The organism is Prosthecobacter sp. (assembly GCF_044222565.1).
Lineage (GTDB): Bacteria > Verrucomicrobiota > Verrucomicrobiia > Verrucomicrobiales > Verrucomicrobiaceae > Prosthecobacter.
Map to the genome: position 1 here is coordinate 459,102 of NZ_JBGANA010000003.1, position 98,847 is coordinate 557,948.

88 protein-coding genes (1 of these 88 cut by a window edge) are annotated in these 98,847 nt (G+C 60.2%); 46 read left to right on the forward strand and 42 right to left on the reverse strand.

The window, feature by feature from the left end; genetic code table 11:
- Together ACILSR_RS06270 and ACILSR_RS06275 are read right to left on the reverse strand one after the other, a co-directional pair.
- Positions 1–722 carry the 5' end (the start) of a response regulator gene (locus ACILSR_RS06270; protein WP_395748876.1) on the reverse strand. 871 nt of this gene lie to the left of the window's left edge, so the window shows 722 of its 1,593 coding nt (coding positions 1–722); the start codon lies at positions 720–722; its stop codon lies off the left edge, out of view.
- A gap of 182 nt (positions 723–904) precedes the next feature.
- On the reverse strand, positions 905–1,552 hold the full coding sequence (locus ACILSR_RS06275) for an SOS response-associated peptidase (RefSeq protein ID WP_395748877.1): 648 nt from the start codon (positions 1,550–1,552) through the stop codon (positions 905–907).
- Between the two features lie 209 nt (positions 1,553–1,761).
- On the opposite strand from ACILSR_RS06275, the gene glgX reads away from it, so the two are divergent.
- Entirely contained in the window at positions 1,762–3,894 is a 2,133-nt protein-coding gene (gene glgX / locus ACILSR_RS06280) for a glycogen debranching protein GlgX (protein WP_395748878.1), read from the forward strand.
- Positions 3,895–4,068: 174 nt separating this feature from the next.
- Here the strand turns inward: glgX and ACILSR_RS06285 are convergent, their stop codons facing one another.
- Positions 4,069–4,902 carry an IS3 family transposase gene (locus ACILSR_RS06285; protein WP_395748879.1) on the reverse strand — a complete coding sequence of 278 codons (834 nt, stop codon included), beginning with the start codon at positions 4,900–4,902 and terminating at the stop codon, positions 4,069–4,071.
- Entirely contained in the window at positions 4,899–5,291 is a 393-nt protein-coding gene (locus tag ACILSR_RS06290; protein WP_395748880.1) for a transposase, read from the reverse strand. The genes ACILSR_RS06285 and ACILSR_RS06290 overlap by 4 nt, the downstream gene beginning before the upstream one ends.
- A gap of 325 nt (positions 5,292–5,616) precedes the next feature.
- Between ACILSR_RS06290 and ACILSR_RS06295 the strand changes: the two genes are divergently transcribed.
- The 5 genes from ACILSR_RS06295 to ACILSR_RS06315 all read left to right on the forward strand — a co-directional run bounded on the left by ACILSR_RS06295 (position 5,617) and on the right by ACILSR_RS06315 (position 9,699).
- A complete protein-coding gene (locus ACILSR_RS06295; protein ID WP_395748881.1) occupies positions 5,617–6,123 on the forward strand; it encodes a ferritin-like domain-containing protein in 507 nt (168 codons plus the stop codon).
- A gap of 348 nt (positions 6,124–6,471) precedes the next feature.
- Positions 6,472–6,789 (forward strand): DUF2934 domain-containing protein, encoded by a 318-nt coding sequence (locus ACILSR_RS06300; protein ID WP_395748882.1) that lies wholly within the window; start codon positions 6,472–6,474, stop codon positions 6,787–6,789.
- Positions 6,790–6,821: 32 nt separating this feature from the next.
- Positions 6,822–7,064, forward strand: a complete 243-nt coding sequence (locus ACILSR_RS06305) for a hypothetical protein (protein ID WP_395748883.1) — start codon at positions 6,822–6,824, stop codon at positions 7,062–7,064.
- Between the two features lie 885 nt (positions 7,065–7,949).
- Positions 7,950–8,672: a response regulator gene (locus ACILSR_RS06310; protein ID WP_395748884.1), complete on the forward strand. Its 723-nt coding sequence runs from the start codon at positions 7,950–7,952 to the stop codon at positions 8,670–8,672.
- Positions 8,673–9,177: 505 nt separating this feature from the next.
- Positions 9,178–9,699, forward strand: a complete 522-nt coding sequence (locus ACILSR_RS06315) for a DUF4142 domain-containing protein (RefSeq protein WP_395748885.1) — start codon at positions 9,178–9,180, stop codon at positions 9,697–9,699.
- A gap of 449 nt (positions 9,700–10,148) precedes the next feature.
- Here the strand turns inward: ACILSR_RS06315 and ACILSR_RS06320 are convergent, their stop codons facing one another.
- The 14 genes from ACILSR_RS06320 to ACILSR_RS06385 all read right to left on the reverse strand — a co-directional run bounded on the left by ACILSR_RS06320 (position 10,149) and on the right by ACILSR_RS06385 (position 32,582).
- On the reverse strand, positions 10,149–11,048 hold the full coding sequence (locus ACILSR_RS06320) for a YihY/virulence factor BrkB family protein (RefSeq protein WP_395748886.1): 900 nt from the start codon (positions 11,046–11,048) through the stop codon (positions 10,149–10,151).
- Between the two features lie 122 nt (positions 11,049–11,170).
- Positions 11,171–11,422, reverse strand: coding sequence for a hypothetical protein (locus ACILSR_RS06325; RefSeq protein WP_395748887.1), 252 nt, complete (start codon positions 11,420–11,422; stop codon positions 11,171–11,173).
- Between the two features lie 90 nt (positions 11,423–11,512).
- Entirely contained in the window at positions 11,513–12,007 is a 495-nt protein-coding gene (locus tag ACILSR_RS06330; protein ID WP_395748888.1) for a hypothetical protein, read from the reverse strand.
- A 246-nt stretch (positions 12,008–12,253) separates the two neighbouring features.
- Positions 12,254–14,503: a protein kinase domain-containing protein gene (locus ACILSR_RS06335; RefSeq protein ID WP_395748889.1), complete on the reverse strand. Its 2,250-nt coding sequence runs from the start codon at positions 14,501–14,503 to the stop codon at positions 12,254–12,256.
- 210 nt (positions 14,504–14,713) lie between these two features.
- Complete coding sequence (locus ACILSR_RS06340; protein WP_395748890.1) at positions 14,714–17,425, reverse strand: FAD-binding protein; 2,712 nt, start codon at positions 17,423–17,425, stop codon at positions 14,714–14,716.
- Between the two features lie 258 nt (positions 17,426–17,683).
- A complete protein-coding gene (locus ACILSR_RS06345; protein WP_395748891.1) occupies positions 17,684–18,397 on the reverse strand; it encodes a choice-of-anchor R domain-containing protein in 714 nt (237 codons plus the stop codon).
- 283 nt (positions 18,398–18,680) lie between these two features.
- Positions 18,681–19,406 carry a hypothetical protein gene (locus ACILSR_RS06350; protein ID WP_395748892.1) on the reverse strand — a complete coding sequence of 242 codons (726 nt, stop codon included), beginning with the start codon at positions 19,404–19,406 and terminating at the stop codon, positions 18,681–18,683.
- A 143-nt stretch (positions 19,407–19,549) separates the two neighbouring features.
- Positions 19,550–19,855, reverse strand: a complete 306-nt coding sequence (locus tag ACILSR_RS06355; protein WP_395748893.1) for a hypothetical protein — start codon at positions 19,853–19,855, stop codon at positions 19,550–19,552.
- A 59-nt stretch (positions 19,856–19,914) separates the two neighbouring features.
- Positions 19,915–20,682: an outer membrane lipoprotein-sorting protein gene (locus tag ACILSR_RS06360; RefSeq protein ID WP_395748894.1), complete on the reverse strand. Its 768-nt coding sequence runs from the start codon at positions 20,680–20,682 to the stop codon at positions 19,915–19,917.
- Between the two features lie 25 nt (positions 20,683–20,707).
- Positions 20,708–21,823 (reverse strand): ABC transporter permease, encoded by a 1,116-nt coding sequence (locus ACILSR_RS06365; RefSeq protein ID WP_395748895.1) that lies wholly within the window; start codon positions 21,821–21,823, stop codon positions 20,708–20,710.
- Between the two features lie 12 nt (positions 21,824–21,835).
- The gene (locus ACILSR_RS06370) at positions 21,836–22,552 is read right to left on the reverse strand and encodes an ABC transporter ATP-binding protein (RefSeq protein ID WP_395748896.1); all 717 of its coding nucleotides are present in this window, start codon (positions 22,550–22,552) and stop codon (positions 21,836–21,838) included.
- Between the two features lie 18 nt (positions 22,553–22,570).
- A complete protein-coding gene (locus tag ACILSR_RS06375) occupies positions 22,571–23,536 on the reverse strand; it encodes a fatty acid desaturase family protein (protein ID WP_395748897.1) in 966 nt (321 codons plus the stop codon).
- Entirely contained in the window at positions 23,536–24,894 is a 1,359-nt protein-coding gene (locus tag ACILSR_RS06380; RefSeq protein ID WP_395748898.1) for a condensation domain-containing protein, read from the reverse strand. The genes ACILSR_RS06375 and ACILSR_RS06380 overlap by 1 nt, the downstream gene beginning before the upstream one ends.
- Entirely contained in the window at positions 24,861–32,582 is a 7,722-nt protein-coding gene (locus ACILSR_RS06385; RefSeq protein ID WP_395748899.1) for an SDR family NAD(P)-dependent oxidoreductase, read from the reverse strand. The genes ACILSR_RS06380 and ACILSR_RS06385 overlap by 34 nt, the downstream gene beginning before the upstream one ends.
- 258 nt (positions 32,583–32,840) lie before the next feature.
- Here ACILSR_RS06385 and asnB point away from each other — a divergent pair, with 258 nt between their 5' ends.
- The 6 genes from asnB (at position 32,841) to ACILSR_RS06415 (ending at position 40,134) form a co-directional block, all read left to right on the forward strand.
- On the forward strand, positions 32,841–34,820 hold the full coding sequence (gene asnB / locus ACILSR_RS06390; protein WP_395748900.1) for an asparagine synthase (glutamine-hydrolyzing): 1,980 nt from the start codon (positions 32,841–32,843) through the stop codon (positions 34,818–34,820).
- Positions 34,821–35,103: 283 nt separating this feature from the next.
- Positions 35,104–35,967 carry an STAS domain-containing protein gene (locus ACILSR_RS06395; RefSeq protein ID WP_395748901.1) on the forward strand — a complete coding sequence of 288 codons (864 nt, stop codon included), beginning with the start codon at positions 35,104–35,106 and terminating at the stop codon, positions 35,965–35,967.
- Between the two features lie 70 nt (positions 35,968–36,037).
- Positions 36,038–36,391 carry an STAS domain-containing protein gene (locus ACILSR_RS06400; protein ID WP_395748902.1) on the forward strand — a complete coding sequence of 118 codons (354 nt, stop codon included), beginning with the start codon at positions 36,038–36,040 and terminating at the stop codon, positions 36,389–36,391.
- A gap of 22 nt (positions 36,392–36,413) precedes the next feature.
- Positions 36,414–36,818, forward strand: a complete 405-nt coding sequence (locus tag ACILSR_RS06405) for an anti-sigma regulatory factor (protein ID WP_395748903.1) — start codon at positions 36,414–36,416, stop codon at positions 36,816–36,818.
- Between the two features lie 38 nt (positions 36,819–36,856).
- Positions 36,857–37,846, forward strand: a complete 990-nt coding sequence (locus ACILSR_RS06410; protein ID WP_395748904.1) for a SpoIIE family protein phosphatase — start codon at positions 36,857–36,859, stop codon at positions 37,844–37,846.
- Positions 37,843–40,134: an ATP-binding protein gene (locus ACILSR_RS06415; RefSeq protein ID WP_395748905.1), complete on the forward strand. Its 2,292-nt coding sequence runs from the start codon at positions 37,843–37,845 to the stop codon at positions 40,132–40,134. Before ACILSR_RS06410 ends, ACILSR_RS06415 begins: the two co-directional genes overlap by 4 nt.
- Before the next feature lie 342 nt (positions 40,135–40,476).
- Here the strand turns inward: ACILSR_RS06415 and ACILSR_RS06420 are convergent, their stop codons facing one another.
- The 5 genes from ACILSR_RS06420 to ACILSR_RS06440 all read right to left on the reverse strand — a co-directional run bounded on the left by ACILSR_RS06420 (position 40,477) and on the right by ACILSR_RS06440 (position 44,248).
- Positions 40,477–40,965, reverse strand: a complete 489-nt coding sequence (locus tag ACILSR_RS06420; RefSeq protein WP_395748906.1) for a hypothetical protein — start codon at positions 40,963–40,965, stop codon at positions 40,477–40,479.
- Positions 40,966–41,286: 321 nt separating this feature from the next.
- Positions 41,287–41,652: a four-helix bundle copper-binding protein gene (locus ACILSR_RS06425; RefSeq protein ID WP_395748907.1), complete on the reverse strand. Its 366-nt coding sequence runs from the start codon at positions 41,650–41,652 to the stop codon at positions 41,287–41,289.
- A 135-nt stretch (positions 41,653–41,787) separates the two neighbouring features.
- On the reverse strand, positions 41,788–42,561 hold the full coding sequence (locus ACILSR_RS06430) for a tetratricopeptide repeat protein (protein WP_395748908.1): 774 nt from the start codon (positions 42,559–42,561) through the stop codon (positions 41,788–41,790).
- Between the two features lie 7 nt (positions 42,562–42,568).
- The gene (locus tag ACILSR_RS06435; RefSeq protein ID WP_395748909.1) at positions 42,569–43,816 is read right to left on the reverse strand and encodes an amidase; all 1,248 of its coding nucleotides are present in this window, start codon (positions 43,814–43,816) and stop codon (positions 42,569–42,571) included.
- Between the two features lie 138 nt (positions 43,817–43,954).
- Complete coding sequence (locus tag ACILSR_RS06440) at positions 43,955–44,248, reverse strand: hypothetical protein (RefSeq protein ID WP_395748910.1); 294 nt, start codon at positions 44,246–44,248, stop codon at positions 43,955–43,957.
- A 192-nt stretch (positions 44,249–44,440) separates the two neighbouring features.
- On the opposite strand from ACILSR_RS06440, the gene ACILSR_RS06445 reads away from it, so the two are divergent.
- On the forward strand, positions 44,441–44,671 hold the full coding sequence (locus ACILSR_RS06445; protein ID WP_395748911.1) for a glycine zipper 2TM domain-containing protein: 231 nt from the start codon (positions 44,441–44,443) through the stop codon (positions 44,669–44,671).
- Between the two features lie 426 nt (positions 44,672–45,097).
- On the opposite strand, the gene ACILSR_RS06450 is transcribed toward ACILSR_RS06445, so the two are convergent.
- Genes ACILSR_RS06450 through ACILSR_RS06460 form a run of 3 tightly spaced genes read right to left on the reverse strand, consistent with a single transcriptional unit; the run spans position 45,098 to position 46,096 of the window.
- Positions 45,098–45,457: a hypothetical protein gene (locus ACILSR_RS06450; RefSeq protein ID WP_395748912.1), complete on the reverse strand. Its 360-nt coding sequence runs from the start codon at positions 45,455–45,457 to the stop codon at positions 45,098–45,100.
- Complete coding sequence (locus tag ACILSR_RS06455; RefSeq protein ID WP_395748913.1) at positions 45,454–45,744, reverse strand: hypothetical protein; 291 nt, start codon at positions 45,742–45,744, stop codon at positions 45,454–45,456. Before ACILSR_RS06455 ends, ACILSR_RS06450 begins: the two co-directional genes overlap by 4 nt.
- Positions 45,745–45,766: 22 nt before the next feature.
- The gene (locus ACILSR_RS06460) at positions 45,767–46,096 is read right to left on the reverse strand and encodes a transcription elongation factor (RefSeq protein WP_395748914.1); all 330 of its coding nucleotides are present in this window, start codon (positions 46,094–46,096) and stop codon (positions 45,767–45,769) included.
- Between the two features lie 146 nt (positions 46,097–46,242).
- Here ACILSR_RS06460 and ACILSR_RS06465 point away from each other — a divergent pair, with 146 nt between their 5' ends.
- Positions 46,243–46,623: a peptidase inhibitor family I36 protein gene (locus ACILSR_RS06465; protein WP_395748915.1), complete on the forward strand. Its 381-nt coding sequence runs from the start codon at positions 46,243–46,245 to the stop codon at positions 46,621–46,623.
- Between the two features lie 115 nt (positions 46,624–46,738).
- Positions 46,739–48,241 (forward strand): phenylacetate--CoA ligase family protein, encoded by a 1,503-nt coding sequence (locus ACILSR_RS06470; RefSeq protein WP_395748916.1) that lies wholly within the window; start codon positions 46,739–46,741, stop codon positions 48,239–48,241.
- Between the two features lie 216 nt (positions 48,242–48,457).
- Here ACILSR_RS06470 and ACILSR_RS06475 read toward each other — a convergent pair whose 3' ends face one another.
- Entirely contained in the window at positions 48,458–48,625 is a 168-nt protein-coding gene (locus ACILSR_RS06475; RefSeq protein WP_395740903.1) for a DUF1328 domain-containing protein, read from the reverse strand.
- Between the two features lie 183 nt (positions 48,626–48,808).
- Between ACILSR_RS06475 and ACILSR_RS06480 the strand changes: the two genes are divergently transcribed.
- The 7 genes from ACILSR_RS06480 (at position 48,809) to ACILSR_RS06510 (ending at position 55,294) form a co-directional block, all read left to right on the forward strand.
- A complete protein-coding gene (locus ACILSR_RS06480) occupies positions 48,809–49,156 on the forward strand; it encodes a hypothetical protein (RefSeq protein WP_395748917.1) in 348 nt (115 codons plus the stop codon).
- A 202-nt stretch (positions 49,157–49,358) separates the two neighbouring features.
- A complete protein-coding gene (locus tag ACILSR_RS06485) occupies positions 49,359–49,661 on the forward strand; it encodes a hypothetical protein (protein ID WP_395748918.1) in 303 nt (100 codons plus the stop codon).
- An 87-nt stretch (positions 49,662–49,748) separates the two neighbouring features.
- On the forward strand, positions 49,749–49,871 hold the full coding sequence (locus tag ACILSR_RS06490) for an entericidin A/B family lipoprotein (protein ID WP_395748919.1): 123 nt from the start codon (positions 49,749–49,751) through the stop codon (positions 49,869–49,871).
- 138 nt (positions 49,872–50,009) lie between these two features.
- Positions 50,010–50,219: a DUF3185 domain-containing protein gene (locus ACILSR_RS06495; RefSeq protein ID WP_395748920.1), complete on the forward strand. Its 210-nt coding sequence runs from the start codon at positions 50,010–50,012 to the stop codon at positions 50,217–50,219.
- 112 nt (positions 50,220–50,331) lie between these two features.
- Complete coding sequence (locus ACILSR_RS06500; protein WP_395748921.1) at positions 50,332–52,164, forward strand: AI-2E family transporter; 1,833 nt, start codon at positions 50,332–50,334, stop codon at positions 52,162–52,164.
- A gap of 186 nt (positions 52,165–52,350) precedes the next feature.
- Positions 52,351–53,565 carry a phosphatidylserine/phosphatidylglycerophosphate/cardiolipin synthase family protein gene (locus ACILSR_RS06505; RefSeq protein ID WP_395748922.1) on the forward strand — a complete coding sequence of 405 codons (1,215 nt, stop codon included), beginning with the start codon at positions 52,351–52,353 and terminating at the stop codon, positions 53,563–53,565.
- Between the two features lie 70 nt (positions 53,566–53,635).
- Positions 53,636–55,294 (forward strand): ABC1 kinase family protein, encoded by a 1,659-nt coding sequence (locus ACILSR_RS06510; RefSeq protein ID WP_395748923.1) that lies wholly within the window; start codon positions 53,636–53,638, stop codon positions 55,292–55,294.
- Between the two features lie 373 nt (positions 55,295–55,667).
- Here the strand turns inward: ACILSR_RS06510 and ACILSR_RS06515 are convergent, their stop codons facing one another.
- Positions 55,668–57,149: a hypothetical protein gene (locus tag ACILSR_RS06515; protein WP_395748924.1), complete on the reverse strand. Its 1,482-nt coding sequence runs from the start codon at positions 57,147–57,149 to the stop codon at positions 55,668–55,670.
- Between the two features lie 247 nt (positions 57,150–57,396).
- On the opposite strand from ACILSR_RS06515, the gene ACILSR_RS06520 reads away from it, so the two are divergent.
- Positions 57,397–57,735 (forward strand): hypothetical protein, encoded by a 339-nt coding sequence (locus ACILSR_RS06520; RefSeq protein ID WP_395748925.1) that lies wholly within the window; start codon positions 57,397–57,399, stop codon positions 57,733–57,735.
- Positions 57,736–58,098: 363 nt separating this feature from the next.
- Complete coding sequence (locus ACILSR_RS06525; RefSeq protein WP_395748926.1) at positions 58,099–58,764, forward strand: hypothetical protein; 666 nt, start codon at positions 58,099–58,101, stop codon at positions 58,762–58,764.
- 86 nt (positions 58,765–58,850) lie between these two features.
- On the opposite strand, the gene ACILSR_RS06530 is transcribed toward ACILSR_RS06525, so the two are convergent.
- Complete coding sequence (locus ACILSR_RS06530) at positions 58,851–59,729, reverse strand: SDR family oxidoreductase (RefSeq protein ID WP_395748927.1); 879 nt, start codon at positions 59,727–59,729, stop codon at positions 58,851–58,853.
- A 255-nt stretch (positions 59,730–59,984) separates the two neighbouring features.
- Here ACILSR_RS06530 and ACILSR_RS06535 point away from each other — a divergent pair, with 255 nt between their 5' ends.
- Together ACILSR_RS06535 and ACILSR_RS06540 are read left to right on the forward strand one after the other, a co-directional pair.
- Positions 59,985–60,629, forward strand: coding sequence for a sigma-70 family RNA polymerase sigma factor (locus tag ACILSR_RS06535; RefSeq protein WP_395748928.1), 645 nt, complete (start codon positions 59,985–59,987; stop codon positions 60,627–60,629).
- A 234-nt stretch (positions 60,630–60,863) separates the two neighbouring features.
- Positions 60,864–62,180, forward strand: a complete 1,317-nt coding sequence (locus tag ACILSR_RS06540) for an Nramp family divalent metal transporter (RefSeq protein WP_395748929.1) — start codon at positions 60,864–60,866, stop codon at positions 62,178–62,180.
- Positions 62,181–62,208: 28 nt separating this feature from the next.
- Here the strand turns inward: ACILSR_RS06540 and ACILSR_RS06545 are convergent, their stop codons facing one another.
- The 4 genes from ACILSR_RS06545 to ACILSR_RS06560 all read right to left on the reverse strand — a co-directional run bounded on the left by ACILSR_RS06545 (position 62,209) and on the right by ACILSR_RS06560 (position 65,718).
- On the reverse strand, positions 62,209–64,005 hold the full coding sequence (locus tag ACILSR_RS06545; RefSeq protein WP_395748966.1) for a glycoside hydrolase family 15 protein: 1,797 nt from the start codon (positions 64,003–64,005) through the stop codon (positions 62,209–62,211).
- A gap of 158 nt (positions 64,006–64,163) precedes the next feature.
- Positions 64,164–64,619, reverse strand: coding sequence for a hypothetical protein (locus ACILSR_RS06550; RefSeq protein WP_395748930.1), 456 nt, complete (start codon positions 64,617–64,619; stop codon positions 64,164–64,166).
- A gap of 96 nt (positions 64,620–64,715) precedes the next feature.
- A complete protein-coding gene (locus ACILSR_RS06555; RefSeq protein ID WP_395748931.1) occupies positions 64,716–65,195 on the reverse strand; it encodes a DUF892 family protein in 480 nt (159 codons plus the stop codon).
- A gap of 316 nt (positions 65,196–65,511) precedes the next feature.
- On the reverse strand, positions 65,512–65,718 hold the full coding sequence (locus tag ACILSR_RS06560) for a CsbD family protein (RefSeq protein WP_395748932.1): 207 nt from the start codon (positions 65,716–65,718) through the stop codon (positions 65,512–65,514).
- A 193-nt stretch (positions 65,719–65,911) separates the two neighbouring features.
- Here ACILSR_RS06560 and ACILSR_RS06565 point away from each other — a divergent pair, with 193 nt between their 5' ends.
- Positions 65,912–66,379 carry a CBS domain-containing protein gene (locus tag ACILSR_RS06565; RefSeq protein WP_395748933.1) on the forward strand — a complete coding sequence of 156 codons (468 nt, stop codon included), beginning with the start codon at positions 65,912–65,914 and terminating at the stop codon, positions 66,377–66,379.
- Positions 66,380–66,408: 29 nt separating this feature from the next.
- Here ACILSR_RS06565 and ACILSR_RS06570 read toward each other — a convergent pair whose 3' ends face one another.
- From ACILSR_RS06570 to ACILSR_RS06580, 3 genes are all read right to left on the reverse strand, one after another.
- The gene (locus tag ACILSR_RS06570; RefSeq protein WP_395748934.1) at positions 66,409–66,612 is read right to left on the reverse strand and encodes a CsbD family protein; all 204 of its coding nucleotides are present in this window, start codon (positions 66,610–66,612) and stop codon (positions 66,409–66,411) included.
- A 168-nt stretch (positions 66,613–66,780) separates the two neighbouring features.
- A complete protein-coding gene (locus tag ACILSR_RS06575; RefSeq protein ID WP_395748967.1) occupies positions 66,781–66,999 on the reverse strand; it encodes a CsbD family protein in 219 nt (72 codons plus the stop codon).
- Positions 67,000–67,170: 171 nt separating this feature from the next.
- A complete protein-coding gene (locus ACILSR_RS06580; RefSeq protein ID WP_395748935.1) occupies positions 67,171–68,091 on the reverse strand; it encodes a YihY/virulence factor BrkB family protein in 921 nt (306 codons plus the stop codon).
- A 149-nt stretch (positions 68,092–68,240) separates the two neighbouring features.
- Between ACILSR_RS06580 and ACILSR_RS06585 the strand changes: the two genes are divergently transcribed.
- Both ACILSR_RS06585 and ACILSR_RS06590 read left to right on the forward strand, forming a co-directional pair.
- On the forward strand, positions 68,241–68,624 hold the full coding sequence (locus ACILSR_RS06585; RefSeq protein ID WP_395748936.1) for a hypothetical protein: 384 nt from the start codon (positions 68,241–68,243) through the stop codon (positions 68,622–68,624).
- A gap of 74 nt (positions 68,625–68,698) precedes the next feature.
- Entirely contained in the window at positions 68,699–69,871 is a 1,173-nt protein-coding gene (locus tag ACILSR_RS06590; protein ID WP_395748937.1) for a putative zinc-binding metallopeptidase, read from the forward strand.
- Between the two features lie 135 nt (positions 69,872–70,006).
- On the opposite strand, the gene ACILSR_RS06595 is transcribed toward ACILSR_RS06590, so the two are convergent.
- Together ACILSR_RS06595 and ACILSR_RS06600 are read right to left on the reverse strand one after the other, a co-directional pair.
- Positions 70,007–71,071, reverse strand: a complete 1,065-nt coding sequence (locus tag ACILSR_RS06595) for a DNA topoisomerase IB (RefSeq protein ID WP_395748938.1) — start codon at positions 71,069–71,071, stop codon at positions 70,007–70,009.
- A gap of 41 nt (positions 71,072–71,112) precedes the next feature.
- Entirely contained in the window at positions 71,113–71,271 is a 159-nt protein-coding gene (locus ACILSR_RS06600) for a DUF3309 domain-containing protein (protein ID WP_395748939.1), read from the reverse strand.
- A gap of 344 nt (positions 71,272–71,615) precedes the next feature.
- Here ACILSR_RS06600 and ACILSR_RS06605 point away from each other — a divergent pair, with 344 nt between their 5' ends.
- Together ACILSR_RS06605 and ACILSR_RS06610 are read left to right on the forward strand one after the other, a co-directional pair.
- On the forward strand, positions 71,616–72,089 hold the full coding sequence (locus ACILSR_RS06605) for a bacterioferritin (RefSeq protein ID WP_395748940.1): 474 nt from the start codon (positions 71,616–71,618) through the stop codon (positions 72,087–72,089).
- Positions 72,090–72,208: 119 nt separating this feature from the next.
- A complete protein-coding gene (locus tag ACILSR_RS06610) occupies positions 72,209–73,762 on the forward strand; it encodes a sialate O-acetylesterase (RefSeq protein ID WP_395748941.1) in 1,554 nt (517 codons plus the stop codon).
- A gap of 30 nt (positions 73,763–73,792) precedes the next feature.
- Here the strand turns inward: ACILSR_RS06610 and ACILSR_RS06615 are convergent, their stop codons facing one another.
- A complete protein-coding gene (locus ACILSR_RS06615; RefSeq protein ID WP_395748942.1) occupies positions 73,793–74,584 on the reverse strand; it encodes a peptidase in 792 nt (263 codons plus the stop codon).
- Positions 74,585–74,760: 176 nt separating this feature from the next.
- On the reverse strand, positions 74,761–75,558 hold the full coding sequence (locus tag ACILSR_RS06620) for a transglutaminase family protein (RefSeq protein ID WP_395748943.1): 798 nt from the start codon (positions 75,556–75,558) through the stop codon (positions 74,761–74,763).
- A 267-nt stretch (positions 75,559–75,825) separates the two neighbouring features.
- On the opposite strand from ACILSR_RS06620, the gene ACILSR_RS06625 reads away from it, so the two are divergent.
- The 12 genes from ACILSR_RS06625 to ACILSR_RS06680 all read left to right on the forward strand — a co-directional run bounded on the left by ACILSR_RS06625 (position 75,826) and on the right by ACILSR_RS06680 (position 89,269).
- Entirely contained in the window at positions 75,826–76,815 is a 990-nt protein-coding gene (locus ACILSR_RS06625; RefSeq protein WP_395748944.1) for a Gfo/Idh/MocA family protein, read from the forward strand.
- Positions 76,812–77,759, forward strand: a complete 948-nt coding sequence (locus ACILSR_RS06630) for a Gfo/Idh/MocA family protein (protein WP_395748945.1) — start codon at positions 76,812–76,814, stop codon at positions 77,757–77,759. The genes ACILSR_RS06625 and ACILSR_RS06630 overlap by 4 nt, the downstream gene beginning before the upstream one ends.
- 32 nt (positions 77,760–77,791) lie before the next feature.
- Complete coding sequence (locus ACILSR_RS06635; protein ID WP_395748946.1) at positions 77,792–79,141, forward strand: hypothetical protein; 1,350 nt, start codon at positions 77,792–77,794, stop codon at positions 79,139–79,141.
- A gap of 3 nt (positions 79,142–79,144) precedes the next feature.
- The gene (locus ACILSR_RS06640; RefSeq protein WP_395748947.1) at positions 79,145–80,266 is read left to right on the forward strand and encodes a sialidase family protein; all 1,122 of its coding nucleotides are present in this window, start codon (positions 79,145–79,147) and stop codon (positions 80,264–80,266) included.
- On the forward strand, positions 80,263–81,795 hold the full coding sequence (locus ACILSR_RS06645) for a hypothetical protein (protein ID WP_395748948.1): 1,533 nt from the start codon (positions 80,263–80,265) through the stop codon (positions 81,793–81,795). Before ACILSR_RS06640 ends, ACILSR_RS06645 begins: the two co-directional genes overlap by 4 nt.
- Positions 81,792–82,688: an alpha/beta hydrolase fold domain-containing protein gene (locus ACILSR_RS06650; RefSeq protein WP_395748949.1), complete on the forward strand. Its 897-nt coding sequence runs from the start codon at positions 81,792–81,794 to the stop codon at positions 82,686–82,688. Before ACILSR_RS06645 ends, ACILSR_RS06650 begins: the two co-directional genes overlap by 4 nt.
- Entirely contained in the window at positions 82,685–84,190 is a 1,506-nt protein-coding gene (locus tag ACILSR_RS06655) for a sialate O-acetylesterase (RefSeq protein WP_395748950.1), read from the forward strand. Before ACILSR_RS06650 ends, ACILSR_RS06655 begins: the two co-directional genes overlap by 4 nt.
- Complete coding sequence (locus tag ACILSR_RS06660) at positions 84,184–84,930, forward strand: RraA family protein (RefSeq protein ID WP_395748951.1); 747 nt, start codon at positions 84,184–84,186, stop codon at positions 84,928–84,930. The genes ACILSR_RS06655 and ACILSR_RS06660 overlap by 7 nt, the downstream gene beginning before the upstream one ends.
- 20 nt (positions 84,931–84,950) lie before the next feature.
- Positions 84,951–86,528 (forward strand): hypothetical protein, encoded by a 1,578-nt coding sequence (locus ACILSR_RS06665; protein WP_395748952.1) that lies wholly within the window; start codon positions 84,951–84,953, stop codon positions 86,526–86,528.
- Positions 86,529–86,549: 21 nt separating this feature from the next.
- Positions 86,550–87,365, forward strand: a complete 816-nt coding sequence (locus ACILSR_RS06670) for an HpcH/HpaI aldolase/citrate lyase family protein (protein WP_395748953.1) — start codon at positions 86,550–86,552, stop codon at positions 87,363–87,365.
- Between the two features lie 183 nt (positions 87,366–87,548).
- Complete coding sequence (locus ACILSR_RS06675) at positions 87,549–88,325, forward strand: SDR family oxidoreductase (protein WP_395748954.1); 777 nt, start codon at positions 87,549–87,551, stop codon at positions 88,323–88,325.
- Between the two features lie 209 nt (positions 88,326–88,534).
- Entirely contained in the window at positions 88,535–89,269 is a 735-nt protein-coding gene (locus ACILSR_RS06680) for an ROK family protein (RefSeq protein ID WP_395748955.1), read from the forward strand.
- An 862-nt stretch (positions 89,270–90,131) separates the two neighbouring features.
- On the opposite strand, the gene ACILSR_RS06685 is transcribed toward ACILSR_RS06680, so the two are convergent.
- Positions 90,132–91,067: a carbonic anhydrase family protein gene (locus ACILSR_RS06685; protein ID WP_395748956.1), complete on the reverse strand. Its 936-nt coding sequence runs from the start codon at positions 91,065–91,067 to the stop codon at positions 90,132–90,134.
- Positions 91,068–91,170: 103 nt separating this feature from the next.
- Here ACILSR_RS06685 and ACILSR_RS06690 point away from each other — a divergent pair, with 103 nt between their 5' ends.
- The 3 genes from ACILSR_RS06690 to ACILSR_RS06700 all read left to right on the forward strand — a co-directional run bounded on the left by ACILSR_RS06690 (position 91,171) and on the right by ACILSR_RS06700 (position 96,544).
- Positions 91,171–92,043 carry a LysR family transcriptional regulator gene (locus tag ACILSR_RS06690; RefSeq protein ID WP_395748957.1) on the forward strand — a complete coding sequence of 291 codons (873 nt, stop codon included), beginning with the start codon at positions 91,171–91,173 and terminating at the stop codon, positions 92,041–92,043.
- A 736-nt stretch (positions 92,044–92,779) separates the two neighbouring features.
- Positions 92,780–93,523, forward strand: a complete 744-nt coding sequence (locus tag ACILSR_RS06695; protein WP_395748958.1) for an RNA polymerase sigma factor — start codon at positions 92,780–92,782, stop codon at positions 93,521–93,523.
- A 45-nt stretch (positions 93,524–93,568) separates the two neighbouring features.
- Positions 93,569–96,544, forward strand: coding sequence for a protein kinase domain-containing protein (locus ACILSR_RS06700; protein WP_395748959.1), 2,976 nt, complete (start codon positions 93,569–93,571; stop codon positions 96,542–96,544).
- Between the two features lie 101 nt (positions 96,545–96,645).
- Here ACILSR_RS06700 and ACILSR_RS06705 read toward each other — a convergent pair whose 3' ends face one another.
- Positions 96,646–98,595 carry a DNA topoisomerase IV subunit B gene (locus ACILSR_RS06705; RefSeq protein WP_395748960.1) on the reverse strand — a complete coding sequence of 650 codons (1,950 nt, stop codon included), beginning with the start codon at positions 98,593–98,595 and terminating at the stop codon, positions 96,646–96,648.
- Positions 98,596–98,847: the final 252 nt, after the last annotated feature.

A 98,847-nucleotide genomic window follows, 5' to 3' on the forward strand; every position in this document is an offset into this window, starting at 1 on the left:
CAGCGGTGAATGTCCACCGGATTCTTTTCAATCTTCAGCCGCCCGCTGGAAATCTGCGTTAGATCCAGCAGATCATCGATGAGCCTCGCCTCCAGCTCCACGTTTCGCTGGATCACGGCAAACGTCTCCCGCAGCGCCGGCGTCAGCGTGCTGTCGCCGCTCGTCGCAGACACCAGGGATAATACCGGCGTCAGTGGCGTCCGCAGCTCATGGCTGAGCATCGCCAGAAAATCATCCTTCGCTGAATTCGCCGCCCGCAGCTCTTCATTGTGCACGCTGGACTCCGCATACAGCCGCTTCAGTTCCTGCTGCTGCTCTTCCATCCGCCGTTCCACCCGCACCTGATAGATGGCGTTGTTCACCGCCAGTCGGACCGCATCCGCGGTGGCGTTTGTCTTCACAAGGCAGTCCAAGGCGCCGGCTTTCATCAGCGCCACGGCCGTTTCCTGGCCGCCTCCCGCCGTCAGCACGATCACGGGGAAGGGGAGCTTTCCTTGCGCATCCGTTACCGCCCGCAAAAAATCCAGAGCACTACCGTCCGCCACCTGCTGGCACAGCACTACGCAGTCTGGCTTCCTGCCTGTCAGCATTTTCAGCGCCGCGCCGATCGTGTCAGCTTCCAGCACGGTGTACGCGAAGTTCGAATCGCAGCGGAGGTGACCGATCACATTGCCGCGATCCTCAGCATCCCCGTCGATTATCAGTAAAGTTCTTTCCTGCATGGAGTTGGGTTGTTTGGCGCTCCGGAGTTCATCTCCGGCATCGCCCCTCACACCTTTCATTCGTCCCTCATCCGCCTCCCGGCTTTGTGCTTCTGCCATTCCATTTTTATCTGACGTCTCCGCAGGGGCGCATCCTGAACTCCCGCCACCCCTGCAGGGAGGATAGAAAGGTGCCTTCAGGCTCACACCATTCCTCCTTCTCGCGGGTGCCACGCTTCCTCTTCCAGCGTGCGCCCCAGCCTCGTCCGGTGGGCCGTCAGTGTTCCTGTCCATGGCTGAAGCAGGTACCCCAGTTCCTTCGGGTTGGATGTTGGCGCCAGCCAGCGGTGCCAGTCCGCCGGCCGCAATATCACCGGCATTCGCTCCTGGCCTTGGCGCACCATTTCGTTGGCCCGCGTCGTCAGGACCGCATAGCCCTCCGTGCTTCCTCCCTTGCCTTGCGGCAGCCTCGCCCAGATCCCCGCAAACACCATCGGCTCATCATACGGCAGGCGGTATTCCGTCACCTCATCCCCCCTCTCACCGGCATGCCATTCATAAAATGATTCGGCGATCACCAGGCAGCGCGAGCTTTCAAATGTCCCCCTGCAGCTCGGCTTCTCAGTGATCGTTTCCGCCCTTGCAGTGATCAGTGGCCGCGGCAGCCACCTCAGCGTGATCCCCCAGCGCATCATCTCGATCTCCGCCGGCTTTTCTCCTTGCGCTCTTACCACCGGCCCCGCTCGCATCGGCGCATGGTGGCGGTTCTCATGCATGTCCGGCTGCTCCAGCAGCAGTCTTCGCGCGGCCTTCGCCACGCTTCCCGTGGAAATCGTATAACGTGTGTTCATGGCATCCCATGGTAGTTTCGAATGCTTGGACACCCACGGACTTCTTTCCCTTCGCAAAATTTCTCCCTGTTGGAAAAAGAAATCCAAATCTCACCAGTCCGCCCGCCCCGCCGCCGCCGATTCTTCCCGCTCGCCGCCATCTTCACTGCTCCACCGTCGCTTCCTGATCGTTACATCCGTTCATCCCACGACATGCGATTTCGTGGCACATGAATTCCCTCCGAGTTAGACAAGGCCATCCCTATCCTCTCGGCGCCACTTGGGACGGCATAGGCACAAACTTCGCCCTCTTCAGCGCCAACGCTCAAAAGGTCGAGCTCTGCCTCTTCGATCCCCAGGACCCGCAGCGCGAGATCATGCGCAAGCAACTGCGCGAGAAGACCGACCATGTATTCCATGGTTACCTCAATGACGTCCGCCCTGGCGCCCTCTACGCCTATCGCGTCCACGGCCCCTGGAAGCCCGAGGAAGGCCATCGCTTCAATCGTTTCAAGCTCCTCCTCGATCCCTATGCCAAGGCCCTCACCGGCGGCTTCAAGTGGAAGGATGAAATGTTCTCCTATCGCATCGGCGGCAATGAAGATTTCGAAATGGACAAGCGCGACAACGCCTCCCTCATGCCGCGCTGCGTCGTCATTGATGACAAGTTCGACTGGACCGGAGACCGCCGCATCGACCGCCCCATGGCTGAGACCGTCATCTACGAAGTTCACGTCAAAGGTTTCTCAAAGCTCTGGTCCGTTCTCCCCGCCAGGCAGCGCGGCACCTATGCCGGTCTCGGCTCCCGTGCCGCCATCGCCTACTTCCGCCGCCTCGGCGTCACCGCCATCGAGCTCCAGCCCGTTCACCATTTTGTGAACGACAGCTTTCTCGAAGGCCGTGGCCTCGCCAACTACTGGGGCTACTCCTCCATCGGCTACTTCGCGCCTGAGTCCCGTTACGCCTCCGCTGGCACCGCAGGTCAGCAGGTTACCGAGTTCAAGCAGATGGTCAAAAACCTCCACGCCGCCGGCATCGAGGTCATCCTGGATGTCGTGTACAATCACACCGCCGAAGGCAATCACCTCGGTCCTACCATGTCCTTCAAAGGCATCGACAACGCCAGCTACTACCGCCTCGTGGGCGACTCGCCCCGCCATTACATGGACTACACCGGCACGGGCAACACCCTCAACATGCGCAATCCCAAGGTGCTCCAGCTCGTCATGGACTCCCTGCGCTATTTCACCACGGAGTGCCACGTGGACGGCTTCCGCTTTGACCTCGCCTCCACCCTCGCCCGCGGCCTCCATGAAGTGGACAAGCTCGGCGGCTTCTTCGACATCATCCATCAAGACCCCGTCCTTCAGCGCGTTAAGCTCATTGCCGAGCCATGGGACGTCGGCGAAGGCGGCTATCAGGTTGGTAATTTCCCCGTCGGCTGGGCCGAATGGAACGGCAAATACCGCGACTGCGTCCGCGCCTATTGGAAAGGAGACGACTCCCAGGTCGGCGAACTCGCCGCACGCCTCACCGGCTCCAGCGATCTCTATCAGGACGACGGCCGCCGTCCCTACTCCAGCATCAATTTCATCACCGCCCACGACGGCTTCACCCTTCACGACCTCGTCAGCTACAACGACAAGCACAATGAGGCCAACGGCGAAAACAACAACGACGGCGACAGCAACAACCACTCCTGGAACTGCGGCGCAGAAGGCCCCACGGACGACCCTGCCATCAATGCTCTTCGCCGCCGCCAGCTCCGCAATTTCCTCGCCACACTCATGCTTTCCCAGGGCGTCCCCATGCTCTGTGGTGGGGATGAATACGGCCGCACGCAGCATGGCAACAACAACGCCTACTGCCAGGACAATGAGATCAGCTGGTTCAAATGGGACCGCACACCCGATGAAATGGCACTCACGGATTTTACCCGCCGCCTCATCTCCCTCCGCCGCGAGCACCCCACCTTCCGTCGGCCCAAGTTTTTCTACGGCCGCAAAGTGCGCGGCGCAGGCGTCAAAGACATCATGTGGCTCAATCCCGCCGGCCAGGAAATGAGCGACGAGGAATGGGGCACCCACTTCGTCAAAACCCTCGGCGTCCTTCTCTGGGGAGACTCCCATGACGTCCGCGACTGGCACGGCGCCCCCATGCATGACGACACCTTCCTCATGCTCCTCAATGCCTCCCACATGCCCGTGGACTTCATCCTCCCGGATCACGGTGCCACCCGCTGGTCCCTGGTCCTCGATACCACCCTAGAGACCGGCTTTCTCGACACTCCCGCCGAGCACGAAGCCTCCTCCAGGATCACCCTCACTGAACGCTCCTTCCTCCTGCTCCGCCGCATAGCATAAAGTGAAAGAAAATACCAGCAGGAAGAATTCCGCCTCAGTCCCTTTACCCATCACGGCCAGAAAGCGTTCCCCCTCTCCCCGCCCGGTCGCACTCCGCTCCAAGCCACCCTCTGGGGAGGAGGGCAGAAGACACTCTTTGATCTTTCTTCGAAAATGAGGACGCGGAAAGTAGGGTTAGTTGTTTTGGATTGAGTTTTCGAAGTCCACAGGAGATTGGAAGCCCAGGGCGCTGTGGAGACGCACGGGGTTGTAGAAGGTTTCAATGTAGTCGAAGACCATGGAGCGGGCTTGGGATCGTGTGGTGGGAACGGTGGAGCCGAAGCACTCGGCTTTGAGGGTGGCCCAGAACGATTCCATCGAAGCGTTGTCGTAGCAGTTGGCCTTGCGGCTCATGCTCTGGGTGATGCCGCGCAGATGAAGGCTGCGACGGAACCCGGCGCTGGTGTACTGGCAGCCGCGGTCGCTGTGATGGAGCAGGTTGTTAGGGCGTGATCCGCGGGTTTGCAAAGCACGTTCCAGGGCGTGGCTGGGCAGTGCGGTGTCTAGGGAGTCGAGCGTGCTCCAGCCGAGGATGCGGCGGCTGCAAAGGTCCATCTCGGCGGAGAGGTAGAGCCAGCCTTCGCCGGTGGGCAGGTAGGTGATGTCGGTGACCCAGACTTCATCGGGGCGCGTGGGTGCGGGGCGTTCGAGAAGGAGGTTGGGAGCCACAGGGGAGGCTTTGTCTGCCAGGGTGGTGCGCGGAATGAAGCGGCGCTTTTGCAACACGCGCAGCTGCTGCTGGCGCATGATCCTGGTGATGCGGTTTTTGCCGTGTCTGAGCCCTTTGCGGCGCAGGCTGTGCATCAGCCGCGGGGAGCCGTAGGTGCGCCGGCTGGCGGTGAAGGCAGTGCGGATCTCATCGACGAGCTGTGCGTCCTGGATGCGGCGTGGACGGTGCTCCTTGTGCAGGTGGGCATGATAGCCGCTGCGGCTGACGCCAAGGGTCTTGCAGGCAAGGGAGAGGTTCATGCGCGGCTGGTCGTGGTGGAGGCTTTGGATGAGGGCGTAGCGCTGGATTCTTGCTGGGCTACTATGGCCAAGGCTTTTTTTAAAATGTCATTCTGGGCGCGCACGGCATCGAGTTCGCGGCGCATGGCGGCGAGTTCCACGGCGGCTGCTACGGCGCTGGAGCCGCCTGCGCTCGCCAGCCTGGCGCTGCGCGCCGAAGGCTGGCTCTCTACGGCGGCTCCAGCGCCGTAGCGTCGTTTCCAGTCGCGCAGGTTCCAGTGGGAGATGTTGAGGTCACGGGCGAGCTGGGCGATCTTCCTACCGCCCTCCAGCAGCGCGACTGCGTCGAGCTTGAACTGTTCATCAAAAGCGCGCTTCGTCTTGGCCTTGGTCTTGGCTGTTTTGTTCATGTCGGTCTTGGGTTATGACCAAACTTTTGCTGTCCGCATTAACGAAGAAGGCTCACTTTGAGTGTCCCCTCAAAAAATGGCCGGCTCCTCACCCTGGATCTCGGCGTTTTTAATAAACCCGTTCCCCACATGCACTTTTTGCGACCCTTTGCGTGTTTTTGCGGCCGGCTCAATTCCCGCCCTTCTCTTTTGGAAAATCATAAATCACACGCCTCATCCCCTAGGGCATCTCATCTCCACGATCATCCACAGCCCTGACAGCCATCCCCCTTCCAGCCGCCGAAATCTCCGCGCTAACGCAAACCACCCCACACCACGACCCACCATGAAACTCGAATCCCTCCAGGACCTCCTCGTTCACGAACTCAAGGACCTCTACAGCGCCGAAAACCAGCTCGTCAAAGCCCTCCCAAAGATGGCCAAGGCCGCCACCAATGAGCAGCTCCGCGCTGGATTTGAAGAGCATCTCGCGCAGACCAAAAACCACGTCACCCGCCTCGAAGAGATCGCCGAGACCCTCGGCTGCAAGCTCGCTGGCCATCGCTGCAAAGCCATGGAAGGCCTTATCGAAGAAGGAAGCGAACTCATCAGCGAAGACGCCGAAGACGTCATTCGCGACGCCGCCCTCATCGGTGCAGCCCAGCGCGTCGAGCACTATGAAATCGCAGCCTACGGCACCGCCCGCGCCATCGCCGAATGCCTCGGCTATGGCGACACCGTCCGCCTCCTCAATGAGACCCTCGACGAAGAGCGCGCCACCGACGAGAAACTCACCGAACTCGCCGAAACCTCCGTCAACGTCGAAGCCGCCGACCTTGTCGCCGCGGAATAGTCTCCCCTTTCCCCCCAGCCTGAAGCCCCCCAACGGGGCGTGGGAGCCACCCGGCTCTCACGCCCTTTTTCGTTTTAAAGATTTACTCCCACCACCTGACCCACCATTCGCTGCCATCCCGTAAAAAAACTTTCCGCTCGTTTTCTCCACGCTTCCCGAAAAAAACAGGCGCCATTTTCGTCCCCAAAATCCGCATTCTCCTCAAATCATAAATCATAAATCACAAATCATAAATGGATCGCCCTAATCCGTTCCGCCACACCATCAGGGTTTGCCTGACTCCACAAGCAGGACCCCTCCTGATTGCTGAATTTGAATAAGACGCGCACACTCACGCCCAGTCACCCCATGAAAACGTCTTCTCCAACCAAACCCGCACCTGTCAAAAAGGCAGCCTCCATCACCAGAAAAGCTCCCGCTGCCAAACCACTCAACGGCGTCTCTTCACGCACGCCCGCAGCCGCTGCTTCCCATGCCCCCGTGGCCGGATCTGCCCACGCATCCTCGGGTGAAAACTCTCTCGTTCCCTCCCTGCAGGATCAGATCGCCGCGCGCGCCTACGACATCTGGCAGCAGCAGGGCTGCCCAGAAGGCACCCACGAGCACAACTGGACGCAGGCAGAGCAGGAAATCACCCGCAACGAACCCGCCGCTTTCATCCCTTAGCCTGACTCCAATCCCCACCCCCTCCCAACCCTATGTCCACCAGCCATACGCTAAAGCCTTGTTCCTGGGCCTGCCCTTGGAAAGGCACCGCAATGTGCGCCCAATGCCTGCTCAACTCCCAGTCTCTCGCGGACGGTCGCGTCAGCCTCGGCGTTCTCTGCGGGCTCAAATCCCTCTACCAGGCCAATGACCTCCCGCCGTGCATCGTCGGTCACCGTCTCGATTGGTCCGGCCCTCGGGACAACGCCATCGGCCTCACCGCAGTCATGGCCTGATCACCCAGGCGCGGCATCCGCCGCGCTCCTCCACCATCCGTTCTGCAACCATCCTTTTTGGCTGCACCTCCCATCATCGCTGTAAACAAACGCCATCAACTGAGTGCCCTTCTTCCCGGCACCCTCCAGGCACCCAATGCCACTCAGTTGATGGTCCTACGTCGCCAGCAAAACCGGCACCTATTGAGAGTTGCACAATAGACTGACGTGGCACTTGATAAAGTCGGGTTATCGTCGGCTTTGCCTCCAGCTTTTAGCACCGAAGGTGCGGCCTAGCGTAGCCCAGGGCCAGCGAGCCTCGGCGAGCGCCGCCCTGGGTTCAGCACCAGCAGCAGGGCAGCAAAGCCAGCGCCTTCTTCACACACCGCGTCCCCCAGCAGCGTCCTCCCGCCACGCCGAAGCAGGCAGCATGTGTCTCCGCCGCACGCAACGCTCCAGCTCCTCCATGCGCATGCGCTCCCTGCCTGTCAGCCGATTGCGCGATCCTCAATAATACAGGCAAGGCACAGCCACAGCCCCTGGTAGGAAACCGCTGCGTCGGGTCCCAAATTTCGGGTTTATCCCCTCTCAGGCTCTCCAATAGGTTCGCCGTCTTCACACCCTCGGACGGCCCCCTGCCTTCGAAGCCCTTGGCCTCCCCGTATTTTCCGAAACCCGTCGAGAAAGTTCCAAACTCTACTCCACACCACACTTCCCCCTCACATCTCTCTAACCACCTCCCTCAAGGCTCGGAGGGCCGCCCTATCGCCGCCCTAGGTCACCGAGCCACTCATCTGAAAACCACCCCACCACCCATCGCGCCTCTCTCCACCCAATCTTTCCCGCTTCCAAATTGAGCATTGCCACCTTGCATCCTGTCTCCTTTTGGCCTCCACTCTGCACACCATGGCGAAAGCTTCTTCAAAGTCCCCCGCTCAAAAATCCGCCGTGCAGCCGTCTGCTGCCGTACCGGACAAACGCCGGGTTCTGATCGTGGATGACCATCCCATCTTTCGCAATGGCATCATCCAGCTCATCAATCACGAGGCGGACCTCGAAGTCTGCGGGGAGATCTGCTCCGCCGCCCAGGCCCTCGGTGCCGTGGACCAGCTCAAGCCCGACATCGTCACCCTCGACATCTCCATTCAGGGCACCAACGGCATCGAGCTCATGAAATCCATCCGCGCCGTCCACCCCCAGCTTCCCGCGCTCATGATCTCCATGCATGATGAATCCATCTACGCCGAGCGCGCCCTCCGCGCCGGCGCCCGTGGGTACGTCATGAAGGCCGCCTCCTCGGACAAAGTCATCGAGGCCATCCGCCGCGTCCTCAGCGGCGGCCTCTACCTCTCCGAAGCCATTGGCGGCCGCCTCCTCGATACCTTCCTCACCGGTCGTCCCTCCGAGCCCGGCACCTCTGCCGTCGAGCAGCTCAGCGACCGTGAGCTGGAAATCTTTCGTGCCGTCGGCGAAGGCCGCGGCACCCGCGAGATCGCCCGCACCCTTTTCCTCAGCGTCAAAACTGTCGAGACCCACCGCGCGCACATCAAAGAAAAGCTCCACCTGAAGACCGCCCCCGAGCTCGTCCGCGCCGCCGTCGAATGGGTAAACCGCGAAGCCAATCTCTGATTCGCCTCGCGCTATCCCGCTCCGTTCATTACTTCCTCTGGAGCCTGTACCTCCTCCAGAAAAAGCACTCCACGCAGCCACTCTGGCAGGAGTGGGATCATCCTGATCCCACACGCTCTCCCACCGTCCATCGCCCCCTCCTCCGTGCTGGTAGCGCCGACATCTTGTCGTCCCCGGCACTCGCTCCGCATCGGCCCGCCTCTCCGCCAGCTCCCAAACGATCCCTCGCACCAAGAATTTCCACCACGCCATCATCTCTCCGGCATTCATCAAAAGCATCCACCCACCCCCTGATCCCCCCATCAGGCCCTCATCGAGAAACACCTCTCTTCCTTTCCCGATTTCATCGTTTTCCCCAGTAAAGCGCCCCTCTCGCCTTTCATCAGCGCCATTTTCACCTTCCGCTGATCGCACATCCACCCGGCTTGGTGCCACCGATGCAATTCGGAGAGGAGTTCATCAATTAAACAAACCCCTCGCCAACCCCAAACCTCAAAAAAACACCATGAAATCGAATCCCATCACCTTCGCCCTCCTGCTCGCCATCGCAGCAGTAGGAAACTTCACCTCCCTCGTCGCCGCTGACACCGCTTCCGGCCTCAAAGCCTCGGACGAAAAATTCGTCAAGATGGCCGGCGCCGATGGCATGGCTGAAGTCAAGATTGCCACCCTCGGCACCCAGAAGGCCGAGCGCACCGACGTCAAAGACCTCGCCACCATGCTCGTCGCGGACCACACCAAGGCGAACGCCGAGCTCACTTCCCTCGCCGAGTCCAAAAAAGTCCAGCTCTCCGCCGTCATCACTCCCAAGGCCGCCAAAGCTTTCGAAGACCTCGAAAAAGTCAGCGGCAAAGACTTCGACAAAGCCTTCCTCAAGCAGCTTGAAAAAGACCACAAGGCTTGCATCTCCAACTTCGAAGACGCCGAAAAGAACGCCGAAGATGCCGATGTGAAATCCTGGGCCACCAAGACCCTCCCAACCCTCCGCGCCCACCTCGACAAGGTCAAAGAGCTCGCCGGCAAATAATTCCTCCGCTCCCCAAACCCTTTCAATCCTCGAAAACCCGTCCCTCACCGGACGGGTTTTCTTGTTTTCAATTCACAACACAAACAACCACATCCTATCCGCTCCTGGTCTGGCGCATACCCCACTCGTCCCTCCCCTGGAGCACCCCGCCTCATCCCAAACCAGCCCCGACTCCTTCACGCCCCAATCCACATTCCGGAAATCTTTTACCATCCATCTTTTACCATCAAAGACAGGTCTCCGCGCGTCTGACCTCCCACGCCAAGGCCATGTCTGAAAACCAGCTTAAACAACCGCAGCGCATGCGCTCCAAAAAGTGATTTGGCTCGCAGCGTTGCAACAGGTTTTCAAACACGGCCCAGCATCCAGCATCCAGCATCCAGCATCCAGCATCCAGCATCCAGCATCCAGCATCCAGCATCCAGCATCCAGCATCCAGCATCCAGTCCTCACCGCCTCCTCTGCCCATGCGCAAGCCCTCTCACATGCGCCACCGCATATCTCCTCGCACCGCCAAACACCCGCGCCTGCGCCGCACACAGGCATCCCCCGTAAATGATAATCACCCCTGAAAGGTAGATCCACATCAGCAGCACCACCACCACCGCAAACGCCCCGTACACCGTGTTAAAATTGCTCAGTTCATACACATACCGCTCAAACAGCCCCCGGCACACCTGCAGCAGCACCGTCGTCAGCAGTGCCGCAAATGCCACCTCCCTGAAAACCGTTCGCCGCCGCGGCGAAAACTTGTACAGCATGCTCAGCCCGTAAAACAGCAGCAGCGTCGGCACCAGCAGCAGAATCACCTCAAACGTGCTCCCCACCGCCTCGTCATGCAGCATCATCGTCCGCCGGATGTATCCCACCACCAGCGGCACCAGCACCCCCAGAAACAGCGCGCTCGCCACCAGCAGCAGCATCATCAGGCTGTGCAGCGGCAGCTGCCACCACGGATATTCGATCGTGTCCCACGCACGGTTCACGCCCCGCACCATCGTGTGAAAAAAGCGCGAGGCGCTCCAGATCAGCCCCACCATCGCCAGTGCGCTCACACCCCCGCGCACATCCACGATCCCATGGATCGCCGCCTCCACCTTGCTCCGGTCCGCACTGTCAAAAGGCGTGTACTGCCCCAGGTTCTCGATCAGATACTTCACCACCGTGTCATGGTCCCAGACCTGCGACCCCACGGTCACAAACAGCAGGATCAGCGGAAACAGCGCAAAGAACGCATAATACGCAAACGCCGCCGCCTGCTGATCTCCGTCGATCGCCAGAAATTTCATCCCCGCCGCCCAGAACATCCGCCACACCCGCCTCAGCCAGCCCAGCAGCCGGTGCTTCACAAAAAAAGCCTCAGAAATTCGCATCGGCATTCTCGGTCTCCCTCTCCGCTCCATCCATCGTTGCACCCACTCCGCGGCGCCATTCGTCGTCGGGACCTCATCTTGCTTGGTCTTCCCGCCCATCATGCTTTTTCATGCGGCCGGTTGACCAGCAGTGCGATCACCAGGCTCGTCGCAAAGCTCGCGAAAAACACCGTCACCGGGCTCGGCAGATACTTCACCCAGAACGGCCGCGCACCCGGCGCTCGCAGGTGCGCCAGCGCCCGGTCCGCCTCCCGCATGCTCGGCTGGCGGATCGCTCCGCCCTCATTGATCATTGCCTCAGCCTCCATTTCGGTGCTGCGGCGGTAGTTGGGAGTCATCCGAAGGTTCATGGTTTAAAGGAAGTTAGTATCTTTTCTTTTCATTTCAGAGCCGGTCTCAGCACTCACTCCGGCCACGGCCCCGTGGCAAAAATCAGAGCCTCATGCCGGCGGCGGCACCAGCATGTCCGTATGCGCCCCCAGATGTCGTGGATTGATCGCTCCGCGTCGTGCAGAGGGCAGCCACATCGCGTGGCACTTGCGGCAGTAGCACTGCTTCTTGAACAGCCCCAGGTTGCTCAGCCACTCCAAAAACAGCGGTGTCATAAATTTCCGTGAAAACTGCGGATACTCCACCGCAAACGATCCGCATTCAGGGCACGAATAAATCGAGGACGCCATCTCCGGGTGCTGCTGCTCAAACTCGATCAGCTGCTCCACCGCCTCCGCATAATCCTCCTCCTTCACCTGCAGCTTTACGTTCGCCCGTGGCTTCGTGAAAAACACAAACGACTGCACGTCGCTCTCATCATACACCTCCGGATCGATCCCATGGTCAATCAGATGCACACAACAAGGTTCCACCGCCTTGGGATCATCAAACGACGCCAGATCGATCAGATCAGCACGGTGTGTGAAGGTAAGTTCCGGTTTCATCACCCTACAAATCGTCTCCCACCTGCCCCCTGGTCGTGTACGTCCCTCCCTTTCCACAGCATCTGATGCCCCTTTCATCTTAGCCCCTCATCATCCCCCACAAGCGCCCCAGCGCTGGTAGGGAACCACTGCGCCGGGGCCGAGAATCCGGGTCTATCCCATCTCAGGCACCCAAAATGGCTCGCCGTCCCTTCAGCCTGGAAAAACTGAAGCAGCAGAAGCATCCCCCTCCATCCAAGACTCTCCTCACCTCCCCGTTTTCTGCAGATGCTCCGCATGCGCCCTCTCCAGCTCCGCCGCCTCCGGCACCAGCCTCCCCTCACTGTTGCGCAGGCGGTTCAGCCACTGCTCATACAGCGCATTCGCATCACTCCTGCGGTCTGCTTTGACAAGGAGGTCCGCGTAGCGCGCCACCTGCTGCTGCGTCTCCTTGCGTGCCGGTCCCAGCGCCATGTCAAACGCCAGCAGCGCCTCGTGCTGCAGCGCCAGCGCGCCAGCGCCATCCCCCTGCGCCTGCAGCATGTTCAGCAGCATTGTCAGCGTCAGCATCGCATCCTCCGTCGCGGGTCCCTCATACCTCCAGAACACCTCCAGCGCCTTGCGCGCGTGCCCGATCGCCTCCTGCGCCTTTCCGGCCTTGCGCGCGCACTGCGCCAGCACATGGCACGCACGCGCCGCCTCATGCGAGCTCGCGGTCTCCAGCTTTGCCAGAGCGACACGACAGCTCTCCCTCCCTGCCTCCAGTCCCTCTTCCACCCGCCCATTGCGTATCAGCGCGGACATATAGTCGATTCCCAGCATCACCACCGAGACCGGTGGCGCCTCATCCGGGTGTCGCCGTATGGAGTCACGGATCTGCTCCAGCATCCCCAGCGCCTCCACATGTCCCCCACGGGCGATGATGCGCTTGGCCAGCGAGTGCATCACCATCTGCGTGCTCGGGTGCTCCGGCCCCAGGTGGTCCCTGTGCCACTCATACACCCTCCTCAGCTCCGGGTTCACCCAGTCAGCCTGCCCGGAGCCTCCCGGCGCCGTGCTCGCCGCTCGCCAGCGCAGGTACCAGATCTGCGGATCATCCGGCGCGAAGGTCCGCTCGGCGATCTCCGCCGCCCGGCGGTAGCACCGCGAGTTGTCCGCCTGGTCCAGCAGCGTCCCCGTCTTGATGATCAGATTGATCTGCCGCTGCGGATCTCCCTCAAAGTTCTCCACCTTTTTCAAAAACTCCGTCAGCAGCTCCTGCTTCGTGCTCACCGGCCCGCCGCGCTTTTCATCAAAGACCAGCAGCAGGTTCGTCAGCAGATCGGTCACGGCTCCCGCATCCGCCAGCTCCCGCTGTGCCACATCTCGCGCCTTCACCGCCTGCCGCCACTGCCACAGCGCCGCGCCTCCACCCGCACACACCGCCAGCAGCACACCGAACAGCGCCAGCGTCGCTGTTCGGTGCCTCAGCATCCATTTCCACACCTGCTCCCCCACACCCGCAGGGCGGGACACGATCACCTCCCCGCGCATCCACCGCTCCAGCTCCTCCGCCAGAAAGCCCGCGCTCGCCAGCCGCTTCGCCGGCTCCTTTTCCATGCAGCGCATGATCAGCGTCGCCAGGTCCGGCTCCACCCCCGTCATCGGCACCGGTCCCGCCTCCTGGATCGCCTGCATCACCGCCTGGGACGACTCCCCACGGTACGGCAGCCGCAGCGTCAGCAGTTGAAAAAGCAGCACACCCAGCGCCCACACATCGCTCGCTGTCGTTACTTCCCGCGTCCGGCCCGCCGCCTGCTCCGGGCTCATGTAGTGCGGTGTCCCCAGGTGCGCCGTCGTGCGCGTCAGGTGCAGGTCATCATCCAGCAGCTTCGCCAGGCCAAAATCAGTCAGATGCGGCTCCCCGTTTTCATCCATCAGGATGTTCGCCGGCTTCAGGTCCCGGTGCAGCACCCCGCGCGTGTGCGCATGCTGCACCGCCCGTGCCACCTTCGCCACCAGCTCCGCCGCGCGCCGTGCAGGCTTCGCCTTTCCCTGCCGCGCCAGCCGCTGCGCCAGCGACTCTCCCGCGATCAGCTTCATCGTAAAAAACGGCACATCCTCCTCCGCCGACCCGATCTCATAGATCGGCACGATCCCCGCGTGGTCCAGCCCCGCCGCCATCTCCGCCTCCGTGCGGAAGCGCGCCATCTCCTCCGGCCGCGCAAACGCCGCGGCGCGGATCATCTTCAGCGCCACCTTCCGCTTCAGCCTCAGATCCTCCGCCTCAAACACCAGCCCCATGCCCCCTCCTCCCAGCTCCCTGAGCAGCCGGTGCCCCGCAAACTCGCACGGCAGCACCAGCCTCCCCAGCGTGGAAAAGGCCCGCTCCTTCAGCCCCTCCGCCTCCTGCGTGTCATCATCAGACGCATGCAGCGCATCACTGAACACACACGTCAGGCACACACCGTCCGTCTCCAGCAGCGCGGAGCACTCGGGGCACGTGGCGGGTTCGGTGGATGGACGGACGGCGGTCATGGCTCACACATCAAAGGCGGCTCAAAGCAAGGTGCGGTCGGCGGGACAGCAAAGCCCGTACACTCTCATTCTCACGGTTTCGCGTGAAATGTTATCCTCTCATGTGGAATTTGTTGAGCAGCCAGTCACCCACCTCGGCAACGCCGGAGAGGCGAGAATCCTCCAGCGCGCCTAAATAGGTCGAATGGTTCCGCGGCATGCTGGCGCAGGCTATTGGGCTGGGGCAGGTTTCTGGGCGTAGTTTTTTAATGGAGACACTCCCGCATCAGCATCAAGACCGCAATCAGTGCTAAAAGAGGTGACGAACTTCTTCCCTGGGGCGATCTTGTCACGCTGGTGAAGCCACAGGTCGAAATCGCCTTCATACAGCCCTCGTAGGTTGGCTTCGCAGTAGGTCTCCGGACCTTGCTCAAACTCCTGCCCCCAATGCGGGATGCCACCGTGCTCGTACGCAGCCTTGTTCATCTCCTGCCGGAAGCCCTGATACATGTCCTCCAGAGAAGAACGGAGCACTGTGACTTCGACCGATACCGTCAGGTCAAACCGTTGCATCGCCAGGAGCCCCTTCGACTTGCGCATGAAACGAATGCCCACATACCCGATCACAGGAAGCGGTATCTTCTCCTTCCCTTCATCCTTGTCCTTATTCTTCTGCTCCGCTGCTTTGCCACCCCAGCCTGCGAGGGCGCGCACCTTGTCGATAAATTCCAGGTAGTTCCCAGGGTTCGCTCCATTGAAGAAAAACTCCGCCGAGCTTCCCTTCGTCAGCCCGTCCGTCGTGTAGTCATGCGTGTCAAACAGGTCCGTGGCCTTCCCGATTCTGAAAGGCCTGCCAAACTCGCCCGCAAATCCGAGCGAGCTGATCATGCCCACCAGAGTCTCCGCAGTTGGCGCGTTCTTGAACTCCTCAATCATCGCCTCGAGCCTCTTCAGAGACCGGTATCGGTTCATCATCTCCTTGAGTTTGACGTCACGCAGCGATGTGGTGAGGGCTTCGGTCGCTTCTTTGATCTTGTCGTCGTCGCTCTCGTGCAGCCCCCATGCTATACAGACCGCCTTTTTACGTTGGCTCTCAGCTTCTGTCGTTGATTTGTTGGCAATATTGTTTCGGGCAATGATCGTTCCGAGATCTGGTTCCAGACGTGTCTCGGCGAAAGCGATCTCATCAATGTCCTTTTTTGCCTGCGTCTGAAATTTAACCAGAGCGTCCTTCAATTGTCCCAAACTGCCCGCGTTTACATTCTGGCTGTTTCTCAATAGGCGATGTAGCACGATAAAGACAAATCCTGCCAGGCGATCCATTGTATTCTCGGGATAACGCGGCTCGCCGGTCCCGTTCGCCTCCAGACTCGTGAGCTCCTTGTTGAGCATTGAGACGATCAGTTCAATGAGCGGCGTGAGCGGAGCCAGCTTTTCGGCTACCTTGGTTTTTACTGGGCTTGTCCAGGGGGCGTTCGTATGCAGCCTCTCGATCTGCTTGCCCTCTGGTCGGTCTTTGATCCAGAGTTCATTCAGTATTTCTTCCACCGCTTCCGTTGCGCGAGTGCGTCCTTCTTGTTCAAAACTCATTCCGTATTCAAAACTTCTGAAATTCGTTCCTTCAAGCAGCGCTTCCGCCAGCTTGCGTGCATCCTTGAGCAGTTCGATCGGTCGGTCCCGGTGGCCGCCTTTTTCTTTGTCGGCCTTGAGCAGCGTCATGAGCTTCGCGCTCTTTTCTTCCGCCTTCTCACCCACTCCAAAGGAGGAGGGAAGGGGGTGATCATAGCGCCAGCGCCGGTTGACCCAGCATTCATCCGGGTGGGCCAGATTCAGGACGATGTTCAGATGCCTCAGTGGCAGCGTGCCATCGTCATCCCGGTTGGAGATCACGTTCAGGCCCCGGTCGTGCCACGCACCCTCGGTGGTGCATTCCACTTGATGTCGCAATTCGTCTAGTTTTTGGAAGTTTAAGGGGGCATGGAAGATGCCGGCCTTTGTCACATCCCTGGCTCCCCACGAGGTGGTTTTCACGGTGATGCTCTCGTCCTTCAGCTTCTCTCGGATGTCTTTCCAGGAATGCCGGTGGTTGACCTCGATCAGCGTGTACTCAGGCACCACTTCCAGCACCACCGCGTAGATCACCCCCAGCCTGCCCACCGCCGTCTGCACCGCTCTCAGCAGCACGTCGTCACCGCTATGGTCCTTCATTCCCGAAAGCATGCTCAGCCAGACGGGCTGGGCTGGCGGTTTGGCTCTGCCTTGCTGATGCACGTAGCCGCTTTTCGCTTTGCCAGAACCAGGCTCTTCGATGGGATTAAAATCACGCTGCCACTGGGAACTGAACGGCGTTCCCGATCCCGCGATCCACAGCTCCTCGCCATTTTCATCGATCAGTTGCACGGCACGCACTGCGTCACCCACGGTGGACTCGCTCGCCGCAAAGTCTCCGCCGTGGGTGCTGGTGGAAAGTGCGCCTGCCAGAGATTGCCCGCCTCCGGCGCCCATCGTTCGCAGCGCCAGTCCGCAGGCTTTCAAATCCTCGAGAAGCTGTTTGATCTTGATCCCCGCCTCCACGTGCACATAACAGCCTCCCGAATTTTCCTTGTCCCACCGCGCCTTCAGCCCTGAGTGATCCAGCAGGGCTTTGAGCAGGTCAGGCTGCCCCGGACGCAGCCTCCCGGTCGTAAGCTTGCCATACGCCGCCGGCCACGGCTGGCTCAGGTGCTTGTCCAGACGATCCGTTTGCACTGCCGTTCCCTTCCACGCCACTCCGGCTCTTGAAAGCGAGTAGTTTGAGCCCAGGGCTCGAACCGGGGCCTCCGCATTGGCGAGGCAGTTTTTGAGTTCTTTTTTGTCCCCCGGTGTTTGGACCTCCGCCAGAAAAGGATGCAGGTCCAGATGATCGGTTACGACCGGCGGCTCTTTAGATGTTGGTGATGACATAATGTTGTGGGTGCGATGTTGGAAAACTGCGAAACGGTCAGCTTGCGTCCGGTGGCTGGTGCCCTCCTCGTTCAAAAGCGATGAGGTATAAATTTTCTAAGCTGTCTGAGGGCGTGTCGCTGACAGCCTCGGCTCTTCATGCTCGGACACACCATCACCATGACGGCACGCTCCCGGTGCGGTCAGCAGCCACGCATCGGCTTGGTCATGTGTTTTTCCAGATCACAGCTCGCCGCAGCTGCCACGCACGCACTCGCGTCAGGAGCCTCGGCAGGTTGGGAGATCAGGCATCCCGGGCACACTGCGCCGGCGCCGCAGCATCAGGCCGCCAAGGCCAAGTCCTGCCAGCAGCGCGCGCGATGGCTCCGGCGCTGCGGCCAGACTGCCGGTCAGGGAGAACATGGCGTTGTTCGTGCTGCTGACGGTGGACCAGGACGAGCCGTTGTTGGTGCTCAACTTTAACGGAGTTGCACTCACGGTGCTGAAGACGCTGCCCCCGTCGGTGGCGTTGCTGGCGGTCGTGCCCCAGACGAGATAAAAGGGCAGATCAAAACCCTCGCTGTTTTTGGCCGTCATCCAGTAGTTGGTGTTGGCGGCCAGAGTGATCCCCGTGCTCGTCGCCGTGTAGTTGGCATAGCTCGGCGTAAACGGGTCGCTGCTCGGGATGGTGACGGATGACAGCGTCCCCACCAGCGTTCCGGGCAGACCACCGCTGTCCGTGTAAATGCTGGGCGTCAGGGTGTGATTGATGTCGTCCCCGTTCCAAAGGGGGAGCGTCACGCTTGTGATGGTCATCGCACTGGCTCCAGTCCTGAAATCGGAGGCATTGATCATCGATCCTCCGCTGTAGAGCGCGTATCCTTCATCCTGGGTCTGGGCCATGTTGCTGAACAACGTGGCTGCAGAGGCCGTGCCGGTGACACAGAGTGCTGCGGCAAGAACGCGAAGAAGTGACGGCAGTGAGTGTTTCATGGGGATAAACTTGTTTTTGTTTGTTCCGGGAAGTGGATGCAGGCGTCTCCCCAAAGTCATTCTCACGGCCCGGCGCGAAACGTTACCTGCACGTTTGAAAAAAGTTTCTCCCTCCCCCCATCCGCACCCGGCCATCCGTCAAAACCCATGCGCTTGGCACAGCTCTGCCAGGAGGGGGACCATCTTGGTCCCCCAACCCTCCGCAGCTTCTGCCATTTTCATTCAGGGCCGCAGCTGCGGAACCTGACGGAAGGTCCAGACCTCTCGTCAACGTCTCGTGCGGTCACTTTCCCAGCAGCCCGATCAGGTGCCGCAGTTCATCGTCCACCTCCTCATCCGTGGCCACCACCTTGCGCACCTCATGCCGCAGCAGTGTCGCGAAGCGCTGGCGCAGATCATGCGCCGCCTTCCGCACCGTGGGTGCGTTCATGCCAAAGCGGCGCGCCATTTCCTCCCAGTCCGACCTCGCATCAGCGCGGCCCAGCACCCGCTGCCGCAGCTCCTCATAAAACTCCCGCCGCTCCTCCCGCGCCTGGATCTCCGCATCCAGCCGCCGCACCGCGTGATCATACAGCGCCCGCGCCCACTGGTGGTCATAGGCCACGTCCGCCGCCGGGCACGCTGCCGCCGGCTCCTCATGGGCCGCCAGCGCCTCCACCGGCACATGCTCCGCCCCGCCGCCACGCCGCAGCGCCCCCGCATCGCGCCGCTGATTGCTCAGCCAGCGCGTGAAGCACTTCAGCAGAAACGTGCGGAACCGCGTCTCCCTCTCCTCCACGCCCAGCAGCACCTCCTTGGAGATCAGGTGCGCAAAAAAGCCCTGCACACAGTCCGCCGCCGCAAATTCCTCCATCCCACGCTGTCGCAGAAAGCTGTTCAGCGGCTTCCAGTAGGCGCGCGCCAGCCGGTCCAGCGCCTCCAGCGCTGCGACATCCTCCACCGCAGTGGCACCATGGACGATGCTCCACATTGTCGTGGGAAACTCGGGAGGCGTCGGGAAGTGGCTCACTTTCGGATCATCAAACAGAAGCCAGTCCTTTTTTCAAGCCGTCTCCCGCATGAAATCGAGGATCTTTTCTGAAAAAAGAACCGCTTTCGGGTTGAGGAAAAGATGGGGGCTGAAGTCCGGGGCTGGCAGAGCGACGCTCAAAATCAAATCATCGGCAGCGTCCGGATCACCACCTCCACCCTCCGGAATCTCTCTTCCAGCACCTGCTGGTACCACTCCCACCACTGTTCATCGATCAGCATGGACATCACCTCATAGATCACCAGATCCTGGCGCAGGCCCTTGCCTCCCTCCGTCCAGCGGCCCTGGTCAGGCGTTCTCGTATGCGCATCACATCGGCCAAAGTGCCGCGTCAGCTCCGCCTTCACGATTGCATGCAGCGTGTCAGCCGGCGCGGGCTCCTGCTCGCTTTGATACAATGGCAGCACCAGTTGAATGAAGTGTACCATAAAAGAAAGTTAAGTTGTGATGAGGTAAGATAAGATCTGCCTCGGCCATCCCGCCGCGCCTATTCGCTCTTGCCACGCTGTGGCGCCGTCATCTTGAGGCCTTCCGTCGTGAACTCCCGCTCATCAAACGCCACGCCACGTTTGATGTTGGACCCATCCAGCTCCGTCGCCGTGCCCTTCAGCACATCATGCACCGTCAGGTTCGCCGGCATCGCGCGCCCGTCCTGCGTCACCACCCTTGTCGTGTCGATCCGTCTCGCCAGCTGCCCGCCCGCAGAGTACTTCTCCACCTTCATCGGCACCAGCCGCTTCGTGTCCACCCACGTCTTCACAGAAGAATAGATCGAGCGGTCACCCTTGCCCGGCTTCGACTCCAGAATCTCGCAGCTCGTCCGCCCCACATTCTCCGTGCCCACGATCGCCTGGTGCTCCCACGCAAAGAAATTCTCCACCACATCCGCATACGCCAGATCGCTCCCAAAAACGCCCCCCTTCATCTGTCCCGCATCCAGTGTCCGCACCGTGTCCGGCGGCGTCAGCATCGCACCCGTAGGCCCCTGCTTCCCGCTCTTCTTCAGCATCACCGCCTCACCCGCACGCTCCTTTGGCCACAGCACCTGATACACCGCTTCCGTGGTTCCCGCCGTGCGCCGTTGCTTGATCTGCACCTGCAGCGTCCCCTGCGGCAGATCCATCTTCAGCCGGATCAGCGAAGTCCCATCCTGCTGCAAGGCATTCATCCGCGCCGCCAGTTCCGGCGCACCGTCCTCTGCCCTTGCCGCGCTCATCATGAGCGCACCTGCCAAAAGTAAGTGAATCGTTTTCATATAAGGTTGTTGGTTAAAAATTGGCTCAGCCCTGCAGCGCCAGGCTTGGCGTCAGCCGCGAGCTCCGCCACGCCGGATACAGCCCGCTCACCACTCCCACCACAATCGAGATCGCAACGGACGTCACCACCAGCTGCATGCTAAGGTCCGGCTCCAGCAGCCCATGCACGGACGGCAGCCTCTCCGTCAGCTTCGCCCCTGCCACCCCGATCACGACGCCCACGATACCTCCAAGAAAACCCAGCAGCGCAGACTCCCACAGAATCATCCGCCGGATGCGTCCCCGCTTCCATCCGATCGCCAGCAGAATGCACATCTCCTGCTTCCGCTCAAACGTCGTCATCAGCATCGTGTTCATCACCCCCAGAACTCCCACCACCACCGCCAGCAGGGAAGTCCCCCAGCTCATCGCACGGATAAATTTCGAAGCCTCACTGTCCTTGATGTGCTCGCTTGCGATCACAGCCTTCGCCTCCGGCGCCACCGTGTTGATCTTCTCACACAGCTTGCGCATCCCCGCCTCATCCATCCGCTCCGCCGCGCGCACATCCAGAATGTTCAGCTTCCCCTCATTGCCCGTGATCTCCTGAAACAGCGGCAGAGACAGCACCACCGAACCATTCTCCACCAGCGCCCCTCCATCAAAGATCCCCACCACTGTCAGCTCCTTCGTTTCCAGCTGCAGAGGATCCCCGATCTTCTTCTTCAGCGACTCCGCCGCCGTCTGCCCCAGCAGCACCACCGGCTCCATCCCATCCTTCGGCATCCGCCCTGAAATCAGCTTCAGATTGTTCCATGAAAAGCCGCCCCACTCCCGTGCGGACACCATCATCATCGAGGCACTCTCCACACTCGTCAGATCCACAAACACCGAGCACGTCTTCCCCACCTCCGGCATCTTCGCGATCCTGTCCCTCACCTCGCTGTTAAACGGCTTCGGCGTCAGCCCGCTGCTCAGCGTGCTCACCACAATATCGATGCCCCTCTCCTTCGCCCCCGCCCCCCAGCTCTTTTCAAAGCCCCGCGAAATCCCCACCAGAGCCACCACCGCCGCGATCCCGATGGCAATGCCGACCAAAGTCAGCCCCGTCCGAACCGGCCTTCGCCACAGTCCACGCATGATGATGGTCAAAAAGCTCATGTTTAATAGATCTTAAGGTTTTGCCGAATCCGACACAATTCTCCCGTCTTTCATCGCAATAATCCGGGACGCTTTTTGCGCGATTTCCAGGTCATGCGTCACCATCACCACCGTCATGCTCTGCTCCCGGTGAAGTCGCACCAGCAGCTCCAGGATCAGCTGCGCATTCTCGCTGTCCAGGTTCCCAGTCGGCTCGTCCGCCAGCAGAACCGGTGCATTGTTCGCCAGGCTGCGCGCTATTGCCACCCGTTGCCTCTCCCCGCCTGAAAGCTTCGCTGGAAAGTGGTTCATCCGGTGCTCCATCCCCACGGACTTCAGCAGCCGCCTCGCCCGGTCCTCCCGGTCCGCCCGGCCCAGCTTAGTCTCCAGCATTGGCATCTGCACATTCTCCAGCGCCGTGAAGGTGGGCAGCAGATGAAAAGACTGGAAAACAAACGCAATCTGTCGCGCCCTGTAACCTGCTGCATCCTTGAGATCCTGCACCGACTCATTCCGATAATACAAACTACCAGTGCTTGGCAGGTCCAGCGCCCCCAGCATCTGCAGCAGCGTGGTCTTGCCGCAGCCGCTCGGCCCGATGATCGCCACAAACTCCCCCTGCATGATCTGGAAGTCCACTCCCCGCAGCGCCTGCACCTGGCCTTCGTCATATTCCTTCTTCAGCCCCGCCGCCGCAAAGACGCAGTCTCTGCCCGCGGCAGGTTTGGAAGGGAGCGTTGATGCATTCATGGGAACAAAGTGGAAAATTCAGGAACGAACCTGCTGCGTGCTGCGCCATTGCGCACCAACACGCGGGTCCGCGAGGCTGCGGCAGAGATGCACGAGCGCGTGCGAGTAGCTGGGGAAGGGCGGGCGCTCTCCCTCTGCCTTCGGTTCCAGGTCCGCCGCCAGCGGGGGCAGATACGCATGGGGCATGCCGGCGTGCAGATGGTGCAGGCCGTGGTATGGCTCGTGCAGAAGGGTGAAGGAGACCAGCTTTCCCGCCCAGCCACGCGCCACGATGCTGCGCGTGGAGCCGTTCACCGTGCTGCCCTGCAGGCCCACGTGCTCGATGTATTTCCGCCAGCTCTGCAGGTTTGCCGCCAGCCATGCCGGCGCCACATACAGCCACAAAAGGTAGCGCCATGCGTCCCAATGCGCCGTGGCGCTCAAGATGGCCGTCCACACCACCACGATCAGCACGATCTCCTTCCAGATGCGCAGACGCACCTTCTTGCTGCGGATCGGCGAACCTTTGCGCAGAAAGATGCGCATGAAGAGAAACGGCAGAAACACCAGCCCAAAAGTCAGCTCCGTCACCGCCGCCAGAATGCGCTGCCAGCGCGGCACATTCGGATGCACAAACGGCCACAGCTCCTCGTCCTTCTCGGAGGCCAGGTGCATGTGGTGCAGCTGATGCGCGGCACGGTACAGGCTGAAGCTCAGAAAGCTGAAAACACCCAGCAGGACGCCGTCAAATTCGTTCAGTTTCCGGTTCTTGCGCAGCAGGCCATGAGTTGCCTCATGAAAGCCCACCGCCGCACCGTGCATGAGGTGCGCGGCCACCAGCACGCAGGGCACCAGCAGCCAGGGGGAGGCATCCCGGCGCAGCAGCCAGACCATCACGCCTTCGGTGAGGAAGAACAGGATGACCACGATCTGAAACGCAGAACGGCTCAGCCAGTGCGGCTCATGCGGTTCGACTTCGCTGGCGCTCGTTGGCAGAGTGGTCATCACAGGGTGGTCATGAGGGCAGCGGTCAGGATCTCGGGGGTGCTGCAGACGCTCATCAGCAGGCCGAGATACAGGCGTTGCAGGGTTTGGACGTCCTCTGTGGCGAAGAGGTCAGGACGGTAGAGCCACACGACTTCCAGAGCCTCTCCTTCCTCCGTGAGTTCGCAGGCCAGGTCAAAGCGGCAGGTGCCGGTGGAGCGCATGCGCAGCTGCAAAGACATGCCATTAACGGAAATATCCGGCACAGGGTGGTTTTGCAGTGCAAAACGCACCTGAAACACCGGATTGCAGCCCGGCTTCACCGGCACGCCCAGCGCTTTCACCAGCTCTGCAAAAGGCATGGCATTGGCAAAGGCATCCACGGTGGTCTCGTGCACGGCGCGCACGCGCTCGGAGAAGGTGCGGTCCGGATCAATGCGCCCCCGCAGCGGCACGATGCCGGCGCAGTAGCCCATGGATTCTCGAACCGCCGGTTTGCCACGGTTTGCCACCGGGGTGCCCACCAGGATGTCGTCCTTGCCGGTCCATTTGGAGAGCGTCACCTGAAACGCCGCCAGCATGGTGCTGAAGAGCGTGGCGCCATTGCGCTTGGCAATCTCGCGCACGGTGCGCACGAGCGGAGCAGGCACGGAGGAAACCCAGCGCTGACGTGTCCGTGAGGCTTCGGTAAGCCCGGCTGGCGACTGCCACATAGGCGTGGTGCCCTCCAGCGCGTTTTTCCAATAGGCGCCTCGTTCTGCCAGCAGAGCCGGCTGCCAGTAGGCACGTTCCGCCGCGCCCCAGTCGGTGTAGGACATCTGCAAAGGCGGCAGCGCGGTGCCTCCCTTCAGGCCCAGCAGGTAGGCGGCAAAGAGGTCCTGCACAAAGACCCCCAGCGTCCAGCCATCGGCGATGGCGTGGTGGATGGACACCACCAGCACATGATCCTCCGCCGAGCGGCGGAAGACCACGGAGCGGACGAGCGGGCCGCCCACCATGTCAAAGGGCGTGCGGAAAACCGGCTGCGCCAGATCCTCCAATGCCTCCGGATGCTGCTGTTTGTCCGTCAGTTCCTGAAAGTGCAGCACCTGCCGGCTGCTGCGGCGGATCATCTGCACCGGCTGTTCCTTGCCGGGCAGAAAGGAGATGCGGAAAGCCTCCTGCCGGTCCGCCACCTTTTGCACTGCGGCCTCACACCCTGATTGGGAGATGGGGCCGCGCACGTGAATGAAGGCGCAGATGTGGTTGGAAGGATCACCAGGAGGGACTGGCGCCGCCTCCCAGAGTTCCCGCTGGGGCAGGGTCAGCGGCTGAAGGCGGGCCTCCCCGCTCTCCAGCCATTGCTTCAGGCGCGTTCGAGTATCTTGGGCTTGGGACATGGCGTGGTTTCAGTGTCGGAGTTCCAGTTCGCGGTGAGATCTTCATGGGCGGATTCCTCATCCAGCAGGCGGTCGATTTCTTCGTCAGACAGCGCCTCCAGGTCCACCTCATCGGCCTTGGCAGGTTCTGCCTGCGGCACCGGCGCGGGTGCGGCCGGTGCTGCTGCGCCGCCGCCGACATGTTCTGCGATCAAGGTCACGATCTGGCCGATGGTGCGCGCCCGCATGAGGCTCGCAGGCGGCAGGGCGACACCGATGGCGCTTTCGATCGAGTTTTCGATCTCCACGGCCATTAGGGAATCCAGACCGAGATCCGTGAGCGGCTGGTCATCGCGCAGGGTCTCCGGTTTCACCCTCAAGACACCTCCGACCACATCGCGCACGGCCTGGCCGACGATGCCGGTGCGTTCTTCCGGAGCGGAGGACTCGATCTTGCGCCGCCAGTCGCTCTTGCCACCGGTGGTTTCCGCGCCTTCCACGCCTGCGGCAAAGACGCGCTCAAGCAGCGGGCTTTCCTGGCTGCTGCGGAAGGACTGCCGCCATTTTGCCCAGTCCACACGCAGCGCCATGGCCTGGGTGACTCCAGCCGCGAGGAAAGTTTCCAATAGGCCAACAACTTCGCGCGGAGAGAGCGCCGTGGTGCCTTGACGGGCGAGGAATTCGGCCACGCGCTCGTTGCGTGCCACGTAGCCTTCGCCACCCAGCGCGCCCCAGTTGATGACCAGTGCGGGCAGTCCGAGCGCCTGGCGATGGTGTGCCAGCGCATCCTGGAAGGCATTCGCGGCGGCGTAGTTGGCCTGAGCGGGATTGCCAAAGATGCTGGAGACGGAGGAGAACATGACGAAGCAGTCCAGCGGCAGGTCGGCTGTGGCCTCGTGCAGCAGCCAGGCGCCATAGGCCTTCGGCTGCAGTACGCTCAGCATGCGCTCGCGGTTGAGCGATGCCATGGGTGCGTCATCAATCACCATTGCCAGATGGAAGACGCCGTGAAGCGTCAGACCGGAGTCTTTGATGTCCTTGAACAGCTGCTTTACATCCGCGGCGGAGCCGACATCTGCTTTGGCCACCTGCACCTTCACGCCGCGGGCTTCCAGTTCCTTCACATAGGAGGCGGCATCTGGGGTGCTCGCGCCTTTGCGGCTGGAGAGCACCAGATGGCGCGCGCCGCAGTCGGCCAGCCAGGTGGCCAGGACTTTGCCGAAGCCACCAAAGGCACCGGTGATGAGGTAAGTGCCGTCCGGCTTCACGGTGAAGCCAGGCACCAGCGGCTCGCCACGGCGTGGCACGAAGGGTTCCGGGAAGGAGACGATCACCTTTCCGGTGTGCTTGCCCTGCGCCATGAGGCGGAAGGCGGCGTCAATGCGGCAGGCGGGGAAAGAGCGGAAGGGCAGGGCATGCAGCGCGCCCTGATCCACCAGCGTTGCGACGGTTTTCAGGATCTTGCGTGTTCCTTCCTCATCACCGCTGAAGATGGCATCCATGGCCACGACGTGGAAGGAGGCGTTCTTGCGCAGCGGCCAGAGCGGGATGCGCGAGTTCTGGTAGATGTCGCGCTTGCCGATCTCGATGAAGCGTCCGAACTGCGCCAGGCAGGAAAGGCCCATGGGGATGGCTTCCGCGGCGAGGGAGTTCAGCACGACGTCCACGCCTTTGCCACCGGTGATGTCCATGACGGCCTCGGCAAAGTCGGCACGCCGTGAGTCGATGACGTGACGGACGCCGAGAGTCTTGAGCAGCGCGCGTTTGGCAGGGCTGCCAGCAGAGGCGATAACCTCCGCGCCGAGGTGATGGGCGATCTGGATGGCGGCCATGCCGACACCGCCTGCGCCTGCATGCACCAGGATGCGCTCTCCTGCGCTGAGATGCGCCACGGTGTGCAGCGCGTGCCAGGAGGTCATGAAGACCACCGGCAGGGTGGCGGCGGCCTCATAGGAGAGGCTGGCGGGCATGACCCGCACATCGCCACCGCGTGCCAGCGCGTGCGTGGCCAGGCCAAATACGGCCAGACCGAACACGGAGTCGCCGGGTTTCACATGAGTGACGTCGCGACCGACGGCACGGACGATGCCGGCCACTTCGTCGCCGAAGATGCGGGCGTCCGCCGTTTCGGCAGGATAAAGAGCGAGGGCTTTGAGCACATCGCGGAAGTTCATGCCGGCGGCCTTCACCTCGATGAGCACTTCGCCATCGCCGCAGGCTGGGAGCTTGAAGGGACTGAGGCGCAGGGAGTCCAGGAGACCGCGCTCACGGGACTCGATGCGCAGGGGCACGTCCTGGGAGAGCAACTGCTCACGCGAGGAGAGGCCGCGGCTCACGCGGCGGACGTAGCGGCCGTCTCCACGGAAGGCCACTTCGCGTTCGGGATCCTTTTGCAGCAATTCCTGCCAGATCATGCCAAGATCAGCCATGGAGTCGCCTTGCGGAAGATCGATGCTGCGACAGGTGAACTGGGGGTGCTCATTGGCCACCACACGCATGAGGCCGATGACGGCCGATTGCGCCACAGTGACGGACTGAGCCTGCGATCCCACGGCCTGGGCGGCACGTGTGACGAGGTCCACATGGCGCTTGGCGGCGGGGTTGTTGTCCTCCAGGGCCTTGGTGAGGTGGAAGAGGCCGTCCGTGCCGAGCATGGCGGCGTTTTCATCCGTGCCGGGCTGGGTATCGTCCAGGCTCCAGAGATAAACGAAACGCTCGGGCGGCTGCTCGCTGCATTCCTCCAGAAGGCGCTTCAAGTCCTCCGGTGCCTCAGGGCGGACCATGAAGACGTCGGTGGAGTCCGTGTCAAAGGAGGTGCCGCGATAGGCGATGCGGCAGCGCGCGCCTTTCTTCTGCAACTCACCGGCAAGCTGGTCGCCAAGACCGGAGCGGTCGGCGAAGACCAGCCAGGATTTTTCCGCAGGTGTTTCGAGATCGACCGGCTCGGAGAGCGCGGGTGCGACCCACTGCTTGCGTGCCATGAGGCCGATGAGGCTTTCGCCGCCGCCTTTGCGCAGCAGGCCGGGAAGAGAGGCGGTCTCGCTGAAACCGGCCTCCTGCAGCACGCTCTCCCACTGCGGACGCAGGAGGAGCGGGTGGTGCTGACGCAGATCGCGGTCCGTGAAGCGCCACCAGCCGCTGGTGAGGCCGAAGACGGCATTGAGCCACAGGTGAGGCGTGGCCACTTCGACAAACATCAGGGAACCTCCGGGGGCGAGAAGGTCGTGAATGTTGCGCAAGGTGCCGCGCACATCGCTCACGGCATGGACCACGTTTGAGCCGAGGATGAGGTCGAACGAACCGGCTTCGAGATCCTGCTCCGCGCCGGGTTTTTCGAGATCGAAGATCTTGTACTCCACCTCGGGGAAGGCGGCGAGCTTCTGCTTGGCATGGGGGAAGAAGCCAGCGGAGACATCGCTGAAGACATAGCTGTGGACCTGGCGCTCCAGCAGCGGCAGCAGCTGTGCGGCGAGTCCGCCGGTGCCTGCACCGATTTCCAGAATGCGCAGTCCGCGACCTTCAGGAAGGTGTTTCGCGGCTTCTTCGACGGCACTGGCGATGGCTGCCAGCCAGGTGCTGGAGAAGAGGCCGTCTCCGTAGAACTGATCCAGCAGGTCCGAATTGGCGCCGGTGAAGAGCACCTGCACGGCGTCCTTTTCCCCGCGGAGAATGGGGCCGAGCTCAGCGCTGGCGATCTCGCTGAGCATCACATCCGGCAGGTGTCCGGGGTGTGCTTCCAGGGTGGAGCGGAAGAGCTGCTCGGCGGAGTCCGCTGCGGTGATGAAGGCGGGGGTGGGCAGGTAGCCATCCGGCTTTTTCACCAGGAGATCCCGCTGCACCAGATCATTGAGCAGCTGCTCAAAGGAGGGGCGCATGGACTCGGTCACCCCGAGGGAGTCGGCGGTGAAGATGCCGTCCACACCCATGGCGCTCAAGGCGGCGGCCACATGGGCGGCGGTGAGCTCATCCACGGCGGCGCTGGCGTTTTGCAGGCTCTCACGGCCGCGCATGTCCAGCGCGGAGTCCAGGGCACGCTGGGCGGCGGCATGCAGGCGGGCGAGAGGAGCCGGTGCCAGCGGTGCCGGGCGGGTTTGCGCCAGGGTGCGCTCCCATGCCACATTGTACACCAGGTCGCGGCCTTTGCCGGTCTTGCTGCCGCGGCGGGCGCCTTCGACGCTGATGGCGCGGAAGGCATCGATGCGGACGCAGGGCCTGCCGGAGTCGTCGTAGAGCTCGATGTCTCCTTCGACGAGTTCGTCGTTGGCCGTTTTGACCGCGGCGCGGACGTTGGTGGACGCTCCGGGAGAGCGGAGGAAGAGGATTCTGGCAAAGCGCACGGGCAGTCGCATGCCCGCGGTGCGGCCTTCGACCGTGGCGGCGCCGGCGGAGAAGACCTGCAGCGAGCCGTCAAAGAGGACGGGATGCAGCGGGTAGTCCGGCGACCGGTGGGCGATGGACTCGGACAGGGTGACGCGTCCGGCGGACCTGCCCTCTCCGGCGTTCAGCTCGCGGATGGGGCGGAATTCTTCGCCATAACGCAGGCCCATGTCGCTCATGTGTTCGTAGAAAGTGGCAACATCGACCTCCGGCAGACCAGAAGATGGCACGGCGTGACATGTTGTGGTAGCGAAGGTGGACTCTGTGCGCTCGCCGCGCATGAAGCCGACCACGTGGACGGACCATGAGGCTGCATTTTCAAAACGGCTCTGAATGACAAAGCTGCGCTCAGCGGGGTCATAGGACAGCTCCATCAGCAGGCCGGAGGGGGGATCCGGCACGATGAGGGGTTTGCGGATTTCAAAATCCTCCACGGCGAAGGGTTTGCCCTCGAAGAGCTGAACGCCGGCCTCCATGACCATCTCCACGAAGCCTGCGGCCGGGAAGATGACCATGTTTTCGACACGATGGTCCTTGAGGAAGGCCATGTGGCGATTGTCCAGGCGGGTGAGCCAGGTGGGATTGGCGCGAACGGTTCGCACGTCCAGCAGTCCGCGTCCGCCGGCGGCGAGGCGGCCGTCCCGGAGCTCGGGCGCTTCATGCCACCAACGGCTCTTGTCCCAGGCGTAGGTAGGCAGGGTGAGTATGCGACGGGAAATGGTCATGCCCTTGAACTCGAGGGTGACGCCCGCGAGGTGGAGGTCCATGGCGGTGTCCAGCACGGAGTCGTGCTCGCGCTCACGGCGGACGGAAGCGAGGACGGGCTGCTTGCTTGGCTGATCGGCAAGGCTCTCCTGAATGGAGCGCACGAGTGCGGGATGAGCGCCAAGCTCCAGCCAGATGTCCGCGCCGAAGCCGGCGACGGCAGAGACGGCGGTGGCGAACTCCACCGGCTGGCGAACGCCACGGGACCAATGGTCCGCAGTGCAGGACTCGCCGTCCAGCTGCGTCCCGGTGACGGTGCTAAAGAAGGGAATGGTGGCGGCCTGCGGCTGGAGATCTCCCAGCACGGCCTGCAGCGCATCTGCAGCGGGCTGCATGAAGGCATGATGGAAGGCGTGGCTGACCTGGAGGAAGCGTGCGAAGACGCCCCGGGCCTCCAGTTCTTCAGCGATGGCGGTGAGTTCGCCGCGTGGACCGGAGAGCGTGAGCGAACGCGGGCCATTGAAGGCGGCGATGCTGACAGCACGGCCATGACGGGCGATGACAGCGCGGGCTTCATCCGGAGCCATGCCGACGGCGAGCATGGTGCCGTCCTGCGCGGAGCAGTCGTCCATGAAACGACCGCGGAAGACGATCACTTTGGCGGCTTCCTTCAGCGTGAGAACGCCTGCCACACAGGCGGCTGCGACTTCGCCCACGCTGTGGCCGATGACGGCGGCGGGCTTCACGCCCCAAGACTGCCAGAGTGCGGCAAGGCCCATCTGCATGGCGAAGATGGCGGCCTGAGAAACTTCGGTGCGCTGCATCTGGGAATCGGCTTCCGAACGGGCAAGCTCGGCGACCAGGGAGAAGCGCGCCCAGGGCTTCATGGCGGCGTCGCAGGCCTCGATCATCTGACGGAAGACCGGCTCGTGCTGCATCAATTCGCGGCCCATGCCCCACCATTGCGGTCCCTGACCGCTCATGACGTAAACGACGCGTGGCGGATGCTCCGGCCGCGGGGTGAAGGCGGTGCGTATCTTCGGTCCGGGCTGGCCGGAGGAGAAGGCATGCAGCTCCTGAACGGCCTCCGCCATGGTGCGCGCATTGAGCGTGAGGCGGTAGGAGTGGTGATTGCGCCGGGCACCGAGCATGTAGGTGAGGTCCGGGAGAAGCGGGGAGCTGCCATTGAGATTGGAATGATCATCCAGCCAGGTGCTGAGGCGCCAGGCGTTGGCGCGCAGGGAGGCCTCCGAGCGGGCGGAAAGCACGAGCGGCCAGGAACGATCCGTGGCGGCGTTCAGGATGGCACGCTGCGGCGGTGGCGGCGGTTCTTTGAGAATGACGTGCGCATTGGCACCGCCGAAGCCAAAGGAATTCACACCGACCATGCGCTCACCGGTTTTTCCGGCAAGAGGTTCGGTGGCGGTAGGCACGCGGAGCTTCAGAGCGTCGAAGTCGATGTGCGGGCTGGGCGTCTTGTAATGAAGGCTGGGGGGGACCTGGCCATGCTTGAGCACGAGAGCGGCTTTGATAAGACCGGCAATGCCAGCGGCTGTCTCCAGGTGGCCGAGGTTCGTTTTGCAGGAGCCGATGACGAGAGCATTGTCCTCTTTGCGATCTCCGCAGAGAGCATCCGCAAGCGCGATGGCCTCGATGGGATCTCCCACCGCGGTGCCGGTGCCGTGAGCTTCGACATAGCCGATGTCCCAGGGATCGATCTGCGCATTGTCGCATGCGTCGCAGACGAGGCGGGCCTGGGCCTCGCCGCTGGGGAGGGAGATGCCGTTGGTGTGGCCGTCTTGATTGATGGCGGTGCCGATGATGACGCCCTGGATGGGATCGCCATCAGCGATTGCGTCGGAGAGGCGCTTGAGGACGACCATGCCGGCGCCTTCGCCGCGGACGAAGCCGTTGGCACCGGCGTCAAAGGCCTGGCATTTTCCATCCGGAGACAGCATGCCGGCCTGAGAGAAACCGATGAAGCCGTCCGGATTGATCATGACGGTGACACCGCCAGCCATGGCCGTCTTGCAGCGGCCGGAGAGGATGTGCTCACAGGCGATGTGGACGGCGGTGAGCGCTGATGAGCAGGCGGTGTCCATGGCGAGGCTGGGGCCATGGAGATTGAAGCAGTAGGAGATGCGGTTGGCCGCAATGCTGTGCGCGGTGCCGGTGGGTGTGTGCGGGCTGATGCCGGTGCGGTCCGTGGAGGTGTGCTGCAGGCCCTGGTAGTCATTGTGGGAGATGCCCACGAACACGCCGATGTCCGTGCCCTTTTCCAGATTCAAAACAATGCCGGCGTCCTCCATGGCCTCCCAGGCGGTTTCGAGGAGGAGGCGCTGCTGGGGATCCACATAAGGCGCCTCACGTGGTGAGATGCCGAAGAACTGCGGGTCAAACTGATCAATGCCATCCACAAAGCCGCCGCGCTTGGCGATGGACTTTCCCAGGATGCCGGACTCTGCGTCGTAGAAGCGTTCAACATTCCAGCGGTCGGCGGGCACCTCTGAAACGGCATCGCGCCCATCGATGAGGATTTTCCAAAATGACTCCGCATCATTCGCGCCGCCGGGAAAACGGCAGCCCATGCCGATGATTGCGATTCCTTCGTTAGGGGATGTATCCATAATGTGTGTATTGAGCTGTGCTCAGCGGCCTATTCGGAACTGCGCCGGGGCTTGGCCTTCACGGACTGACGATTGGGCAAAAAAAGTGAGGTTTTCGCCTCATGCGGCCATCAGGAGCGCAGATGTCCGTTGATTTTCATAAACGGGTGGTGGTTTCTCCGATAAGCTTGACAGGCAAAGTCATGAGAAGGCTGTGCTCACGGTTCGGGACGCAAGTTTTCTTGAGGCCGCGCGCGGCTTGTAATCCGTAATGAAGGCATGTGTGGCATCGCAGGAGCATTGGATCTCAAAGGGCAGAGGCCCGTACCGGAAGGCGTCATTCAGCGCATGTCGCGTGCGCTGCATCATCGCGGCCCTGATGAAGAAGGTTTTTTCATCCGGCCGGGAGTGGCGCTGGCATCGCGCAGGCTGAGCATCGTGGGACTGGCTGACGGACAGCAGCCGATGACGAACGAAGACCAGAGCGCGCACGTGGTCTTCAATGGGGAGTTGTTTGACCACCAGGAGCAGCGGGTGAAGCTGGCCGCGCGGGGGCACCAGCTGCGCACACATTGTGACACGGAGATCATCCCGCACCTGTGGGAGGACCATGCGGAAGGGATGTGGGAGCGGCTGCGCGGGCAGTTTGCGATCGCCGTGTATGACATGAAACGGTGGCAGCTCAACCTGGGGCGGGACCGGTTTGGCATCAGCCCGCTGTACTGGACGCGCCAGGGGGACTGGCTGCTGTTTGCCTCCGAGATCAAGGGGATATTAGCTTCTGGTATGGTGACGGCGCGGCCGGACATGCGGGGGATCGACCACATCTTCACCTTTGCGGCGATGCCGGGGCCGGTGACGTGCTTTGAGGGCATTCAGATGCTGCCGCCGGGGCATTACCTGCAGGTGACGCCCGGGAGAGACATGGAGATCCAGGTGCGTCCCTACTGGGAGATGGATTTTCCAAATGCAGGCGATGAAAATCCAGAGACGGATGCGACGAAGCTGGTGGATGAATTTGAGCGGCTGATGCTGCAGGCGGTGGAAAAGCGACTGCGCGCCGATGTGCCGGTGGGTGCGTACCTCTCTGGCGGGCTGGACTCCAGCATGATTGTGGCGATGGCGACGAAGCTGAAGGGACCGGCGATCAACACGTACACGATCCGCGTGGATGATCCGGCGCTGGACGAGCTGAGCGCGGCGAATGTGTCCGCGAAACACATCGGCACGAAGCCGCCGATCGTGCAGGAATTCCGCGCGGAGGATGCGCTGGCGAGCTATCCGGAGCTGATCCATGCGGCGGAGGCACCGGTGATTGACACCTCCTGCGCGGCACTGATGATGCTGGCGCGCAAGGTGCACTCCTGCGGGCAGAAGGTGGTGCTGACGGGAGAGGGGGCGGACGAATGGCTGGCGGGATACCCGTGGTACAAGGTGGCGAAAATCTTTGGCTTCATGGATGCGGTGCCGGGAGTAAGGCTGAGCGACATGGCGCGGCGCGCGTTTCTGCGGATGAACAAGGTTCCGCAGTATCCGGCGGAGTTCCGGCAGCGCACCGAGGATGAAGTAGGCGGGCCGAATGCTTGGATTGACTCCTATGGCGTGCTGGGACTTTCGAAGCTGCGGTTTTATTCGGAGAAGATGCAGACGGCGGTGGGAAACGCGCGGCCGTGGTCTGAGCTGGGGATGAATTTGGAGCGCGCGAAGCAGTGGTCTCCGATCAACCGGAGTCTGTGGGTGGGAGCGCGGGTGACGCTGGCGGGGCATCTGCTGCAGGCGAAGGGGGACCGCGTGGCGATGAATTCCTCCGTGGAAGTACGCTATCCTTTCCTGGATGAAGAGGTCTTTGATTTCACCTCACGGCTGGCCCCGCGCTGGAAGCTGAAGGGCTTCCGCGACAAGCACCTGCTGCGGCTGCTGGCGGAGCGCTGGCTGCCGCCTGAGATCTACAACCGGCGCAAGGTGATCTTCCGCGCGCCGCTGGACAGCTTCCATCTGGATCCGGAGCCGCAATTTGTGAGCGAGCTGCTGAGCGAGGAGTCGCTGCGGCGCACGGGTTACTTTGACGCCAAGGAGGTGTGGTACTGGCGCAAGGCTTTCCGCGAAATGCGTGCAGGATCGGTACCGAGGCTGTCGGTCGAGATGGGGCTTGCAGCGGTGGTGGCCACGCAGCTATGGCACCACACGTTCATCGATGGCGCGTTGGCGGAGCTGCCGACGGAGGTGGTGCGACCGGATGCGCGGCTGATGGCGGCCTGATGTGCGTATCAGGGAAACCCGCAACGGGAAGCTACGGGAAGAAAAATGATAGACATGCCCACTTGGGACCCAATCTGTGATTTACGCAGGGAATCCGTGTAAAATGCGAAGGCATGCGAATGCATCGAAGGCCCAACTTCGGGATGCGACGCGTGGATATAGAGAAGCTCTCCGGCGTTAGAGGCATCAGGGTGACGGCATGGTGTACAAAAGCATTCTTTACAAACACCTTAGCTGTCGATTTACTGAGTACATTGTCACTTTAACTCTTCCTCTTTGAATTATGAGCACCGACCGCCTCCCTGATCTCCTGAAAAAATCGAAGCCATTGATTCTGGAGGAATGGATCCGGCAGCAGCTGGCCAGCAGTGGAGCGCGGGCGGACCTGATCAAAGATACTGAGCTGCGCAAGCAGTCGGAAGATTTTCTGAATCAACTGCAACGCAGCGTGCAGAGCGGAGATGCAGGGGACATCAAGGCAGCGGCGTGGGCGCCGACGCTGGAGCTGCTGGGAGAGATGGCACGGCAGCGGGAGCGCATGGGCTTTTCGCCTTCGGAGACGGCGACGTTCATTTTCTCGCTGAAGGAGCCGCTGCTGGCGCAGCTACGCGTGGAGTTAAAGAAGGATCCGGAGTTGTTGATCGATGAGTCGATCGGAGTTTTTGCGCTGCTGGACAAGCTGGGATTGTACACCACGGAAGTGTACCAGAACTCGAGGGAGGAAGTGATCCGCCGGCAGCAGGAGGAGCTGCTGGAGCTCTCCACGCCGGTGGTGAAGATGTGGGACGGAATTGTGGCGCTTCCGCTGATCGGGACGCTGGACAGCTCGCGCACGAGTGTGGTGATGGAGTCGCTGCTGCAGCGGATCGTAGAGACAGGTTCGGAGATCGCGATCATCGACATCACGGGTGTGCCAATGGTGGACACACTGGTGGCTCAGCACCTGCTCAAAACGGTGGCGGCGGCTAGGCTGATGGGCGCGGACTGCATCATCAGCGGCATCCGGCCGCAGATCGCGCAGACGATGGTGCACCTGGCGATCGACCTGAGCGCGGTTATGACGAAGGCAACGATGGCGGAGGCGCTGAAGGCGGCGCTGCTGCGCACGGGGCACCGCGTGGTGAAGGGAGATGCGCCGAAGGCCTGAGACGAAAGCAGGAGCATGCCGGAGTCTTTCGAATATTAACCCTATCTTTTCAACACAAGGAGCAACGCAGATGCAGGACCGCATACCCATATTGCACATGAGCAATTTCTTGCTGGTGACGATCCAGGTGGACATGCATGACAGGCTGGCGCTTCAGCTGCAGGACGACCTGACGGCGAAGATCGCAGACACGGGGGCACGAGGAGTGCTGATTGACATTTCGAGCCTGGAGATGGTGGACTCATTCATCGGACGTGTGCTGGGAAACATCTCGTCCATGTCCCGGGTGCTGGATGCGAAGACGGTGGTGGTGGGCATGCAGCCCGCGGTGGCGATCACGCTGGTGGAGCTGGGGCTGTCGCTGCCAGGCATCCTGACCGCACTGAATGTGTCCAAAGGAATGGAACTGCTGCAGCGAGCCTGAACCTCCACCCCACCTCCCTGTCATGCCCATTTTGAAAAGCGAAGTACAGCCGGTGACGACGGAGAACGACATCGTCTATGTGCGGCAGAATGTACGCAAGTGGGCGGTGGAGATGAAGTTTTCCCTGGTGGAGCAGACGAAGGTGGTGACGGCGGCGAGCGAACTGGCGCGCAATCTTCTCATCTACGGAGGAGGTGGAGAGGTGCGGCTGGAGCAGCTGCAGGAAGGCGTGCGCACGGGACTGAGGGTGGTGTTTGAAGACCGCGGGCCGGGCATCCCGGATGTGGAGCAGGCGCTGAAAGACGGCTTTACGAGCGGGAAGGGCATGGGCCTGGGACTGGGCGGAGCGAAGCGCCTGGTGAGTGACTTCGACATTCACTCCGTCGTGGGAGAGGGAACACGAATCACGACGACCAAATGGCGCTAATTTTTCCGACAAGCACGCGGCGGTCCGCGTTTTTCACCGTGGTCGAGAGATCGCAGGCGGGCGAGGCGCGAAGGCAGGCGGTGATCTGGGCGGAACAGAACGGCTGCAGCAAGGACCTGCAGGGACAGCTTGCGCTGGTGGTGACGGAACTGGCGGGGAACCTGGTGCTTCATACCACGCAAGGAGGCTGTCTGGTATTGCGGCTGGCGGAGGGGCGCGGATCGGAGGCGGTGGAGGTGCTGAGCCTGGACCGCGGGCCGGGGAATGCGAACTTCAACGAGTGCCTGAGGGATGGCTACTCCACAGCCGGAACGTCTGGCATCGGGCTCGGGGTGGTGAGGAGGGCTTCGGAATTTTTTGAGGTGCACTCGCAGGCGGGGGTTGGCACGGCTCTGATGTGCATTGTGGCGTGCAATCCGGTGATGCGGATGCCGAAGCATCAGTTTGGACTGGTGAATGTGCCGGTGAAGGGAGAGGAAGTCTGCGGAGACTCGGGAGCACACTTGGACCTGGGGAACGGGCGGGTGCGGGTGCTGCTGGCAGACGGGCTGGGGCATGGGCCGAATGCAGCGGAGGCGTCCCAGGCGGCGATCAAGGTTTTTACCGCGGAGCCGAGGGCGCAGCTGCCTGACCTGCTGGAAAAGATCCACGACATGCTGAAAGCGACGCGGGGAGCGGCGGTGGCAGTGGCCGAGGTGGACGCGGCGCAGGGCAAGGTGCTCTATGCGGGGGTGGGAAACATCGCGGGATATATTTCACAGCCGGGGAGGGCGGATAACACGCATATGGTATCCATGAACGGGACGCTGGGGGCGGTGCGCTCACGCATCCAGGAGTTCAGCTATCCGTGGGAGGGAGAATCCCTGCTGGTGATGACGAGCGACGGCATCAAAAACCACTGGCGGCTGGACCGGTATGCGGGCATCTCGCACCGGCATCCGAGCCTGGTCGCGGGAATATTGTATCGTGATCATGCGCGGACGACGGATGATGCTACTGTGGCCACGCTGGGATTCCGAAAGCCATGAACAACGACGTCGAAATCATTACGCTGACGACCGTGACGATCGAGACGGAGCCGGACATCGTGACGTGCCGCCAGCAGGCGCGGCATCTGGCCTCCACGCTGGGATTTGACGCGCAGACGCAGGTGCGGATTGCGACTTCGGTCTCGGAGATCGTGCGCAATGCGTACCAGTATGCAGGAGGTGGCAGGGCGGTGTTTTCGGTGGAGACGGACACGAGCGGCAAGCTGAGGCACAATCTGCGGAGGCAGACGCTGGTCATCGACGTGCAGGACCAAGGGCCGGGCATCTCCAACCTGGGCGTGGTGCTGAGCGGAAGCTATAAAAGCGCGACGGGGCTGGGACTGGGAATTCTGGGAGCGCGACGGCTGATGGACGAGGTGGACATCGACTCCTCCTCCCAAGGAAGCCGGGTGACCTTGCGCAAGAACCTGGCGCCGAACCTGCCGCGCAAAACCATAACGGAACTGCGTGCGCTGGCGGCCGCGATGGAACCCCAGGATGCGAAGCCGGCGAGCGTGATCTTTGAAGTGCAGCAGCAGAACAAGGAGCTGCTGGCGGTGATGGAGGAGATCAACCACCGGCAGGATGATCTGGCACGGATGAACAAGGAGCTGGAGGAGACGAACGCGGGAGTGCTGGCGCTGTACGATGAACTGGACACGCTGCACCGCGTGGGACTGCTGCTGGCCTCGAAAATGGATCTGCCGGCGGTGATGCACGCTCTGATCACGGCCACGACGGAGCTGACCGCCGCGGAGATCAGCACCTGCTACCTGTGCGGAATGGAGACGGCGAGATGGGAGAGGTATGCCAATGCGGGCGCCCGTGCGGATGTGCTGCAGCAGCTGCCGGAAGTGCAGCAGGCGGATTTTTTTGGCGAGGCCTTTGGCGCGCGGGGCATGGTGCACATCCCGGACTTCTCGCAGGAGACGGGCCCGAACTGCATGACGCAGTTTGCCGAGGCGCTGGCTCCACGTTTCAAGCTGCGGAGCTGTCTGGCGGTGGCGCTGAAGGACGCAGATGGAAACGTGCTGGGGGTGCTGATTTTTGGCAGCGAAGAGCCGGGCATCTTCACCGAAAGAAGCGAGCGCATCGTGGTCAGCATTGCGGCGCAGGCGACGATAGCGATCGACAATGCGCGGCTGTTCGACAGCGTGAAGGCGGCGAGCGAGGCGAAGGACAAGTTTCTGGCGATGATCAGCCATGAGCTGCGCACGCCGCTGAACCCGGTGCTGAGCATCATCTCCGGGCTGCATGAAAACCCGGGGCTGCCAGAGGCGTTCCGGGAGGACATCGCGGTGGTGCTGCGGAACATCCAGCTGGAGACGCGGCTGATTGACGACTTGCTGGACTTCCACCGGATCATCAAAGGGAACCTGAGCTTTGCCACGGAGCCGGTGGACATGCACGCCATGGTGCGCAACGTGCTGGAGATCTGCCGTGCGGATGTGGAGCAGCGCGGGCACCGGCTGAAAGTGAACCTGGAGGCGGAAAAAAGCGTGGTGGAAGGGGATCCCGCAAGGCTGCAGCAGGTGCTGTGGAACATTCTGAAGAATGCGATCAAATTCACCTCATCGGGAGGAGACATCACAGTGACGACGAGCGTGGAGGACGAAGACACGCTGCTGATCACGATGAATGACAACGGACGCGGGATCGAGGCGGAGATGCTGGGAAGCATTTTCAGCGCCTTTGAGCAAGGCAGCGTGCAGGGGATGACGAGCTTTGGCGGCCTGGGCCTGGGGCTGGCGATCGTGAAGACTTTTGTACTCAAGCACGGGGGCACGGTGGAGGCGAAAAGCCCTGGGCGAGACCTGGGCTCGACCTTTTTTGTGCGTCTGCCCCTGACGAGTGTGTTGGGCGAGACGGACGCGAGCACGAGGCTGAGCAGCGCCAGCGCACAGACGCAGCCGCAGACGACGGGGAGGGTCCTGCTGATCGATGATCATGCGGACACGCTGTGGAGTCTGAGCCGGCTGCTGCTGCGACGTGGTTATGAGGTGACGACTGCGAGCAACTGCGCGGAGGCCGTGAAACTGGCGAGGGAAGGCAGCTTCGATGTGATCATCAGCGACCTAGGGCTGCCGGACGGCTCCGGGCTGGACCTCCTCAAGGACATCCGCGAGTTCGTTGATGCGCCGGCCATCGCGCTGAGCGGATATGGGATGGAGTCTGACATGACGCAGACGCGGGCGGCGGGATTTGCCACGCATCTGACGAAGCCGGTGGATTTTCAGGTGCTGACGGAGGCCCTGCGAGCGCTGGTGAATGTGGAGCGGCGGGGGTGAAGGGAGCTGAAAAGAAGTGGCAATGTCAAAGGTAGCGGAGTGTTGGATTTGCTTTCCTGAGCGATACGGCGTGCACCAAGGTGGCCTCGCCGAGGCCCGGCAACTTTTCGTTTGTGATTCCGTCATCCTCAGAATCAAAACACCTTGAGTTCAGGTTCTCAGCAGCAGCTCTCCAGTTGAGGCTGGCATGAAGACTTCCATTCATTCATGAAGACATGCCAACTCATCCAAACCGGTATGGAGGGTGCGGAACTTGCACAAAAAGAAGGTCATGGCGACTTGCCATGACCTCCTGGGGGTATTGTGCCGAAGCAGAGTGACGGTGCCGATTGAGACTGATGCTTACTCGACAGTCACGGTGTGCTTCATCGAGTCGCCCTGTTTCTCTTTGCTGGGGCTGGTGACCTGGTAGGTGCCGGGCTTCAACTGGACGTGCATGACCTTGGTGTCATTGGCAGCGATGTCCATGTAGAACTTTTCGTCCACACCTTTGCCCTGGATGTGGAAGTTGTGCTTTTCCTTGCCGGTATTTTTCACCAGAAAGGCGGTCTTGCCCGCAGTGAGTTTTTTGGGCAGGGAGATGTCGCTGTCGCTGACGCTGACATCGACCTTTTGAGCATCGGAGTCCGGGGTGACGGCATCGACGAGTGCGCGACCGGCTTTTTTGGTGCCATTTACAAGGGCATGGCCAGCAGCAGCCGTGGCTTCTTCGGTTTTCTGCAGCATGCTCTTGGGTTTTTCGCCGGTGGTTTTGGCGGGGGTTTTATCTTCCGCGGCGGAGTATGAGGCAACTGCGGCGAAAGCCAGAAGGATAAGTGTTGAGGTTTTCATGACCCGTAGATCGGAGCTAGAGATGCGTCTGCGTGCATGTGGCGGATAAGGCAGGACCCTGAGGAGAGGGTAGGAGGGTGGTGTTGAAAGGCGAATGTATGTTTGGACCGATCCAAGTTGTTCCCATGAGATGTGCCAGTCGCGAAATGAATCTGCTAAAGATTGAAGCGAGATGCATGGCCGGGCTTGTGGAGGAATGAGGCAGATGTGAGGGAGATTGCGGTTACTTCCTCTCCACAAAGGTTTTCAAATGCCACTCGCTGGAAGCGGCGATCCGGAGGCGGCATGGGAGTGCCGCGGTTCCGGGGGCACGGGGCCGGGTCACATGACGGCGGTGGAGATGGCGTTGAGCGTGGACATGCGGCGGCAGGATTCAGCGCAGGTGCGGCAGGCCTGTACGCAGGCGTCCATCTCGCCGATTTCGGCGCAGCTGTCTGCGCAGCGGGAGCAGATCTCGGCGCAGACGCCGCAGGTGAGGTGGTGGAGATCTGAGCTGCTGAGCATGAAATTGGCGCTGGTCTGACACATTTCCGCGCAGTTGAGCATGAGGCGGAAGTGGACGGGCTCGGTGTGCCGGCCGCCGGTCTGAAGGCAGTGGTGCATGGCTGTCTCCAAGCAGATGTGGTGGCAGTCGAGGCAGTGTTTGATGCACTGCTCCATGGCGAGGTCCTCGGTTTGATTGATCATGACAGGATGAGAGGCGGAGTTGACAGTGGCTGGCTGTTGTTAGAGCAGCGTGGGCCGGTAGTTGAGGGGCGGAAGGAGTGCCGGGGCGAATGACAGAGCGACGAAAGGGCTGATGGTTGTCCGATGAGGCGGCCGTTAAGGGGGGAGCTTGGCGAGGGTCTCGCGGCCTTTGGTTTTGAGCTCGGGGTCGTCGTGTTCTTTGTTGGGCATGGCGAGACCTTTTTCGAGATAGCGGCGGGCTTCGGTTGTGTTGCCCATCTGTGCGTAGGTGTGGCCGAGTTCGATGTAATGGCGGAGGCGGCGGGGATTGATGGCGATGGCCTGGACGAAGCATTTGACGGCGGCCTCGTTGGTGGTGACGGGGAGCTTGCCGTAGATGAGTCCGCCTAGGGCGCGTTTCACGGCACCGACATTGGCGAGCACCTGATGCCATCGCCCGAGCACGTGCCAGGCGGTGTCGTTTTTGGGGTCGAGGCGGATAGCCTTGTCCGCTGCGGCCTTGATCAGCGGGGTGACTTCGACCTGGATCTTGCTGCTTTCGTAGGGAAGCATTTTGCCATACGTGATGGCGGGGGAGAGCTGGGCCTCGGAGTTTGAAGGGGCGAGCTTTGCTGCACGAAGGCCATAGCCGAGGGAGGAATTGCCGTAACGGATTTTTTCCTCGCTGGAGCGGGCGGAAGAGAGGAGATAACGGTACTGACGCGCGATGCGGAGCAGCAGGGGGACGTTTTCGGGAGCGAGTTTTTCGGCCTGAAGGTAGTAATTCAGCGCTCGGTTTGCCTCAAAGGTGGTGTCATAGATGTCTCCTTTGGCGATGAGTTCCTCGAAGGTCTGAGCGCTGGAGAGGGAGAGAGGGACTACGAGCGTGAAGGCAACGCAGAGCAAGCGGAGGAAGGCTGGAAAATGCATGGCGTGGTCATGATTTGGATTCGAGGATGCGGCCTGCATTGAGGAGCTCGGCTTCGCCCTTGGGACGACCAACGAGCTGGAGGCTGGTCACGGGCACGGTTTTCTTGTGGGACGGCAGCTTGACTGGAACAGCGAGAGCCGGATTGCCGGCGTAGTTGACGCCGACGGTGTTTTGGATGCCGAAAACACGCAGCTCAAAGACGACGCTGGAGCCCCAGAAGGGGAATTTAGGCGGAAGGGTTTGCAGGGTGGGAACGGCGATGAAGTCCACGTGCCTGAGGACATCGCGCAGGGTGCGCTGCCACTGCGCGCGGCGGCCGAGGGCGGCAGCATAGCTGGTGTGGTATTCGACTTCGCCGAGTGCGAAGACAGCCTTGGTGAGGATGCTGACGCCTTTCTGGCCGCTGTACTGGCGGTCGCTGAGCCAGGCATCCGCAGCGGCAATGACCTTGCCGTCTTTCTGAGCCTGCTCCCATTGTTTTTTAAAGGATTCAGGCAGGCGCACGACATGGAAGTTTTTGGCGGCGAGTTTTTCATCGATGGCTTTGTCGATGGCGGCGTCGGTGCCATCGAGATAGAGCCGGCCGATCTTGATCTGGCGGGCTGAGGGCTTCGCGGCGACGGCTTTGGCATAGCGTGAGGCGAAGCCGCGCTGCAGCAGATCCATTCCTTTGACGAGATGGGGGATGTCCCTGGCGAGAGGGCCGACGGTATCGAGGTTTCTGGGGGAAATGGGAAAAACACCCTGAATGGGGACAAGGCCAAAGGTGGTCTTCAGTCCATAGACGCCGCAGCATGCGGCAGGCACGCGGATGGAGCCCGCAGTGTCTGTGCCGAATGCGATGTCCGCCATGCCCGTCTTCACTGCGACCGCGGAGCCGCTGGAGGACCCTCCGGGAATGACCTCGTGACGGCCATCGAAGCGATTGCGCGGGGTGCCGAAGTGGGTGTTTTCTCCGGAGACGGTGACAGCGAATTCCGTGAGATTTGTTTTGCCGACGATGGCGACATTTCGCTCCCTTGCGATCTCGAGGCAGGGAGCATCGCGAGCAGCGGGAGGATTGCTGCCTGCAAGAAAGGCGGAGCCAGCAGTGGTGACGTAGCCTTTGACGTCGATGTTATCCTTCACTGCGAGGCGGAGGCGGCCGGTGTCTTCCATGGAGAGCGGGTGGTAATTGATGAAGGCATGCTGCCTAGCGTGCCTGGCGCGCCGTGCCTCCACGGCGCAGCCATTGATGAAGAGTGCGAGCAGCATGTATGACAGGAACCAAGGGAGACTGCTGCGAGGGTGCATTTTCATCGGGTAAGAGCAGGGGGACGGTGCTGTAGCAAAAGATGACGGGGCGGAAGCAAAGGCGGATGCATTGTTGCCGCCTGAAAGAGGGGAGAAGCATCAGGGGTGCATGTGGCCGTAATGGCGGCCGCCGTAGAGATAGTGACCGCCATGGAAGTAGCGTCCGTTGTAGTAATGACCGTTGTAGGGGAAGCGGCCGGGCTCGTAACGACCACCGTAGTAGTAGCGGTTGTTCTGATGGTAGTAGGGGCCGCGGTAGGCGGGGGGAAGGGCAGTGTAATATCCGGTGCCAACACCGACACCAACACCTCCGACAGGATAGACAGGACCGACACAGGAAGAGAAGGAGAGTGCGAATGCGCAAACCATGAGGACGAGCTGGAATGTTTTCATGAAGCGTGGGGTTTTGAGATGTGCCTTGAATTCGGCGCTGGTAGCGCAGGCGGCTGCATCGTTTGCAAACAATGGCGTAGTCCGGACGAGCAGCGGGCCTGAGGGCGTGGTCATACAGCCGCCTGACGTTTGAGGGGCGATCTACCAAGTGCAGAATACAATACTGCGCCAACCCTCTACGCCCCAACTTTTATGAAAAATCTCATTCTCGCACTGATGTGCACTTCACTCACCTTTTCCTCCTGCAGCAACGGTCCTGCTGCACGCCGAGGCACTGTCATTGGCGCCGTAGGCGGCGGGGTGGCAGGCGGATTGATCGGCCGTGACCTGGGAGGCGTAGCCGTGGGAGCTGGCCTAGGCGCGCTGGCTGGAAACATGATCGGTGGGGCGCGAGACCGTCGCCACTATCGGTACTATCATTGATCATTTCTAATTGATGGCATCTTGTGCCATAAAATGATCGGATAGAACGGCAGCGCAGCCGGGCGGTGCCGCGAGGGGATATTCCATTGATGATATATTATATGGTTTGAGGAGGGAGAGGACGCGGCATGGTTAACACGTCTGTCTAGTGCGATAGAGCAAGCACGAGCTGATGGGGGCGGCGCCAGATCCGGATAAACCTGCTACTGCAGCGCGGTGGGGCTGACCGATGATGTCATCCCGTCTAGATCCTGCGGCGTGCATTTGGATCCGGGTTCGATCATGGTTGCATTCACAAGTTTGAATGGAGGCTGTGCCTTTGTGAGGGGTTGGTGGTCGTTTTGGAGTTTGGCAATCAAGGAAATAAAAAAACGGCGCTGGTGTTCAGCGCCGTTTCTATTGAGGAGTACGGGAAGGGGCCGATAACTAGGAGAAGAGGTGGAGGAGGCGGTGGCCGAGGCTGGTGTGGCTGACTGCATTTAGGCCGCGTTTGACAGCGGAGATTCCATCGTCCGCGAGATCGCTGGCGCGGTCGTAGGCGGGTTCGGCGATGTCGGAGAGTCGGCTCTGGATGTCTTCGAGGATCTGGAGAGCGCGATGCCTTGGGGGAGGCGGAGTGAGAAGTTCGCGGGCGACAATGCCGACTGCGCAGCCGAAGCCAAGCGTGGTCAAGGCGGCGGTGACGGGGTGGCGACGGATAAGGGTCTCCATCTGGCTGAGGAAATTCGCCGCCTTTGGTGCGGGAGTTTCTTCATCGGTGGGAGGAATGGAGGAGGGATCGTTCATAGGACGGAGTTTTGAGGATTGATTGGTGTGGAGGTCTCCGGATTGGCGGAGCAGAGTTCAAAAGCTTTCACCACGCCGAGGGTGAGCAGCGCGGGGCGCAATACGGTGAGCGTTACAGCCGTGACACTGGCGACGAGAAAGCGGGTGGGGACAATGTGGAGAAACATTCCGATACCCAGCGCGGCGGCCATGGCTTTGGCGGGATCATTGCGTGCGATGGACTCGGCGTCGTTCACCAGACGATGAACAAAGTCTTCGGCGGGTTTGATGGGGGCTTCTGTATTCATAGGATTATGGTGGAATGTGGTATCATTGAGAGCGTGCAGCGCGGGTGAAGGCAGCAAATCGCCTGCGGGAGACGGGCTTGGTGCGGGGCATACGGCTTTTCGCGGAAACGAGCATGGCGTTGTGGCGTGTCTTTTCAGAGACGCGGCCAGATTTCTGCAGAGGCAGGGGAAAACCTGCGCGGCGGTCTTTTGAAAGGCCGATGACGATCGCCTGCCGGGTGTAGCGCACGCCATGGGCGCCTTTGCGAAAGAGATCGCTCTCTTCGCGAACAAATTTACTGGCCAGGGTGTAGGCGGACTTTCCTCCCAAATGGTCGCGATGTGCTTGCTCTATGGCGGGTTTCCCTGGCATGCCTGTGTTTCGAAGTTCGCGAGAGAAGCGGACGGATGAATTCTGTGCGACTGAAGGAGACTGCTGGGAGGGAAGGATTTTCTTCCATCCACAGCGAATGAATCAGCCGATTGGAGGGTGAAGGAAAGCTAACCCCCCCTATCCAAATGAAACTCCAATCTCTTGCTCTTATTGCTACGATCGGGCTGGCGCTCACAAGCTGCGCCGGTCATCTGCCAAACACCTCTCCAGCGTACTACAATCCGAACTGCTACGCGAACGTGTATGAACATCCCGGCTTCCGGGGCGGTGTGCTTCAACTGACGGGACCATCTTCGTATTCCAGCCTGAAAATGTTGCAGGGGCGTGACTGGGACAACACGATCGGCAGTGTGCAGACGGGGCCAGGATGCTGGATCGTGCTGTATAAAGACAAAGATTTCCGGGACCAGAGCATGGTGATCGGACCGAACACCACGACCGGAAACCTGGGCGATATGAACGACCAAGCAGAGTCGATCAAGATCTTTGACCGTCCGCCTTATTGAGAAGGCCTGTTCAAGCGAAAGTTGCATTTGCGCTGTCAGATGCGACCGATCTTCCCATCCGAGCGCCGCGCGCATGTACTGGCATGAGCGCGGCGCAACTCAATCCACCCAGGCCATGAAAGACAACCTGCCTCCGCCGCAAAGCACCTCCGGAGGAAATATTTTGCGATGCATCGAGCGCTCCTACTGGACCGGGGCGCAGTTTCGGGCGACGCGTGCCGACCCAAGAAAGGTACTGGCTGCGCAGCAGGGGAGGTTGCGGGAACTGCTGCAGACGGTGAGTGTACGGTCTGCCTTCTACCGCGAAAAATTCCGGCACCTGGATGTAAAAACCGCGGACTTGGCGGTGCTTCCAGTAACGACGAAGTCGGAGATGATGGCGCACTTTGACCAGGTAGTGACGGACCCCGCGATCAGCCGCGCGGGAGTGGAAGAATTCATTGAAGACAGCCGAAATGTACCGGTACCGTTTCTGGGGAAGTATAGTGTTTCTCACACGTCTGGGAGCCAGGGACAGCCGACGCTGATCGTGCAGAACCAGCGGGTGCTGGATTTGCTGTTTGCTTTTCAGATGACGCGGGGGCACTACGGGCACAGGGGAGGATTTATGGGACTCATTGATGCGATGTGCATCCTGCGTGAGCCCGCACGGCTGGCGGTGGTGATCAATCAACAGGGATTTTTTCCATCGGCGTGGGTGTGGAAGCGACTGCCGCAGTACATGCATGCGTTCATGAAGTTCTTGTTTGTATCCGGGACGGACCCTGATCTGGTGAACAAGATCAATGATTTCAGCCCGAACGTTCTGAGCTCCACACCGACAACGCTGGACCTACTGTCGCTGAAGATCGATCAGTTCCGGCTTCCGAAACTGAGGCAGGTGGTGACATGGAGTGAAACGCTGACCGTGCCTGCGCGAAGGAGAATCAGCGAGGCATTTCGGGTGCCGGTGATGGACAACTATGCCGCTGGGGAGTGCATGTTTTTAACGAACGGGTGTCCAGCGGGGCCGGGTGCGCATGTGAATGCGGACTGGGCGATCGTGGAAGTGGTGGATGAACAAAACCGGCCGGTGCCTCCCGGAGAACTTGGGCACAAGGTGCTGCTGACTAATCTGGCCAACACGGTTCAGCCGTTCATCCGATATGAAATCGGTGACAGGCTGGTGATGGCCACGGAACCGTGCTCGTGCGGCAACCGCATGCCGAAAATCGAAAAGATCGTGGGGCGCGCAGCGGATTTTTTCTGGGTGCGTGTGGGAACTGGATTCCGGCCGCTGACAGCATACCCTTTTCAGCATGCGTTTGACTATCGGCGCGAGGTGCGGGAGTGGCAGGCGGAGCAGGTGGAGCGCAACAGCATCGTGGTGCGGCTGGAGCCGATACCGGGTGCAGTGGCGGATGTGGTGTCGGCTCGGAAAAGGCTGGATGAACGGCTGGCACTGGTGGGTCTGCGTGACGAATTGGACATCCGCATCGAGAGTGTGCCGAGGCTGTTGACGGACGTGCATACCGCGAAGTTTCGGCGCATGATAAGCCGCGTGGGGATACCAGAGGACCTGGATGGAGGTATGCGGCAGGTGGCGGAGGATTTCGCGCAGGCAGCGGTGCAGGTGTGAGGTGTTACTTCATCGGAGTGCCGCGGTATGGAGAGAGTCGCTGTGACTTGGGTGGGGAATTTGTGAGGTATGGTTTTCCCCATAGTCAGCACCGGGAGCGACAGTGAGTGGGAACCAAAAATTATGGCGCTGATGCGGGGCATCAGCGCCATGACTATCGGGAGTGCCTGTGGATGGCGGGGAAGGTGATATGACTCTTCGTGAGAGGTGCTTGTCTTAAACTCTCGGCACCCTGCGGCCCATCACGAGGGAGATGAGGAAGAGGATGAGGAAGAGTGTAAAGAGCACCTGGGCGATTCCAGAGGCTGTGCCGGCGATGCCGCCGAAGCCAAGGATGCCCGCGATGAGTGCGATGATGAGGAAGGTAACAGCCCAAGATAACATATTGTCTCCTTTTGTTTGTTGTTGATAGATTCGCAGCGGGTGGCGCAGATGGGTGTATGACATAGTGGAAAAATGGGGGCGAGGCCATCGTGTCCCGTGAAGGCAAGTGGTGGTGGGCAAATATCTTTTGGCGAAGAGAAGGGGCATGCAGCCGACTGGGAGGACGGAAAACGATCTCATCGCATGGAGTTCAAAAACTTTGCCAGCCGAATGAAGGATGCGGCCCTACAGGGGCTGGCGAAATGGTTTGCGAATCATTACGGGCTGAAGCGTTTTGGGCGCATCCTGGAACTGCGGCTAAACAGCGTGGCGGAGGAGATATTCGTAGTGCTGGAGTTGCATGGGGAGCTGACGCCGATCGAGCTGACGACGCAGTACCGTGTGGTGGGGCCGACTCAGCTGGAGATCGGTACGGTGAAGGCTTCAAGGCAGTGGATTGAGGAGGTGATCAATCATGTGATCCCAGCGGAGCAGAAATGCCTGACGGTTCCGACTGCTGTAACGAAGGCGGTATCGAAGGTGGGTAAGTAAGGAGTGGGCGCTGGGAGGCGTCGAATGTGAGGGAGGGGAGCGGCATTGCCGGATGAAAATGGGCCGGATACCAGAAGGTAACATGCGAGGTTGCAGTGATGGTAGGGGAATGCCTGAGAGTGCTGGAGAATAAAGTGGTGAAGAATAAACCCATCCGGGAAGGGGGGCATCTTCGATAAATCTTCAACCAACCTTAAAACCCATGAAAAACATTCTCTTCGTCATTCTCGCAGCAGGTTCTCTGATGAGCGTCAGCTGCAACAAGCAAAAGCAAGCCATCGACAACCAGACCGATGCCACCAAGACGGCGATCGACCACCAAAAGGATGCTGTGGACGCTGCGGCCAAAGAGGCGAAACAGCAGGCGGACATCAATGCCAAGATCGAGAAAGCCAACATCGAAGCCAAGCAGGCAGCTGACCAGGCCCAGCTGGACGCAGACAAGAAGAAGGCGGAAGCCGATGCTGCTGCGGCGAAAGCCAAGGTCGATGCCGAAAAGAAATAACGGCGGAGCGCCTTCAAGAGGCTGCCGCGAATTCCCAACACACCCACACACAACTACAACAAACCTATGAAAACATCCTCTACACGCATGGTACTTCTTGTTCTCGCGTCTGCCGTCTGGTCCTTTGCAGCCACGAGCTGCCGGACGGTCCGCGGCTTCGGCCAGGACGTCGAGCACGTCGGCGGCCATATCGAGCATGCCGCTCGCTAAACAACGACGGTCTTGATCCAGGAGAGCGTTGCTGCGGAAGCCTGAGAGGGCTTTTCACAACGCTCTTTTCATTTTAGTCGCATATCAGACACCACTCATTTTTTGAGCCAGACAAACCTATTCCGTTCACACAGCACCATGAAAGCAATCGCCATTATTTTGATCGCCATCGGCATCGTCGCCCTGACATACCAAGGATTCTCATACACCACCACAGAGAAGGCGGTGGACTTGGGACCGATCCAGGTGACCGCAGAAAAGAAGCATACGGTGCCGCTTCCCCCGGTGCTCGGAGGGATAGCGCTGATCGGCGGCATTGTGCTGCTGGTGAGCTCGAAGGGAAAGTAGAAGAGAAGGCGTGCAGCCGGATGGAATGCACCCATCCGGCAACGGCGCAGAGGGAGAATAAGACAGGCCGGGACGCTCTGCAACGCCGACCAACCGATCGACCGATCTAGCCATGGATACATTCAACCGCACGCTGACGCATTTCTTGAAGTTCTTCAGCGCGCTGCTGGTGATCGCCACACTTTACCTGGGGCGGGACATTCTTATTCCGCTGGCGCTGGCGAGTTTGTTTACCTTTCTGCTGAATCCGATGGTGAAGCGGCTGTGCCGATGGGGGATCCCTAGAATGCTGAGCCTGGGAATAGTAACAGTGGCCTGCTTTTCGACGCTGGCTATGGTGGCCTGGCTTCTGGGCGGGGAGCTGGCGAGCCTGGCGAAGGACCTGCCAAACCACCAGCAAAACATCCAGCGACATGTGGATTCATTCAAAAAGCTGGGGGACAATCGAGAGATCCAGCGGCTGCGCCAGATGGTGGGAGACATGAGCGGAGGCGGTGGAAGCCAGGCCGGAGTGAGCACGACAGAGACTGGAGAAGAACCAGCGACCCGGCCAGTCGGGCAGGCGGCTCCCCCTCCGATGCCTGCGCCGCCGCCGAGCGGAGAACCGGCCATGGTGAAGGTGCTGAACATGGCGGTGTCCACGCTCGCGGACGGACTTGGGATGGCAACAGTGGTGATACTTTTTGTGGTCTTCATGCTGCTGCGTCTGAACGACATCAGCCAGCGGGTGGCAAGGCTTGTAGGATATAGCAGGCTGACGCTGACGACGAAGGCGATGGATGAGTCTGGAGACCGGATCAGCCGGTACCTGCTGATGCAAGGGTCCGTGAATGCGTCGTACGGGATGGTGCTGAGCCTGGGGCTGCATGTGATAGGGCTGCCGTATGTACTACTGTGGGGAGTGCTGGCGGCGATCTCGCGTTTCATTCCATACGTCGGTGCGTGGATGGTGGCGGCGCTGCTGGTGGGGCTGAGTCTGGCGATGTCCGACGGCTGGTCGCAGACACTGGTGGTGATAGGCTTCATCGTTACTCTGGAGCTCCTGACAAACATGCTGGTGGAGCCACTGCTCTATGGGCACAGCGTTGGCATCTCTGATTTTGCGCTGCTGCTGGCGATCGCATTCTGGACGTGGATTTGGGGCGGGGTGGGGCTCTTGCTGGCGACGCCGCTGACCGTGTGCTTTGTGGTGTTTTGCAAACATGCGCCGTCTTTTGAGTGGGTGGACATCCTGATGGGAGAGAATCCGCTGCCGCAGCCGCACCTGAGCTACTACCAGTATCAGCTGGCGGGCAATGAAGATGCGGCGCAGGAGCTGCTGGAGCAGTCGCTGCGGAAGGACGGGCTGGATGCCACGATGGACGGCATCGCGCTGCCGGCGCTGGCGCTGACACGTCGTGAAGAGGTGCTGGGCAAGCTGGATACGGACGAGGCGGAGGAGATATACGCCGGGATGCGCAGTTCCTCCGCACTGCTGAGAGTGGAGGCTGAAGAAGCGATGGAGAAGGAGCAGAAAAAGAAAGATGTGAGCAAGGATGGAGAAACAGTGCGAAGCAATGCGCCGGTGGTGAATGTCTATGGCCGGGCTCTGCATGGAGAGCCGGATGCACAGGCTCTGGAAATGCTGGCGCTGATGCTTCCTGAGGGGCTGGCGCTCGAGGTGGCTGCAGAGCCGCGACTGATCGGCGAACTGGTAAAGGAACTGGAAGCTAAGAAACCCGCGGCGGTGTGCATAAGCGCGCTGCCATTGCGGGCGCAGCTGGATGCCAAGACGCTTTGCCGGAGGCTGCGCGGGAAGCTTCCCGAGCTCAAGATCCTGGTATGCCACTGGACGCTGCCGGGGCAGGAGCCGTCAGATCCTAAACCGCTGCGCGAGGCGGGCGCCACCTGGGTGGCATCTTCGCTTAAAGAAGCGCGGGAAATCCTTGCGCGACTTTTGGCATAGACCAACTCTCAAAAATCTTGTCAGATTGCAAGGACGGAGGAGCGGCCCCATAGGCTGCGTTAGTCGCTTGCCTGTTATTCTTCAATAGCAGGCGGTACCGGGGCCGATGCGCTCGCCAGTTCAATGTGACAATCTTTTCGAGAACTGGTCTAGAAGGAATCAACATGCCGTTCGTTTCACATGCCAATGCATGCGCAAACACAACCGCAACTCAGCACTCCAGACGGGCATGTCTTTGGCTGGCATGACACAGGTGAAGATTTTCTCAAGGCGGAGCTGGAGGCACTGGCCGGTGCGCGCAGCAAAATATTGCTGGAACAGTACATTTTCCGCGCCTCGCCGGTGGGAGAGAGGTTTCGAGATGCGCTGACGGACGCGTCGCGGCGTGGAGTGAAGGTGACTGTGATGCTGGATGACGTGGGCTGCTGGGGGCTGCCGCACAACTATTTCAAGGAGATGACGGAGCTGGGCGGAAAGCTGGTGTGGTTTAATCCCGTGCGCTGGAGGTTTTGGTCGTTCAGGGATCACCGAAAGCTGCTGGTGGTGGATGACGAGATGGCATTCATGGGCGGGTGCAACATCGCGCCCGAGTATGACGGAGATGGAGTTGCCACGGGATGGCGGGACGGAGGGATCTCGGTAAGAGGGCCTGTGGTGAAACAACTGATCCAGGCCTTCGAAGCGCAGGTGGAGATTGCGGGAAATCGAATCTGGAGGGTGCGGAGGAAGAGCCGCAGCGGATGGATGCAGGAGGGGGCGGATGTGTCCCTGCTGCTGACGCGACCGGGGCTGCAGCAGGGAGCGCTGCAGCGGGCGCTGCGGGGCGACCTGCTGCATGCAAAGGAAGTCTTCATAACGATGGCGTACTTTCTGCCCGTGGGAAAGTTCAAGCGGATGTTGCTGCATGCGGCGAAGGTGGCCCGGCATTTCCAGATGCTGCTGCCAGGGAAGAGTGATGTGCCCCTCCTGCAGGTGGCGGCGCGGGCGCTGTACTCCAATTTTCAACGGAGGGGCGCGGAAATCTACGAATACCAGCCGCAGGTGGTGCATGCGAAGGTGGTGGTGGTGGATGACATCGTGTATGTCGGATCTTCCAACATGGACCCGCGGAGTCTGGGGATTAACTTTGAGATTATGCTGAGAATCCGGTGCGCGGAGCTGGCTCGGCTGGCGAGGAGCACGTTTGAACGGGACCTCAGACACAGTGTGAGGGTGCATCCACTCTCGTGGAAGAAAGCATCCAGCTGGTGGCAGCGCCTGAAGCAAAAGGTGGCCCGGCTGATTTTCACGCGGCTGGACCTGGGAGTGGCACAGTTGTTTGTACAAAAGAAAGAGAGAACGGCAGCCCGTGCAGGAGACAAAAACAAGGAGACGCGCAGGGGAAGCGAGGCTTCGGCGTGATATTGCCAAGCCGAAAAAGCGCTCTGCTTCGATAGCATGATGGGAACATCATCCATCACCCCTATCAATCATGAGCCTATCTCTCAAGCCTGCGAACCTGAAGCGCTATCGTGACCTGCTGATGCTGTTTTACAAATACGGTCATGGCGATCTGGTGAAGAACGCACCGGTGATCGATGATCCGCTGCCATTTGCCCCGCCTCCGCCAATGCCGATGGAGGCGCGAGAGCTGGCGAAGGATGTGGAGAGGCTGGGGCCGACCTACATCAAGCTGGCCCAGCTGCTGTCCACGCGCTCTGACATGGTGCCGCAGGGGTATCGGGAGGCGCTGGCGAGACTGCAGGATGGGGTGGAGCCCTTTCCATTTGAACAGGTGCAGGCGATCGTGGCGATGGAAGTGGGGGCGAGAGTGTCGAAGGCGTTTACGGAATTTGAAGATGTGCCCATTGCGGCGGCGTCTCTGGGGCAGGTGCACCGCGCGGTGCTGCGCAGCGGGCAGCAGGTGGTGGTGAAAATCCAACGGCCTGATGCAAGGCAGAATGTTTCCGAAGACCTGGACGCAATGACGGAACTGGCAACCTTTCTGGAAGCACACACGGACATGGGGAGGCGGTATGGGCTCGTGCAGATCGTGGAGGAACTGCGAAAGTCGATGCTGCGGGAACTGGACTACCGTCTGGAGGCGATGAACCTGCAGCTCATGCGGGAGCATCTGGGCGCGTTTAAACGGATACTGGTGCCCGCCCCGGTGGAGGATTACTCGAGCGGGAGAGTGCTAACGATGGAGCATGTGACAGGGCAGAAGATCACGAAATTCAGTCCGCTGATCCGAGTGGAGATCGATGGAGATGGACTGGCGGAAGAATTGTTTCAGGCCTACCTGCACCAGATCCTGGTAGTGGGGGTGTTTCATGCGGATCCGCATCCGGGGAATATTTTTCTGACGGATGATCATCGCATCGCGCTGCTGGATCTGGGGATGGTGGGCCGTGTGGGCAGAAACATGCAGGATCTGCTGCTGAAGCTGCTGCTGGGAATCAGCGAAGGGAACGGGGACCAGGCGGCGGCAGTGGCGGAAAAGATGGGGCAGCCGGACGAGGACTACGATGCACTGGCGTTTAAGCGCCAGATCGCTGACATCGTGAGCCAGCAGCGTACGGCGAACCTGAACGATTTGCAGGTGGGACGGGTGGTGCTGGAAGTGCAGAGAATCGCAGGCGACTGCCATCTGAGGGTGCCGCCAGAGTTTACGCTGCTGGGCAAGACACTTCTAAATCTGGACCTGGTGGGACGAACGCTGTCGCCAAAGTTTGACCCGAATGAGTCAGTGCGGCGCAATGCGGCGAAAATCCTGCATGAGCAGGCGCTGAAGAGCTTTTCCTCTGGGAATCTATTTGGCCTGATGCTGGAGGCGAAGGAGTTTCTGGAGCGCCTGCCCTCGCGGATGAATCAGCTGATGGATCTGATCTCGACGAACAAGCTGAAAATGAAGGTGGAGACGTTTAATGAAAACCTGGTGATCACGACGCTGCAGAAGATCGCCAACCGGATCACGCTGGGGCTGATTTTAGCATCGCTGATTGTGGGTGCGGCGCTGCTGATGAGGGTGGAGACTTCGTTTCGAGTTTTTGGGTATCCCGGAGTGGCGATGCTGTTCTTTTTCCTGGCTGCGGGAGGCGGGCTGACGCTGGCGTGGCAGATCGTGAGGAGTGACCGCACGCAAAGGTAGGGAGCCTAAGGTGGGGTAGATACCACGATGTGTGGAGATGTGCCCTTTTTGAGATTCGGTGCACGAAGTGAGAAGTGAACGTCACTGGAGCTCGTGGTGAGGGGCGGATAAATAGATCTAGGTTTGATTTGTGCGTTGTCAGATCGGGATTCAACGCAGCCCGTTTTATCCTGCCCCTCTGCTAAACGAGCTACGGATGAGGTGCGACTGGCCTATGCTGCGTCTCGCAACGTATTTGCGCACTTGGTGGTATCCTTGTGACGAACCGAGGTGAATTCGTCTGCTTGATGGGTACAGATGTTCTTCCAGCGGAAGACGAGAATACAAAAAAGGCGGCTGGAACTCAGCCGCCTTTTGAAGAGAAGGGCGCTTATCAACGCCCGGGAGAGGCGCCGCCGCTGGTGGCACCACCACCGGCACCGCCTGAGACTCCGCCAGGGGAACCACCTGAAGCGCCGCCTGTGCTGCCGGCGGAAGTTCCTCCGGAGGTTGCGCCCGAGGTTCCACCTGAGGTGGTGCCGGTTGTCGCGGCAGCACCGCCTGCGGTGGTGGCAGGAACGCCGCCTGCAGTCGTGGCGGGAACTCCGCCAGCCGTGGTCGCTGGTTTTCCACCTGCGGTTGTGGCCTGAGCGCCGCCAGCGGTGGTTGCGGGAACACCGCCTGCTGTATTGGCCGTCACGCCGCCAGCGGTATTTGCTGTCGTAGAGCCGTTGGTGGTTCGGGCGACGGTCGCGCCGCTCGTGGTGCCATTGGTTGTGGGAGCCACGGTTGTGCCGCTGGTGGTGCCATTGGTGATCGGGGCGGCGGTGGTACTGTTGGTATTGGTGGCGGTGCGATTATTGGAGAGATTGGCCGCGCCATTGACATTCGCGCCGCCCATTCCTGTGGATGCGCCGCCGCCCGCGGTTCCGCTAGGAACTGAAACTGAACTAGAGGAATTCACTCTGACTCCTCCGCTTGAGTTTCTTAACGCAGCAGCGCCCGTGGGATTGACTGTGACGCCCGTTTGAGCATCTCCTACCGGGACCTGATTGTTGATGGTGCCGCTTGCGGTAGTTTGCGCGCCACCAGGAGGAAGGAGAGCGCCATTTGCGGCGAAGCGGCGGCCACCAGGGGCGACGATGACGCTGCCATCTGTATTCACGTAGGTGTCGCCGTCGCCTACGTATCCGCCTCCGCCTGTGCCGACTGCAGCGCTGCCAGTGCCGGGAGAAGTAGCCTGTCCGTTAACATTCACTGCGGTACCGGTGCCGACCGTAGTCGTGGAACCGTTGACGCTGGGGGCTATACGGGGAGAGCCGCGGAAGCCGCCGGGATCTGTATCGGGAACTCCGGACTGGCCAGGCAGGGCCTGCTGCCCGGGCACGGATACCGGAGATTGCGGTGAGGAGCCGTTGGGGTTCCGTTCCAAAACAAAGCCGCTGAAGTCCGATGGAAGAGGGAGCAGCCGGCCATCACGGGAAAGCACCTTTCCTTCGGGAATGAGCGCCTGTGTGATGCGAGTGGCGAGTCCTTTGCGAATGAGGTAGGCCTGGCCGCGAGAGAAGATGATGCCGTCTTTTACAGGACCCGGATCTGTGGAAGCGATGACATATTCCGGAGGCTGCGGGACGAGATTACCATCCTCCGTGAGGACCTGGCCGTCGGGGACAAGGGCGTGATTGATCTGAGCGGCTCGACCGTTGTAAATCAAGTAGGGATGTCCGCGATAATATACTATGCCATTTGGCACCACATCCGAGTCGTTTGTCGAAGGAACGACCTCCCTGGGGCGGGGGACGGTGTTTTGAGCAGTCACGACGCCTGTGAAAGAGAGAAGAGCGATGCAGAGAAAAGGTAAGTGTGAAGGTTTCATGGTACGGGGAGATACGCAAAGGCGCACACCCGCAGCCCTCGGGGGCAATGCTGCCATGGGGGTAAGGAGGCAGAATTCCAAAGGATGGAAGGGGGGCAGTTCATGGCGATCTCTGATCTCCAGATTTCCGAAGCGAGCATCAGGTGTTCGCATTTTGACGTCTAGTCGTGCAGGACGTCGCGAACTTTCCCACGCACAGCCATCAGTCTTTGATGGCAGGCAAAACACTAAACCTAAACGTACCGTCATGAAAACCACCAATCTGATTCTTGCTTGCACCTTCCTGGGTGTAGCCGCAGTAAACGCCCAGCAGGCCACCACCACGACGACGACCACCAGAGCTGTCACCTATGGGAGTGGCGTGATCTCTGAATTTACACCGGACACAAACATCGTGGTGAAAGAAACCACGGGCCCGGTCACCTATCGCTACGGCAAAAAGGTGATCTATGAAACGAAAAACGGGCGGGTGATCTCCGCCACGGACCTGCCAACCCGCGTGAAGGTGGGAACACCGGTGCAAGTCTATTACGACATGGACGGCAATGCACGCGTGGTGAACCGTGTTGTGATCGATGAAGATTAATCACGGTTTCAGATCCCTGGCAGAGATGTCAGGCGACTGAAAGCCAGACGATGAAATGCAACATGCATCGGGAGCAAGGCATCCGCAGGCTTCCGCATCGACGAAAGCAATGTGACCACTGATTTGGTTTCGACTTTACCGACGAGAGCAATGGCAGTGATCAAGGGCGTGGGTCCTCCTTGGGCCGCACGCCCACCTTTTTTATAGGTGCAAAACAAGAGATTCGGATAAGGAGAAGAAATGTTGAGGAGTCAAATAATGGGACGATGAATTGAAGTCTCGGACACGTCCTCGGTTTGATGGGGCCGAGGGCAATGCGGGTAACGAATTCATAGACAGCCGTACAAACCCCCGGCTTTTTTTATGAAACCTTCATACCTTGCAAATTATCTTTTAGCCGTCGCCGCACCGTTGAGCGCACTGACTTTGTCCTGCCTCGCGCAAACCGTGCCTCCACCTCTGCCGGTGGAGAGAACGGAATCCGTGGTGACTGTGCGCGCAGATCCACATGCTACTGGCAACATCAGCGCGATGGACAGCGGCAAACTGACTCTGGTCAATGACCTGGGCAGCATGACGGTGTACCTGCTGAACTCGGACACTGAATTCACTGACAAAACCGGTCAGACGATATCGCCAACCAGTTTGACAACGCAAACGCCGATCACGGTGTATTACACTCCGGTGGGCAATGCGCTGCTGGCGACGAAGGTGGTCGTGAGCGGCACGCTTTTCTCCGATGGCGTGCTGACGGAGATAGGCCCTGATGCCCTCGTGATCCAGATGCCCGGAGCGCCGGCTGCCCCTGTGCGCTACATTCAGGATGCGGCCACCAAAGTCGTCGATCCACGTGGAAAGGCGGTCAAGGTTCTGGCTCCTGGGGATCCGGTCCGGGTATTTTATGCCAGAGCAGGCAATGCGATGGTGGCGACGAAGATCGAAGTACTGGGTCCGAACGGTTCTGGCGTGCCCGCTTCTGTCAAGACCCAGACGACAACCACGACTGTGACGCGCACGGTGAGGCCGTGACGCTTCTGCCGGGTCCCGGCCAGCCATGCGAAAAGCAGGTGGGGCCGGGATGCCAGATGTGAGAGGAACGAGGGCTCCGGCAGAATCTAGAGCGGCATCTGGCCGCCGGTGGCACCGTACACTTCTCCGGTGACATAGCTCGCGTGAGGACCGGCAAGAAAGACGAAGATGGGAGAGATTTCAGCTGGTTGGGCCGCTCGACCAAAGGCGGTGTGCGCCCCAAACATCTTCACCCTCTCATGCGTCATGGTGGAAGGAATGAGCGGCGTCCATACCGGCCCGGGAGCGACGGCATTCACCCGCACTCCCTGCTGGATCGCGAGATGTGCCATGGAACGTGTGAAACTGACGATGGCCGCCTTCGTGGAGGCGTAGGCCAGGAGATTTGGGCTGGGGTCGAAGGCCTGGATGGAAGCGGTATTGATGATCGAGGAGCCTGCGACCATCTCTGGAAGCAACCTCCTGCAAAGGCGCACCATGGCAAAGACATTGACTTCGTAGGTGCGCAGCCATTCTTCATCAGCGACTTCTGCAAGCGACTGGTGGGTGCGCTGGAAGGCGGCGTTGTTTACGAGGATGTCTATGCCGCCAAGTCCGCGCAGCGCCGCTGCCGCGAGCTCATCGCAGGTCTCTTTTGAATTGAGATCTCCAGGTAGGATGATGGCCTTGCGTCCGGCATCCTTGACAAACTGAGCGGTCACGTGTGCATCGTCGTGCTCGGAAAGGTAGGAGATGGCCACATCCGCGCCCTCACGTGCAAAAGCGATGGCGGCAGCGCGACCGACGCCGCTGTCCGCACCGGTGATCAAAGCGCGGCGACCTTTGAGCAGTCCACTGCCAGCATAGCTTTTTTCGCCATGATCTGCGAGTGGGAGCATGTCAGTCTCTCTGCCGGGAGAAGGCTGGCTGCAGCTGCCATAGGGAGGTCTGGGATAGAGGTCGCGCGGGTCGGAAAGGGTATTCATGGCGAAGATTGAGGAGGTAATTGCAATCTTCGTGCTTTTTAGCAGCGGCGGACGTGGTGAATGCGTCGGGCTGGTTGCTGAAGCACGACTCAGGCAGGTTGCCCTCTGCATGGGGTGCGCAGAGAAAGTGGGGCACTGAGAAGCGAATGAAGGAAACCTCCAAGGTCCCGAGGTAGGCATCAGGCATACTCTGACGAGGTGTACAGGGCGGGGTCGGGTTGTGGGGAAACAGGTGCCATGTATGAGTCTCCCATCATGAAAACTCACACCACCTCCTCATCATCCCTGTCCATGGCAGCCACCAGCATAGAGACTGAAGTGCAGCAGCCAGCGGACGAAGAACTCATGGCCGCCATCCAGCAGCAGAATGCAGTGGCGCTCGAAACTCTCATGAACCGCTACCGCCGGCTGCTGAAGAGCGCCATCATGCGGACCGTCAATGATGACGCAGCTGCTGAAGACGTGCTGCAAGACTGCTTCCTCGAGCTGTGGCGCCAGGCAGATCACTACTCTCCGGCCAAGGGCCGCCCGCTGGCATGGCTGATGACTCTGGGCAAGCGCCGCGCGATCGACTACCTTCGCCGTTCAATGGCCTATAGTCGCGCGAAAGACCGCATGGAGACCTCGCTGCAGGTGAACGCGACATCCACGCATGACTCCGCCAGTGACTGCGAGCAGGCGGACATGGGACGGGTGATTGGCGAGCATTTGACGCTGCTGCCCGAAGCGCAGCAGCAGGTGATCGTGCTGGCCTTTCTGCAGGGGATGAGCCAGCGGGAGGTGGCGGAGGCCACACACACGCCGCTTGGTACCGTAAAAACACGCATGGAGCTCGGGTTGAAGAAGCTGCGCCAGACATTTCGCACTCGGAGCTCGATCCACACGCTGCAGGCCGCATGATTTGATGAGAAAATTCCGCGGCATGCATCCACCAGGAGGATCTCTGGCGAACTGTCATCAGACAACGAAATCGTTCAATCGCACCGCGAGCGAGATTCCTGTCGAAGGGCGTGAGTCTGAAAAGACTGCACGCCCCATTTTTTTTGAATGCTTGCGGTCCTGCGTGAAGAAAACTATGCGTGAATCACGCCACGAGCAGGGAACCACCACGCGCATGATGCACGATGGAGAGGCATGAGACGCAAAAAGAACCTGGTCCAAATCTTCCGAAAGCCTGGTGCGCAGCGAGATGAGCCGCCACCAAGGCGATTTTTGAAACTGCTGGGTCCGGGATTGATCACGGGTGCGTCGGATGATGATCCCAGCGGCATCGCCACATATTCGCAGGCGGGCGCGCAGCACGGCTATGGAATGCTTTGGACCATGCTGTTTGTTTATCCGCTGATGACGAGTATCCAGGAGATCAGTGCGAGGATCGGCCGGGTAACGGGACAGGGGATCGCCGGAAACATCCGGCGACATTATTCGGTCTGGCTGCTGCATCCCCTGGTGATTCTGCTGCTGATTGCAAACACGATCAATCTGGCGGCGGATCTTAGCGCGATGGGAGCTGCGGTGAAGCTGCTGATCGGCGGGCCGGCGCTTCTGTATGTGGTGGTGCTGGCAGGTGTCTCAGTGGTGCTGCAGGTCCGCATTCCCTACAGCCGCTATGCGAAGATCCTGCGGTGGCTGTGCGTGGCACTTTTTGCGTATGTGGCGACGGTTTTTATGGTGAAGATCGACTGGGGCAAGGCGGTGACCGGCACCTTCATTCCGAATCTGGTTCTGGATGGCAGGAGCCTGACCATGTTCATCGCGGTGCTGGGGACCACAATCAGTCCGTATCTGTTTTTTTGGCAGGCGGCGGGGGAGGTGGAAGAGGTGAAAAGCAAGGACGAGGTGAAGCCGCTGAAGCAGGCGCCGGAGCAGGCCCCGAAGGAGACGCAGAGGATCGTGTGGGATACGTATGTCGGAATGGCATTTTCTAATATCGTGGCATTCTTCATCATCCTGACGACAGCGGCAACGCTGCACCAGAATGGGAAGACGGAGATCGAAACGGCTGCGCAGGCGGCAGAGGCCCTGCGCCCAGTGGCAGGGCCGCTGGCATTCTTTCTATTTGCGGTGGGCATCGTAGGCACTGGAATGCTGGCGCTGCCGGTGCTGGCGGGATCCGCCGCTTATGCGGTGGGAGAAGCGCTGAGGTGGCCAACCGGGCTGGAACGCAAGGCGCGGGAGGCGAAAGGATTTTACGCAGTGATCGCGATCGCAACCCTGCTGGGGCTGGCGCTGAACTTTACCCCGATGGATCCGATCAAGGCGCTTATTTGGACGGCGGTGATCAACGGCGTGACGGCGGTGCCGCTGATGGTGGTGATGATGCTGATGACAACAAACCGGAAGGTGATGGGCCAGTTTACGCTGTCTCGTTACCTGCTCGTCACTGGCTGGCTGGCAACGGTGCTGATGGCAGCGGCGTCAGTGGGGCTGTTCTGGACGTGGGGGGAATGATGAATGACGGGCACTTGGGGCAGCGGGGCTATTTTTTGGGGGTGCAGGTGGAACGGTCTTTGGCGGGGCCGTGATGTTTGCCGAGATTGGAAGCAGAATTGAGCAGGGCGACATGGGAGAAGGCCTGGGGAAAATTGCCGACGAGTTGGCGTGTGCGGGGATCATACTCCTCGGAGAGAAGGCCGAGATCATTGCGGAGGGAGAGAAGGCGCTCAAACATCTCGCGGGCCTGCGCATAGCGGCCGCTGAGATTCAGGCAATCAACAAACCAGAAGGAGCAGGGGAGGAAAGCGCCTTCACCGCTGGGCAGACCGTCCACGTCGGTGTCGGTGTGGTAGCGCAGGACGAAGCCGCCGTGCATAAGATTCTTTTCGATGGCGGCGATGGTGGACTGGACCCGGGGATCGCTGGCTGGAAGAAATCCGACGAGGGGGATCATGAGCAGACTGGCATCGAGCTTGTCGCTGTCGAAGGACTGTACAAAGGAGCCGACTTTGGAATTGAAGGCACGGGAGCAGATCTCGGAATGGATGCGGTCGCGCACTCGGCGCCATTCGGCGGCATCTCCGGAAAGGTGGAACTTTTCGCAGGCCTGTACGGCGCGATCCATGGCGACCCAGGCGAGCACCTTTGAATGAGTGAAATGGCGGGGCGGCCCACGGACCTCCCAGATGCCCATGTCGGCTTCCTGCCAGTGTTCTGCGACGAACTTGACCAGGGTACGCTCGAGCGACCACGCGGCGGGATCGAGTTTCATTCCGAGGCGTCGGGCCTGGTGCATGACGTCGATCACCTCGCCATAAACATCGAGCTGAAACTGCAAGGAAGCAGCATTTCCCACGCGGACAGGCTGGGAACCAGCATAGCCTGCCAGATAGGAGAGCTCGTATTCGATGGGGCACCTTTCGCCCGCGGCACCGTAAAGGGTCTGGATCTGGGAGGGGCTGCCAGCCACAGCGCGAAGGAGCCAGGAACGCCAGGCCTTTGCCTCCTCCATGTAGCCTGCGCCCAAAAGGGAGTAGAGGGTGAAGGTGGCATCCCGCAGCCAGCAGTAGCGGTAATCCCAATTTCGGGTGCCGCCGATTTCCTCCGGGAGGGAGGTGGTGGGCGCGGCGATGATGCCACCAGTGGGTGCGTAGGTCAGACCTTTGAGCACGAGGAGGGAGCGAAGCACCGCGTCCCTCCATTCGGTGCCAGGGCGCGCGTGGGAGGCCCACTCGGTCCAGAATTCCTCCGTGCGGCGAAGGCTTTCCACGGAGTTTTCCGCAGCAGGTGGCGGTTTGTGTGAAGGATACCAAGTGAGCACGAAGGCCTTTGACTCTCCCTCGTGAACGGTGAAGCGGGCGACGGTGGAGAGGTCTTCCCCGTGGAGTGGGACATCGCTGCGGACGACAACGGCGTCTGCGCCAGCCATGGCGATGATCCCGTCGTCCAGGCGCTGAACCCAGGGGATGAGGCGACCGTAGTCAAATCGCAGCACAAGAGTCATTTCCATTTCCACGCTGCCACGAACGCCGACGACGGTGCGCACGACATCGGGATAATCATCGCGCAGTGGCATGCAGTCCGTAAGCCGAACGCAGCCGCCTATAGTTTCAAATTCGGTATCTAGAATCAGGGTGTCACCGCGGTAACGGCGGGAGGACTTGATAACCTCGCCTTTGGGAGAGATTTTCCAGTAGCCGTTTTCCTCCGTGCCGAGCAGTCGGGCAAAGAAGGCACCGGAGTCAAATCGTGGCATGCAAAGCCAGTCAATGGAGCCGTCACGGCTGACGAGGGCGGCGGTTTCGGTATCGCTGAGGAAACCGTAGTCTTCGATTGGCATGACAGGCATGGCTCAGAAAGTTCGCATGGAGGGACAGGCGCGGAGGTATGCATCGTACAACAGGAGCTATGGGCGCGATGGCCCGGTACAAAAAAGCCCGCGCGACCCATGGGTCGCGCGGGGGTTTTGGGTTTCTCTACTTAACGAGCAGAAGGGGCTCAGGTATGAGCGCGCTGTCTGCTGCTGAAGAAGGGGATGTGCCAGTTTCGATGTTTGGTGGCCGCCGTGTTGTTGTTCATTCTGTAGCGGCTGCTCACGGGGGCGGTGGGCTGAGCGTGGGTGGAACGGTGCATGCCAAACCAGCTGCGGCTGGAGGCGGGTTGGTAGTCAGTGCCGGAGTGACGATGGAACCAGCTGTGGGCGCGGCCGGAAGGTGTTGCGGTGACGGCCTGAGCTGAGGTGTCTCTTTTTCCAGTCAATCTGCCCCAGAAACTGGTCCGCATAGGCATGGTGGTGGAGGCAGTGGCGCTGATGGGCTGGCGCTGCACGACATTGCCGGTGTTTTCCTTGAAGGCTGTGCCGAAAGAACCACCGACAGAGGGATCGCTCTGGGCAGATGCCATGCCTGCAAAGAGGGGCATCGCGAGAGTGAGGATAAGAGCTTTGATTTTCATGTTGATGTGGGGGTTGTCCCACTGAGTAATCGTGTGTCGAAGGTGCTGGGGACTCAGGAAAGCTCCCTGCGGCGGGCTCGGGAGCATGGGGCGGGCTTAGAGCTTCTCCAGACAGGCATTGATGACGAGCGGGAGATGCAACTCCAGCCACTGGACCATGCGCGTCTCTTCCAGAATGATCTGATCGAAGGTGAGCACGATCTCATTCATGCCGAGGCGGAGAGCGCCGGTGCGCATGGCTGTGTAGTGGGCGATTTCAAAGTGCTCGGCGGCGTAAATGGTGAGAAGGGCCTTGATGCGGTCCTCACTGGCAAAGGAGGCACCAGCTCCGCGCAGGAGCTCCAGGCCGCTGGTGAGCGAATCGCCGACTGAGGTGGTGTCTGCGCCGAGCTTGTTCAAGCATGCGACCATGGCATCTGCATGACGCTGAGTTTCGTGGCAGTGGGACTGCGCCTTTTCGCGAAGGCATTCCGGATTGTCGGGATTATTGACCTGACGCATGAGGGCCTGTTCCATGGTTTTTTCCAAGGCATGGGCTTCACGCAGCCATGCGACAAGCTGTTCAGCGGTTTTCATGATAGGGGCGTGGTTGGAGGCGAAAGCAAGATGACGCGTGGCCCGTCCGAAGTGGCTTGCGCAATGGTTGTAATGCGCACTCACCATGGTCACGGCGGCAAGCGTGCCTATGCAAAGAGGTGGATGCCGAAGAAGATCAGCACCCCGTGTGTGGGGTCTTCCTCCTGCGCCATCTTGGTAGAGGCTGGTGTTGGGCGTGTGCCCGAGGGCAGGAACGGAGGTGGTGCAGGAAGAAGAGAAATACGAAGACTTGCGGATGACCTGGCGGCGGGGGAAGGCCGCCAAGTCACCGTGCCTAAGTGATCAACTAGCGCGGTCAGCAATTGCACTCTTCTTTTTCGCTTTCGCGAAGGGCTTTTTCCACGGCATCACGTGTTTCCCCGGTGCGCTTCTGGATGCGGCCGATGAGTTCGTCGGTCTTGCCGTCAACGTTTGCGAGGTCGTCATCAGTGAGTTGGGCCCATTTCTGTTTGAGCTTTCCCTTCATGATGTTCCAGTCGCCTTTCATGGTGGTTGTGTTCATAGTCGTATGTGTTGGTGGTTTAATGGAACTGCGTGGCAAATGAGTTGCCACGATGTGAGTCCGAAAATGGCATCGCTCCCGAAGAGGTATGCGGATGTAAGGGAGAAGCCCTGACGACTTGGTGAAGGAGGAGCGCGACGATGAAGAGCGGAATGCGATACGTCCTCGAAGGGTTTTACTCCCGATGGCTAGGATGAAACTCAAGAGAACCAACATGGAAGACAAAATGAAAAGCGAGATGAAGCCAGCGGAGGAGACTCCTCTGAAGGAGATTGCTGAAACAAAAGCAGATGTCCTCCATCCGGAAGACAGTGTGGAAACCGCCGGTGAGCGCATGCGCAACCACGATGCCAGCAAATGGCCGGTGGTTCAGGGCAGCAAGCTGGTGGGCATGGTCACCCAGGAGAATCCAGACTGGAAGATAGGAGGCCGGGGCCACGATCCGAAGTCGTGGAAGGTGGGGCAGATCATGAGCCAGGCTGTGGCCTTCTGCTATGAGGACGAAGACTGCGCCAGTGCAGAACGGCTCATGAATGAACGCGGGCTGGACTATCTTCCAGTAGTGGACCGTGAGATGCGCATCATCGGCATCTTCAGCCGGCAGCAGATCAAGGCTGGAGTTCAGGCGGCGGACAAAGAAATAAACGAAGGGAATGACTGAGCGGCGAGGCGCAGGCGGCGCCTGGATGATCAGACAAAGTGCTCGGCATCGCACTCGCGCATGGCTTTCTCAATGACCTGACGGGAGGCTCCAGTGCGCTTTTGAATGCGACCAATGAGCTCGTCAGTCCTGCCTTCCACTTTTTTCAAAGTGTTGTGGGTGATTCGTGCCCAGGTCTGCTTGAGTTTTCCCTTGAGGATGTTCCAGTCGCCCTGGGCGGTCATGGCATTCATGGTGGTCGGAGTTTGAAGGTTGGTTCTGCGGTGGCAGCGCGTATCGGGCAGAATATCGCAAGCGCAGGTGGAAGTGGATGTGGCTGGATGGGGAGAGCCAGGGGATGAGCGAAAAAAAGGCAGGGACCAGTGAGGTCCCTGCCTGTGGTAAAGGGGTGGCGGATTCGATTACAGTTCGTTGAGGATGTTGTCCACTTCCGCGCGGGTCTTGCCGAGGCGCTTCTGCAGGCGACCGTAGAGCTCGTCCTCCTTGCCCTTTTCATAGAGGACATCGTCGTCGGTGAGGTTCGCAAACTTTTGCTTTAGCTTGCCTTTCATCTCGTTCCAGTTGCCCTTTATCTTGAGGGCGCTGGGGGAGTCCGTGGCGGCTTCGCGGGCCTTTTCCATCTTCTCGCTGTTTTCCTGGCGAACCTTGTTTTTGTCGCAGGAGACGAGGCCGAGACCGAGGGAGAGGAAGGGGGTGAGGAGGAGAATTTTAAATCGTGTTTTCATGGTGTGAGGAGAGGGTGGTTTCACTTGTCTCACCTACTCATCGCATGTGGGCATGCGCGCGGGCGTCTAAGAATGGGCGGAAGAGGAGGGAGGTGATGAAGCGGCGTTCGGGGAGCCCTCCGCCTGAGCGGTCCGATGTAGCGGGGGGCGCGAGCAGTGACTGCCGTGCCGGCGCGCAAAGGCGTTTGTGAACTCGGCACCGAAGAAGAAAATCAGCGAGGAGTAGAAGATCCAGGCAAGGATGATGACGAGTGAGCCGACCGCACCATAGGCTGACGCAAAAGCAGTGTGCCCAAGATAGATGCCGAGGAGGAATTTGCCCAGTACGAAGAGCAAAGCGGTCAGTGCTGCACCCGTCCAAACATCCCGCCAGGTGATACGCACATCCGGAAGGTAGCGGTATATGGCGGCAAAGAGAAGGGTGATGACGACAAAAGTGACGAGTGAATTGACACCCTCCCAAAGTACGCCGAAACCCGGCGCCCAAAGTTCCATGCGAGTGCTGACCGCAGCAATGCCCGCGGAGAGAACGAGGGAGACGAGCATGAGAAAACCGAGAGCGAAAACCATGGCGAAGGAGAGGAGTCGTCCGCGGATGAGCGCGCGCCAGGGGAACTCGCGCGGCGGAACCTCCCAGATGGTGTTCAGAGACTCCTGGAGTTCGGCAAAAACGCCGGAGGCACCGACGAGAAGAATGACGAAACCGATGATGGTGGCCCAGAGGCCGGCGGCCTGTTTCGCGGACTGAGTGAGAATGGTCTCCGCGATGGCGCCTCCCTCTCTTCCCATAAGGGTAGAAAGCTGGGTGATGATGGCGTGGCGGGCCTCATCCTGCTCGACGACCCAGCCCGCAATCCCGACCACCAGCACAAGCAGTGGTGCCATGGAAAACGTCGCGTAGTAGGCGAGCGCCGCTGCCATTTTTGGGGCATTGTGAGCCTTCCACGCAGCAAACGATTCTTTGAGCAGGAGAATAAAGGCTTTCATGGGAGGAATAATCTTTTCACCTGATGAATCGCGAGCGGGCGGTAATTCGAAGACAGGAAAACGGAGGATAGATTGATCAGGCCGCCACAGAGGAGGAATCGATGCAGCTAACACCGGACCTCAAGCGAAGTCCCTACTGGAGGAAGATCATGAGTGCAGAAACCATTTTACCCAAACGCCTCCGAGCTGCTGCGCCTTGCCTAGGACAGGGCAGCCAGATCGAAGTGGAACAACGGGCGGCCGAACTGGCCTTGAGTGACGGACGCGAAAAGGTGGATGACCGAGACCTGGCGCAGGCTGCGGCGGAACTGGCGGGCGGAGGAACGACGCTGAAGGCACCAAAGTCTGAGTTTTCTGTCAATTCGCTGAATGAGCGGGACGAACTTCCTGTGCAGACTGGACATTTGGTGAACACCGCGTCTTCAGATGAGGATGTCGAAAACATCGCGGAGCAACTGATTGGCAACGGACTGGAGGAAGCAGATCATGACATTCGTGTGACGGCGGAGCTGGAGAGAAAAATGCAGAAGTAGGAGTAGGGCAACTAGACAAGTCCGAGGGGAATACGGAGTCCGATGATACTGGAACCCCTTTATTCAGCTTACTCATGATCCATTTCGTCTGCACATGTGGCAACACCCTGTTTTTTGAGAACACTCAATGTCTGCAGTGTGGCAGCACGGTGGGCTACGATCTGGCAGACAACTCCATGAAGCCGCATACGGCAGAACTTGTGCAGTGCCGCAATGGGAGTGAGTTTGGTGTGTGCAACTGGGTGGTGCCGGCGAAAGGGCCTGAGTATTGTGCCTCGTGTTCGTTGAACCACATGGTGCCGGACCTCAAGGTGCCGGGGAACCAGGATGCGTGGCACAAGATGGAATCGGCAAAGCGACGGGCGATCTACACGTTGGCGCGGCTGCGGCTGACGCCTTTCAGCAAGGTGGGAAATCCGGACGGGCTGAGCTTTGACTTTCTGACGCCGATTCCAAACCTGTGTGTGATGACGGGGCATGACGACGGGATGATCACGCTGAATCTGAATGAGGCGGATGATTTGTACCGCGAACGCCAGCGGCATCAGCTGGGAGAGCCCTACAGAACTTTGGTCGGGCATTTCAGGCATGAACTGGGACACTACTATTGGGACCGCTTTTTTAAGGGGCGCGGCGAGGACGATGCGCTTCTGGAGGAATACCGAAAGCTGTTTGGCGACGAGCGCGAGGACTATGGTGCGGCATTGGCAAAATACTATGCCAACGGGCCGGTGACGACGTGGTCCACGACGCACATCACGAGCTATGCCACCTCGCATCCGTGGGAGGATTGGGCGGAAACGTGGGCGCAGTATTTGCACATCGTGGACGGCACGGAGACTGCGAAGGCTTTCGGGTGGATGAGCAAAAGCGTCCCCATCCCTTTCACGCCATTCCGCTCGGAGGAGGTGCTGGCGGATTCGCCGAACTCGGATGCGAGTTTTCTGAGCACTCTCAACGACTGGGCCAAGCTCTCTCCAGCGATGAACGAACTGGCGGCAAGCCTGGGGCATGCAACGATGTTTCCGTTTGTCTTTTCCCTGCAGACCGCGCAGAAGATTCTCTTCGTTCACAGAATGGTGACCACGGCGGCGCGATCCTGGGGCAATCCTCCGGAGGCTACTAAAACGACGGTGGGGAATCCAGCAGTGCAGAAGCAGACGGTGCAGCCACCGCCATTGCCAACTCAGCCGCCGCCGCTGCCGGTTCAAGGGGGGAAGATGCAGGCGAAGGGTGTTGCGGCTTAGTTTTGGGGTAAGCTGACGCGTTCCCTCGAAGCGAGAGTTGGAGTAAGTTCCCCAGTGCCGGCTCCTGCGTTCCCTTTACCCGCCATACACCTCATCGTAATTTATAACCCAAAAGTGCGGCGTCGCAGACGTCCTTCAGCTTTTGGGGGCGCGGAGAAGGGCCATAACGGCCATTTCATCAGGGCTCAGTTTGGTGGAGGGATGTAGCAGCCGCTGCTCTTGACGAGCGGGGATGGTCCGGCCAGAGGTGTAGTGGGAGAGGATGGCGGGGTGAATGTAGCAGCGCCGGCAGACTGCGGCGGTGTTGCCGAGAATTTTGGCTACAGCTTTGACGGCCTGCGTGATATTTCGCCGGGCTTCGGTTGGAGAATTAAAGTTGGCGAGTTCGCGCAAGGCGATGGCGGTGAGGATGGTGCCAGCCCAAGTGCGGAAGTCCTTGGCTGAAAACTCTGCTCCTGCGATTTCGCGGAGATAGGCGTTCACATTGTCGGAGGTGACTTCGTGCACCTTCCCAGCGTCGTCGAGATAGCCAAAGAGATGCTGGCCTGGTAGTTCCTGGCAGCGTCGGACGAGCTTGGCGAGGCGGGGATCGCGCAGGCCGATCTGATGGCGCATTCCGCTTTTTCCTTTGAAGGAGAAAGTGATCTGGGAACCTTTGACCCTTGCGTGATTGTTTTGCAGGGTGGTGAGACCATAGCTGCCATTTTTCTGGGCATACTCGTCGTTGCCCACGCGGATGAGGGTGGTTTCGAGGAGCCGCACGATGGTGGCCATGATTTTCTGACGGGTGAAACCGCGGCTGCGCAAGTCTACGGAAACTCGACGACGAATGCGGGGGAGAACGGCGCCAAAAGCGAGCATGCGCTCGTATTTTGACACATCCCGCACGGCCTGCCAGCGTGGGTGGTAGCGGTATTGCTTGCGACGGCGAGCATCTCGACCAGTTGCCTGGATGTGGCCGTTCGGCAGTGGGCAGATCCAGACGTCTGTCCAAGCCGGGGGTATGACGAGGCTGCGGATCCGGCGCTGGGTCTGAGCATTGCGCAGAGGAGCACCCTTCGGCATGTGATAGACAAAACCCTTGCCTCTTCGGCTGCGGGTGATGCCAGGCTGGTCATCCAGCACATACCGCAACCCGGCCTGACGCGCGGAGGTGAGGGGGGCTGCAGTAAGGGCTGGAGAAGCACTGGCTCTTTTCATGGCACGCTCTTCAGCAAGGCGTTCCGATCAATGCCTGGACCTCATATCCGTCCCATGAGGGCAAGGACCACGAGGATGACAAGGATGGTGCCGAGGCCGCCGCTAGGACCATAACCCCAGCCGGAGCTGTAAGGCCATGCGGGAAGAGCGCCAATGATGAGAAGAACCAGTAAGACGAGTAATAGTGTGTTCATGCCCATACATCGCCGTAAGTTTCGCGTGCGGTTGTAGTCCAGCGCATTTTTGCGTGATGAAGAGCCACTTTGCTGAGTGCATTCTCGAGACGGATGAAATAAGCGGTTTTTTTTGCGACCTACATCCACGCGACAATGCAGAGGCGATAGGTATGTGGTCAGTCGTTCGAAGTTCTGCTGAGTGTGGAAAAGAGGACGTGCGACCATGGGCGTGAAGCTGACAAGACTTCACGCCCAATTTTTTTGCATTCGTGTGAACATGGCTGCGCACGGATAGAACCGGGCGGGTTTCTTACATCCGAGCGATGGAGTGAACGCGATGATTTGGAGGCAAACAACCTCTTACAACCATGAACGAGTCCTCCAAAACCTCCTCTCCCCAGAAACCCAGCCGGCAGGAAATGATCGATCTTCTGAATGAGGATCTGGCACGCGAATTTCAAGCGGTTATCGCTTATGTGGTGTACAGCCAGACCTTGAAAGGGGCGGAGTACACGGGGATCGCTGGTGAGCTGAAGAAGCATGCCGGCGAGGAGCTGGAACATGCTCTGCTGATCGCCAAGCAGATTGACTATCTGAATGGGACGCCGACGACGGTGCCGAATGAGGTGAAGATGTCTGACAAGCCGAAGGACATGCTGAGCTTTGACCTGGAGAATGAAAGGCAGACGATCCGCAACTACCGCGAGCGAATCCGCCAGGCGGAGGCGATGGGCGAGTATGCGCTGAGCGAGGTGCTGCGGAAGATCATTGCGCAGGAGCAGGAGCATCTCACCGATCTGGCGGATGCGCTGGGAATCGACACTCCGAAGATCGAAGACTGATGCGCGGCGGCGTAGGTACTGCCCGCCACGTGTAGAACTAAAAACCTGCCTGTCCTTTTTGAAAACTTATGAAACCCTGCTTTGAGCGCGCACGTATCGGAGAGCAAACTCATGCTGCCATGAAGCCCTGGCTGATACTGCTGCTCGTCTCGACACTGGCGTGCAGTGTGAGGGCAGCGGTGACCTTGTCGCCGGTTTTCAAAGACCACATGGTGCTGCAGAGGGACAGGCAGGTGCCGGTGTGGGGCTGGGCGGAGCCGGGGCAGGAGATCAATGTTAAGTTTGGCGAGCAGACGAAGGTGACGAAAGCGGACAAGGATGGAAAGTGGAAGGTGGTACTGGATCCGATGCGGGCTAGCAGCGATCCGGATATCCTGCGGGTGTCCGGGCAGAGCACGGAGGTGGTGAAGGACGTGCTGGTGGGTGAGGTGTGGCTGTGCTCGGGGCAGTCGAACATGGCGATGAATGTGAAGGGCGTGGACAATGCGGAGAAAGAGATGTTGGGGGCGAATTTTCCGCTGATCCGCATGTTCTTTGTGCAGAGCTTTACAGCCACCACGCCGCAGGAGCAGTGTGCGGGAGTGTGGCAGATCTGCACTCCGAAGACGGTGGCGAATTTTTCTGCGGCGGCGTATTTTTTTGGGCGCGAACTGCAGCAGGATCTGAAGGTGCCGATAGGGCTGATCAACTCTTCAGTGGGTGGCACGCCCATCGAGTCGTGGACAAGCCTGGAGGCGATGCAGAAGGAGCCGCGGCTGCATTCACTTCTGAAGCGGTGGGAGCGGGATGTGGAGCTGTTTGAGCAGCCGGACAATCGGGCGAAGAATGATCTGGCGAAGAAGCAATGGCAGGATGCGGCAAAGGCCGCGCTGGCAGGAAAGCAGTCTCCGCCGCCGCAACCGGCGTATGTGGGGAGCGATCCGCTGCATGCGGCGAGGCCGGGGAATCTTTTCAATGGGAAGATCGCGCCTCTGGTGCCCTTTTCGATCCGTGGTATTCTATGGTATCAGGGAGAGTCAAACGCGGCAAACGGTCCTTTGTATGCAGTGCAGATGCCGCTGCTTATTCACGACTGGCGCGCGCGCTGGGGGGCTGAACTGCCTTTCGCTTGGGTGCAGCTGCCGAATTTTCAAAAGCGCGAGGCGGAGCCGGATGCTGCGGCGAACTGGGCAAGGCTGCGCGAGGCGCAGGCTGCGGCGCTGAAGGAGCCTAACACTGGAATGACGGTGAACTTGGACATCGGGGATGCGGGAAACATTCACCCGAAGAACAAGCAGGAGATCGGCCGCCGTCTGGCGCTATGGGCTCGGGCGAAGGTGTATGGGGAGAAGTTGGAGTACAGAGGACCGGTGTATCGGAGTCATGAAGTGAAGGGCGGCGAAGTGGTGATCCAGATGGATCATGCGAGCGGGCTGAAGACTTCGGATGGAGGCGCCGCAGTGAAGGGATTTGTGATCGCAGATGAAATGAAACGCTGGCAGTGGGCAGACGCACACATCGAGGATGGCAAGGTGATTGTCTCGCACCCTGCGGTGTTGAAGCCGGTGGCGGTGAGGTATGCGTGGGCGAACAATCCGGAGGTGAATCTGGTGAATGGAAGCGGATTGCCCGCGGCACCATTCCGAACGGATGACTGGGAGATGGACAATGCGGGAAAGACGGCGACGAAATGAAGGATGAACTGGTGACGCCGGAGAGGGGGGTCAGCTTTGCTCGACGGGGCTTTGCCAGGTGGGAGGCTCGGTTTCGGTGGTGGAACGGACGTCTCCACCATCGAAGCGGATGTCAGGGAGCTGGTGGACGGCGTGGCGGAGGGCTTTTTCCCAGGAGTTGTGGATTTCGATGAGGTCGGGGTCGTGGCTATAGAAGCGGCGATAGTGGGAGACGCGGAGGTCGTCGCGATTGTAAAGAAGGAGGTCGACCGGGGGGCCAACGGTAGCGTTTGAGCGCATGGTGGCCTCAAGGGAGAGAAGGGAGTATTTGGCGGCCTGAAAAGTGGTGGTGCTCTGATGGATGATGCCGCGATCAAGAATGGGGCGGCCGTATTTGCTCTCTCCGATCTGGAGAAATGGGGAGTCTGGAGTGGAGCGGAGGGGATTGCCCTGGGGGTAGATCAAGTAAAGTTCGTGGGGCTGGCCTTTGATCTGCCCGCCCAATAGGAGGTGGACATTAAAACTGAAGTTGTCCTTCTCCAATGCGGTGCGGTCGATGTCTGAAATGCGTCGGACCATGCTGCCGAGTTCGCGTGCAGCATCATACATGGTGGGCACTTTGGCGAGGCCTGCGCCAGCATCGAAGTCCTGACGCAGGAGGGTGATGACGGACTGGCTGAGGGAGAGGCTGCCGGTGGTGAGAATGACGAACACGCGCTCTCCGGGGATGACGAACTGGTGCATCTTCTGGCATGTGCTGAAGCGGTCTGAGCCGGAGCTGCTGCGCGAGTCTGAGGCGAGCACAAGGCCGTCTGCTGTATTGATGCCGAGGCAGTAGGACATAGGGATTTTAGGATATACGATTTGGCTGAGGAGTGCGTTCGAGTGTAATTGGGAGATGAGATTGACGGGCTATAGCCCGAACCCCGTACACGAGGTGGGTAAAGAGGGAGTTGGAGCGCGGGAAGCGGGAGGAGGGATCGATTACGTGGACAATTGGGGAAGGTGGAAGCGGGTGATTAAGACTTTTCGAGGGTGTCCACGTGTTCGACGGTGACCTTCATGGTGGTGCAGGTGAAGGATCCGAAGAGGGAGGCGAGGGCAACGTCGGCGGCATCGCGGCCGTAAGCGACGACGATGCGACCGCCGCCGGGTTTGTCTTCTGTTGCGTCAAAGGTGTACCATCGTCCGCCGATGTAGGCCTCAAACCAGGCGTGCATGTCCATGGGCTCCAATTGATGCACGAAGCCGACGACCATGCGGGCGGGGACATTGATGGCTCTGCAGAGGGCGATGCCTAGGTGCGCGAAGTCGCGGCAGACGCCGCGGCGGGTATTGGCGGTCTCGAGAGCGGAGGTGGAGGAGTCGCTGGAACCCATCTCGTAGGTGATGTTGTCGTGGACCCAGGTGCGAATGCGGGCGATCTGATGATGATTGTGCGGGGTGGTGCCGACGATGGAGGAGGCGAGGGCGCCGAGCTTGTCTGACTGACAGTAGCGGCTCGGCAGCAGATAGTGGAGGACATCGACGGGCAGCTGGGCGACGGTCTGCACTTCTGCGAGGGGCTGTTTGTCAAACTCTGAGGGCGCCCAGGCGCGGCACTTCATGGAAAAGTGGAAGTTGCCCTTTGGCATGATGATGCGCTGGCAGAAGTTGCCGTAGAGATCGGTGTATTCGACGACTGGGACGCGGGGCTTGAGATCGAAATCTTCGCGCATAATCCACTGAGCCCAGCCGCTACGGGGGCGGAGCATAAAAATGGCGGAGACGTCTTCATTGTTGAAGTATTCGAGGTGGCAGCTGGCGTCGAGAATCATAGGGAGATAAGGGTATGGAAGGATCGTCGGGGAGGGGTGGGGTGGACTTGTAGGAATAGGAAATGACGAAGAGGCGGATGGCTGAAGCCCGAAATGCATGTGCAGAGGCTGTCGCATGAGGCGGTGGAGGGGCTTAAGTTTTAACTGGATACGGAGCGCAGAGAGCGATGGGGTGAGGAACGAGGACGATGGGCTGGTTAGGAAAACGGACCAGAGATTGGAGGCAAGGTGTGGGGGTGGGGGTGGCGTTTAAGGAGGACTTATTTCATGCATTCCATACTCATCATCGGCTGCGGCAGCATCGGAGAGCGGCATCTGCGCTGCTTTCGAAACACGGGGCGTTGTGTGGTGGCAGCGTGTGACACGAATCCAAAGCTGCTGGAGGCGATGGAGAAAGGATATGGCGTGGCGGTATTCCGCTCGCTGGATGAGGCGCTGGAGAAGGGGCGCTATGATGCTGCGGTGATCTGCACGCCGGCGCATCTGCATCTTCCGATCGCACTGAAGCTGCTGCCGCTTGGGCTGCATTTGTTCATCGAAAAGCCGCTGGCCATTGATACGGCGCTGGTTCCGGAAGTAAGGGCGGCGATGGCAAAGGCTGAGGCACGGGTGGCTGTGGCGTACGTGTACCACTTGATGCCGTGGATTTCGGGGGCACGGGAGTATCTGCTGAAGGGGGAGCTGGGGAAGGTGCTGCATGTGAGCAGTTCATCGGGGCAGCATTTTCCGACGTATCGGCCTGCCTACCGGGACATCTATTATGCGAAGCATGAGCAGGGCGGCGGGGCGATCCAGGACGCGCTCACGCACATCGTGAACGCGGTCGAGTGGCTGATCGGGCCCTGCACGCGGGTTTACTGTGATGCAGCGCATCAGGCGCTGGAAGGGGTGACGGTGGAGGACACGGTGAACGTGAGCGCGCGGCACGGGGAGGTGCTGGTGAGCTATGCGCTGACCCAATTCCAAGCGCCGAACGAAAACACGCTGCTCATCCACTGCGAGCATGGCAGTGTTAAGATTGAGATACATGAACGGCGCTGGGGATTTATGAAACATGGAGAGGCGGGGTGGACGTGGGATGTGACGCCGCCGCTTGAGCGGGACGAGCTTTTCACCGCGCAGGCAAGCGCCTTCATGGATGAGATGGAAGGAATGGCTACGCCGCTGGCGACGTTTGAGGAGGCAGTGCAGACACTGAAGTTTAACCAGGCGGCGCTACGGTCTGCAGCGAGCGGCCAAGCCGTGGAGATCTCATGAGCACGGAACTGAAACTGGCGATGCTGGGGATGATCGAGGGAAACGGGCATCCGTATTCCTGGAGCGGGATCATCAATGGCTATGATCCGGTGGCGATGGCGGAGTGTCCGTATGCGGGCATCCCGGTGTACATGGGGAAGCAGCCGTTGGAGAGCGTGCGCATTCCCGGTGCGCGAGTGACGCATGTGTGGACGGATGATGCGGCGGATGCGCCAAAGGTGGCGGCGGCAAGTCTGATCGAGCATGTGGTGGAGATGCCGGAGGATGTGATCGGAAAGGTGGATGCGGTGATCATTGCCACGGACGATGGGACGGATCATGTGCGGCGGGCGCGGCCGTTTGTGGAGGCGGGGCTGCCGGTGTTTATTGACAAGCCGATGGCAACCACGATGGCTGAGCTGCGGCAGTTTGTGCAATGGGAGCAGGAGGGAAGGATATTACTTTCTACCAGCGGGATGCGCTATGCTCCGGAGATGCGGCTGAGCGAAAGGCAGTGTGAAAATCTGGGAGAGCTGCGGTGGATCACGAGCTTTACGTGCAAGACGTGGGAACGCTACGGCATCCATGCGCTGGAGGCGGTGGAGCCGCTGCTGGGGCCGGGCTTTTTAACGGTGCAGGCGCACAGCGATGCCGGCGGCGATGTGATGCACGTGACGCATCGCAGCGGAGTGAAGGTGACGCTGGGGGCGCTGCATGATGCCTACGGGAGCTTTGGCGCGGTGCACCTGCATGGAACGAAGGGGGACCTGCCGCTGAAACTGGCGGATACGTATCATGCGTTCCGAGGGCAGTTGGTGGCGTTCATTGAGATGCTGCAGACTGGCAAGGCGCCACTACCGTTTGCAGAAACGGTGGAGTTGATGGCTGTGATCATAGGCGGCATACGCAGTCGTGAGCAGAATGGAGCGTGCATTCACATCCGAGAAATCCTGGCAGAACTATGAAAAACTTCTTTTTGCTCCTTCTCCTCCCGCTCATGGCTCAAGCTGACGAAGTGCTAGACATCGGCTCGCGGTGGGAGCTTTTTGTGGATGAGTATCTGGTGGCAGAAAAAAGTGGGGTGGCGCTGAAACTGCATGATCCGGTCAAAAAGGAGATCGTGCTGACGACAGATCAGCCGTGGGAGGGGCCGACGTGCGCCTATTTTACTGTAATCCAGGATGGAAGGAAGGTGCGGATGTATTATCGCGGATCGGCGGGCGGGTCGGATCATAGTGATGACCAGGTGACGTGCGTGGCGGATAGCGAGGACGGGATTCATTTCACGCGGCCGAAGCTGGGACTGATCGAGGCGGGCGGGACGAAGGAGAACAACGTGATCTGGCGTGGGGTGGAGGCGCATAATTTTTCGCCGTTTCTGGATGAAAATCCGCAGGCCAGGCCGGAGCAGCGGTACAAGGCACTGGGAGGCGTCAAGGCACCGGGCAAGAACTGGATGACGGGAGCGACGCCGGGCGGACTGTATGCATTTGCGTCCTCGGACGGAGTACATTGGCAGAAGATGAAGCCGGAACCGGTGATGACGAAGGGGGCGTTTGATTCACAAAACCTCGCGTTCTGGGACGGCGCGCGGAGACGATATGCGTGCTTCAGCCGTATCTTTGTTGATAAAATCCGCGCAGTGCAGAGCAATGAGTCGCAGGATTTTCTGACGTGGACGGAGCCTGTGGCGCATCGCTATGCGGAAGGAGTGCCCCTGGAGCATTTCTACACCTCCGCCACTGTGCCATGCCCGACGGCACCGCATTTGCTCGTGTGCTTTCCTAAGCGGTATGTGACCACGAGGCAGAAGATACCGGAGCATAAGTTCAAAGGAGTTTCGGATGCGGTCTTCATGAGCAGCCGGGATGGGGTGAACTGGGACCGGCCGTTTCTGGAGGCGTGGGTGAGGCCGGGGCTGGATCAGAAAAACTGGACGGATCGGAACAACATGACGGCCAACGGAATCATCGATACAGGTGATGGCGAGTGGTCGCTATATATTAGCGAGCACTATCGCAATGCGGACAACCGCATGCGCAGGATTACGGTTAGAAAGCAGGGATTTGCCTCGATGCATGCGGATGCGAAGGGCGGTGAGTTTGTGACGAAGCCGCTGCGGTTTGAGGGCGGGAAACTGGTGCTCAATTATGCGACGTCCGCGGCGGGGTCGATTCAGATCGAGGTTCAGGATGAGGCGGGAACGGTGCTGGCGACGATGCCGGAGCTGTATGGTGATGAACTGGAGGCGAAGTCGGTGGATATGGAGGCGTTGAAGGGGAAGACGATACGACTCCGGGTGAAGATGAAGGACGCGGACCTGTATGCGCTTCGGTTCGGAGACTAAACCATGCGCTTTCTTCCATCCATATTGATGCTGATGAGCGTGCCGCTGATGCTGCATGCGCAGGCGCCTGTTAAGGTGAAAGTGAGCGAGGTGCGGACGATCTCGCAGCTTCCCCAGTTTTATCATGGATGGCCGACGATGACTCGATGCGCCAACGGGACGCTCGTGGTGGTGTATTCAGGCGGGCGGGAGTTTCATGTGTGCCCATATGGAAGGCAGGAGATGATCACCTCCCGCGACGAGGGGCGGACGTGGACATTGCCACGGGTGCTGGCGGACAGCGCTATAGATGACCGGGACTCGGGAGTGGTGGAGACGAGCAAGGGCACGCTCATTGCGACGATGTTCAACTCGTTCGCTTATCAGATTCACATGAATGCGCCGGAGCGGCTGCTGAAAGGAACGTTCGGCGCTGAGACGGAGGCGATGCTAAGGCGGTGGCATGTGATGGACGAGGCGACCACGCAGGCACAGAAGGTGGCGGAGACGGGCTACTGGATGATGCGGTCCACGGATGCTGGCGTGAACTGGTCGCCCCGGTATCGGGTTCCGGGATACAGCCCGCATGGGCCGGTGAACCTGAAGGATGGGCGGCTGTTTTACGCGACATCGAATGGAAAGAAGGCGGTGGCCTATGTTTCGGATGATGATGGGGTGACCTGGAAGATGCTCTCGGAAATGCCGGTGCGGGCGGGGGAGCTGCACGCGGTGGAGGCGGCGGATGGCGCGATCGTGGTGCAGGTGCGGGACAAGATAGCGAATGGCAAGGGCACGGTTCAAAACACGGCGCAGATCGTTTCAACGGACGGTGGCAAAACGTGGAGCGAGAAGCAGAAGGTGGCGGACGGATTTCCCTCCCACCTGCTGAGACTGGGGGATGGGAGGCTGCTCATGACGTATGCCTGGCGGCAGGAGCCGTTTGGGATTCGTGGGAAGATCAGCGGCGACCATGGCAGAACGTGGTCGGAGGAGTTTGTGCTGACCAAGGATGCGGCGGGATGGGACCTGGGATATCCGAGCAGCGTGGAGCTGGCGGACGGCGGGCTGCTGACGGTGTGGTATGAAGCGCCGAAAGAAGTGCACAAGGCAGTGCTGAAAGAGGCTTGCTGGAGGCTCGAACGATGAAAACGGCCTGTCTCTTCTATTTGCTTCTAAGCCTGAGATGTGTGTGCGGGGAGACGCTGCTGTTCGTGGATGATCACGAAATCTTGTACCGGTCCGGTACACGGAGGCAGATGCATGTGCCGAAGAGGCATGCGGGGAATCCGCTGGTGGTGGGGCCGACAGTCAAGAATCAGGCGGGGTATAACAGTGTGCATCGAGACCCGGAGACGGGTCGATTCCAGATGTGGTACCAATTGTCAGGGAAGGATACGGCGGTTTGTTACGCGGAGTCGGCGGACGGGATTGTGTGGAATAAGCCGGAGCTGGATGTGGTGGCGCACCCGGGAATTACGGACCGGAACGTGGTGCTGGACAGCGTGGAGCAGTATGGGGCGTCTGTCGTGGTGGACGCGCCCGGGGGAGATCCGGAGAGGCGGTACAAGATGGCCTACTGGTCAATCCCGCATGCGGTGCCTGAGGCGGAGGCGGGCAAAGATCCGCGCGGGAAAAATGGCGGAATGTTTGTGGCGTTTTCGGCGGATGGGATTCACTGGAACAAGCAGCCGGGACCGGTGCTGCGCGGGGCGTATGGACGGATGAGCGAGCCGCCGAAAGTGGGGGAGGAGCATGACTTTGGCGTGCACAGCTCCGTAAGCGATGTGCTGGATGCAATGTATGATCCGCTGCGGAAAAAGTATGTGGTTTATGCGAAGGCATGGATTGATGCGCCGGATGGCATGACGTACTGGAAACGGGCGATCGTGCGGACGGAGAGCGATGATTTTTTGAAGTGGTCGCTGCCGCAGCTGGTGATGGCGCCGGATGAATTTGACGGGGTGAGGCCTGCGGATTACCCGGGGACGAGGCGCGGGGTGCAGCTGCATGGCGCGCCCGCTTTTTTACACCATGGGGTGTACTTTGCGCTGGTGCAGGTGGCGGATTTTGAGACGCATGGCCTGCAACCGATCGAACTGGCGACGAGCCGGGACGGCATCGCGTGGCAGAGGCCGTTTCGGAGCACACCGTTCATGGGGACAGTGGAGAACGGGAACGGCTTTGATGCGTCGCGAATTTTTAGCAATGCGACACCGGTGGTGCTGGACGATGAGATGCGGTTCTATTACGCCGGGGCGGAGAATCCGTGGCAGTTTGGCAGGCGGGAGAATGAGTGGGGATCGAAGAAGCGGATGCCGAAAACGGGGATCGGGCTGGCGATGCTGCCTCTGGACCGGTTTGCGGGAGTGAAGCCGCTGGAGAAACTGGGGCAGATGACGCTGAAGCCGCGGCCGCTTGGCGGAATCAAGGGCCTGACGCTGAATGCGGACGCGGGCGGCGGCGCGGTGAGGGTGGAACTGCTGGATGAGCGCGGCTATAGGCTTGCTGGATTTTCCAAGGCAGACGCGGTGCCGATCACAGGGGATGGGCTGCGTCATGAGGTGAAATGGAAGAGGGCAGACCTGAGCAAGCTGCCCGTGCCCGAGATGAAGGTCATCATTCGGATTCATCTCGACAATGCGGAAGCCTTTGCCCTGACTCTTCGCGACTTATGAATACACCTTTGATCCTGATTCTACTGGTGATGATGTCTGCAACGCTGACGGGGGCCGAGGTGGCCGGCGAGCCGACATTTAAGGATGTAAGCTATGGGCCGCATGATCGGAACAAACTGGATGTGTGGCAGGCGAAGGGCGAGGGGGCAAAGCCGCTGCTGATCTTCATTCATGGAGGAGGCTGGGCGGGCGGGAGCAAGGCCGATGTGCCGGTGAAGCTCCTGAACTATATGCTTGCACAGGGCGTTTCGGTGGCGTCCATCAACTACCGGTACTCGACGCAGGCGGTGCTGCCTGCGCCGGTGCATGATGCGGCGCGGGCTGTGCAGTATCTGCGGAGCATGGCAGGCGAGTGGAAGCTGAAATCGGAGCGATTTGCGGCGTATGGTATCTCGGCGGGTGCGACGACTTCGCTGTGGCTGGCGTATCATGAAGACCTCGCTGATGCGAAGAGCAGTGATGCGATCGCGAGACTTTCGACAAGGCTGTGCGCGGCTGTGGCGCTGTCGCCACAGACGTCCATTGAACCTGAGGTGATCACGGGCTGGGTGGGTGAGCAGGTACTGCTACACCCGATGATGGCGCGCGCGGTGGGGGCGAAGCGGGTGGATGAGATGAAGCAGCCGAAGGCGGAGTGGGTGAAGGTGCTGCATGAGTTTTCTCCGATCACGCATGTGTCGCGGGATGATCCGCCGGTGCTGATCTCGAATCCGCGTGTGGACCCGCTGCCGGCGACGAACGCGGGGAGCGCGATCCATCATGCGGAGCTGGGGGCGAAGCTGAAGGAGAAGGCCGACGAGGCAGGGGCGAGGTGCATCCTGCGCATCGAGGAGAAGGCGACGGTGGAGGTGCCGAAGCCGGAGGCGTTTTTGCTGGAGGAACTGCGGCGATGAAACGGGCGCTGCTGATTTTGATGTGTGCGTGTGCCGCCGGGCAGGGCCGGGCGGCGGTGCGGATGCCTGCGGTTTTTTCTGATCATGCGGTGCTGCAGCAGGGCGTGAAGGTGCCGGTGTGGGGATGGGCGGAGAAGGGGGAGAAGGTGACGGTCTCCATCGGCGGACAGACGAGGACGGCGACGGCTGCGGGCGATGGGAAGTGGCGGGTGGATCTGGATGCGCTGAGCAGCAAGGAGGCGCTGGAGATGACGATCTCGGGCACGAACACCATCCGCATTCAGGATGTGCTGGTGGGGGAGACGTGGCTGTGTGCGGGGCAGTCCAACATGGTCATGACCGTGGCAGAGTCGAAGGACTATGAGCAGGAGCGGGTGAAGGCGACGCTGCCGCAGATCCGGATGTTTACGGTGAAGTCGGGAAGGGCGGAGATGGCGCAGGAAGATTGTGAAGGCGCGTGGGTGGTGTCCGGGCCGGAGACGGTGGGCGAATTTTCTGCGGTGGGTTTTTACTTTGCACGGGAGATTCAGCAGCGGCTGGGCGGAGCTGTGGGAGTGATCAACTCGTCGGCGGGAGGGACTCTGATCGAGTCGTGGCTCAATCTGGAGGCGCAGAAGGGGTGTGCGGAGTTGAAGCCTTATTTTGTGCAGCGGGAGCGGTTGATGTTGGAGTTTGACCGTGAGAAGGCGGCGAAGGCGCATGAGGCGGCGTTGATCAAATGGAAGGCGGCTGTGGATGCGGCGCGTGGGGCGGGGAAACCACCGCCAAAGAGGCCGAGTGATCCGTATGGGAGCTTTCTGGGGGTGATGAACGTGGGAGGACTGCACAACGGGAAGATCGCGCCGCTGGTGCCGTATGCGGTGCGTGGTATGGTGTGGTATCAGGGGGAAAGCAATGCCGCGCCTGAGCGGGCGCCCTTTTATGAAACGCAACTGCGGCTGCTGGTGAAGGACTGGCGCGCGCGCTGGGGCGGGGAATTGCCGTTTGCGTGGGTGCAGCTGCCGAACCTGAACAAGAAAGCGCCGTGGCCGGAGATTCGCGAGGCGCAACGGCGTTGCCTGGACCTGCCGCAGACCGGCATGGTGATCACGCTGGATGTGGGGGAGTCGAAGGACATCCACCCGAAGAACAAGCAGGTGGTGGGGCACCGGCTGGCGCTGTGGGCGCTGGGGAAGGTGTATGGCCAGGAGGTGGCGGCGACTTCGGGGCCGCTGCTGGTGAAACAGAAAATTCGTGGTGGGGAGATCGAGCTGCACTTTGAGCATGCGAACGGTGGGCTGGTGGCGCAGGGCGGTGGTGCGCTGAAGGGATTTGTGATTGCAGGGGAAAATCGCGCATGGAAGCCGGCGATGGCGCGGATTGAGGGAGATACGGTGATTGTTTCCGCGCCGCAGGTGGGCAGGCCGGTGGCGGTGAGGTATGCGTGGGCGGTGGATCCGGAGTTCAACCTTTTCAATGGCGCGGGGCTGCCGGCCTCGCCTTTCCGAACTGATTTATGGTAGAAAATTGCATCATCACGAAAGCACTGCTGGAGGAGTTGCGCGATTTTGACACGCCGCTGCTGGCGAACACGATCGGCTATGTGAGCAAAGCGGCACCGCATGAGTATTACTGCGGCGGGGACATCCAGAGTGTGACGCCGCCGCTGGGGCCGACGGTGGGGGTGGTATTCACGGCGGAGATCGACAGCAGCACGCCGGGTGAAGCGGGTGACACGGCGCTGTATTGGGAACTGCTGGAGATGATGCGGCAGTGTGAGCTGCCGTACGTGCTGGTTGCCAAGGCGGTGGGATCGCGGCCAGAGCATGAGTGCCTGATCGGTGATGGAATGGCGAAGACGCTGTATTCGGTGGGCTGCACGGGCATGGTGACGGACAGCCGGGTGCGCGACATTGCGGGGCTGATTTCAACGCCGTTTGCAGTGTATGGGCGCGGGCGGGCGGTGCATCATGAGGCGCTGAGATTCCGCCACATCAACCGGCCGGTGGAGATCAGCGGGGTGACGTTTTCGAAGGGAGAAGTGGTGCATGCGGATCAGAACGGGGTGATCCGAATTCCGCCGGATTGTCTGGCCAGTCTGGCGGAGGCTGCAGTGAAGAACCGGGCGTTTGAGCATGAGGCGCACATGTTTTTGCGGCGCACAGACAAGACGCCGGCGGAGAAAAGGGAGCAGGTTCTGGCTCTGGTGCGGAAGTATGGATTTGGTGATTGTGTGAGTGGCGGCAAAGATGGGAAAAGATGAATTTTCAACAACCGATCGTCATGAAACGAATTTTGATGACTTGTCTGATGATGGCTGCGACCGGACTTTCGTGTGCGGCGGCGGAGCGCACTCTGCTGTTTGTGGATGATCATGATGTGCTTTATCGGGCTGGCACGCGGAGGGTGATGGAGCAGCCGGTGAGGCATGCGAAGAATCCGCTGATCACGGAGGACAAGCCGTGGGAGATGGCGATCGGGTGGACGAGTGTGAGGCGGGATGAGAAGACGGGGAGATATCAGCTCTGGTATCAGGCGTATGCGGGAACGCGTTCGCAGGTGAAGACGCATGAGTGCGTTGTGTGCTATGCGGAGTCGGATGATGGCATTGCTTTTACGAAACCGAAGCTGGGGCTGTTTGATTTCAACGGGGAAAGGGATACAAACATCGTGCTGCTGGGCGGCGGTGGGTATGGGGACCGGTACTGCAACTCGGTGCTGTATGACACGCGGGAGAAGGATGAGGCGAAGCGGTACAAGATGGCTTTCAATGATTGGACGTACGATGAGAAGGGAGAGGCTTCGGCGGGGCTGCATGTGGCGTATTCGCCTGACGGCATTCACTGGACGAAGGCGAAGGGCGCGCCGTTTTATAAAAACAGCTTTGGCGGGAAGGGACAGCAGGAGCCGTTTGTGGGGGAGAATCCGTATTCAGAAACGAAGCTGCCGGATGGAAGGGTGCGCAGACAGTCGCTGATGCCGCTGACTCTGTCTGACGCGGCGGATGTGATCTATGATCCGAAGCTCGAGGCGTATGTCATCTTTGGCAAGATGTGGCTGTGCGGTCCGGACGGAGGGCATGCGTGGAAGCACGGGATGGGGCGCAGCGAGAGCAAGGATTTTCTGCACTGGAGCAAGCCGCAGTTTGTGTCTGTGCCGGATGATGAGGACGGGGAGCTGGAGTTTCACACTTCGCCAGTGTTCATCTATCGGGAGCGCTATTTTAGCCTGAATCAGATTCTGAATCGAGCGGAGCATGGGATGATGGATATTGAGCTGATGGTGAGCCGGGATGGGTTTGAGTGGGAGAGGCCGTTCAGGAAAACGCTGTTTTTGCCGAGGAGCGCGGGGCAGCAGTTTGACAGCGGGACGATATTGACGAACTGCAACATAATCGTGCAGGGAAATGAGATGCGGTTTTACTACGGGGCGTACAGCAGCGGGGCGATCGGCGGGGGAACCGACATCACGGGGGACCAGCAGAAGAGCGGGGTGGGGCTGGTGACGCTGCCGCTGGACCGGTTTGCGGGGATTCGCAGCCACCCGGCGGCGCCGACTGCGAAGGTGAAGAAGCCGGCGGATGTGGGGCAGATCACGCTGAAGCCGCTGGATCTCACAGGGCGCACTGAGATCTATGTGAATGCGAACGCAAAGGGTGGCGCGGTGCTGGCGGAGCTGCTGGATGCAGATGGGTATCGGGTGCCGGGCTTTGACAAGGCGAACTGCAAGGCCGTGGAGGGGGATGCTCTGCGTCAGAAGATCGGGTGGAAGAACAAGACGCTGGCGGAGCTTCCTGCTGGCAAGTATCACATACGGCTCCAACTAACGAAGGCGTCTGTCTATTCGATCACGCTTCACTGATTTAAACTTTTCCAATCACAAATGAAACTACGACCCTCACGAATCCTGCGCGAACTGCGCAATGGCCAGAACTCCACGGTGATCAAGCTGAACCTGGGGGATCCACGGATCGTGGAACTTGCGGGACTCGCAGGGGCTTCGGCAGTGTGGCTGTGCAATGAGCATGTGCCGAACGACTGGCTGAATCTTGAGCACCAGATCCGTGCGGCGAAATTGTATGACATGGACAGCATCGTGCGGGTAAACAAGGGAGGCTACAGCGAGTATGTGAAGCCCTTTGAATGCGATGCGACGGGGATCATGGTGCCACATGTGACGAGTGCGGAGGAGGCGCGAAATGTGGTGGACATGGTAAGGTGCCGGCCGCTGGGCAGCAAGGCGCTGGATGCGGGAAACATGGACGGATTCTTCTGCCAGGTGCCGCTGGAGGAATATGCGCAACACTGCAACACGGAGAAGTTTGTGATTTTGCAGATCGAGAGCCCTGAGGCGCTGGAGGTGGTGGAGGAGATCGCTGCGGTGCCGGGGTATGACATGCTGCTCTTTGGAGCGGGGGACTTCAGCCACCGCATCGGCAAGCTGGGGCAGGCCACGCATCCGGAGGTGATGGCGGCGCGCAAGCGTGTGCACGCGGCGGCGGTGAAGCATGGCAAGTATCCGGCGGTGGCGTCGCTTTTTGGACAGCGGGAAATGCTGGAGAATGAGGAGGGCGTGCGGGTGTTTACCCTGGGTGCGGATGTGGTCGAGATGGGGAATGCATTCCGCCGAATGGTGGGGGATTTCGGTGGGGTGAATGCTGCGGGTGGCAGTGACTCGGTGTACAAGTCCACGAAGTAAAACCAGCGATCCCTCACACTTTACGAACGCCTTTGCCTGCGAAGAGCTACTGTTGAACCTGGAAACCTGGATGCTGGCCTACGGAACACACAGAAGATCAGACCAACGTCCTGACCCGAGGCAATCGACCGGATTTGTGAGTGAAGCAACTTTTCTGATCCATTCTTTACATTCGACTCCTTTATGAACCTCCCCTCTTTTTCTCTTCACGATAAAACCATTCTTCTCACCGGAGGCGCGGGTCTGTATGGACGAGGTCTGGCGGCAATGCTGGCGGAGGCGGGGGCGACGCTGGTGATGGCCTCGCGAGACGTGGCGAAGCTGCGGCAGGTGGCAGAGGAGGAGCGGGCGAAGGGGCACAGGGTGTTTGCAGAGGCGCTGGATCAAGGAGATGAGGTTTCGGTAATGGCGCTGCATGAGCGCGTGCGCGCGCAACATGGGGCGTTGCATGGGCTGGTGAACAATGCAGTGCTGCGGCCGATGAAGGGGGCGGAGGGTGCGGCGGAGCAATTTGCGGAGTCGATGCGTGTGAATGCGACAGGCCTGATGCTGATGCACCGCCACTTTGGAAAAGCGATGGCAGAGGCGGGGCGCGGGAGCATCGTGAACATCGGCAGCATTCAGGGAATGATAGGGCCGAGCTATGAATTGTATGCGGGCACGAACATGGGGGACATGCCGCCGGATTATTTCTTCCACAAAGGCGGGATGGAGAACCTGACGCGCTTCTACGCGGCCCTGTATGGGCCGAGGGGGGTGCGGGTGAACAACCTGGCGCCGGGGGGATTTTTCAATCATCAGCCGGAGCCGTTTTTGCAACGCTACTGCGAGCACACCATGCTGGGGCGCATGGCGGATGAGACGGATCTGGGGGGCGCGGTGATCTTTCTGCTAAGTGATGCGTCGCGGTATATTACCGGAGTGAATTTGCCGGTGGATGGGGGGTATACGGCGAAGTGAGGAGGATGGAGGTTGCGGTTGTTGGCAGTTGTTTGCGTTTGTTGGCCTGAGACTTGGGAGTGGCGGGAGCTGGGGTGGTTTTTTGGTAGGAAGGTTACGCGCAGATGTGGGGGCGGCGGCGATGGTGAGGGTGAAGAACCTGAAGAGGGCGGAGGTGTGAGACGAGACGCACTGCCGCGCCGAGATGAACCTGTGAACCTGATTTTATTATGAACATCCTCATGATCGATATTGGCGGCAGTAATGTGAAGATGATGATCAGCGGCGGAACGGAGATGCGGAAGTTTCCGTCCGGGCGCGGGCTGACGGCGGCGGACATGGTGAAGGGGGTGAAGGTGATGACTTCGGACTGGAATTATGACGCGATCTCGATGGGCTTTCCGGGTCTGGTGGAAAAGGGCAGGCTGGTACGGGAGCCGCTGAATCTTTCCGGCGGGTGGCTGAACTTTGACTTTGCGAAGGCGTTTGGAAAGCCGGTTAAAATAATCAATGATGCGGCGATGCAGGCGCTGGCGCACTATCAAGGCGGTCGCATGCTTTTCGTGGGCTTTGGCACGAGCGTGGGCGCCGCGATGGTGGTGGACGGGGTGATCATGCCTGTGGAACTGGGGTTGATCCCGCTGCGCGGGCGGCGCACCTTTATGAAGTTGCTGACGAAGGAGGCGCGGCGTCGCAATGGGCATGAGCGCTGGCAGAGGCATGTGCACCGCGCGGTGGCACTGCTGAAGGATGTGTTCTGGCCGGGCGATACAGTGATCGGCGGCGGGAATGCGAAGCATCTGGATCCGCTGCCGGAGGGGTGCCGGAGGAGTTGCAATCAGGACGCCATTCACGGGGCGGTGCGTTTGTGGAAGGATGCGGCGCATGTGCACCATTCGGAAGTCCAGGCGGTGCCATTGAGAACAAGACGCGTGGGCATGAGGCCGGTGGAAAGGGCGCGTTGAGTGTGAGGGGACCTGCGATTGAGGTGAGGAGTTAAGCTGCCTGGATTTCGAAATCGGGTACTACAAAAGTTTCTGCGGTAAGATTGGGTTTCTCAGCGTGCGGAAGTTCCAAGGCAGTTGCTCGCGGATGAAGAGCTGGTCTGTGATGAGGATGGAACGCCGCGGCGAGTTGCATTCGAGTGCCGATTCGGGAGCGGTGGGATGAGACGTGCCGGTACTTTACGCGGCAGCGGGTGGCGCCAAAGGGAGGATGGCTGGGTTTCCTTTCGTGTGCAGTGAAAAGGTAAATCAATGCAGGCTGAGTTCGTCTACGCTAGCTGTATACCGGCTCCTTTTTGTCGGGCTGGGACCGACGCAAAATTGCTCGACCTGATGTTGAAGTCTAGCTCTTCAGGAGAAGGCGGTATTATCTTGTGCTGAGAAAGCCTGGCGCCGCCGAGGGCTGATGTGTGGGGACGGCAAGCGCAAGGTATTAGGCTGATCGAGGGATCAGGAGGTAAATGGAGAGGACCGAGAACGTGTTTGGAGCGTAATTTTGCGGAGTGGGAGACTGATGCCATGCATCGATACAAAATCCATTTCACAAGGGGAGGAACTGCATTCAAAGATGCGGACAGGTGTGCTATGGACGGGGCTCTCGTTTGTTTGTACCGGGGAGATTCTCTGGCGGCGGTGTTTCCCAGGCGAATCGTGACGAGGATCGAAGAGCAGGCGGGAAAGGATCAAGAGGGTAGCCCTCTGCTTAACTGGATGAGCGTCTTGTCTGAGCTGCCCGCAGAGCCGCCGCCGATGTCGCAATAAAGGAAACCGGGCTGGGATGCCGAGGGGGGAAGACGAATGGGCTCTTTCTTTGAGAATGGTGCTACTCGATGAACTCGAGGGTGCCGTCGGTGAGGCGGTAGAAGGCGCCCACGATCTTGATCTCACGCTTGTCCTCCATCTCTTTGAGGATGGGGCTGCGGGTGCGGATCTGGGAGAGGGCGTGGCGGACGTTGTTGCGGGCGACGTGGCGCACGTAGAGGGGATTGGCGGAGGTTTGCTCTCCTGGAAAGCTGCTGCTGAGGGCGACGGCGGGCTTGATTTTGGCGAGGAGGCTGGTGAGGTTTCCGAGCTGGACGTCATCGATGGCGCCGCGGATGGCACCGCAATGCTGGTGACCCATGACGAGGATCATTTTGGCGCCGGCGACTTTGCAGGCGAACTCCATGCTGCCAAGGATGTCTTCATTGACGAGGTTTCCGGCGACGCGGGCGACGAAGACATCGCCGATGCCCTGGTCGAAGACGTCCTCCACGGGGACGCGGCTGTCGAGGCAGCTTAGGACGACGGCTTTGGGGAACTGGCCGACGGCGGATTTGCGGACCTGCTCAGGGTGATTGCGGCGGGTGATCTGGCCGCTGCGGAACCGGCGGTTGCCGTCTTTGAACTGCTGGAGGACTTCTTCCGGAGTGAGGCGGGCCTGCTCTTCGGCGGTGGTGACATGGCTGATGAGTGGTTCCTCTTCGGGGACATCACTCTCATAGGCGGCGATGGTGGGCGCGGAGGTGAGGAGATCGCTCTGAAGGCGTTGGAGGAGGGTTTCCGCGCGGTCGGGTTCGAGGGTGATTTCGATCTGCACTTTGGCGGTTTCGGCCGAGGCAGGGTCGGTTTCCGAACTGCCAGCCGAGAGTGAGTCGATGCCACGCACGGGAACGGTCATGTGGCCGTGGGCACCGATTTCTTCGAGGAGCGCGGCGACGTGCTCTTCGGCGACGGGGTCACAGATGATGGAGACGCGTTTCAGGGAAGGGGGATTCATGCTGGGTGCTGTATGGAAGGATGCCATGGTTCTTTGGCGAGGGGGATGATTCGTTCCAATTCAAGAATTGGCAGACATCGTTCGTTTTGGTATATGGATGGACATGGCTTTTTTGAATTATCATCATCTGCGCTACTTTCGTGCCATTGCGTTGGAGGGAAGTCTGACGAAGGCGGCGGGGCATCTGAAAATTTCGCAGTCGGCGCTGAGTGTGCAGCTCAGGAGCCTGGAGGAGAGCCTGGGTCAGAGGCTGTTTGAGCGGAAGAACAAGGCGCTGGTGCTGACGGAGGCGGGGAGGATAGCGCTGGAGTATGCGCATGGGATTTTCCGCAGCGGGGAGGAGCTGATCGATCTCATGAAGAATCGCGCGGGGAGGAGCCGCGGGCTGCTGCGGGTGGGGGCCGCCTCAAATGTTTCGCGAAATTTTCAACTGAGGTTTCTGCGTCCGCTGATTTCGCGTGATGACGTGGAGCTGATCATTCACTCGGGCACGCTTCGGGAGCTGCTGGCGCAGCTGCAGAATCACACTCTGGACGTGGTGCTCTCTAACACGGCGGTGCGGCGGGATGCGGAGACGGTGTGCCACAGCCACCTGTTGGACGAGCAGTCGGTCAGCCTGGTGGGGCACAAGAAGCGGGGGCTGAAGCCGTTCCGATTTCCGGCGGATCTGCGCACGGTGCCGATCGTGCTTCCGAGCCAGGGGAGCAGCATTCGCGCGGCGTTTGATGTGTTGATGGACCAGAGCGGCATCCGCCCGATCATCGCGGCGGAGGTGGATGACATGGCGATGCTGCGCCTGGTGGCGCGTGAGACGCAGGGAGTGACGCTGGTGCCGCCGGTGGTTGTGAAAGATGAGCTGGATAGCGGGGTGCTGGTGGAGCGCCACCGGTTTCCGCAGATCAAAGAGAGCTTTTATGCGATCACACCGAGCCGGAGGTTTCCGAATTTGATTTTGCGGGAGCTGATGAGGAGGTGAGTGGTGGCGGGGCTTACGAACCCCAGGGTCTCCTCGCCGAGGCTCGACAAGCCGGGGCTATATTCTACAGCCCCCTCAGGGCTGATGTTTGGCGGCGCGAAGTGATGAAAGTGAGCGGCATTTTAGAAAAAACCCGCAGAGTTTCTGGCGCAGTGGAATACGCAAGCAGCCGCCTTAACTGAGTGCTGATCATGCACGGCATTTTTATCGCGGGGCGCTGGGTTCTCGGCTTGTTTGGGACTTGGAGGGGGGGCAGGCTTCCTTGCTGGTGTGAGCTGCTTTGTGTGACGGGGCATTGATCTGTTCGCGGTTTGCTTTGGCGTCGTCCCAAGACATTTTGGCGATTAGGGCCTCCAAGGAATAGTTGCGGCTTGTTCTCATAGGGGTGTGGGTTTGAATGAGTTTGCGCTGACCCGAAGAATACGAGCATGGCGTGCCAGAGGCTGGCCGCGAGCATCGGTTCCGGTGCCGTATTCCATTAGGCGGTGCTCCTAGACTTGCGCTGCGCTGCGGCTGAGCAGGGTTCGACGATTCTATCCAGCCTTTTCAAGGCAAATGGGCGCGAATAGCCGCGAAATTTTTGGAATGATGAAACGGGGGAGTGATGGGATGGACTGGCTCTTGTGAGTTTGAATCACGAGTGTGAGGAGGAGGTGGAGAGATTTTTTGAAACGTTTGTGCTTCTTTGCGGCATGGGAGTCTGTCAGCATGGGGCTGCTTTGTGTTTTTCATGATCATGGCGCAGACGAGAACATTTAACGGAGCTCCGTTTTTGACGACGAGGTGGACGAGGGTGTGCCTGGCGAAGGATGAGTCGGAGGATGGGAGGAGGGCGCTGTCGGAGTTGTGTCAGGCGTATTATGAGCCGGTGATGGCGTATCTGCGGAGCATGCTGAGGGATGCGGAGGCGGCGGGGGAGATGGGGCATGCGTTTTTTGCGAAGATGCTGGCCGGCGGGACGATTCATACGGCGAACCCGGAGCGGGGGAGGTTTCGCTTTTATCTGCTGGGTGCGGTGAAGCACTTTGTGGCGCATCAGCGGGAGGCGGGGACGAGGCTGCGGCGTGGTGGATGTGTGACGCAGCTGTCGCTGAATGTAGGGACAGAGACTGGGGAGTCGCCGGGGCTGCATGTGGCGGAGGATGAGCGGCTGTCTCCTGATGCAGTGTTTGACCGGCAGTGGGCGATCACGGTGCTGGCGCGGGCTATGGAGGTGCTGCGGGTGGAGTGCGCGGGGACGGAGGACGAGGAGGCGCGGTTTGAGCGGATGCGGCCGTGGCTGCTGGGAGAGGCGGGCTACGGGGACCAGGCTGCAGTGGCGGCGGAGCTGGGGCTGAGCGCGGGGGCGATGAAGATCGCGGTGCACCGGATGCGGCAGAGGTTTCGGCAATGTGTGAAGGAGGAGATCGCGGGGACGCTGAAGGATGAATCGGCGGTGGAGGATGAAATGCGCTCGCTGCTGGCGGCGCTGGGTGGTTGAATCAAAAAATGGTAACCGTGTCTGCGTGGCACGGCATGGCTTGATATGAACCCCATCCTTTCAGACGCCCCTTCTTCTGCTGAGTCGAGCCACTGCCCACGCTGTGGCGCGGTGCTGCCGGCGGATGCGATCGGCGGACTGTGCCCGAGGTGCCTGATGGTGGGAGCGATGCAGCCGACGCAAGCGGGGGATGTGGATGGTGGCGAGGTGGAGAGAGCAAAAGCAAGGACGCTGACGCCGAAGGAACTTGGGCCGCATTTTCCGCAGTTGGAAATTCTGGAGTGTCTGGGGCGTGGCGGGATGGGGGTGGTGTACAAGGCGCGGCAGAAGTCGCTGAACCGGATGGTGGCGCTGAAGCTGCTGGCACCGGAGCGCGCTGGGGACCCGCAGTTTGCGGCGCGGTTTGAGAAGGAGGCGCATTCGCTCGCGGCGCTGAACCATCCGCACATCGTGGGTGTGTATGATTTTGGCCAGGCGGGCGGGTTTTACTTTCTGCTGATGGAGTACATCGACGGGGTGAATCTTCGGCAGCTGCTGCGAACAAAACGGCTGACGCCGAATGAGGCGCTGAGCATCGTGCCGCCGATCTGCGAGGCGCTGCAGTGCGCGCATGATCACGGCATTGTGCACCGGGACATCAAGCCGGAGAACCTCTTAATTGATAAGGCAGGGGTGGTGAAAATTGCGGATTTTGGGATCGCGAAGATGGTGGCGGCGACGGCAGGTGGGGAGGCTGCTGCGGGCGTGGAAGAGGTGCGCCCAGGAGCCGAGCAGCAGCGAGGCAGACTGGCGCAGGCAGCCCGAAGGGTGAGCGAGAGCGAATCAATGTCCGTATCACTGGCGTTTGGGACGCCGGCGTATGCGGCGCCGGAGCAGCGGGAGGCGGGGGCGAAGGCGGATCATCGTGCGGACATTTATTCGCTGGGGGTGGTGCTGTATGAGATGCTGACGGGAGAGCGGCCGAAGGAAAAGCTGGAGGCACCTTCGAAGCGGGTGCAGGTGGATGTGAGGATCGATGAGATCGTACTGCGGGCGCTGGAGGCGAGTCCGGAGCTGAGATATCAGACAGTGGCAGAGATGCGCACGGAGGTGGAAGCGGCGAGCGAGATCGCGGGTGGCGGTGCTGCGGAGGAGGCGCTTACGTTTGAAACTGCTGCTGCCGCGGAGACGCAGCGGGTGGAGAATGTGCCTGCGGTGGGAGAAGAAGGGAGCAAGCGGGGCTGGCTGGAGCAAAGATATGCACCACTGACGTTCTCGCCGCTGGTGCGGGAGATCAGGGCGCATATGACGGCGGAGGAGGTGCGTGAGATGAGCTGGGTGGGAGGAGTGTTTGGCGTCTGGAATGCGGTGACGTGGTTCGCGCCGGTGTTCATCCTTTTCATCTTTCCGGCACCTTTTAATCACTGGCTGCTGGCGGTGGCGGTGTGGGGAGTGGGCATCGCATGCTATCCGTTTTGGTATCGGCTGAACTGGAAGCTGGCCTGCGGGACGCAATGGGCGCGGGAGAGGGGCCTGACGGTTGAGCTTCTAATGGCGGATGCCAGGAACAGGAAGGGCGTGAAGGGCAAGGGGCGCTTCTCGCGGCTGGCGGTGACCGGGGCGGCGTGGGTGACGCTTTTCTTCGGGGTCGTTCCTGCTTTTTTGTGGCATGAAATGACATCGCATGAATTTGAGAGACACGGGCTCTTTGCCTCGGGGCTGATGGCGCTGGAGTTTTTTGTGTTTATCTTACCGGGGTTCATCGCACCAATTGGGGCGACGATTGTGGGCTGGTTAGCGGTGACAAGGATCCGGCACTCGGCGGGGAAAATCTACGGGCTGGGGCTGGCTGTGTTTGACGCGCTTTTTTTCCCGCTGCTGGCGCTGGACGGGCTGATGGTGGCGGTGGAGGTGAGCGGGCGGCAGCACGTCATGGGGCCGGGGCTGACGCCGGAGGTGATGCTGGCGGAGCTGCGGTTCTCTGGCTGGCAAGGGCTGCTGGTGCTGGCGCTGATGGTGCTGGTGGACTGGCTGATTGTACGCGCGGTATGGCGTGCGGTGAATCGCGGAGCCAAGGGCGGGGATGGGGAAGCGGGGCACGCGGTGCCAAGGGTGGCGGCGCGGGAGTGGCTGGCGATCATGGACCGTGGCGAGTATGCACAAAGCTGGGCGGCGGGTTCGGCGTGGTTTCAGCGCGAGATCACGGAGTCGGCATGGGTGAAGACGGGGCAGGAGGTGCGGTGGCCGCTGGGGGCGTGCGTGGCGCGCGAACGGCGGCGTGAGAGGATGACCGAATGCCGGACCCGCTATGAGGTGTGGTTTGACTCGGCCTTTGAGGCGCTGCCGGAGGCGACGGAGCATGTGCTGCTGATGCGGGAGGGGAATGGCGAGTGGAAGATCACGGGGTATTTGATTCTGCCCAAACGTGGCGCTTCATTTCTAGGAGGAGCAGCTGCGGCGTTGATGGTGGGCGCGATGGTGGTGCTTCTGGGGCTGCTGACGCTCAGGAGGGGAACTGAGGACGAACGTGACGGGCGGTGGCATGCCCAACGGGTGAGCGCGGTGACGGCGCCGGTGCCGAATCCGATGGCAGCGATCCGGTTCACGGCGATCACTCGTGTGGGCTCTGTGGTGGTGTTTGACGGGGTGTCCGAGCCGGGCTTTCAATCGCATGAGATCACGGCGTCATTTCTGGGCATGCCAAAGCCCTCGATGGGTTCCGCGCCGCCTGAGGACGTGCTCCATGATCTGGGGCTGATGCTGCCAAGCGAAGATCCGGGCGAGCCAACCAGAGTGCTGCGCGGCGAGGCAACTCAGCGGGGACCTGGCATTTTTCGATTTGGATTTCAGCTGCCGGATGAAAATCTGGCGGAGATGGCGCTTACGCAGGTGCGGGAGCTCTACGAGGGACGGACGGTCGTGATCGGCCCGAAGGAAACTGTGCGGCTGCTATTTTTACTGCGGCGCTTTCCAGGAAGGAAGATGAGTGGCGTGGAGGATTGGGAGCAATTGCAGGGCGCTCTGTTGTTTCAGCCGAGGTGATGGGCCGGTGTTTTCAAATGGCGGGCCACTGCACACCCTCGGACCACCGGGGGCTGCTTTTGCCACTGACATGACAGTCTTTTGAGAAATGGGCTGTTTGTTTACGCCGCCTCCGCGAGCGCTGCTGGCTCTGCAATCTCCTTGAACTCCAACTCCTGCTCGATGCGGAGGTTTTCCACAATGTAGCTCTGACGTTCGGGGGTGTTTTTGCCCATGAAGAAGGAGAGCATCTCCTTCACGCTGCGATGGTCTGAAGGGAGTGCATTGCCATCCGCGTCGGTTTCGTGGTCGCGGATTTTCACGGGCTCCAGGCGCATGTGTGGGCCGATGAAGTGCTTGAACTCATCCGGGCTGATTTCTCCGAGTCCTTTGAACCGGGTGATCTCGGCGGTCTTGCCACAGCGGTGGATGGCGCGCTGGCGCTCTTCATCGCTGTAGCAGTAGTAGGTCTCCTTCTTGTTGCGCACGCGGAAAAGAGGGGTCTGCAAAATATAGAGGTGGCCCTTGCGCACCAATTCGGGGAAGAACTGCAGGAAGTAGGTGATCATCAGCAGACGGATATGCATGCCGTCCACGTCGGCATCGGTGGCGAGTACGACGCGGTTGAAGCGAAGTTCTTCGAGGTCTTCCTCGATCTGCAAAGCATTGGCGAGGAGGTAGAACTCTTCGTTTTCATACACGATCTTGCGGGTGAGGCCGAAGCAGTTCAGCGGCTTGCCGCGCAGACTGAAGACAGCCTGCGTCTCCACATCGCGGCTCTTGGTGATGCTGCCGGAGGCGCTGTCACCTTCGGTGATGAAGAGGGTGCTTTCGTCGCGGCGCTTGTCCTTGGTGTCGAAGTGCACGCGGCAGTCGCGCAGTTTCTTGTTGTTGACCTTGGCCTTGCGGGCGTTTTCACGGGCGGCCTTTTGAATGCCGCTGATCTCTTTGCGCTCTTTCTCGTTGGAGTTGATCTTGTCCTGCAGTGACTTGGCGATGTCGGCGTGCTTGTGCAGGAAGTTGTCGAGCTGCGTGGTGATGACGCTGGTGATGTGACCGCGCAGATTGCGCCCGTTGGTCTCCATGTGGGTGGAGCCGAGCTTGGTCTTGGTCTGCGATTCAAAGATCGGCTCCTGCACCTTCACACTGACGGCGGCGATGAGGCTCCCGCGCACGTCGGCGGGATCGAACTGCTTTTTGAAAAACTCGCGGCACTCTTGCACGATGGCCTCGCGGAAGGCCGCCAGGTGTGTGCCGCCCTGCGTGGTGTGCTGGCCGTTGACGAAGCTGTAGTACTCCTCCCCGTAGCCGGTGCCATGGGTGAAGGCGACTTCCACGTCCTTGCCTTCGAGGTGGATGATGGGGTATTGCGGCTCTTCGGTGAGCTTGGCGCGGATCAGGTCCATCAGACCGTCCTTGGATTTGAATTTCTCTTCTCCAGCCGGCGTGCGCAGCAGGAGCGTGAGTCCGGGATTCAGCCAGGCGTAGAAGCGCAGCATCTCGCGAACGAAGTCGAGGCGGAAATGCGTGTCCTCCGCGAAGCTCTCCGCATCGGCACGGAAGGCGATGCGGGTGCCGTTTGGCTCGGTGCAGGGCTTGGGCTTGCCCATGTCATAAACCACAATCCCCTGGCTGAACTCAATTGAGCGCGTCTGATTTTCGCGGATCGCCTGGATCTCAAAGAATTCGGAGAGGGCATTCACCGCCTTGATACCCACGCCGTTCAGACCCACGGAGCGTTTGAAGACCTCGCTGTCGTATTTCGCACCGGTATTGATCTGCGCGGCGCATTCAAGCAGCTTGCCCAGCGGAATGCCGCGGCCGTAGTCACGCACGGTGACGGTTTGATCTTCGGCAATGGTGATCTCAATGGAGTTGCCATAGCCCATGACGTGTTCGTCGATGCAGTTGTCCAGCACCTCCTTGAGCAGCACGTAGATGCCATCCTCCGGAAGGGAGCCGTCCCCCAGCTTGCCAATGTACATCCCTGGACGCAGGCGGATATGCTCGCGCCAGTCGAGGGATTTGATGGAGTCTTCAGTGTAGTTGTGAGCGGGGGCAGGAGTGGCCATGGAATGATCTGAGATGGCAGAAAGGGCGGGGGGTGTCAAGAGGGTGTACTGGTCATACGAGCAGCGAGGGAGCTAAGCGCCGTCAAAACGTCAAGTGCCGAGGCTTGACCTCCGTATTGCCTCATCAATAAATCACACCGGAGGGTGGCGTTAGGTCAGGGATCGTTGCCTTATAACGGATGACACCGGAAATAAGGTTAAACTACGCCTCATAATGCACGACGTTTTGGTGCTGTCGCTCCCGAAGTGAAG

What these genes read in the sequence shown, in the direction of transcription:
- ACILSR_RS06370 (WP_395748896.1), bottom strand. Translation starts at nt 22,552, where the DNA reads ATGAATGCATCAACGCTCCCTTCCAAACCTGCCGCGGGCAGAGACTGC.
- ACILSR_RS06380 (WP_395748898.1), bottom strand. Translation starts at nt 24,894, where the DNA reads ATGTCCCAAGCCCAAGATACTCGAACGCGCCTGAAGCAATGGCTGGAG.
- ACILSR_RS06690 (WP_395748957.1), top strand. Translation starts at nt 91,171, where the DNA reads ATGGCTTTTTTGAATTATCATCATCTGCGCTACTTTCGTGCCATTGCG.
- ACILSR_RS06385 (WP_395748899.1), bottom strand. Translation starts at nt 32,582, where the DNA reads ATGGATACATCCCCTAACGAAGGAATCGCAATCATCGGCATGGGCTGC.
- ACILSR_RS06640 (WP_395748947.1), top strand. Translation starts at nt 79,145, where the DNA reads ATGCGCTTTCTTCCATCCATATTGATGCTGATGAGCGTGCCGCTGATG.
- ACILSR_RS06650 (WP_395748949.1), top strand. Translation starts at nt 81,792, where the DNA reads ATGAATACACCTTTGATCCTGATTCTACTGGTGATGATGTCTGCAACG.
- ACILSR_RS06565 (WP_395748933.1), top strand. Translation starts at nt 65,912, where the DNA reads ATGAAACTCAAGAGAACCAACATGGAAGACAAAATGAAAAGCGAGATG.
- ACILSR_RS06460 (WP_395748914.1), bottom strand. Translation starts at nt 46,096, where the DNA reads ATGCCAGGGAAACCCGCCATAGAGCAAGCACATCGCGACCATTTGGGA.
- ACILSR_RS06465 (WP_395748915.1), top strand. Translation starts at nt 46,243, where the DNA reads ATGAAACTCCAATCTCTTGCTCTTATTGCTACGATCGGGCTGGCGCTC.
- ACILSR_RS06620 (WP_395748943.1), bottom strand. Translation starts at nt 75,558, where the DNA reads ATGATTCTCGACGCCAGCTGCCACCTCGAATACTTCAACAATGAAGAC.
- ACILSR_RS06570 (WP_395748934.1), bottom strand. Translation starts at nt 66,612, where the DNA reads ATGAATGCCATGACCGCCCAGGGCGACTGGAACATCCTCAAGGGAAAA.
- ACILSR_RS06550 (WP_395748930.1), bottom strand. Translation starts at nt 64,619, where the DNA reads ATGAAAATCAAAGCTCTTATCCTCACTCTCGCGATGCCCCTCTTTGCA.
- ACILSR_RS06560 (WP_395748932.1), bottom strand. Translation starts at nt 65,718, where the DNA reads ATGAACACAACCACCATGAAAGGCGACTGGAACATCATGAAGGGAAAG.
- ACILSR_RS06605 (WP_395748940.1), top strand. Translation starts at nt 71,616, where the DNA reads ATGAACGAGTCCTCCAAAACCTCCTCTCCCCAGAAACCCAGCCGGCAG.
- ACILSR_RS06435 (WP_395748909.1), bottom strand. Translation starts at nt 43,816, where the DNA reads ATGCTGCTCGCACTCTTCATCAATGGCTGCGCCGTGGAGGCACGGCGC.
- ACILSR_RS06625 (WP_395748944.1), top strand. Translation starts at nt 75,826, where the DNA reads ATGCATTCCATACTCATCATCGGCTGCGGCAGCATCGGAGAGCGGCAT.
- ACILSR_RS06615 (WP_395748942.1), bottom strand. Translation starts at nt 74,584, where the DNA reads ATGTCCTACTGCCTCGGCATCAATACAGCAGACGGCCTTGTGCTCGCC.
- glgX (WP_395748878.1), top strand. Translation starts at nt 1,762, where the DNA reads ATGAATTCCCTCCGAGTTAGACAAGGCCATCCCTATCCTCTCGGCGCC.
- ACILSR_RS06400 (WP_395748902.1), top strand. Translation starts at nt 36,038, where the DNA reads ATGCAGGACCGCATACCCATATTGCACATGAGCAATTTCTTGCTGGTG.
- ACILSR_RS06440 (WP_395748910.1), bottom strand. Translation starts at nt 44,248, where the DNA reads ATGAAAACATTCCAGCTCGTCCTCATGGTTTGCGCATTCGCACTCTCC.
- ACILSR_RS06515 (WP_395748924.1), bottom strand. Translation starts at nt 57,149, where the DNA reads ATGAAACCTTCACACTTACCTTTTCTCTGCATCGCTCTTCTCTCTTTC.
- ACILSR_RS06665 (WP_395748952.1), top strand. Translation starts at nt 84,951, where the DNA reads ATGAAACGAATTTTGATGACTTGTCTGATGATGGCTGCGACCGGACTT.
- ACILSR_RS06405 (WP_395748903.1), top strand. Translation starts at nt 36,414, where the DNA reads ATGCCCATTTTGAAAAGCGAAGTACAGCCGGTGACGACGGAGAACGAC.
- ACILSR_RS06595 (WP_395748938.1), bottom strand. Translation starts at nt 71,071, where the DNA reads ATGAAAAGAGCCAGTGCTTCTCCAGCCCTTACTGCAGCCCCCCTCACC.
- ACILSR_RS06470 (WP_395748916.1), top strand. Translation starts at nt 46,739, where the DNA reads ATGAAAGACAACCTGCCTCCGCCGCAAAGCACCTCCGGAGGAAATATT.
- ACILSR_RS06680 (WP_395748955.1), top strand. Translation starts at nt 88,535, where the DNA reads ATGAACATCCTCATGATCGATATTGGCGGCAGTAATGTGAAGATGATG.
- ACILSR_RS06490 (WP_395748919.1), top strand. Translation starts at nt 49,749, where the DNA reads ATGGTACTTCTTGTTCTCGCGTCTGCCGTCTGGTCCTTTGCAGCCACG.
- asnB (WP_395748900.1), top strand. Translation starts at nt 32,841, where the DNA reads ATGTGTGGCATCGCAGGAGCATTGGATCTCAAAGGGCAGAGGCCCGTA.
- ACILSR_RS06335 (WP_395748889.1), bottom strand. Translation starts at nt 14,503, where the DNA reads ATGACCGCCGTCCGTCCATCCACCGAACCCGCCACGTGCCCCGAGTGC.
- ACILSR_RS06450 (WP_395748912.1), bottom strand. Translation starts at nt 45,457, where the DNA reads ATGAACGATCCCTCCTCCATTCCTCCCACCGATGAAGAAACTCCCGCA.
- ACILSR_RS06445 (WP_395748911.1), top strand. Translation starts at nt 44,441, where the DNA reads ATGAAAAATCTCATTCTCGCACTGATGTGCACTTCACTCACCTTTTCC.
- ACILSR_RS06345 (WP_395748891.1), bottom strand. Translation starts at nt 18,397, where the DNA reads ATGAAACACTCACTGCCGTCACTTCTTCGCGTTCTTGCCGCAGCACTC.
- ACILSR_RS06375 (WP_395748897.1), bottom strand. Translation starts at nt 23,536, where the DNA reads ATGACCACTCTGCCAACGAGCGCCAGCGAAGTCGAACCGCATGAGCCG.
- ACILSR_RS06315 (WP_395748885.1), top strand. Translation starts at nt 9,178, where the DNA reads ATGAAATCGAATCCCATCACCTTCGCCCTCCTGCTCGCCATCGCAGCA.
- ACILSR_RS06485 (WP_395748918.1), top strand. Translation starts at nt 49,359, where the DNA reads ATGAAAAACATTCTCTTCGTCATTCTCGCAGCAGGTTCTCTGATGAGC.
- ACILSR_RS06610 (WP_395748941.1), top strand. Translation starts at nt 72,209, where the DNA reads ATGAAGCCCTGGCTGATACTGCTGCTCGTCTCGACACTGGCGTGCAGT.
- ACILSR_RS06575 (WP_395748967.1), bottom strand. Translation starts at nt 66,999, where the DNA reads ATGGAAAAGGCCCGCGAAGCCGCCACGGACTCCCCCAGCGCCCTCAAG.
- ACILSR_RS06500 (WP_395748921.1), top strand. Translation starts at nt 50,332, where the DNA reads ATGGATACATTCAACCGCACGCTGACGCATTTCTTGAAGTTCTTCAGC.
- ACILSR_RS06660 (WP_395748951.1), top strand. Translation starts at nt 84,184, where the DNA reads ATGGTAGAAAATTGCATCATCACGAAAGCACTGCTGGAGGAGTTGCGC.
- ACILSR_RS06325 (WP_395748887.1), bottom strand. Translation starts at nt 11,422, where the DNA reads ATGAACCTTCGGATGACTCCCAACTACCGCCGCAGCACCGAAATGGAG.
- ACILSR_RS06480 (WP_395748917.1), top strand. Translation starts at nt 48,809, where the DNA reads ATGGAGTTCAAAAACTTTGCCAGCCGAATGAAGGATGCGGCCCTACAG.
- ACILSR_RS06585 (WP_395748936.1), top strand. Translation starts at nt 68,241, where the DNA reads ATGAGTGCAGAAACCATTTTACCCAAACGCCTCCGAGCTGCTGCGCCT.
- ACILSR_RS06600 (WP_395748939.1), bottom strand. Translation starts at nt 71,271, where the DNA reads ATGGGCATGAACACACTATTACTCGTCTTACTGGTTCTTCTCATCATT.
- ACILSR_RS06305 (WP_395748883.1), top strand. Translation starts at nt 6,822, where the DNA reads ATGTCCACCAGCCATACGCTAAAGCCTTGTTCCTGGGCCTGCCCTTGG.
- ACILSR_RS06525 (WP_395748926.1), top strand. Translation starts at nt 58,099, where the DNA reads ATGAAACCTTCATACCTTGCAAATTATCTTTTAGCCGTCGCCGCACCG.
- ACILSR_RS06430 (WP_395748908.1), bottom strand. Translation starts at nt 42,561, where the DNA reads ATGCATTTTCCAGCCTTCCTCCGCTTGCTCTGCGTTGCCTTCACGCTC.
- ACILSR_RS06455 (WP_395748913.1), bottom strand. Translation starts at nt 45,744, where the DNA reads ATGAATACAGAAGCCCCCATCAAACCCGCCGAAGACTTTGTTCATCGT.
- ACILSR_RS06295 (WP_395748881.1), top strand. Translation starts at nt 5,617, where the DNA reads ATGAAACTCGAATCCCTCCAGGACCTCCTCGTTCACGAACTCAAGGAC.
- ACILSR_RS06355 (WP_395748893.1), bottom strand. Translation starts at nt 19,855, where the DNA reads ATGGTACACTTCATTCAACTGGTGCTGCCATTGTATCAAAGCGAGCAG.
- ACILSR_RS06675 (WP_395748954.1), top strand. Translation starts at nt 87,549, where the DNA reads ATGAACCTCCCCTCTTTTTCTCTTCACGATAAAACCATTCTTCTCACC.
- ACILSR_RS06330 (WP_395748888.1), bottom strand. Translation starts at nt 12,007, where the DNA reads ATGAAACCGGAACTTACCTTCACACACCGTGCTGATCTGATCGATCTG.
- ACILSR_RS06275 (WP_395748877.1), bottom strand. Translation starts at nt 1,552, where the DNA reads ATGAACACACGTTATACGATTTCCACGGGAAGCGTGGCGAAGGCCGCG.
- ACILSR_RS06695 (WP_395748958.1), top strand. Translation starts at nt 92,780, where the DNA reads ATGGCGCAGACGAGAACATTTAACGGAGCTCCGTTTTTGACGACGAGG.
- ACILSR_RS06365 (WP_395748895.1), bottom strand. Translation starts at nt 21,823, where the DNA reads ATGAGCTTTTTGACCATCATCATGCGTGGACTGTGGCGAAGGCCGGTT.
- ACILSR_RS06520 (WP_395748925.1), top strand. Translation starts at nt 57,397, where the DNA reads ATGAAAACCACCAATCTGATTCTTGCTTGCACCTTCCTGGGTGTAGCC.
- ACILSR_RS06635 (WP_395748946.1), top strand. Translation starts at nt 77,792, where the DNA reads ATGGCTCAAGCTGACGAAGTGCTAGACATCGGCTCGCGGTGGGAGCTT.
- ACILSR_RS06535 (WP_395748928.1), top strand. Translation starts at nt 59,985, where the DNA reads ATGAAAACTCACACCACCTCCTCATCATCCCTGTCCATGGCAGCCACC.
- ACILSR_RS06670 (WP_395748953.1), top strand. Translation starts at nt 86,550, where the DNA reads ATGAAACTACGACCCTCACGAATCCTGCGCGAACTGCGCAATGGCCAG.
- ACILSR_RS06475 (WP_395740903.1), bottom strand. Translation starts at nt 48,625, where the DNA reads ATGTTATCTTGGGCTGTTACCTTCCTCATCATCGCACTCATCGCGGGC.
- ACILSR_RS06415 (WP_395748905.1), top strand. Translation starts at nt 37,843, where the DNA reads ATGAACAACGACGTCGAAATCATTACGCTGACGACCGTGACGATCGAG.
- ACILSR_RS06645 (WP_395748948.1), top strand. Translation starts at nt 80,263, where the DNA reads ATGAAAACGGCCTGTCTCTTCTATTTGCTTCTAAGCCTGAGATGTGTG.
- ACILSR_RS06395 (WP_395748901.1), top strand. Translation starts at nt 35,104, where the DNA reads ATGAGCACCGACCGCCTCCCTGATCTCCTGAAAAAATCGAAGCCATTG.
- ACILSR_RS06495 (WP_395748920.1), top strand. Translation starts at nt 50,010, where the DNA reads ATGAAAGCAATCGCCATTATTTTGATCGCCATCGGCATCGTCGCCCTG.
- ACILSR_RS06530 (WP_395748927.1), bottom strand. Translation starts at nt 59,729, where the DNA reads ATGAATACCCTTTCCGACCCGCGCGACCTCTATCCCAGACCTCCCTAT.
- ACILSR_RS06285 (WP_395748879.1), bottom strand. Translation starts at nt 4,902, where the DNA reads ATGAACCTCTCCCTTGCCTGCAAGACCCTTGGCGTCAGCCGCAGCGGC.
- ACILSR_RS06700 (WP_395748959.1), top strand. Translation starts at nt 93,569, where the DNA reads ATGAACCCCATCCTTTCAGACGCCCCTTCTTCTGCTGAGTCGAGCCAC.
- ACILSR_RS06510 (WP_395748923.1), top strand. Translation starts at nt 53,636, where the DNA reads ATGAGCCTATCTCTCAAGCCTGCGAACCTGAAGCGCTATCGTGACCTG.
- ACILSR_RS06545 (WP_395748966.1), bottom strand. Translation starts at nt 64,005, where the DNA reads ATGCCAATCGAAGACTACGGTTTCCTCAGCGATACCGAAACCGCCGCC.
- ACILSR_RS06540 (WP_395748929.1), top strand. Translation starts at nt 60,864, where the DNA reads ATGAGACGCAAAAAGAACCTGGTCCAAATCTTCCGAAAGCCTGGTGCG.
- ACILSR_RS06425 (WP_395748907.1), bottom strand. Translation starts at nt 41,652, where the DNA reads ATGATCAATCAAACCGAGGACCTCGCCATGGAGCAGTGCATCAAACAC.
- ACILSR_RS06505 (WP_395748922.1), top strand. Translation starts at nt 52,351, where the DNA reads ATGCATGCGCAAACACAACCGCAACTCAGCACTCCAGACGGGCATGTC.
- ACILSR_RS06580 (WP_395748935.1), bottom strand. Translation starts at nt 68,091, where the DNA reads ATGAAAGCCTTTATTCTCCTGCTCAAAGAATCGTTTGCTGCGTGGAAG.
- ACILSR_RS06655 (WP_395748950.1), top strand. Translation starts at nt 82,685, where the DNA reads ATGAAACGGGCGCTGCTGATTTTGATGTGTGCGTGTGCCGCCGGGCAG.
- ACILSR_RS06705 (WP_395748960.1), bottom strand. Translation starts at nt 98,595, where the DNA reads ATGGCCACTCCTGCCCCCGCTCACAACTACACTGAAGACTCCATCAAA.
- ACILSR_RS06340 (WP_395748890.1), bottom strand. Translation starts at nt 17,425, where the DNA reads ATGTCATCACCAACATCTAAAGAGCCGCCGGTCGTAACCGATCATCTG.
- ACILSR_RS06685 (WP_395748956.1), bottom strand. Translation starts at nt 91,067, where the DNA reads ATGAATCCCCCTTCCCTGAAACGCGTCTCCATCATCTGTGACCCCGTC.
- ACILSR_RS06630 (WP_395748945.1), top strand. Translation starts at nt 76,812, where the DNA reads ATGAGCACGGAACTGAAACTGGCGATGCTGGGGATGATCGAGGGAAAC.
- ACILSR_RS06590 (WP_395748937.1), top strand. Translation starts at nt 68,699, where the DNA reads ATGATCCATTTCGTCTGCACATGTGGCAACACCCTGTTTTTTGAGAAC.
- ACILSR_RS06300 (WP_395748882.1), top strand. Translation starts at nt 6,472, where the DNA reads ATGAAAACGTCTTCTCCAACCAAACCCGCACCTGTCAAAAAGGCAGCC.
- ACILSR_RS06290 (WP_395748880.1), bottom strand. Translation starts at nt 5,291, where the DNA reads ATGAACAAAACAGCCAAGACCAAGGCCAAGACGAAGCGCGCTTTTGAT.
- ACILSR_RS06360 (WP_395748894.1), bottom strand. Translation starts at nt 20,682, where the DNA reads ATGAAAACGATTCACTTACTTTTGGCAGGTGCGCTCATGATGAGCGCG.
- ACILSR_RS06555 (WP_395748931.1), bottom strand. Translation starts at nt 65,195, where the DNA reads ATGAAAACCGCTGAACAGCTTGTCGCATGGCTGCGTGAAGCCCATGCC.
- ACILSR_RS06310 (WP_395748884.1), top strand. Translation starts at nt 7,950, where the DNA reads ATGGCGAAAGCTTCTTCAAAGTCCCCCGCTCAAAAATCCGCCGTGCAG.
- ACILSR_RS06420 (WP_395748906.1), bottom strand. Translation starts at nt 40,965, where the DNA reads ATGAAAACCTCAACACTTATCCTTCTGGCTTTCGCCGCAGTTGCCTCA.